General features: G+C 66.7%; 102 protein-coding genes and 3 pseudogenes. 70 read left to right on the top strand and 35 right to left on the bottom strand.

All coding sequences use genetic code 11. From position 1 onward, the window contains the following. The 29 genes from tuf to rplQ all read left to right on the top strand — a co-directional run. Positions 1-1,190 (top strand): elongation factor Tu (tuf, locus tag G315_RS0112070; protein ID WP_019612588.1); only part of this gene is annotated, 1,190 nt, incomplete at its 5' end. A 5-nt stretch (positions 1,191-1,195) separates the two neighbouring features. Beyond that, on the top strand, positions 1,196-1,507 hold the full coding sequence (rpsJ, locus tag G315_RS0112065; RefSeq protein WP_017941070.1) for a 30S ribosomal protein S10: 312 nt from the start codon (positions 1,196-1,198) through the stop codon (positions 1,505-1,507). Positions 1,508-1,617: 110 nt separating this feature from the next. After that, positions 1,618-2,262, top strand: a complete 645-nt coding sequence (rplC, locus tag G315_RS0112060) for a 50S ribosomal protein L3 (RefSeq protein ID WP_018146460.1) — start codon at positions 1,618-1,620, stop codon at positions 2,260-2,262. A gap of 4 nt (positions 2,263-2,266) precedes the next feature. After that, positions 2,267-2,872 (top strand): 50S ribosomal protein L4, encoded by a 606-nt coding sequence (rplD, locus tag G315_RS0112055; protein WP_018146459.1) that lies wholly within the window; start codon positions 2,267-2,269, stop codon positions 2,870-2,872. Next, complete coding sequence (rplW, locus tag G315_RS0112050) at positions 2,869-3,165, top strand: 50S ribosomal protein L23 (RefSeq protein ID WP_018146458.1); 297 nt, start codon at positions 2,869-2,871, stop codon at positions 3,163-3,165. Before rplD ends, rplW begins: the two co-directional genes overlap by 4 nt. Positions 3,166-3,167: 2 nt before the next feature. Next, the gene (gene rplB / locus G315_RS0112045) at positions 3,168-3,989 is read left to right on the top strand and encodes a 50S ribosomal protein L2 (RefSeq protein WP_018146457.1); all 822 of its coding nucleotides are present in this window, start codon (positions 3,168-3,170) and stop codon (positions 3,987-3,989) included. A 12-nt stretch (positions 3,990-4,001) separates the two neighbouring features. Next, the gene (rpsS, locus tag G315_RS0112040) at positions 4,002-4,274 is read left to right on the top strand and encodes a 30S ribosomal protein S19 (protein ID WP_018146456.1); all 273 of its coding nucleotides are present in this window, start codon (positions 4,002-4,004) and stop codon (positions 4,272-4,274) included. A 9-nt stretch (positions 4,275-4,283) separates the two neighbouring features. After that, positions 4,284-4,625 carry a 50S ribosomal protein L22 gene (rplV, locus tag G315_RS0112035; RefSeq protein WP_018146455.1) on the top strand — a complete coding sequence of 114 codons (342 nt, stop codon included), beginning with the start codon at positions 4,284-4,286 and terminating at the stop codon, positions 4,623-4,625. Positions 4,626-4,627: 2 nt separating this feature from the next. Continuing rightward, a complete protein-coding gene (gene rpsC / locus G315_RS0112030; RefSeq protein WP_018146454.1) occupies positions 4,628-5,308 on the top strand; it encodes a 30S ribosomal protein S3 in 681 nt (226 codons plus the stop codon). Between the two features lie 10 nt (positions 5,309-5,318). Then, complete coding sequence (rplP, locus tag G315_RS0112025; RefSeq protein ID WP_017941078.1) at positions 5,319-5,732, top strand: 50S ribosomal protein L16; 414 nt, start codon at positions 5,319-5,321, stop codon at positions 5,730-5,732. Further along, positions 5,732-5,926, top strand: a complete 195-nt coding sequence (rpmC, locus tag G315_RS0112020; RefSeq protein WP_018168209.1) for a 50S ribosomal protein L29 — start codon at positions 5,732-5,734, stop codon at positions 5,924-5,926. Before rplP ends, rpmC begins: the two co-directional genes overlap by 1 nt. 4 nt (positions 5,927-5,930) lie before the next feature. Then, positions 5,931-6,197, top strand: coding sequence for a 30S ribosomal protein S17 (rpsQ, locus tag G315_RS0112015; protein ID WP_018146452.1), 267 nt, complete (start codon positions 5,931-5,933; stop codon positions 6,195-6,197). Positions 6,198-6,219: 22 nt separating this feature from the next. After that, a complete protein-coding gene (gene rplN / locus G315_RS0112010; protein ID WP_018146451.1) occupies positions 6,220-6,588 on the top strand; it encodes a 50S ribosomal protein L14 in 369 nt (122 codons plus the stop codon). Between the two features lie 7 nt (positions 6,589-6,595). Then, positions 6,596-6,910, top strand: a complete 315-nt coding sequence (rplX, locus tag G315_RS0112005; protein WP_018146450.1) for a 50S ribosomal protein L24 — start codon at positions 6,596-6,598, stop codon at positions 6,908-6,910. Positions 6,911-6,928: 18 nt separating this feature from the next. Beyond that, entirely contained in the window at positions 6,929-7,468 is a 540-nt protein-coding gene (gene rplE / locus G315_RS0112000) for a 50S ribosomal protein L5 (RefSeq protein ID WP_018146449.1), read from the top strand. A gap of 15 nt (positions 7,469-7,483) precedes the next feature. Beyond that, positions 7,484-7,789, top strand: a complete 306-nt coding sequence (rpsN, locus tag G315_RS0111995; protein WP_019563614.1) for a 30S ribosomal protein S14 — start codon at positions 7,484-7,486, stop codon at positions 7,787-7,789. Between the two features lie 14 nt (positions 7,790-7,803). After that, the gene (gene rpsH, locus G315_RS0111990) at positions 7,804-8,196 is read left to right on the top strand and encodes a 30S ribosomal protein S8 (protein ID WP_018146447.1); all 393 of its coding nucleotides are present in this window, start codon (positions 7,804-7,806) and stop codon (positions 8,194-8,196) included. Positions 8,197-8,206: 10 nt separating this feature from the next. Then, complete coding sequence (gene rplF / locus G315_RS0111985) at positions 8,207-8,737, top strand: 50S ribosomal protein L6 (RefSeq protein ID WP_018146446.1); 531 nt, start codon at positions 8,207-8,209, stop codon at positions 8,735-8,737. A gap of 10 nt (positions 8,738-8,747) precedes the next feature. Further along, the gene (rplR, locus tag G315_RS0111980; protein ID WP_018146445.1) at positions 8,748-9,101 is read left to right on the top strand and encodes a 50S ribosomal protein L18; all 354 of its coding nucleotides are present in this window, start codon (positions 8,748-8,750) and stop codon (positions 9,099-9,101) included. A 26-nt stretch (positions 9,102-9,127) separates the two neighbouring features. After that, complete coding sequence (gene rpsE / locus G315_RS0111975) at positions 9,128-9,634, top strand: 30S ribosomal protein S5 (RefSeq protein WP_018146444.1); 507 nt, start codon at positions 9,128-9,130, stop codon at positions 9,632-9,634. Positions 9,635-9,637: 3 nt separating this feature from the next. Next, positions 9,638-9,817: a 50S ribosomal protein L30 gene (rpmD, locus tag G315_RS0111970; protein WP_019612587.1), complete on the top strand. Its 180-nt coding sequence runs from the start codon at positions 9,638-9,640 to the stop codon at positions 9,815-9,817. Positions 9,818-9,819: 2 nt separating this feature from the next. After that, the gene (rplO, locus tag G315_RS0111965) at positions 9,820-10,251 is read left to right on the top strand and encodes a 50S ribosomal protein L15 (RefSeq protein ID WP_018146442.1); all 432 of its coding nucleotides are present in this window, start codon (positions 9,820-9,822) and stop codon (positions 10,249-10,251) included. Between the two features lie 3 nt (positions 10,252-10,254). Then, on the top strand, positions 10,255-11,601 hold the full coding sequence (secY, locus tag G315_RS0111960; RefSeq protein ID WP_018146441.1) for a preprotein translocase subunit SecY: 1,347 nt from the start codon (positions 10,255-10,257) through the stop codon (positions 11,599-11,601). 15 nt (positions 11,602-11,616) lie between these two features. Further along, positions 11,617-11,730, top strand: a complete 114-nt coding sequence (gene rpmJ, locus G315_RS14395; RefSeq protein ID WP_077277041.1) for a 50S ribosomal protein L36 — start codon at positions 11,617-11,619, stop codon at positions 11,728-11,730. A 66-nt stretch (positions 11,731-11,796) separates the two neighbouring features. Continuing rightward, positions 11,797-12,153, top strand: coding sequence for a 30S ribosomal protein S13 (gene rpsM, locus G315_RS0111955; RefSeq protein WP_018139891.1), 357 nt, complete (start codon positions 11,797-11,799; stop codon positions 12,151-12,153). Positions 12,154-12,174: 21 nt separating this feature from the next. Beyond that, positions 12,175-12,564: a 30S ribosomal protein S11 gene (rpsK, locus tag G315_RS0111950; RefSeq protein ID WP_017941093.1), complete on the top strand. Its 390-nt coding sequence runs from the start codon at positions 12,175-12,177 to the stop codon at positions 12,562-12,564. A 15-nt stretch (positions 12,565-12,579) separates the two neighbouring features. Then, a complete protein-coding gene (gene rpsD, locus G315_RS0111945) occupies positions 12,580-13,200 on the top strand; it encodes a 30S ribosomal protein S4 (protein WP_018146440.1) in 621 nt (206 codons plus the stop codon). A 30-nt stretch (positions 13,201-13,230) separates the two neighbouring features. Next, on the top strand, positions 13,231-14,220 hold the full coding sequence (rpoA, locus tag G315_RS0111940) for a DNA-directed RNA polymerase subunit alpha (RefSeq protein WP_018146439.1): 990 nt from the start codon (positions 13,231-13,233) through the stop codon (positions 14,218-14,220). 42 nt (positions 14,221-14,262) lie between these two features. Continuing rightward, complete coding sequence (gene rplQ / locus G315_RS0111935; RefSeq protein ID WP_018146438.1) at positions 14,263-14,652, top strand: 50S ribosomal protein L17; 390 nt, start codon at positions 14,263-14,265, stop codon at positions 14,650-14,652. Positions 14,653-14,833: 181 nt separating this feature from the next. On the opposite strand, the gene uvrA is transcribed toward rplQ, so the two are convergent. After that, positions 14,834-17,686: an excinuclease ABC subunit UvrA gene (gene uvrA / locus G315_RS0111930; RefSeq protein ID WP_019612586.1), complete on the bottom strand. Its 2,853-nt coding sequence runs from the start codon at positions 17,684-17,686 to the stop codon at positions 14,834-14,836. A 192-nt stretch (positions 17,687-17,878) separates the two neighbouring features. Here uvrA and G315_RS0111925 point away from each other — a divergent pair, with 192 nt between their 5' ends. From G315_RS0111925 to lnt, 7 genes are all read left to right on the top strand, one after another. Next, positions 17,879-19,249: an MFS transporter gene (locus tag G315_RS0111925; RefSeq protein WP_018146436.1), complete on the top strand. Its 1,371-nt coding sequence runs from the start codon at positions 17,879-17,881 to the stop codon at positions 19,247-19,249. 128 nt (positions 19,250-19,377) lie between these two features. Beyond that, positions 19,378-19,863 (top strand): single-stranded DNA-binding protein, encoded by a 486-nt coding sequence (gene ssb / locus G315_RS0111920; protein WP_018146435.1) that lies wholly within the window; start codon positions 19,378-19,380, stop codon positions 19,861-19,863. Between the two features lie 45 nt (positions 19,864-19,908). After that, complete coding sequence (gene miaB / locus G315_RS13830; RefSeq protein WP_018146434.1) at positions 19,909-21,261, top strand: tRNA (N6-isopentenyl adenosine(37)-C2)-methylthiotransferase MiaB; 1,353 nt, start codon at positions 19,909-19,911, stop codon at positions 21,259-21,261. A gap of 12 nt (positions 21,262-21,273) precedes the next feature. Further along, a complete protein-coding gene (locus tag G315_RS0111910; protein WP_018146433.1) occupies positions 21,274-22,287 on the top strand; it encodes a PhoH family protein in 1,014 nt (337 codons plus the stop codon). Then, on the top strand, positions 22,277-22,792 hold the full coding sequence (gene ybeY, locus G315_RS0111905; RefSeq protein ID WP_018146432.1) for an rRNA maturation RNase YbeY: 516 nt from the start codon (positions 22,277-22,279) through the stop codon (positions 22,790-22,792). The genes G315_RS0111910 and ybeY overlap by 11 nt, the downstream gene beginning before the upstream one ends. After that, entirely contained in the window at positions 22,785-23,717 is a 933-nt protein-coding gene (locus G315_RS0111900; protein WP_018146431.1) for an HlyC/CorC family transporter, read from the top strand. The genes ybeY and G315_RS0111900 overlap by 8 nt, the downstream gene beginning before the upstream one ends. 5 nt (positions 23,718-23,722) lie before the next feature. Then, positions 23,723-25,213, top strand: coding sequence for an apolipoprotein N-acyltransferase (lnt, locus tag G315_RS0111895; protein WP_018146430.1), 1,491 nt, complete (start codon positions 23,723-23,725; stop codon positions 25,211-25,213). Positions 25,214-25,217: 4 nt separating this feature from the next. Here the strand turns inward: lnt and G315_RS0111890 are convergent, their stop codons facing one another. Beyond that, positions 25,218-25,775: a zinc ribbon-containing protein gene (locus G315_RS0111890; RefSeq protein WP_018146429.1), complete on the bottom strand. Its 558-nt coding sequence runs from the start codon at positions 25,773-25,775 to the stop codon at positions 25,218-25,220. Between the two features lie 205 nt (positions 25,776-25,980). Between G315_RS0111890 and G315_RS0111885 the strand changes: the two genes are divergently transcribed. After that, positions 25,981-28,395 carry a Lon protease family protein gene (locus tag G315_RS0111885; protein ID WP_018146428.1) on the top strand — a complete coding sequence of 805 codons (2,415 nt, stop codon included), beginning with the start codon at positions 25,981-25,983 and terminating at the stop codon, positions 28,393-28,395. 117 nt (positions 28,396-28,512) lie between these two features. Here G315_RS0111885 and G315_RS0111880 read toward each other — a convergent pair whose 3' ends face one another. Then, complete coding sequence (locus G315_RS0111880; protein ID WP_018146427.1) at positions 28,513-29,367, bottom strand: DUF2189 domain-containing protein; 855 nt, start codon at positions 29,365-29,367, stop codon at positions 28,513-28,515. A 221-nt stretch (positions 29,368-29,588) separates the two neighbouring features. Here G315_RS0111880 and leuS point away from each other — a divergent pair, with 221 nt between their 5' ends. From leuS to G315_RS0111840, 8 genes are all read left to right on the top strand, one after another. Beyond that, the gene (leuS, locus tag G315_RS0111875; RefSeq protein ID WP_019612585.1) at positions 29,589-32,180 is read left to right on the top strand and encodes a leucine--tRNA ligase; all 2,592 of its coding nucleotides are present in this window, start codon (positions 29,589-29,591) and stop codon (positions 32,178-32,180) included. Then, positions 32,177-32,716 (top strand): LPS assembly lipoprotein LptE, encoded by a 540-nt coding sequence (gene lptE, locus G315_RS0111870; RefSeq protein ID WP_019612584.1) that lies wholly within the window; start codon positions 32,177-32,179, stop codon positions 32,714-32,716. The genes leuS and lptE overlap by 4 nt, the downstream gene beginning before the upstream one ends. Continuing rightward, positions 32,716-33,753 carry a DNA polymerase III subunit delta gene (holA, locus tag G315_RS0111865; protein WP_018146424.1) on the top strand — a complete coding sequence of 346 codons (1,038 nt, stop codon included), beginning with the start codon at positions 32,716-32,718 and terminating at the stop codon, positions 33,751-33,753. The genes lptE and holA overlap by 1 nt, the downstream gene beginning before the upstream one ends. A 4-nt stretch (positions 33,754-33,757) precedes the next feature. Further along, a complete protein-coding gene (locus G315_RS0111860) occupies positions 33,758-35,065 on the top strand; it encodes a glutamate-5-semialdehyde dehydrogenase (protein WP_018146423.1) in 1,308 nt (435 codons plus the stop codon). Between the two features lie 315 nt (positions 35,066-35,380). Then, complete coding sequence (nadD, locus tag G315_RS0111855; protein ID WP_019612583.1) at positions 35,381-36,031, top strand: nicotinate-nucleotide adenylyltransferase; 651 nt, start codon at positions 35,381-35,383, stop codon at positions 36,029-36,031. A gap of 8 nt (positions 36,032-36,039) precedes the next feature. Continuing rightward, entirely contained in the window at positions 36,040-36,432 is a 393-nt protein-coding gene (gene rsfS, locus G315_RS0111850; RefSeq protein ID WP_018146421.1) for a ribosome silencing factor, read from the top strand. A gap of 22 nt (positions 36,433-36,454) precedes the next feature. Then, positions 36,455-36,925, top strand: a complete 471-nt coding sequence (rlmH, locus tag G315_RS0111845; RefSeq protein ID WP_019612582.1) for a 23S rRNA (pseudouridine(1915)-N(3))-methyltransferase RlmH — start codon at positions 36,455-36,457, stop codon at positions 36,923-36,925. A gap of 7 nt (positions 36,926-36,932) precedes the next feature. Further along, the gene (locus tag G315_RS0111840) at positions 36,933-37,583 is read left to right on the top strand and encodes a nucleoside triphosphate pyrophosphatase (protein ID WP_019612581.1); all 651 of its coding nucleotides are present in this window, start codon (positions 36,933-36,935) and stop codon (positions 37,581-37,583) included. Here the strand turns inward: G315_RS0111840 and G315_RS0111835 are convergent. Both G315_RS0111835 and G315_RS0111830 read right to left on the bottom strand, forming a co-directional pair. Further along, positions 37,540-37,962: a DNA polymerase III subunit chi gene (locus G315_RS0111835; protein ID WP_019612580.1), complete on the bottom strand. Its 423-nt coding sequence runs from the start codon at positions 37,960-37,962 to the stop codon at positions 37,540-37,542. The genes G315_RS0111840 and G315_RS0111835 overlap by 44 nt on opposite strands. Positions 37,963-37,978: 16 nt before the next feature. Further along, a complete protein-coding gene (locus tag G315_RS0111830; protein WP_019612579.1) occupies positions 37,979-39,457 on the bottom strand; it encodes a leucyl aminopeptidase in 1,479 nt (492 codons plus the stop codon). A gap of 89 nt (positions 39,458-39,546) precedes the next feature. Here G315_RS0111830 and lptF point away from each other — a divergent pair, with 89 nt between their 5' ends. The 3 genes from lptF to G315_RS0111815 are packed head-to-tail and all read left to right on the top strand — an operon-like array spanning position 39,547 to position 42,385. Further along, on the top strand, positions 39,547-40,674 hold the full coding sequence (gene lptF / locus G315_RS0111825; protein ID WP_019612578.1) for an LPS export ABC transporter permease LptF: 1,128 nt from the start codon (positions 39,547-39,549) through the stop codon (positions 40,672-40,674). Continuing rightward, positions 40,671-41,744 carry an LPS export ABC transporter permease LptG gene (lptG, locus tag G315_RS0111820; RefSeq protein WP_019612577.1) on the top strand — a complete coding sequence of 358 codons (1,074 nt, stop codon included), beginning with the start codon at positions 40,671-40,673 and terminating at the stop codon, positions 41,742-41,744. The genes lptF and lptG overlap by 4 nt, the downstream gene beginning before the upstream one ends. Beyond that, positions 41,741-42,385 carry a GDSL-type esterase/lipase family protein gene (locus tag G315_RS0111815; RefSeq protein WP_018146414.1) on the top strand — a complete coding sequence of 215 codons (645 nt, stop codon included), beginning with the start codon at positions 41,741-41,743 and terminating at the stop codon, positions 42,383-42,385. Before lptG ends, G315_RS0111815 begins: the two co-directional genes overlap by 4 nt. 255 nt (positions 42,386-42,640) lie before the next feature. Here G315_RS0111815 and G315_RS0111810 read toward each other — a convergent pair whose 3' ends face one another. Further along, entirely contained in the window at positions 42,641-43,180 is a 540-nt protein-coding gene (locus tag G315_RS0111810) for an RDD family protein (RefSeq protein ID WP_018146413.1), read from the bottom strand. A 59-nt stretch (positions 43,181-43,239) separates the two neighbouring features. Between G315_RS0111810 and G315_RS0111805 the strand changes: the two genes are divergently transcribed. After that, positions 43,240-43,593 carry a PilZ domain-containing protein gene (locus tag G315_RS0111805; RefSeq protein ID WP_019612576.1) on the top strand — a complete coding sequence of 118 codons (354 nt, stop codon included), beginning with the start codon at positions 43,240-43,242 and terminating at the stop codon, positions 43,591-43,593. Between the two features lie 19 nt (positions 43,594-43,612). On the opposite strand, the gene glp is transcribed toward G315_RS0111805, so the two are convergent. From glp to mobA, 3 genes are read right to left on the bottom strand one after another with little or no spacing between them, the layout of a single operon-like run. Continuing rightward, positions 43,613-44,869: a gephyrin-like molybdotransferase Glp gene (gene glp, locus G315_RS0111800; RefSeq protein ID WP_018146411.1), complete on the bottom strand. Its 1,257-nt coding sequence runs from the start codon at positions 44,867-44,869 to the stop codon at positions 43,613-43,615. Between the two features lie 14 nt (positions 44,870-44,883). Further along, positions 44,884-45,426 (bottom strand): molybdopterin-guanine dinucleotide biosynthesis protein B, encoded by a 543-nt coding sequence (gene mobB / locus G315_RS0111795; RefSeq protein WP_018146410.1) that lies wholly within the window; start codon positions 45,424-45,426, stop codon positions 44,884-44,886. Positions 45,427-45,478: 52 nt separating this feature from the next. After that, positions 45,479-46,060, bottom strand: coding sequence for a molybdenum cofactor guanylyltransferase MobA (mobA, locus tag G315_RS0111790; RefSeq protein WP_026182165.1), 582 nt, complete (start codon positions 46,058-46,060; stop codon positions 45,479-45,481). A gap of 127 nt (positions 46,061-46,187) precedes the next feature. On the opposite strand from mobA, the gene G315_RS0111785 reads away from it, so the two are divergent. The 5 genes from G315_RS0111785 to G315_RS0111765 all read left to right on the top strand — a co-directional run bounded on the left by G315_RS0111785 (position 46,188) and on the right by G315_RS0111765 (position 50,763). Further along, on the top strand, positions 46,188-47,747 hold the full coding sequence (locus G315_RS0111785) for a nodulation protein NfeD (protein WP_026338875.1): 1,560 nt from the start codon (positions 46,188-46,190) through the stop codon (positions 47,745-47,747). 39 nt (positions 47,748-47,786) lie between these two features. Beyond that, the gene (locus G315_RS0111780) at positions 47,787-48,596 is read left to right on the top strand and encodes a slipin family protein (RefSeq protein ID WP_018146407.1); all 810 of its coding nucleotides are present in this window, start codon (positions 47,787-47,789) and stop codon (positions 48,594-48,596) included. Positions 48,597-48,599: 3 nt separating this feature from the next. Continuing rightward, on the top strand, positions 48,600-49,505 hold the full coding sequence (gene xerD / locus G315_RS0111775; RefSeq protein ID WP_018146406.1) for a site-specific tyrosine recombinase XerD: 906 nt from the start codon (positions 48,600-48,602) through the stop codon (positions 49,503-49,505). A 91-nt stretch (positions 49,506-49,596) separates the two neighbouring features. Then, the gene (locus G315_RS0111770) at positions 49,597-50,310 is read left to right on the top strand and encodes a DsbC family protein (protein ID WP_018146405.1); all 714 of its coding nucleotides are present in this window, start codon (positions 49,597-49,599) and stop codon (positions 50,308-50,310) included. Positions 50,311-50,361: 51 nt separating this feature from the next. Then, positions 50,362-50,763, top strand: coding sequence for an OsmC family protein (locus G315_RS0111765; RefSeq protein WP_018168173.1), 402 nt, complete (start codon positions 50,362-50,364; stop codon positions 50,761-50,763). Positions 50,764-51,000: 237 nt separating this feature from the next. Here the strand turns inward: G315_RS0111765 and trxA are convergent, their stop codons facing one another. Beyond that, on the bottom strand, positions 51,001-51,876 hold the full coding sequence (trxA, locus tag G315_RS0111760; RefSeq protein ID WP_019612574.1) for a thioredoxin: 876 nt from the start codon (positions 51,874-51,876) through the stop codon (positions 51,001-51,003). 337 nt (positions 51,877-52,213) lie between these two features. Here trxA and parE point away from each other — a divergent pair, with 337 nt between their 5' ends. Then, on the top strand, positions 52,214-54,100 hold the full coding sequence (parE, locus tag G315_RS0111755) for a DNA topoisomerase IV subunit B (protein WP_026182163.1): 1,887 nt from the start codon (positions 52,214-52,216) through the stop codon (positions 54,098-54,100). A gap of 236 nt (positions 54,101-54,336) precedes the next feature. On the opposite strand, the gene G315_RS0111750 is transcribed toward parE, so the two are convergent. The 9 genes from G315_RS0111750 to G315_RS0111710 all read right to left on the bottom strand — a co-directional run bounded on the left by G315_RS0111750 (position 54,337) and on the right by G315_RS0111710 (position 65,353). Then, entirely contained in the window at positions 54,337-54,594 is a 258-nt protein-coding gene (locus tag G315_RS0111750; RefSeq protein ID WP_018146401.1) for a type II toxin-antitoxin system RelE/ParE family toxin, read from the bottom strand. Continuing rightward, a complete protein-coding gene (locus G315_RS0111745) occupies positions 54,581-54,814 on the bottom strand; it encodes a hypothetical protein (RefSeq protein ID WP_018146400.1) in 234 nt (77 codons plus the stop codon). The genes G315_RS0111750 and G315_RS0111745 overlap by 14 nt, the downstream gene beginning before the upstream one ends. Before the next feature lie 81 nt (positions 54,815-54,895). Beyond that, complete coding sequence (locus tag G315_RS0111740) at positions 54,896-57,976, bottom strand: efflux RND transporter permease subunit (RefSeq protein WP_019612573.1); 3,081 nt, start codon at positions 57,974-57,976, stop codon at positions 54,896-54,898. Positions 57,977-57,988: 12 nt separating this feature from the next. Then, positions 57,989-59,578 (bottom strand): efflux RND transporter periplasmic adaptor subunit, encoded by a 1,590-nt coding sequence (locus tag G315_RS0111735; protein ID WP_019612572.1) that lies wholly within the window; start codon positions 59,576-59,578, stop codon positions 57,989-57,991. Continuing rightward, a complete protein-coding gene (locus G315_RS0111730) occupies positions 59,575-60,834 on the bottom strand; it encodes a TolC family protein (protein WP_038034839.1) in 1,260 nt (419 codons plus the stop codon). Before G315_RS0111730 ends, G315_RS0111735 begins: the two co-directional genes overlap by 4 nt. A gap of 77 nt (positions 60,835-60,911) precedes the next feature. Beyond that, positions 60,912-61,280 carry a hypothetical protein gene (locus G315_RS0111725; protein WP_019612570.1) on the bottom strand — a complete coding sequence of 123 codons (369 nt, stop codon included), beginning with the start codon at positions 61,278-61,280 and terminating at the stop codon, positions 60,912-60,914. A 95-nt stretch (positions 61,281-61,375) separates the two neighbouring features. Continuing rightward, on the bottom strand, positions 61,376-62,482 hold the full coding sequence (locus G315_RS0111720; RefSeq protein ID WP_019612569.1) for an alkene reductase: 1,107 nt from the start codon (positions 62,480-62,482) through the stop codon (positions 61,376-61,378). Positions 62,483-62,574: 92 nt separating this feature from the next. Next, a complete protein-coding gene (locus G315_RS0111715; RefSeq protein WP_081624476.1) occupies positions 62,575-63,741 on the bottom strand; it encodes a glycerate kinase in 1,167 nt (388 codons plus the stop codon). 250 nt (positions 63,742-63,991) lie between these two features. Then, positions 63,992-65,353: a GntP family permease gene (locus tag G315_RS0111710; RefSeq protein WP_018146393.1), complete on the bottom strand. Its 1,362-nt coding sequence runs from the start codon at positions 65,351-65,353 to the stop codon at positions 63,992-63,994. 124 nt (positions 65,354-65,477) lie between these two features. Here G315_RS0111710 and G315_RS0111705 point away from each other — a divergent pair, with 124 nt between their 5' ends. The 4 genes from G315_RS0111705 (at position 65,478) to putP (ending at position 72,148) form a co-directional block, all read left to right on the top strand. Then, positions 65,478-66,047 (top strand): Spy/CpxP family protein refolding chaperone, encoded by a 570-nt coding sequence (locus tag G315_RS0111705; RefSeq protein ID WP_019612567.1) that lies wholly within the window; start codon positions 65,478-65,480, stop codon positions 66,045-66,047. Positions 66,048-66,120: 73 nt separating this feature from the next. Continuing rightward, positions 66,121-66,774: a cupin domain-containing protein gene (locus G315_RS0111700; RefSeq protein WP_019612566.1), complete on the top strand. Its 654-nt coding sequence runs from the start codon at positions 66,121-66,123 to the stop codon at positions 66,772-66,774. A gap of 91 nt (positions 66,775-66,865) precedes the next feature. Continuing rightward, positions 66,866-70,552, top strand: a complete 3,687-nt coding sequence (gene putA, locus G315_RS0111695; protein ID WP_019612565.1) for a bifunctional proline dehydrogenase/L-glutamate gamma-semialdehyde dehydrogenase PutA — start codon at positions 66,866-66,868, stop codon at positions 70,550-70,552. A gap of 120 nt (positions 70,553-70,672) precedes the next feature. After that, on the top strand, positions 70,673-72,148 hold the full coding sequence (gene putP, locus G315_RS0111690) for a sodium/proline symporter PutP (RefSeq protein WP_018146389.1): 1,476 nt from the start codon (positions 70,673-70,675) through the stop codon (positions 72,146-72,148). Positions 72,149-72,158: 10 nt separating this feature from the next. Here putP and G315_RS14385 read toward each other — a convergent pair. Both G315_RS14385 and G315_RS0111680 read right to left on the bottom strand, forming a co-directional pair. After that, positions 72,159-72,473, bottom strand: a pseudogene (locus G315_RS14385) (GIY-YIG nuclease family protein); the annotation flags it as partial. Between the two features lie 23 nt (positions 72,474-72,496). Then, positions 72,497-72,823: a DUF3634 family protein gene (locus tag G315_RS0111680; RefSeq protein ID WP_018146387.1), complete on the bottom strand. Its 327-nt coding sequence runs from the start codon at positions 72,821-72,823 to the stop codon at positions 72,497-72,499. Positions 72,824-73,046: 223 nt separating this feature from the next. On the opposite strand from G315_RS0111680, the gene G315_RS0111675 reads away from it, so the two are divergent. Then, complete coding sequence (locus G315_RS0111675; RefSeq protein WP_019612564.1) at positions 73,047-73,406, top strand: MbcA/ParS/Xre antitoxin family protein; 360 nt, start codon at positions 73,047-73,049, stop codon at positions 73,404-73,406. 12 nt (positions 73,407-73,418) lie between these two features. Beyond that, positions 73,419-74,165, top strand: coding sequence for an RES family NAD+ phosphorylase (locus G315_RS0111670; RefSeq protein ID WP_019612563.1), 747 nt, complete (start codon positions 73,419-73,421; stop codon positions 74,163-74,165). A 134-nt stretch (positions 74,166-74,299) separates the two neighbouring features. On the opposite strand, the gene G315_RS0111665 is transcribed toward G315_RS0111670, so the two are convergent. Further along, positions 74,300-75,274, bottom strand: coding sequence for a hypothetical protein (locus tag G315_RS0111665; RefSeq protein ID WP_019612562.1), 975 nt, complete (start codon positions 75,272-75,274; stop codon positions 74,300-74,302). Between the two features lie 231 nt (positions 75,275-75,505). Then, entirely contained in the window at positions 75,506-75,961 is a 456-nt protein-coding gene (locus G315_RS0111660; protein WP_018146383.1) for a hypothetical protein, read from the bottom strand. Positions 75,962-76,286: 325 nt separating this feature from the next. Between G315_RS0111660 and G315_RS0111655 the strand changes: the two genes are divergently transcribed. Beyond that, positions 76,287-77,198 carry a D-hexose-6-phosphate mutarotase gene (locus G315_RS0111655; RefSeq protein ID WP_018146382.1) on the top strand — a complete coding sequence of 304 codons (912 nt, stop codon included), beginning with the start codon at positions 76,287-76,289 and terminating at the stop codon, positions 77,196-77,198. 238 nt (positions 77,199-77,436) lie between these two features. On the opposite strand, the gene G315_RS0111650 is transcribed toward G315_RS0111655, so the two are convergent. From G315_RS0111650 to G315_RS0111635, 4 genes are all read right to left on the bottom strand, one after another. Next, entirely contained in the window at positions 77,437-78,276 is an 840-nt protein-coding gene (locus G315_RS0111650; RefSeq protein WP_019612561.1) for a hypothetical protein, read from the bottom strand. Further along, on the bottom strand, positions 78,276-80,387 hold the full coding sequence (locus G315_RS0111645) for a molybdopterin-dependent oxidoreductase (protein WP_019612560.1): 2,112 nt from the start codon (positions 80,385-80,387) through the stop codon (positions 78,276-78,278). Before G315_RS0111645 ends, G315_RS0111650 begins: the two co-directional genes overlap by 1 nt. 388 nt (positions 80,388-80,775) lie before the next feature. Beyond that, positions 80,776-82,494, bottom strand: a complete 1,719-nt coding sequence (locus G315_RS0111640) for a TrkA family potassium uptake protein (RefSeq protein ID WP_019612559.1) — start codon at positions 82,492-82,494, stop codon at positions 80,776-80,778. Positions 82,495-82,527: 33 nt separating this feature from the next. Then, positions 82,528-82,911, bottom strand: a complete 384-nt coding sequence (locus G315_RS0111635) for a DUF6394 family protein (RefSeq protein WP_018146378.1) — start codon at positions 82,909-82,911, stop codon at positions 82,528-82,530. Between the two features lie 448 nt (positions 82,912-83,359). On the opposite strand from G315_RS0111635, the gene G315_RS14665 reads away from it, so the two are divergent. After that, positions 83,360-83,683 (top strand): hypothetical protein, encoded by a 324-nt coding sequence (locus G315_RS14665; RefSeq protein WP_019612558.1) that lies wholly within the window; start codon positions 83,360-83,362, stop codon positions 83,681-83,683. Further along, positions 83,581-83,997, top strand: a complete 417-nt coding sequence (locus tag G315_RS14835) for a DUF1566 domain-containing protein (protein WP_081624475.1) — start codon at positions 83,581-83,583, stop codon at positions 83,995-83,997. Before G315_RS14665 ends, G315_RS14835 begins: the two co-directional genes overlap by 103 nt. A gap of 103 nt (positions 83,998-84,100) precedes the next feature. Here G315_RS14835 and G315_RS0111625 read toward each other — a convergent pair whose 3' ends face one another. Continuing rightward, positions 84,101-84,568: a HEAT repeat domain-containing protein gene (locus G315_RS0111625; protein WP_019612557.1), complete on the bottom strand. Its 468-nt coding sequence runs from the start codon at positions 84,566-84,568 to the stop codon at positions 84,101-84,103. 317 nt (positions 84,569-84,885) lie between these two features. After that, positions 84,886-85,707 (bottom strand): matrixin family metalloprotease, encoded by an 822-nt coding sequence (locus G315_RS0111620; RefSeq protein ID WP_018146376.1) that lies wholly within the window; start codon positions 85,705-85,707, stop codon positions 84,886-84,888. A gap of 460 nt (positions 85,708-86,167) precedes the next feature. On the opposite strand from G315_RS0111620, the gene G315_RS0111615 reads away from it, so the two are divergent. After that, positions 86,168-86,650 (top strand): hypothetical protein, encoded by a 483-nt coding sequence (locus G315_RS0111615; protein WP_196799828.1) that lies wholly within the window; start codon positions 86,168-86,170, stop codon positions 86,648-86,650. A gap of 457 nt (positions 86,651-87,107) precedes the next feature. Here the strand turns inward: G315_RS0111615 and G315_RS0111610 are convergent, their stop codons facing one another. Beyond that, positions 87,108-87,479 (bottom strand): rhodanese-like domain-containing protein, encoded by a 372-nt coding sequence (locus G315_RS0111610; protein ID WP_018146374.1) that lies wholly within the window; start codon positions 87,477-87,479, stop codon positions 87,108-87,110. 136 nt (positions 87,480-87,615) lie between these two features. Here G315_RS0111610 and G315_RS0111605 point away from each other — a divergent pair, with 136 nt between their 5' ends. Further along, positions 87,616-87,984, top strand: coding sequence for a rhodanese-like domain-containing protein (locus tag G315_RS0111605; protein ID WP_018146373.1), 369 nt, complete (start codon positions 87,616-87,618; stop codon positions 87,982-87,984). Positions 87,985-88,061: 77 nt separating this feature from the next. Here the strand turns inward: G315_RS0111605 and G315_RS0111600 are convergent, their stop codons facing one another. After that, complete coding sequence (locus G315_RS0111600) at positions 88,062-88,268, bottom strand: hypothetical protein (protein WP_026182161.1); 207 nt, start codon at positions 88,266-88,268, stop codon at positions 88,062-88,064. A 199-nt stretch (positions 88,269-88,467) separates the two neighbouring features. Here G315_RS0111600 and G315_RS0111595 point away from each other — a divergent pair, with 199 nt between their 5' ends. Together G315_RS0111595 and katG are read left to right on the top strand one after the other, a co-directional pair. Then, positions 88,468-89,016: a glutathione peroxidase gene (locus tag G315_RS0111595; protein WP_018146371.1), complete on the top strand. Its 549-nt coding sequence runs from the start codon at positions 88,468-88,470 to the stop codon at positions 89,014-89,016. 232 nt (positions 89,017-89,248) lie between these two features. After that, the gene (gene katG, locus G315_RS0111590; protein ID WP_019612556.1) at positions 89,249-91,441 is read left to right on the top strand and encodes a catalase/peroxidase HPI; all 2,193 of its coding nucleotides are present in this window, start codon (positions 89,249-89,251) and stop codon (positions 91,439-91,441) included. A gap of 354 nt (positions 91,442-91,795) precedes the next feature. Here katG and G315_RS13825 read toward each other — a convergent pair. From G315_RS13825 to G315_RS0111575, 4 genes and pseudogenes are all read right to left on the bottom strand, one after another. Then, a pseudogene (locus G315_RS13825) lies at positions 91,796-92,107 on the bottom strand (NnrS family protein); the annotation flags it as partial. Positions 92,108-92,391: 284 nt separating this feature from the next. Then, positions 92,392-93,282: pseudogene (locus tag G315_RS13820) on the bottom strand (NnrS family protein); the annotation flags it as partial. A 222-nt stretch (positions 93,283-93,504) separates the two neighbouring features. After that, positions 93,505-93,837, bottom strand: coding sequence for a DUF3634 family protein (locus G315_RS0111580; RefSeq protein ID WP_018146368.1), 333 nt, complete (start codon positions 93,835-93,837; stop codon positions 93,505-93,507). A 156-nt stretch (positions 93,838-93,993) separates the two neighbouring features. Then, positions 93,994-95,361 (bottom strand): DUF2254 domain-containing protein, encoded by a 1,368-nt coding sequence (locus G315_RS0111575; protein ID WP_019612555.1) that lies wholly within the window; start codon positions 95,359-95,361, stop codon positions 93,994-93,996. A 1,020-nt stretch (positions 95,362-96,381) separates the two neighbouring features. Here G315_RS0111575 and G315_RS0111565 point away from each other — a divergent pair. Next, entirely contained in the window at positions 96,382-96,990 is a 609-nt protein-coding gene (locus G315_RS0111565; RefSeq protein ID WP_018146365.1) for a PEP-CTERM sorting domain-containing protein, read from the top strand. A 395-nt stretch (positions 96,991-97,385) separates the two neighbouring features. After that, the coding region (locus tag G315_RS0111560) for an IS481 family transposase (RefSeq protein WP_019612554.1) at positions 97,386-98,370 on the top strand (985 nt) is incomplete at its 3' end.

Here is a 98,370-nt window from a genome sequence, read left to right as displayed (position 1 = left end):
TGTCCAAGGAAAAGTTCGAGCGTAAGAAGCCGCATGTGAATGTGGGTACGATTGGTCATGTGGACCATGGGAAAACGACGCTGACGGCGGCGATGACGGCGGTGCTGGGCAAGAAGTACGGTAGTGAAGCCCGTGCATTTGACCAGATCGACAACGCGCCGGAAGAGAAGGCCCGCGGTATTACGATTGCGACCGCGCACGTCGAGTACGAATCCGACCTTCGTCACTATGCGCACGTTGATTGCCCCGGTCACGCGGACTACGTGAAGAACATGATCACGGGTGCGGCGCAGATGGATGGCGCGATCCTGGTGGTGTCGGCGGCCGATGGCCCGATGCCGCAGACCCGCGAGCACATCCTGCTGGCGCGTCAGGTCGGTGTTCCGTACATCGTGGTGTTCCTGAACAAGGCCGACATGGTCGATGATCCGGAGCTACTGGAGCTGGTCGAGATGGAAGTACGCGACCTGCTGTCCTCGTACGACTTCCCGGGTGACGACACCCCGGTCATCACCGGTTCCGCGCTGAAGGCGCTGGAAGGTGACGAGAGCGAAGTGGGCGCCCCGGCGATTTACAAGCTGGTCGAAGCGATGGACACCTGGATTCCGGAGCCGGAGCGTGCCGTGGACGGCGCGTACCTGATGCCGGTGGAAGACGTGTTCTCGATCTCCGGTCGCGGCACCGTGGTGACCGGTCGTATCGAGCGCGGCGTGGTGAAGGTCGGCGAAGAGATCGAGATCGTCGGCATTCGCGACACGCAGAAGACCACCGTCACCGGTGTCGAGATGTTCCGCAAGCTGCTGGATCAGGGCGAAGCGGGCGACAACGTCGGCATCCTGCTGCGCGGCACCAAGCGTGACGACGTTCAGCGTGGTCAGGTGCTGTGCAAGCCGGGTTCGATTACCCCGCACACGCACTTCGAGGCCGAGGTGTACATCCTGGGCAAGGAAGAGGGCGGTCGTCACACGCCGTTCTTCAACGGTTACCGTCCGCAGTTCTACTTCCGCACGACGGACGTGACGGGCTCGGTGGAGCTTCCGGAAGGCACCGAGATGGTGATGCCGGGTGACAACGTGAAGATGACGGTGTCCCTGATCAATCCGATCGCGATGGAGGACGGTCTGCGCTTTGCGATCCGCGAAGGCGGCCGCACTGTGGGCGCCGGCGTCGTCTCCAAGATTATTGAGTGAACCAGATGGCTAACCAGCGCATTCGAATTCGTCTGAAGGCCTTTGATCATCGACTGATCGACCGTTCCGCGGCCGAGATCGTCGAGACTGCGAAGCGGACCGGCGCCCGAGTCAAGGGACCGATCCCCCTGCCGACCAAGAGCGAGGCGTATACCGTCCTGGTTTCGCCGCACGTCAACAAGGACGCGCGGGACCAGTACGAGCTGCGCACGCACAAGCGACTGATGGATATCCTCGATCCGACCGACAAGACCGTGGATGCCCTGATGAAGCTGGATCTGGCTGCAGGCGTAAATGTTCAGATCAGGCTTAACTAACGTTAAATTTTCTGCCATACTATTGGGCTTTCCGTGGCCCGGCGGAATTTTCGCCGGGCCACGGCTTTAGGGCGCTTGTTAGCGCCGTCTGATACGGAAGGGGTTTTGTAATGGCTCTTGGACTCATCGGTCGCAAGCTCGGCATGTCGCGCGTCTTTACGGACGATGGCGTCTCTGTGCCGGTTACGGTGCTACAGGTGGACAACAATCGCGTGGTCCAGATCAAGCGCACCGAAGGCGACGGCTACAACGCGGTCCAGGTGACGGCGGGCTCGCGCAAGCCGTCCCGGGTAAGCAAGCCGGAGGCTGGGCACTACGCCGCGGCGTCGGTGGAGCCCGGGCGCGGTCTGTGGGAGTTTCGCGTCGACGAGACCGACCTCGAAGGCCTGGCTGCCGGTGATGCAATCACCGTCGACCGGTTCGAGGAGGGGCAGATCGTGGATGTGACCGCTCAGAGCAAGGGCAAGGGCTTCCAGGGTGCCGTGAAGCGTCACAACTTCCGCACCCAGGACGCGACCCATGGCAACTCGCTGGCGCATCGCGCTCCGGGCTCCATCGGTCAGAACCAAAGCCCGGGCCGTGTGTTCAAGGGCAAGAAGATGGCCGGGCACATGGGCGCCGAGCGTAAAACCATCCAGAACCTCAAGGTGGTGCGCGTCGACGCTGATCGCAGCCTGGTCCTGGTTCAGGGTGCCGTGCCGGGCGCGCCGAGTACCGACGTGATGATTCGTCCGGCCGTGAAGGCGAAGGGTTAAAACAATGCAAGTTACGACTGCCGATACCGGGGCCAGCGTGGAGCTGTCCGCCACCTGCTTTGAGCGGGATTTCAATGAACCGCTGGTGCATCAGAGCGTCGTCGCTCAGCTGGCCGGCGCCCGCAGCGGGACCCGTGCCCAGAAGACCCGGGCCCAGGTCAGTGGCGGCGGCATCAAGCCGTTCCGCCAGAAAGGTACTGGGCGCGCTCGCGCTGGTACGATTCGCAGCCCGCTGTGGACGGGTGGCGGCAAGGTGTTCGCTGCGCGCACTCAGGATTTCTCGCAGAAGCTGAACAAGAAGATGTACCGCGCCGCTATGGCGTCGATCCTTTCCGAACTGCTGCGGCAGGATCGCCTGAAAGTGGTCGCTGCATTCTCCGTCGAGTCGGGCAAGACCCGTGACGGTATTGCCAAGCTCGGCGAGCTTGGCCTGGAGCGGGGGCTGGTGGTGCTGGCCGAGGATGACGCGATGACCGAACGTGCGTTGAGCAACGTCCCGCACGTGGATGTGATCGATGTGAGCGGTGTCAATCCCGCCAACCTGGTCGGGGCCGATACGGTCGTGATTACGGAAGGCGCCATCCGCAAGCTTGAGGAGTGGCTGGCATGAATTCGCGTCTGATGCAGATTATTCAGGGTCCGGTGGTGTCGGAGAAGTCGACCAACGCCGGCGAAGTGGGGCAATACGTGTTCCGTGTGCTGCCGGATGCGGACAAGGCCGAGATCAAGGCCGCGATCGAGAAGCTGTTCGAGGTTCGGGTGGAGCACGTGCGCACATTGAACCAGCAGGGCAAGAACAAGCGCTTCGGTCGCATGTTCGGGCGTCGCAACCACTGGAAAAAGGCCTATGTGGCCCTCGCTGAAGGCGAGAGCATCGACATGGGTGAAGGAGAACAGGTCTAGTCATGGCGATTATCAAGACCAATCCGACCTCTGCCGGGCGCCGTCACGCGGTGAAGATCCGTGGCGACGGTCTGCACAAGGGCGCGCCGCACGCGGCGCTGCTCGAAAAGCAGACTCGCTCGGGCGGCCGCAACAACGCTGGTCGCATTACTACGCGGCACGTCGGTGGTGGCCACAAGCAGCGCTACCGCATCGTGGACTTCAAGCGGAACAAGGACGGCGTGCCCGGCAAGGTCGAGCGGCTGGAGTATGATCCGAACCGCAGCGCTCATTTGGCGTTAGTACTGTACTCTGACGGCGAACGCCGGTACATTATTGCGCCCCGCGGGCTGAAACAGGGTGATGCCGTGACTAGCGGCTCGCAGGCCCCGATTCGCGTGGGTAACGCGATGCCGCTGCGCTCCATTCCGGTGGGCACGGTGATTCACTGCATCGAGATGAAGCCGGGGAAGGGCGCGCAGATTGCGCGGTCCGCCGGTGCCTCGGCCCAGGTCGTGGCACGTGAAGGCGCGCACGCGACGATTCGCCTGCGCTCCGGTGAGATGCGCCGCATCCAGTCCGAGTGCCGGGCCACGATCGGCGAAGTCGGTCACAGCGAGCACAGCCTCAAGAAATTCGGGAAGGCCGGTGCCAAACGCTGGATGGGTGTCCGCCCAACCGTGCGTGGTACTGCGATGAACCCGGTCGACCACCCGCATGGTGGTGGTGAAGGTCGCAACTTCGGGCGTCACCCGGTGACCCCGTGGGGCCGCCCGACCAAGGGTTACAAGACCCGCAACAACAAACGTACCGACGGCATGATCGTGCGTCGGCGCAAGAAGTAACGGAGTGCCAGCATGCCGCGTTCACTGAAGAAAGGCCCGTTCGTCGACCATCACCTTCGCAAGAAGGTGGATGAGGCGCTCGAGAAGAACGATCGGCGTCCGATCAAGACCTGGTCGCGCCGCTCGATGATCATCCCGCAGATGGTGGGTCTCACCCTCGCGGTACACAACGGGCGTCAGCATATTCCGGTGCTGGTCAACGAAAACATGGTCGGCCACAAGCTGGGCGAGTTTGCGTTGACGCGGACCTTCAAGGGTCACATCGCCAACAAGAAGTCGCGCTGAGGACGAACGATGGAGACGATTGCAAAACTGCGCTACGCGCGCATCTCGCCGCAGAAGACGCGGCTGGTCGCCGACCAGGTTCGTGGCATGCGGGTGGAAGAGGCTCTGAACGAGTTGACTTTCAGCCCCAAAAAGCCGGCAGCGATTGTAAAAAAGGTGCTGGAGTCCGCGATTGCCAATGCGGAGAACAATGACGGTGCAGACATCGACGAGCTGCGCATCTCGCGCATCCAGATCGACGAAGGCCCGGTTCTCAAGCGCATGCAGGCGCGAGCCAAGGGTCGCGGCAACCGCATCATGAAGCGCACCAGCCACATTGTAGTGGGCGTGAGCGAGAAGGGAGCGAACTAACCATGGGTCAGAAAGTACATCCAACCGGCATCCGGCTGGGCATTTCTCGCCCGTGGTCGGCGACCTGGTACGCGGACGGTCGCGAGTTTGGTGAAACGCTGAACAACGACATCAAGCTGCGCACGTTTCTGCAGAAGAAACTTGCCCACGCGTCGGTCAGCCGAATCACCATCGAGCGTCCCGCCAAGGCCGCGCACATCACGATTCACACGGCCCGTCCGGGGATTGTGATCGGGAAGAAGGGCGAGGACATCGAGAAGCTGCGCCGCGAAGTGGCAGCCGAGACGGGTCTGGAGCAGGGCAACGTCAAGATCAATATCGAAGAGGTGCGCAAGCCCGAGATCGAAGCCCAGCTGGTCGCGGAAGGCATCGCCCAGCAGCTTGAACGCCGCATTATGTTCCGTCGTGCGATGAAGCGCGCCGTGGGTAACGCGATGCGCCTGGGTGCCCAGGGCATCAAGGTGCACGTGGCCGGTCGCCTCAATGGCGCCGAGATCGCGCGTTCCGAGTGGTACCGCGAAGGCCGCGTACCGCTGCACACCCTGCGTGCGGACATCGATTACGGTTTCGCCGAGGCGCGTACGACCTACGGGATCATCGGCGTCAAGGTGTGGATCTTCAAGGGCGAAGTTTTCGGCCTGGAACCGGTCGAAGGGACGCGCGCTGCGGCCAACGCGAGCTAGGACATAGACCATGTTGCAGCCAAAAAGAACCAAATTCCGCAAGCAGTTCAAGGGCCGGAACCGGGGCATGGCCTCCACCGGCGCCAAGGTCAGCTTCGGCGAGTACGGCCTTCAGGCCGTGGAACGCGGTCGCATTACCGCGCGCCAGATCGAGGCGGCGCGGCGTGCGATGGTGCGTCACATCAAGCGTGGCGGGAAGATCTGGATCCGGGTGTTCCCGGACGTCCCGGTCACCAAGAAGCCGCTTGAAGTGCGCATGGGCAAGGGCAAGGGCGGTGTCGAGTACTGGGTCTGCAAGATCCAGCCCGGCCGCGTGCTCTACGAGATGGAAGGTGTGCATGAAGACGTTGCGCGTGAGGCAATGCGTCTGGCCGCCGCCAAGCTCCCGGTCAAGACGGTGTTTACCCGTCGGCAGGTGATGTGATGAAAGCAGAAGAGCTCAGAAAGAAGTCGGACGGCGATCTGGACCAGGAGCTGGAAGCGCTCTACAAGGAACAGTTCGGCCTTCGCATGCAGAAGTCGGTCGGGCAGCTTGCGCGCCCGGATCGTGTCGGCAAGGTGCGGCGCGAGATCGCGCAGATCAAGACGCTGATGAATGAACGTAGAAGGGCAGGTTAAGACAATGACCGAAGAAGGTTCCAGGACTCAGCGTTCCGTCGTCGGGCGCGTGATTAGCGACAAGACGGACAAGACCCGCACGGTTCTTGTCGAGCGTCGCGTCCGTCATCCGCTGTACGGGAAGTTCATTCGTCGCAGCACGAAACTGCACGTCCATGACGAAGAGAATGTCTCGCGCATGGGCGATCGGGTTCGTATCCGTGAATGCCGGCCGATTTCCAAGCAGAAGCATCATGCCCTGATCGAAGTGGTCGGGCAGGACGCTCTCTGAATTGGCTGCCAGGAGATAAGTCATGATTCAAATGCAGACCGTGCTCGAGGCCGCCGATAACAGCGGTGCCCGACGCATCCAGTGCATAAAGGTGCTGGGCGGGTCGCACCGCCGGTACGCCCGGGTGGGCGACGTCATCAAGGTGAGCGTCAAGGATGCGATCCCGCGTGGCAAGGTGAAGAAGGGCGATGTCTATGACGCCGTCGTGGTGCGCACGGCCGCGGGTGTGCGCCGTGCGGATGGATCGCTGATCCGTTTCGACCGCAACGCCGCGGTCCTGCTGAACAACCAGCACCAGCCGATCGGCACCCGTATCTTCGGGCCGGTGACGCGTGAACTGCGAGGGGAGAAGTACATGAAGATTATCTCCCTCGCCCCGGAAGTGCTGTGAGGACGTGATGAACAAGATTCGCAAAGGCGACGATGTCGTCGTGATTTCTGGCAAGGACAAGGGTCGCCGGGGCACCATTATCAAGGTCCTCGATGGCAAGGTTCTGGTTCAGAACATCAACATGGTGAAGAAGCATCAGAAGCCGAACCCGCAACAGGGCGTCGGCGGTGGGATCATCGAGAAGGAAATGCCGATCGATGTGTCCAACGTGATGGTCTTCAACCCAGCAACCGACAAGGGTGATCGCGTGTCGTTCAAGACCCTGGAAGACGGCCGTAAGGTGCGGGTCTTCCGCTCGAACGGCGAAGTCGTGGACGCATAACGCGGGACGGACGGTTTTATGGAACGCTTGAGAGAAGAATACGAATCCACGGTGAAGCAGGCCCTGCGCGAGCAGTTTAGCTATGCCAACGTGATGGAAATCCCGCGTGTCACCAAGGTGACCCTGAATATGGGTCTGGGTGATGCCGTTGCGGACAAGAAGGTGATCGAGCACGCGGTCAGCGACATGACGGCCATTGCCGGGCAGAAGCCGGTGGTGACCAAGGCGCGCAAGTCGATCGCCGGGTTCAAGATCCGCGATGACTATCCGATCGGCTGCAAGGTAACCTTGCGCCGGCGGCAGATGTACGAGTTCCTGGATCGCCTGATCAGCGTAGCGCTGCCGCGCGTGCGGGACTTCCGCGGGTTTTCCGCGAAAGCCTTCGATGGCCGTGGCAACTACAGCATGGGCATCAAGGAACAGATCATCTTCCCGGAGATCGATTACGACCGTGTCGACAAATTGCGCGGCATGGACATCACGATTACCACCAGTGCAAGAACGGACGCGGAAGCCAAGGCCCTTTTGGAGGCCTTCCGATTCCCGTTCCGGCAGTAACCGAGGTAGGCGCACATGGCAAAGACATCGATGCTCGAACGCGAGAAAAAGCGCGAGCGACTGGTCAACAAGTACGCGGCCAAGCGGGCCGAACTGAAGGCGATCCTGGTCGATGAGACCAAGTCGTCCGAAGAACGCCTGGCGGCCATGCATGCGCTGCAAAAGCTGCCGCGTGATTCGGCGCGCGTTCGGCAGACGAACCGCTGCGGCGTCACTGGTCGGCCGAAAGGTTATTACCGCCGGTTCGGCCTGGGGCGCAACAAGCTGCGCGAACACGCCATGAAGGGCGAGATTCCGGGCCTGCGCAAGGCGAGCTGGTAAGGAGATTTGAACCGATGATGACCGATCCGATTTCCGACATGCTCACCCGTGTTCGCAACGCCCAGCGTGCGAACAAGGAGCAGGTCGCCATTCCTTTCAGCAAGGCCAAGGAGCGTATCCTTAAGGTCTTCGCCGATGAGGGTTTCGTAGGCGACATCCAGGTCGAGGGCGAAGTTGCCCAGAAGAAACTGGTGGTGAAGCTGAAGTACTTCGAGGGACGGCCGGTCATCGAGACGGTCGAGCGGATCTCGCGTCCGGGCCTGCGGATTTATCGCGGCAAGGACGAGCTGCCGCGGATTAACGCCGGTCTCGGGGTCGCCGTGGTCTCCACGCCACAGGGTGTCATGAGTGACCGCGCTGCCCGGGCCGCAGGCCAGGGCGGCGAAGTCCTCTGCAAGATTTACTGAGGAATCAGCCATGTCGCGCATTGCAAATCTGCCGATCAAGCTGCCGAACGGCGTCTCCGTCGAGCAGTCGGACAGCGAGATCAAGATCAAGGGTCCGAAGGGCGAGCTTCAGCTCACCTGCCCCGAAGCCGTGATCGTTACCGTCGAGGACGGGGTGGTTCGAGTGAAGGCCACGGAGAACGCGAAGAACGTCGCGTTGGCGGGTACTATTCGGGCACTCTTGGGCAATCATGTCCACGGGGTGAGCGAAGGGTTCGTTCGGGCGCTGGAGTTGGTCGGCGTCGGCTATCGCGCCCAAATGCAGGGCGCGAAGCTGAACCTGACGCTCGGGTACTCGCATCCGATCGACTTCGACATTCCGGAAGGCGTGACGGTGGAGACGCCGACCCCGACCGAGGTCGTGGTCAAGGGAACGGATCGCCAGAAGGTGGGCCAGGTGGCAGCGAATATTCGCGCCTTCCGCCCGCCGGAGCCCTACAAGGGCAAGGGCGTGAAGTACAAAGACGAGCGCATCGTGCGCAAAGAAGCCAAGAAGAAGTAGGTAGGCACCAGTGGACAAGAAAGAGGCCAGACTTAAGAGGGCGCGGCGCGCACGGTTCAAGATCCGTGAGCTGGGGGTGCATCGTCTCTGTATCCACCGTACGCCGCGCCACATGTACGCGCAGATCATTGCCCCCTCGGGCGACGCGGTGCTTGCCGCGGCGTCGACCGTGGAAAAGGATCTGAAGGATGCCGGGGGTTCCAACGGCAACGCCGAGGCCGCTGCCCGCGTGGGCCAGGCCATCGCGGAGCGTGCGCGCAAAGCCGGGATCGAACAGGTCGCGTTTGACCGCGCGGGTTTTCGTTATCACGGACGGGTGAAGGCACTTGCCGACGCCGCCCGTGAAAGCGGCCTGCAGTTCTAGTCAAACGCGATCGAGCGGAGAGAGAAATGGCACGTAACGATGTAAGCGAAGCGCAGGACGGCCTCCAGGAAAAGCTGATTGGCGTCAACCGCGTTGCGAAGGTGGTCAAGGGCGGCCGGCAGTTCCGGTTTGCAGCACTGACCGTCGTCGGTGATGGCGAGGGACGAGTCGGCTACGGATATGCGAAGGCGCGCGAGGTGCCGGCGGCGATTCAGAAGGCAATGCAGCAGGCGCGCATGGAAATGCGCAATGTGTCGCTGAATGAAGGCACGCTGCACTATGCGGTGAACGGGCATCATGGCGCGGCCAATGTCTACATGCAGCCGGCCTCTGAGGGTACCGGGATCATCGCTGGTGGCGCGATGCGCGCAGTGCTCGAAGTAGCGGGCGTGCGTAACGTGCTGGCCAAGTGTGTCGGTTCGCGTAACCCCATCAACGTCGTGCAGGCGACCATCGACGGGCTCACCATGGTGAACTCGCCGGAACGGGTTGCGGCCAAGCGCGGCAAGTCCGTCGACGAAGTGAAGAGCTAAGCCATGAGCAAGCTGAAACTGACACTGGTACGCAGCACCGCCGGCCGTATCGCCACGCACAAGGCGTGCGTGCGTGGACTCGGGCTGCGCAAGACCCACAGCAGCGCGATCATTGAGGCCACGCCCGAGAACCTGGGCATGGTCAAGAAGATCTCGTACCTGCTGAAGGTAGAGGAAGTCTAATCATGCGACTGAATAACATTTCCAGCCCCGACGGTGCCCGCAAGCCGGCCAAGCGCGTCGGTCGGGGAATTGGCTCCGGTCTGGGCAAGACCGGCGGCCGCGGCCACAAGGGCCAGAAGTCTCGCTCGGGTGGTTACACGAAGGTCGGCTTCGAAGGCGGCCAGATGCCGCTGCAGCGTCGCCTGCCCAAGGTTGGCTTCCGCTCGCGCAAGCAACAGTATTCTGCCGAAGTGCGTCTCAGCGAACTGGCCAAGGTCGATGGCGACGTGACCCTGGACACCCTGAAGGCTGCAGGCGTCGTGCGCAGCGACGCGCAGAGCGCCAAGATCTTTGCCTCCGGCGAAGTCTCGAAGGCCTGTGCCGTGAAGGGCGTGGGCGTCACCAAGGGCGCGCGGGCGGCGATCGAAGCCGCTGGCGGGAGCGTTGAGGCCTAAATAATGGCACGTGGAGCGACAGCACGTTCCGGTGGCGGGCTCACCGGTTTTACCGAGTTACGCCAACGCCTGCTGTTCGTTCTGGGTGCCCTGGTGGTGTACCGGATCGGTACATTCATTCCGGTGCCCGGTATCAACCCGGTGGCCGTCTCGCAGTTCTTCGAACAGCAAAGCGGGACCATCCTGGACATGTTCAACATGTTTTCCGGGGGGGCGCTGGAGCGCCTGTCGATCTTCGCCCTGGGGGTGATGCCGTACATCTCGGCCGCCATCATCATGCAGCTTCTGGCCGCGACCGTTCCGGCGCTCCAGCAGTTGAAGAAAGAGGGCGAACAGGGACGGCGCAAGATTACGCAGTACACGCGCTACGGGACCGTGGCGCTCGCGCTGTTCCAGAGTATCGGGATCGGGATTGCCTTGAATGGTCAGACCATCCAGGGGATGCCGATGGCCCTGAACCCGGGCCCGATCTTCATCTTCACCGTTGTGGTCTCGCTGGTGACGGGGACGCTGTTCCTGATGTGGCTGGGTGAACAGATTACGGAACGCGGCATTGGGAACGGGATCTCGATCATCATCTTCGCCGGTATCGTCGCAGGGCTCCCGGGTGCGATTGGCGGAACCCTGGAGCTGGCCCGTACCGGTGAACTGGCCGCGGCATTCGTGGTGATTCTGATCGTCCTGGCCCTGGCGGTGACTGCCTTCGTGGTGTTCGTCGAGCGCGGGCAACGCCGAGTGACGATCAATTACGCCAAGCGCCAGGTGGGCAGGAAGATGGTCGGTGGCCAGTCCTCGCACCTGCCGCTGAAGCTGAACATGGCCGGGGTGATCCCGCCGATCTTCGCGTCGAGTATCATTCTGTTCCCGTCGACGTTGGGGCAGTGGTTCGGCCAGGCTGAAGGGATGGACTGGCTGCGCGAGATCTCGACGACGCTGGCCCCGGGACAGCCGCTGTACGTGATGTTCTATGCGGCCGCGATTATTTTCTTCTGCTTCTTCTATACCGCGCTGGTGTTCAACTCACGCGATACGGCGGAAAATCTGAAGAAGCAGGGCGCCTTCATTCCGGGGATCCGGCCAGGTGTCCAGACCGAAAGATTCATTGACGGGGTCATGACGCGACTGACGGCGGTGGGGGCGGTGTACATCACCGCAGTGTGCCTGCTGCCGGAGTTCCTGATCCTGTATTGGAACGTGCCCTTCTACTTTGGCGGGACCTCGCTTCTGATCATCGTGATCGTGGTGATGGATTTCATGGCGCAGTTGCAGTCGCATCTGGTGTCCCACCAGTACGAAGGCTTGATGAAGAAAGCGAATCTGAAGGGTTTCGGCGGGACCGGGATCCGCTAGACCAGGAGAAAGACCATGAAGGTACGTGCATCTGTAAAGCCGATGTGCCGGAACTGCAAAGTCATTCGGCGTAATGGCGTGGTCCGGGTGATCTGTTCCGACGCCCGCCACAAGCAGCGTCAGGGCTGAAGCTTGGCGTAACGCATAATCATTGCTACTATAGCCGGCTTTGCCGGATTTTGATGGAGAAGTTGGATGGCTCGCGTCGCTGGAATCAATATTCCTGACCAGAAGCACACGGTAATCGCGCTGACCGCGATCTATGGCATTGGCCCGACTCGGGCCGGCCTGATCTGCGATGGGGCGGGTGTGCGTCGGGACATCAAGGTGCGGGATCTGACGGATGCCGAAGTGGATGCTCTGCGCGCCCAGATCGACAAGATCCCCGTGGAAGGGGATCTGCGCCGGGAAGTCAGCATGAACATCAAGCGATTGATGGATCTGGGCTGCTACCGAGGCGTGCGCCACCGTCGCGGCCTGCCGCTGCGCGGTCAGCAGACGCAGACGAATGCACGCACCCGAAAGGGCCCGCGTCGCCCGATTCGCAAGTAATCAGACTGGGATCTCAGGTACATGGCACAAGCGCAAACACGGACCAAGAAAAAGGTCCGCAAAAATATCGCCGAGGGCGTGGCTCATGTGTACGCCACGTTCAACAACACGATCATCACGATCACCGACCGGCAGGGGAACACGATCAGCTGGGCCACCTCCGGTGGTTCGGGCTTCCGTGGTTCCCGCAAGTCGACGCCGTTCGCCGCGCAGATCGCGGCCGAGCGCGCCGGGACGACTGCGGCCGAACACGGCGTGAAGAATCTCGACGTGATGGTGCGGGGCCCGGGTCCGGGTCGCGAGTCGGCGGTACGTGCGCTGAACAATGCCGGGTTCAAGATCACGAATATCAGTGATGTAACCCCGATCCCTCACAACGGCTGCCGGCCGCCCAAGAAACGCCGCGTTTAAGGCTGGAGTTGAAGAATGGCTCGTTACATTGGACCGAAATGCAAGTTGAGTCGCCGTGAAGGCGTGGACCTGGGCCTGAAGAGTGGGGTCCGTGCGCTGGAAACAAAGTGCAAGCTCGACAAGCCGCCGGGTCAGCACGGTGAACGCCGTACTCGCCTGTCGGACTACGCCGTGCAGCTGCGCGAGAAGCAGAAGCTTCGCCGCATCTATGGCGTGCTGGAAAAGCAGTTCCGCAACTATTACAAGAAGGCCGCTCAGCGCAAGGGCTCGACGGGTGAGAACCTGCTGAAGCTGCTGGAAGGTCGTCTGGATAACGTGGTGTATCGCATGGGCTTCGGGTCGACCCGCTCCGAAGCGCGTCAGCTGGTGGCGCATCGCGCGATTCAGGTGAACGGGCAGGTGGTCAACATCGCGGCCTACCAGGTGCAGCCGTCCGACGTGGTTACGGTCCGGGAGAAGGCGCGCAAGCAGGTGCGCATCCAGGACTCGATGACGCTGGCCGAGCAGACCGGGTTCCCGAGCTGGATCGAAGTCGACACCAGCAAGTTCGAGGGTACGTTCAAGGCGATCCCGGATCGTTCCGATCTGCCTGCGGACATCAACGAGTCGCTCGTCGTCGAGCTGTACTCGAAGTAATCGTTTTTCGGCCTGGCGCCAGGAGTCACAATGCAGTCGAACGAACTGGTCAAGAAACAGCAGATCGAGGTCGAGGCCGAGAATCGGAATCAGGCCAAGGTCGCCCTCGAGCCGCTGGAACGCGGCTTCGGCCACACCCTGGGCAATGCCCTGCGACGTGTGTTGCTGTCGTCCATCCCGGGTGCCGCCATTGTCGAGGCCCGGATTGAAGGCGTGCTGCACGAGTACACCACCATCGAAGGGGTGCAGGAAGATGTCGTCGACATCCTGCTGAACCTGAAGGGTGTTGCGCTGCGTATGCACAGCCGCGACGAGTCCACGCTGACCCTGAGGAAGAGGGGTCCGAGCGTGGTGACGGCCGGCGACATTCAGGTCGACCATGATGTCGAGGTGGTGAATCCGGAACACGTGATCGCGACGATCACCAAGAATGTGGATCTGGACATCACTCTGACGGCGCGCGCCGGTCGCGGGTACGAGCCCGTCAGCACGCGTCGGCAAGCCGAAGGTGGGGACGACACGGGTATCGGTCGGCTGTTGCTGGACGCCAGCTTCAGCCCGATTCGCCGCGTGTCCTATCGTGTCGAAAGTGCACGTCTGGCCCAGCGGACCGATATGGATCGCCTGGTGCTCGAGCTCGAAACCAATGGCGCGATCGCCCCGGATGACGCCGTGCGTCAAGCCGCGACCATCCTCCAGGGCCAGTTGGCCCCGTTTGTGGACTTGCAAGAAGAGTCGGGCGAAGTCGCGGGTGCCGTGGGTGGCGCGATCGACCCGGTGCTGCTGCGTCCGGTGGACGAGCTGGAACTGACGGTTCGCTCGGCCAACTGCCTCAAGGCCGAGAACCTGTACTACATTGGGGATCTCGTCCAGCGTACCGAGGTCGAGCTGCTGCGCGCGCCGAACCTCGGCAAGAAGTCGCTGACCGAAATCAAGGACACGCTGGCGACCCACGGGCTGTCGCTCGGCATGCGTCTCGAGAACTGGCCGCCGCCGGGTCTGCGCGACGACAACGAGTAATCACGGCGCCCCGCGCCCATCGTTTTTTAGAGGAAGCCTCTCATGCGTCATCGTCATTCCGGCCGTCAGCTTGGCCGCAACAGCTCGCACCGCAAGGCCACGTTTCAGGCCATGTCCGTGGCCCTGTTCCGGCACGAACTGATCAAGACCACGCTGCCCAAGGCGAAAGAGCTGCGTCGCGTGGCCGAACCGCTGATCACGCTGGCCAAGGAAGACAGCGTTCACGGTCGTCGGCTGGCGTTTGCCCGTCTTCGTGACAAGGAGATCGTGGGCAAGCTGTTCGCCGAACTGGGTCCGCGCTACCAGGCGCGGCCCGGTGGCTATCTGCGGATCCTGAAGTGCGGCAACCGGGCGGGTGATAATGCCCCGATGGCGTACGTTGAGCTCGTGGATCGTCCGGAACTGGATGCCGGAGAAGGCGAAGCCGCCTGAGGGTCCGTCGCCAGAGGAAAGCGCGCTCGCAGGTTGAGCGCTCGGAAAGCCGGCCTAGAGCCGGCTTTCTTGCGTTTGGGTAACCGCGAATTAAGAAAGAGAGAAGGTACGCGCGGTCTGTGGGGATGGTGCGCAGGCGCTCAGGTGTGCAGCACGTGGAGATGGAAAAGGCCGCAGGCCGTTAACCGTTGGCGGCGTGGGAAGGGCTTGCGGCGGGGAGCAGCGGTGCAAGGAACTGCCCGGTGTGGCTGTGGGCCGTGGCGGCCACCGCTTCTGGGGTGCCTGCCACGAGGAGTTCGCCGCCGCCGCTGCCGCCTTCCGGGCCGATATCGATCAGCCAGTCGGCGGTCTTGATGACGTCGAGGTTGTGCTCGATCACGACGATGGTATTGCCATGGTCGCGGAGGCGGTGGAGCACGCGCAGGAGCTGGGCGATATCCTCGAAATGCAGGCCGGTGGTCGGCTCGTCGAGGATGTAGAGCGTACGACCGGTATCGCGCTTGGAGAGCTCGCGGGCGAGCTTGATGCGCTGGGCCTCGCCACCGGAAAGGGTAGTGGCATTCTGCCCCAGCTGGATGTACGACAGGCCCACCTCCATCAGCATCTCGAGCTTGCGGTGGATCACCGGTACCGGCTGGAAGAAGTCGAGGGCCTCTTCGACGGTCATCTCCAGGACTTCGTGGATATTCTTGCCCTTGTAGCGCACGTCCAGGGTCTCGCGGTTATAGCGATGGCCCTTGCAGACGTCGCAGGGGACGAAGACGTCCGGCAGGAAGTGCATTTCCACCTTGATCACGCCATCGCCCTGGCAGGCCTCGCAGCGCCCGCCACGTACGTTGAACGAGAAGCGCCCGGGCTTGTAGCCGCGCGAACGGGCCTCGCCGGTTGCGGCAAACAGTTCGCGTATAGGCGTAAACAGGCCGGTATAGGTGGCCGGGTTGGAGCGCGGGGTACGCCCGATCGGGCTCTGGTCGATGTCGACCACTTTGTCGATCAACTCCATGCCGTCGATGCGGTCGTGATCCTCGATGTGGTGGCGCCCGCCATGGAGGGCGGTGGCGACGGCCGGGTACAGGGTGTTGTTGACCAGGGTGGACTTGCCGGAGCCGGAGACCCCGGTCACGCAGGTGAACAGCCCGGTGGGGAAGGCGAAATCACCGCCCTTCAGGTTGTTGCCACGCGCGCCGATTACGCGGATCTCGCGCTCCGGGTCGGGCTGCGTTCGCTGGTCCGGCACCGCGATGCAGCGGGTGCCGCGCAGGTATGCGCCGGTGAGGGAATCCGGATGATTCGCGACCGCCTCCGGGGTGCCCGACGCCACAATGTGGCCGCCGTGGCGACCCGCGCCGGGGCCGATGTCCACGACATAATCGGCTTGTCGGATGGCATCCTCGTCATGCTCCACCACGATGACTGTGTTGCCGAGGTCGCGCAGGTGGCTCAGGGTCTTCAGCAGGCGTGCGTTGTCGCGCTGGTGCAGCCCGATTGATGGCTCGTCGAGTATGTACATCACCCCGACCAGGGCCGAGCCGATCTGCGAGGCGAGGCGGATACGCTGGGCCTCGCCGCCGGAAAGCGTGTCGGCGGAGCGGTCCAGGGTCAGGTAGTCGAGGCCGACATCGTTGAGGAACCCCAGGCGCGCGGAGATCTCGCGCACGATCTTCTCGGCGATCTGGGCGAAGCGTCCCGGCAGGCGGAGGTCGTCGAAAAAGGCCTGCGCGTTGGCCACGCTCATGTGCGTGACCTCGGGCAGGGTCATGTCGCTGACAAAGACGTTGCGTGCGGCCGAGTTGAGGCGCGTGCCGTGGCAGTCGGGGCAGGGCTGTTCCGCCTGGTAGCGGCCCAGTTCCTCGCGCACTGCCGCGGAGTCGGTCTCGCGGTAGCGCCGCTCCAGGTTCGGGATCACACCCTCGAACACGCGTTCGTCGGTGCGCAGTTGGCCGTTGGCGGCCGGGGTCGACAGCTTGACCTTCTCCGTGCCCGAACCATGCAGGACCACCGCGCGGACCTCGGCCGGCAATTCCTGCCAAGGGGCCTCCACGTCGAAGTCGTAATGCCGGGCGAGACTGGTCAGCAGGCTGAAGTACCAGGCGTTGCGCCGATCCCAGCCCCGTACGGCCCCGCCACCAAGGCTTAGCTCGGGCTGCGACACGACCCGTTCGGGGTCGAAGAACTGGTGCACACCGAGGCCGTCGCAGGTGGGGCAGGCGCCTGCCGGGTTGTTGAACGAGAACAGCCGGGGCTCCAGCTCGCGCAGGGCATAGCCGCAAATCGGACAGGCGTAGCGCGCCGAGAAGATCATCGGCTCGCGTTCCGGCTCGTCCATCCACGCGATCAGCGCCAGGCCATCGGCCAGTTCGGTGGCGGTTTCGAAGGACTCGGCCAGGCGCTGGCGCAGGTCCTCGCGCACGCGGAAGCGGTCGATCACGATCTCGATGTTGTGCTTGCGCTTGGGGTCCAGCGCCGGCAGGGCGTCGAGGTCGTGGATCTCGCCATTGATACGCGCGCGCAGGTAGCCCTGGGAGCGCATGGCCTCGAGCATCTTGTGGTGTTCGCCCTTGCGGCCGCGGACCACCGGCGACAGCAACATGACCTTGTCGCCCTCTGGCAGATCGAGTACCTGGTCGACCATCTGCGAGATGGTCTGGGCGGCCAGGGTCTCGCCGTGTTCCGGGCAGCGCGGCTCGCCGGCGCGCGCGAACAGCAGGCGCAGGTAGTCGTAGATCTCGGTGATGGTCCCGACGGTGGAGCGCGGGTTGTGCGAGGTGCTCTTCTGCTCGATGGAGATCGCCGGCGACAGACCCTCGATCTGGTCGACGTCGGGCTTTTCCATCATCGACAGGAACTGCCGGGCGTAGGTCGACAGGCTCTCCACGTAGCGGCGCTGGCCCTCGGCGAACAGGGTGTCGAAGGCCAGCGAGGATTTGCCCGAACCGGAAACGCCGGTAATCACGATCAGCCGTTCGCGCGGCAGGTCGAGGTCCACGTTCTTCAGGTTATGGGTGCGGGCGCCGCGAATGCTGATGCTGTCCATGGGGCTGGATCGACTCCACTGGGTTACGTCGCGCGGCGCGCAAGCGAAAACACGGATCAGTGTTTCCATTGGGGCGCCGCAAACCATCCATGGTAACACCCGGGCCGCGCTCGCCATGGTTTCCCCGCCGCGCTTGCCGGTAAACTCCCCGGACATGAAGAGCTCTTCTTGCCCGCGTCGGTCCCGGACGCCATGAATCCCCGCGAGCTGCGCGCCACCACTGGTCTGGCGGCGATTTATGGCGTGCGCATGGCCGGCCTGTTCATGGTCCTGCCGGTGTTCATGCTGCATGCCGACCGTATCCCCGGCGCGACCCCGCTGCTGATGGGCCTGGCGCTCGGGATCTACGGACTCACCCAGGCCGTGCTGCAGATCCCATTCGGTCTCTTGTCGGACCGGGTCGGCCGCAAGCCGCTGATCCTCGCCGGGCTGTTGCTGTTCGTTGCTGGCAGTGTGCTGGCCGCGGTCGCCGAGACCATCCACGGCATCATCCTCGGGCGTGCCCTGCAGGGGGCGGGTGCGGTGGCAGCGGTGATCCTGGCCCTGACAGCGGACCTGGTCGGCGAGGAACGGCGCATGCGGGCGCTCGCCGTGATCGGGCTGACCATCGGCCTGACCTTCACCGCAGCGATGGCCCTGGGCCCGGTGGTGGACCAGGCGGCGGGATTGTCCGGGATCTTCGGCCTGTCGGCGCTGCTCGGGCTGGTCGCGATCGTGATCCTGTTCCTTTGGGTGCCAACCCCGGCACGGGCGCGGGCACACCCGGACATGGTGCCGGTCTGGTCGGCACTGCCCCGCGTGCTGCGCGCCCCGGACCTGTTGCGCCTGAACCTCGGCATCTTCGTGCTGCACCTGGTCCTGGCCGCGAACTTTCTGGTTATCCCGGTGCTGCTGGTGGAGACGCTCGGGCTAGCGGGTGCCAGCCACTGGAAGTTCTATGTGCCGGTGCTGCTGGCGGGGTTCGCGCTGATGCTCCCGGGGATCATCTTCGGGGAGCGCCGCCGGCGCGTGCATAGCGTGCTGCGCGGGGCGATCGCCCTGCTGGCCGGGGTGCAGATCCTGCTGGCGCTGCTGGTGCTGGACGGCGGCGGTCTGTGGACGCTGGCGGCGCTGATGGTCCTGTTCTTTGCCGCCTTCAACCTGCTTGAGGCGGGACTGCCGTCGCTGGTTGCGCGCGTGGCGCCGGTCGCCCACAAGGGCACGGCGATGGGCGGCTTTGCCACCGCGCAGTTCCTTGGGATCTTCGCCGGCGGCGTGCTGGGGGGTGTCCTGTTGACACTGGTCGGGCCGGTCGGGGTGTTCCTCGCCGGGGTGCCGTTGCTGCTGGCCTGGTGGTGGATCGCCCGCGGGATGCATCCGCGCTACCGGTCGAACCGGGTGGTTGCGGTACCCGACCACTGGTCCGGTCGTGACGCGGAACTGCTGCGGGAGCTTGCCGCATGGCCCGGTGTGCACGAGGCGGACCTGTCGCCGGATGCCGGTTCCTTGTACCTGAAGGTGGAGCCAGGAGGCCCGGACACCCCCGAGCTGACAGCCTGGTTGGCGCGCAAGCCAGGCGCGTAGAACGCGCGCAATGCCTCCCCGGCTGGCCGCGCGAATCTGTCCACATCCCGGACCGGTGCACTGTCGCGGCCGGGGTGGGCTGCTACACTATCGAATCTGTTTCTCCATGCTGGACACAAGGAGGCCCCATGGCCCGCGGCGTCAACAAAGTCATCCTGCTCGGCAACCTCGGGGCCGACCCGGAAAAGCGCGAGACCCCGAACGGGGTTACCGTCACCAATCTGCGTCTGGCGACGTCGGAGCAGTGGACCGACAAGAACTCCGGCGAGAAGCGCGAGAACACCGAATGGCACCGAGTGGTGATGTTCGGGCGTCTGGCGGACATCGCCGCGCAGTACCTGTCCAAGGGCTCGCAGGTCTATGTCGAAGGCAAGATCCAGACCCGCAAATGGCAGGACCAATCCGGTAATGATCGTTACAGCACCGAGGTCGTGGCCAACGAGATGCAGCTGATCGGCGGCCGCGGTGGCAGTGGCGGCGGTGGTGGCGGTTTCGACCAGGACCCGGGGTATGGCGGCGGCAATGCCTACGGCGGCGGTGGCCAGCAAGGCGGCAACCGCAGCAACGCGCCGGCCTCCGGCGGCGGCTTCGATGACGACGACGTCCCCTTCTAACGTCCATATAAGCCACTGTTCACCCACTAGCGAAGTACCGAGAGCATGATCCGCAAGGTCTACATCCAGACGCACGGCTGTCAGATGAACGAGTACGACTCCGATCGCATGCTCGACGCACTGCGTGAGCTGCACGGGGCGGAGCGTACCGATGATCCGGAGCAGGCCGACCTGCTGCTGATGAACACCTGCTCCATTCGCGAGAAGGCGCAGGAGAAGGTCTTCTCGCTACTGGGGCGCTGGCGGCAGATCAAGGAACGCCGGCCGGAGGTGATCATCGGTGTGGGCGGTTGTGTTGCCAGTCAGGAGGGCGATGCCCTGCGCGCCCGGGCCCCGTACGTGGATCTGGTGTTCGGCCCGCAGACCCTGCATCGCCTGCCGGCCATGATCCAGTCGGTGCGCCGTGAGCGCGCCCCGGTGGTGGATATCTCCTTCCCCGAGATCGAGAAATTCGACCGCCTGCCGGAGCCGAAGGCCGACGGTCCGAGTGCGTTCGTCTCGGTGATGGAAGGCTGCTCCAAGTACTGCAGCTTCTGCGTGGTGCCCTATACGCGCGGCGACGAGATCAGCCGCCCGTTCGACGACGTGATTGCCGAGGTGGTCGCGCTGGCCGCGCAGGGGGTCAGGGAGATCAACCTGCTGGGGCAGAACGTGAATGCCTACCGCGGGCCGATGGATGACGGCGACACCGCGGACCTGGCCCTGCTGATCCACTATGTCGCGGCAGTCGACGGGATCGAACGCATCCGCTTCACTACCTCGCACCCGGTGGAGTTCTCCGATTCGCTGATCCAGGCCTTTGCCGACGAACCGAAGCTGGTCAGTCACCTGCACCTGCCGGTGCAAAGCGGCTCCGACCGCATCCTGGCGCAGATGAAACGCGGCCACACGATCCTGGAATACAAGTCCAAGATCCGCCGCCTGCGCGAGGCGCGCCCGGACCTGGATCTCTCCTCGGACTTCATCGTCGGCTTCCCCGGCGAGACCGACGCCGACCACGCCACGACGATGAAGCTGATCGAGGAGCTGCATTTTGATTTCTCCTTCAGCTTTATCTACAGCGCGCGCCCGGGCACCCCGGCCGCATCGCTGCCGGATGACGTGCCGATGGCGACCAAGAAGGCCCGTCTGGCCGAGTTGCAGGCCCTGATCGAGCAGAACGGCCGCGCGCGAAACGAGTCCATGGTGGGCAACATCGAGCCGGTACTGGTGGAGGGTCCGGCCAAGCGCAACCCCGGCGAACTGGCCGCGCGCACGGCGAACAACCGCATCGTCAACTTCGCCGGGGACCCCGGCCTGATCGGGCAGTTGATCCCGGTCGAGATTACCGAGGCCCTGGCACATTCCCTGCGCGGGCGTACGGTGGAGCGGACAATGCCCGCTGCCGTCGGCGCCTAGGGAAACCGAAGCATGGCCAATCGTCTGGATTTCACCCTGGAGCCTGGTGACCAGGAGACGCTCGCGCGGATCTCCGGGCCGCTGGATGCCCACCTGCGCCTGATCGAGTCACGCCTGGGCGTGGCCGTGCACAATCGCGGGCCGCGCTTCAATCTCACCGGGCCGGGCGGTGCCGTGAAGGCGGCCGGGGCCTTGATCCACGACCTGCACCGGATGGCGCAGGAAGAACCGGTCAGCCTGGAGCAGGTGCATACCGCGCTGCAGACCGCCCATGTTGAGGGGCTGGCGGAGCCCGAGGGCACGGGCGACGATCCCGCGTTGCGGCTCAAACGCGCGGTGATCCGGGGTCGCGGCCCGCGTCAAGCGAAATACCTGTCCGCGATCGCGCGGCACGATCTCAGTTTTGGCATCGGCCCGGCCGGGACCGGCAAGACCTACCTTGCGGTGGCCGCCGCGGTCGCCGCACTGGAGCAGGACCGCGTGCAGCGCCTGGTGCTCGTGCGTCCGGCGGTGGAGGCCGGCGAGCGCCTGGGCTTTTTGCCCGGCGATCTGGCGCAGAAGATCGACCCTTACCTGCGGCCGATGTACGACGCCCTGTACGAACTGATGGGCTTCGATCAGACCGCACGCTTGATGGAACGCCAGGTGATCGAGGTCGCGCCGCTGGCCTACATGCGCGGACGCACCCTGAACGAGGCCTTCATCATCCTCGACGAGGCGCAGAACACCACCCTCGAGCAGATGAAGATGTTCCTGACCCGCATCGGCTTCGGCTCCACTGCGGTGGTCAACGGCGACATCACCCAGGTGGACCTGCCGCGGGGGCAGGGATCGGGCCTCAAGCACGCGATGCAGATCCTGCAGGGCGTGGAGGGGGTGCATATCACCCGTTTCCAGGCCGGTGACGTGGTGCGCCACCCGCTGGTGCAGCGCATCGTCGAGGCCTACGAGGCCCACGACCATGCGTCTGGCAAGCCGGCTGGGGAGTCGGAGCCCGGTTCCGGGCGGGGTGCCGATGGCGCTTGAAATCGCGGTGCAATACGCTGTTCCGCGTGCCGGTCTGCCCGGCCCTACCACCTTGCACCGGGCGGCCCGCGCCGCCTGGCGCGGGGCGGGCGCGGCCACAGTCACTCTGCGCCTGGTGGATGCCGAGGAGGGCCAGTCGCTGAATCACACCTTCCGGGGACGCGACTACGCGACCAATGTGTTGTCATTCCCGGCGCCGGCGCTGCCGCCGGGCTTGCCGCCCGAGGCGAGCGCCTATCTCGGTGATATCGTCCTGTGCGTGCCGGTGCTAGCGCGCGAGGCGGCGGAACAGGGCAAGACGCTGGCGGCCCATTACCACCACATGGTGGTGCACGGGATGTTGCACCTGCAGGGCATGGATCACCAGACGCCGGACGAGGCCGCGCGGATGGAGGCAATTGAGTCCTCGATCCTGGCCGGGTTAGGCTATCCCAACCCCTACGATGCCGACCCTCCGGCCCGCGTCCTGTCGCCGCATCCTGCCGGAACCGCCCCCGATGCCTGAACCCGAACCCGACGAACAACCCATCTGGCGGCGCTGGCTGATCCGCGCCGGCGAGATCCTGCGCCCGCGCCGCGAGCCGGCGACCCGACACGAGCTGATCGAGTGCCTGCGCGGTGCCCACGCCCGCGAGCTGGTCGATCCCGAGGCCCTGACCATGCTGGAGGGGGTGCTCAACGTCGCGGACATGCAGGTGCGCGACATCATGATCCCGCGCGCGCAGATGGAAGTGGTGCGCCGCGACGCCGGGCTCTCCGAATTCCTCCCGGACGTGGTCGCTTCCGCGCATTCGCGCCTGCCGGTGGTGGGGGATCACCGCGACGAGGTGGTCGGCGTCCTGCTGGCCAAGGACCTGCTGCGCTTCTTTGGCGAGCCGGACGATGCCGCCTTCGATATGCAGGAGATCCTGCGCCCGGCGGTGTTCGTGCCGGAGAGCAAGCGTCTGAACGTGTTGCTGAAGGAATTTCGCCTGAGCCGCAACCACATGGCGATCGTGGTGGACGAATATGGCGGCGTGGCCGGCCTGGTGACCATCGAGGACGTTCTGGAGCAGATCGTCGGCGAGATCGAGGACGAGCACGATGTCGAGGACTACCTGACCCAGATCATGCAGCACCCCGGCGGGCGTTACACCATCAAGGCGCTGACCCCGATGGAGGAGTTCAACGCCTACTTCCAGACCGCCTACAGCGAGGACGACTTCGACACCATCGGTGGCCTGGTGCTGTCGCATTTCGGTCATGTCCCGCGCCGTGGCGAACAGATCGTCGTGGATGGCATGCAGTTCCGCGTCCTGCGCGCTGATAACCGGCGCCTGCACCTGCTGGAGATGCGCCTGCCGGAGCCGGACATGCAGGCCGCCACCGGTGAGGGCTCGCAGCCGTTCGATGGTCCGGCCCGGGAGCCGGACGGCCGCCACATCCCCTGATCGGCATGCAAACCCTCGTCGAACGCCTGCCGCCCTGGGCCTCCGGGCTCGTTGCCCTGCTGGCCGGGGCGGGTGCAACCCTGGCCTTTGCCCCGGTTGGCTGGTTCCTGGCCGCCCCGTTGGCCCTGGCCGTGTGGTTCGCCCTGTTGTCGGGTGCCCGACCGCGCCGTGCCGCCTGGGCTGGCTATGCCTTCGGCCTCGGATTCTTCGGGATGGGGGTGAGCTGGATCTTCAATAGCCTGTTGGTGTTTGGGCAGGCGCCACTGGTGGTTGCCTCGCTGATTACCGTGCTATTCGTACTGGCCCTGGCGGGCTATCCGGCGTTGCTGGCCGGATTGGCGGCGCGCTTCCTGCCACTGGGGCGTCCGGCCGGGTTGCTGGCGCTGGCCGGTGGCCTGGTGCTGATGGAGCTGGCGCGTTCCTGGCTGTTCTCCGGCTTTCCCTGGCTGCTGTTCGGCCACACCGTGCTCGACACGCCGCTACAGCCCTGGCTGCCACTGGTCGGCGAGCTGGGGGCGGGGCTGGTGGTGGCCCTGCTGGCCGTGGCGCTGGTCCTGGTGTTTCTGACCCGGCAGCGCTGGCTGGGCGCGGGCCTGGTGGGGGCACTGGTGATCGCCTCGTTGTCGCTGGGGCTCGCGCGCTGGGTGGAGCCGGGCGGCGAGACGATCTCGGTGGCCATGGTCCAGGGCAACATCGATCAGGCGCGCAAGTGGGATGCCGATGGCATCGAGTATTCGCTGGGGGCCTACGAGGAACTGACCCGCGAGGCGGGTGAGGTGGACCTGGTGGTCTGGCCGGAGACCGCGATCCCGGCGTTCTATGTCGAGGTCCAGCAGCCACTCGGGCAGCTCGCCCAGTCGCTGGCGGAGCATGACAGCGAACTGCTGACTGGGGTCTTCGACCATGCGTCGGCCGGACGCCATGTGTACAACTCGGTGGTCAACGTGACGACCGGGGCCGGCTACAACAAGCGCCAGCTGGTCCCCTTCGGCGAGTACATCCCGTTGCGCGGCCAGCTCGACTGGCTGGACCGGTTGCTGGCGATCCCGATGTCCGACCTTTCCCCGGGCACCGGCGACGGGCGCATGCGGGTGGCCGGTCAGACCGCCGGGGTCAGCATCTGCTACGAAGCGGCATATTCGCGCCACATCCGCGCCGCGCTGCCGGAGGCCGGGTTCCTGGTCAACGTCTCCAACGACGCCTGGTTCGGCGACAGCCTCGCCCCGGCCCAGCATCTGCAGATTGCCCGGGTACGGGCGGTGGAGACCGGGCGCCCGATGATCCGGGCAACCAATACCGGCATCTCGGCCCTGATTGATGCCGATGGCCGGATACTCGAGCGTTCGGGGATCTTCACCCGCGAGGTAGTCACGGGCACGCTGCAGCCTCGCCACGGCGTGACGCCGGCAACCGCCACCGGGGCGGGGCCGGCCGTGCTGGCCGCGCTGGTGCTGGTGGTTGCCGGTGCCGCGGTCGGCCGTCGCCGCCGACGCTGACGGGTTATTCGGCCTCGGTCCCGCCGGGGCCGCGACGGAACGTCGTGTTGTGGCAGTTGGAGCACGGCGGGATGCGGCCGACCTTCGTCATGTGCACGGGATGGCCGCATTGCTTGCAGAGCAGTTCGCCGGGGCCGGTGATCTCGCCGGTGTGCCATTCGCCCATCACCTGGGCGCGCGCGGTCAGTTCGGTGATCTCGATCCGGGTGCGGTCCGCGATGCGTTCCAGGGCGTTCTTGATGCTGGCCTCGATCAGACCCAGATCGATCTGTAGCCAGCCACGCCAGTCGGAGCTGCGGTTGTCGAGGTAGGCGCCCAGATCCTGCAGGTCGCGGCGCAGGTAGTCCATCACCTCGTGAGCCTCTTCGCGGGTCAGGTCACTGGCCTTCTGCACGCGGTCGCGGGCGTTCTCCAGAGCCTCGGTGATCGCCTTGCTGGTCTTGTCCTCCAGCTTTTCGAGATCCTCGGTGACCTCGTGCAGCATGCGGTGATAGGCATCGCTCAACCGGTGCTCGCGTTCCTGGTCGTGTTCCGGGGCCGTATCCCTGGGTTTGTCGCTCATGCGCTGCTCCTCGCTGATCGATATGTGGCTGTGTGTCCCGCTAGGGGGCGTTTCGGATGGTCAATGGGTCAATGCGTCCAAGGTAGCACGATGGCCGGGCCGCACCAGCGTCACGGGAGCGGGTTTCGTTGGTTACCGGCAATCAGGGGGTGCATATTGCGCTGCATCTCCCGCAAGGTAGGGGCTAACAACAGTGGAGACGGATATGACGCGACCCGCATCCCTGACCGCGGAGCAGGTCTACCAGCGGTGCCCGCCAGAGCATCTGGATTTCGAGACCACCGAGACGCTGGAGGCGCTCGAGTTGCCCTGTGGCCAGGAACGCGTGCTGCGTGCGCTCGAATTCGGTGCGTCGATGCGTGGCAATGGTTTCAACCTGTTCGTGCTGGGGCCGGCAGGCAGCGGGCGGCACGACCTGGTGCGACGCTTTCTGGAGCGCCGCGCGGCCGACGAGTCTGCCCCGCCGGACTGGGGCTACGTGTTCAACTTTCAGCAGCCGGAGTGTCCGCGGGCCGTTCGGCTAGCGGCCGGCGAGGGCCGGACCCTTCAGGCGGACCTGGACCGTCTGATCGAAGACCTGCATGCCAGTATCCCGGCCGCGTTCGAGAGCGAGGAATACCAGCGGCGCCTGCAGGAGCTGAAGGATGCGTCTGAAGAGGCCCAGACCGACGGTGCGCGCAAGGTGCAGGAAGAGGCCGAGGCGCACGACATCGCCCTGATCAGCGCGCCAAACACCTTCTCGTTCGCGCCGATGCGCGATGGGGAGATCCTCAAGCCGGAGGAATACGACGCATTGTCCGAGGAGGAACGCGGGCGCATCGACGAGAAGGTCGAGGAGCTGCAGGAGAAGTTGCGGCAGGTCATGCACCAGGTGCCTCGCCTGCGCAAGGAGCTGCAGGAGAAGATTCGGGCCCTGAATGCGGAGATGCTGCAATGGGCCCTGGGCGGCCCGATCCACGAGCTGAAGGAGAAATGGTCGCACCGGCCGGCGGTGGTCGAGCATCTGGAGGCGATCCTTGACGAGGTGGTGAGACACGCGGAGGCGTTTCGCGGCGGCCGTAGCCATGCCCCGCCCGAGGGGCTGCTGGAACGGTTTCGCATCAACCTGCTGGTGGATCACGCGGACACGCGGGGCGCCCCGGTGATCTACGAGGACCTGCCGAACCATCAGCACTTGACCGGCCTGATCGAGCACCAGGTGCACGAGGGGGCCCTGGTTACCGATTTCTCGCTGGTGCGCGCCGGGGCCCTGCACCGGGCCAGTGGCGGTTACCTGATCGTGGATGCCCGGCGTGTGCTGACGCAGCCGCTGGCCTGGGAGAGCCTCAAACGGGTCCTGTTTTCCGGCGAGATCCGCATCGAGTCCCTGGAGCGCCTGTTCGGGCTGGTGAGTGCGGTGGGGCTGGAGCCGGATCCCATTCCGGTGACCCCGAAGGTGGTGCTGATCGGTGATCGCCTGTTGTACTACCTGCTGTCCGCGTTCGATCCGGACTTCCTTGAGTTGTTCAAGGTCGAGGCCGACTTCGAAGACGACCTGGACCGCAGCGACGCCAGTCATGTGCTGTATGCGCGCATGCTGGCCACGATGGCGCGGCGTGTCGAACTACGGCCGCTGAACCGCGAGGCGGTGGCGCGCGTGATCGAGCATGCCAGCCGTCTGGCCGGCGACCAGTGCAAGCTGTCGGCTCACGATCGCACCCTGCGCGACCTGCTGCTGGAGGCCGATCACTGGGCGAGGGAGGCCGGCGCGGACGTCGTCGGCGCCGGGCATGTCGAACAGGCCATCCGGGAACGCCAGGAGCGCGGTGCGCGGCTACAGCGCCGCAGCCTGGAGCAGATCCGTCGCGGGGTGGTGCTGATCGCCACCAGCGGGGCGCAGATTGCCCAGGTCAACGGGCTGTCGCTGCTGCAGCTGGGCGACGCGATGTTCGGGCGGCCAATCCGGATCACCGCGACCGCGCGCTCGGGCAAGGGCCATGTGGTCGACATCGAACGCGAGGCCAAGCTGGGTGGCCCGGTGCACAGCAAGGCGGTGATGATCCTGTCCCGGTTCATCGCCAGCCACTATGCCGAGGACAGCGAGCTCTCGCTGTCCGCCAGCCTGGCCTTCGAGCAGTCGTATGGCGACATCGAGGGGGATTCCGCCTCGGTGGCCGAGACCTGCGCGTTGTTGTCGGCGATCGCGCGGATCCCGTTGCGCCAGTCGCTGGCGGTTACCGGCTCGCTCAACCAGCATGGCGAGGTCCAGGCCGTGGGTGGGGTCAACGAGAAGATCGAGGGCTTCTTCGACGTCTGTCGCGAGGCCGGCGAACTGGACGGTCACGGTGTGCTGTTGCCGGGGAGTAATGTCGAGAACCTGATGCTGCGCCACGACGTCCGCGAGGCGATCGCGGAGGGACGATTCCATGTCTACCCCGTAGCCACGGTGGACGAGGCCATCGAGCTCCTGACCGGGATGACGGCGGGTGAACGCGGCGCGTGGGGGGGATTCCCGGCGGGCAGCTTCAACCGCGTGGTCGCCGATCGCCTGGCGGCGTTTGCGCGTTTGAGCTACCGGCGCGGGTCCCGCGATGACGATGCGGAAGCCACGCCGGACGGCCCCTCCGGGGAGGATGCCTGAGGGGGCATCAATTGGTGTCCCCCGGGGCTTCCGTCCGCCGACCCGAGATGGAGCGCGAGGTGGACTGGCATGGGCCCGACGCGGGGTCGGACCCATCGCGTGGGGCGTCGCTGGGGATTAACGGGCGTCGACCAGATCCCGGTAGCCGTGCCACATGGCAAAGCCCAGCCAGGGGAAGATCACGATCAGCGCCAGCAGCGCGGTTGCCACCGAGACCATGAACAGCGCGGTGATGATCAGACCCCACAGGATCAGCGTACCCGGGTTGTGGCTGAAGGCCTTCAGGCTGACCCCGATCGATTCGATCAGGCTCTTTTGCGGGGCATCATCGCGTATCCGGTGATCCAGCAGGGCCGGGATCGTGACCAGGCTGAGGGCGAATACCGCGAGGCCGAACACAATGGCGGCCACCACCACCCCGACCAGCGAGATAATGCCGGCGCCGCTGCTGAGCATCGCGCCCACCAGGTGATGCAACTGCCCCATGACCGCGATTTCGCCGATGTTAAGCACCGCGATCCACATCCACACAAAGCTGGCCCAGATCACGAACAGGATGGCCAGCAGCGCGGCAAAGGCCCAGATCGAGCCACCCATCGGCCCCAGCCAGCCGAGGCCGGAACCGCCCGGCTCGCCGCGCTCTTTCTGCAGCGCGAGGTAGTTCACACCGACGGCGAGTACGGGTCCGAGGAGCAGGATGCCGGCCAGAAGCGAGAAGGCCATCCACGGCTGATTCCAGGACAGGCCCAGCAGGATCAGCGCGGCCAGGGTGATCACCAGGCCGTGCACCAGGGCCACTGGCATCTGCCAGAGGTCCCGCCAGCCTTTGCCGAGCCAGGTGCCCAGGTCCTCCGTCGCGATCTCGCGGATGGCCGGGGAATCCGTCTCCGGCGTGTGTTCGGGGACCGTTTCCCCCAAGTCCTCGGGATAGGCGCGCTGGAGCATGGGGACCACGTCTTTCTCTTCGCTCATAACCTGCCTCCTTGGAACGTTTTGCCAACCGCTTTCTTTGAATGTAGGTCTTGTGGCAGTCAGGTGGGGGTACTGTTCCCGGAGTTGCGTGACGGATATCACATCGAAGACGTGTGGCGAGGGGTGGCCGGGCCGTTTCCCAGCCGCTTGGAGGGGGTGGGGGCGACTGGTATTCTGCGCAGTTCTTTGTTTCACGCGAACACACAGGGCAGGTGGGCCACATGCAGGAGCAGTATTCCCCGGAGATGATCGAGGCGCAGGTGCAGCGCCAGTGGGAGGAGGCCGACTGCTTCCGTGCGCGCGAGGATGCCGCCGGCGAGCCGTTCTACTGCCTGTCCATGTTCCCGTATCCCTCGGGCAAGCTACACATGGGCCATGTGCGCAACTACACCATCGGCGACGTGATCGCGCGCTTCCAGCGCATGCAGGGGCGGAGCGTGCTGCAGCCGATGGGCTGGGACGCCTTCGGCCTGCCGGCCGAGAACGCGGCGATGCAGAACCACGTGCCGCCGGCGGCCTGGACGCGGCAGAACATCGAGCAGATGCGCACCCAGCTCAAGCGCCTGGGGTTCGCCTACGACTGGTCGCGCGAGTTCGCCACCTGTGACGCCGACTACTACCGCTGGGAACAGTGGCTGTTCGTGCGCCTGCTGAAGAAAGGCCTGGTCTATCGCAAGAAGGCGACCGTGAATTGGGACCCGGTGGATCAGACCGTGCTCGCCAACGAACAGGTGATCGAGGGCCGTGGCTGGCGCTCCGGGGCGGTCGTCGAGCGCCGCGAGATGCCGCAGTGGTTCCTGCGCATTACCGACTACGCCGACGAGCTGCTGGAGGCCCTGGACGAGCTGGACGGCTGGCCGGACCAGGTGCGCACCATGCAGCGCAACTGGATCGGGCGTTCCGAGGGCGTGGAGCTCGAGTTCGCGGTGGACGGTGGCGAGGCGCTGGCCGTCTACACCACGCGCCCGGATACCCTGTTCGGCGTCTCCTACATGGCGCTGGCGCCGGAGCACCCACGGGTGCAGGCGCTGGCGGAGCAGGACGCCGAGCTGGCCGCGTTTGTCGCGGATTGCGCGCAGGGCGGGGTGGCCGAGGCGGACCTGGCCACGATGGAGAAGAAGGGCCGCGCGCTGGGCTTCACCGCCCGCCACCCGCTGACCGGCGAGGATGTCCCGGTCTGGGTCGCCAACTTCGTGCTGATGGAATACGGCACCGGAGCGGTGATGGCCGTGCCCGCGCATGACGAGCGCGACCACGAGTTCGCGACGAAATATGGCCTGCCGATCCGCCAGGTGATCGCCCCGGCGGATGGCGCCACGGTCGATGTGCAGCAGGCCGCGTTCACCGAGGCCGGCGTGCTGGTGAACTCCGGTGATTTCGACGGCCAGGCATCGGAGGCGGCCAAGGCGGCGATCGCCGAGCACTTGGAGCAGACCGGCATCGGCCGGCGCCGGCGCAACTACCGCCTGCGCGACTGGGGTATCTCGCGCCAGCGCTACTGGGGCTGTCCGATTCCGGTGATCCACTGCGAGGCCTGTGGCGCGGTGCCGGTGCCGGAAGCCGACCTGCCGGTGCGCCTGCCCGAGGACGTGATCCCCGACGGGGCCGGCTCGCCGCTGGCGCGCATGCCCGAATTCTTCGAGACCCCGTGCCCGGAATGCGGGAAGCCGGCGCGGCGCGAGACCGATACCTTCGACACCTTCTTCGAATCCAGCTGGTACTTCGCCCGCTACGCCTGCGCCGACAACGACACGGCCATGCTGGATGCTCGCGCCGACCACTGGCTGCCGGTGGATCAATACGTCGGCGGCATCGAGCACGCGGTGCTGCATCTGCTGTACGCGCGCTTCTTCCACAAGCTGCTGCGCGACGAGGGCCTGCTGGCCTCCGACGAGCCGTTCACCCGGTTGCTGACCCAGGGCATGGTGATCGCACCGACCTTCTATCGCGAGCGCAGTGACGGCGGGAAGGACTGGATCAACCCGGCGGACGTCGAACTGGAACGCGCCGAGGACGGTTCGGTGAAGGCCGCGCGCCACCGCGAGGATGGCCAGCCGGTCACGGTTGGGGGCATGGAGAAGATGTCCAAGTCGAAGAACAACGGCGTGGACCCGCAGGCCCTGATCGAGCGCTTCGGCGCGGATACCGCGCGGCTGTTCACCATGTTCGCCGCACCCCCGGACCTGTCGCTGGAATGGTCCGACTCCGGCGTGGAGGGCGCGCATCGCTTCATCAAGCGCCTGTGGCGCGCGGTGCACGAGCACGTGGGCGGCGAGTCGCCCGGGGCGCTGGACACGGACGCGCTGGACGATGCCGGGCGCGAGCTGCGGCGCAAGCTGCACGACACCATCGCCAAGGTTACCGACGACATCGGCCGGCGCCAGACCTTCAACACCGCGGTGGCCGCGAACATGGAACTGCTGAACGACCTCGGCAAGTTCCCGCAGGACGCCGCCGGGGCCGCGGCCGTGCGCCAGGAGGCGCTGGAGGGCATCGTGCGCATGCTGGCCCCGATCATCCCGCACGTGACCGAAACGCTGTGGCGGACCCTGGGTCACGACGAGCTGGTGGCCGCCACGCAATGGCCGCAGGTCGACGAGGCCGCACGCCAGGCCGCGCAGGAGACCCTGGCGGTGCAGGTGAACGGCAAGCGCCGTGCCGAGATCGCGGTCCCGTCCGGGGCGGACAAGGACGCGATCGAGACCGTTGCCCGCAACGACGAAAACGTGCAGCGTCATATCGAGGGGCAGGATGTGATCAAGGTGATCGTCGTTCCCGGCCGTCTGGTCAACTTCGTGGTGAAGCCGCAATGACCGCCCTGCTGCGCGCGGGGCTGGTAGTGGTGCTGGTGGCCGCGCTGGCTGCCTGTGGATTCCAGCTGCGGGGCAGTGGCGAGTGGCCGGAGGCGCTGCAGCCGGTGCAGATCACCGGCATCAATACGCGCGACTCGCTGTACCGCGAGCTGGCCGTGACCCTGGGCGCCTCCGGCGTGGAGATCGTCAGTCAGCGACCGGAGGGGCAGGGCGCGATCCTCGAGATCCGCTCGGTCAACGATCAGCGGCGCACGCTGTCGGTGACCGAGGCCGCGCGGGTGTCCGAGTACGAACTGGTGCGCACGGTCAATGCGCGCCTGCGCCCGGTGGAGGGCGAGGCGGTGGACCTGGGGCCGCTGCGCGCCTCGCGCATCTATCTGTTCGACGGCACCGCGGTACTCAGCCGGGGCGAGCGCGAATCCACCCTGCGCGAGGCGATGGACCGCGACATCGTCAGCCAGCTGCAGCGCCGGATCGCCGCACTGATCGAGCCGGACGGCAGCCTGCGCGAAGCCGCGGAGGACCCGGCCCCGTAATGGCGCTGGATATCGCCCGCCTGGAGCAGGATCTGGCGCGCGGGCTCGCGCCGATCTACCTGTTGCTGGCCGAGGAGCCGTTGCAGGCGATCGAGGCGGCCGATGCGATCCGCGCTGCCGCCCGCGAGCAGGGCTTCCTGGAGCGCACGGTGCTGGACCTGACCGCGCAATCGGACTGGGGCCCGTTCGAGGCCGCGATCCGCGACCGGTCGCTGTTTGCCGAGCGCACGGTGCTGGACGTGCGCCTGGCGACCGGCAAGCCGGGCAAGACCGGTGGCGATCACCTGAAGGCCTACGCCGGCGACCCGCAGGCTGACCTGGTCCTGCTGCTGCAATTGCCGCGGCCGGATCGCGACATGCGGCGGGCGGCCTGGTTCAAGGCCCTGGAGGGCCGTGCGGTGGTGATCCATGCGCGCCCGGTGCCGCCGGCCCAGCTGGGTAGCTGGATCCGTGCGCGGCTGCAGAGGAACGGTCTGCGCATCACCGACCCGGCGCTGGCGTTGCTGGTCGCGCGGGTGGAGGGCAACCTGCTGGCCGCACGCCAGGAGATCGAGAAGCTGGCGCTGGCCGGCGTGACCGAGATCGACGAGACCGTGCTGGCGGAGGCCACCACGGATTCCGCCCGCTTCGAGCTGTTTGCCCTGGCCCCGACCGCGCTGCGCGGCGATGTCCGCCACGCCCTGCGCATGCTGGAGGGGCTGCTGGATGAGGGCCAGGCGGAGCCGCTGATCCTGTGGGCGCTGGCGCGCGAATGCCGGCTGCTGGTGCAGGCGATGGAGCGCAAGGCCGCCGGTGCGCCCGACCGCGAGGCGTTCCAGGGCAGCTTTGGCGACGGCCAGAAGGCCCTGCGCCAGGCCATGTCGCGCCTGGACCTGAGCGCGGCGCGGGGCCTGCTGGGCGAGGCCGCGCGCGTGGATCGGGTCATCAAGGGTCAGGAAAACGGCAACGCCCGGCAGGGGTTGCTAGACTTGGTGGCCCGTATGGCGGGGCGGCCGCTGACCCGACCCGAACCCGCACTGAATTCTCAACGAGTCTGACTGCATGAACGCTGCCGTGAACCCCACTGAATCCGCCGCCACCAGCGGCGTGGTCGCCCAGGTCGAGGCGCTCGGCCGCGCTGCGCGCGCCGCATCGCGGCGTATGGCCGAGGCCGAGCCGGGGGCGAAGAACGCCGCACTGCATGCGATCGCCGAGGGCATCGCCGCGCGCCGCGCCGAGCTGAATGAGGCCAACAGCCGTGACCTGGAGGCCGGGCGCGAGCGCGGCCTGGACGCCGCGATGCTGGATCGCCTGGCGCTGACCGATGCCCGCATCGATACCATGATCGAGGGCTGCCGCCAGGTAGCCGGGCTGCCCGACCCGGTGGGCACGATCTCCGATATGGCCTACCAGCCGAGCGGTATCCAGGTCGGCCAGATGCGCGTGCCGCTGGGGGTGATCGGGATCATCTACGAGTCGCGGCCGAACGTGACCATCGACGCCGCCGCGCTGTGCCTGAAGTCGGGTAATGCGGCGATCCTGCGTGGCGGCTCCGAGTCGCTGCATTCCAATCAGGCCTTGGCCGCGATTATCCAGGCCGGGCTGGAGCAGGCGGGGTTGCCGCGCGAGGCGGTGCAGGTGGTGCCGACCACCGACCGCGCGGCGGTCGGCGCGCTGCTGCGCATGCCGCAGTACGTGGACGTGATCGTCCCGCGCGGCGGCAAGGGCCTGATCGAGCGCGTCAGCAACGAGTCGCAGATCCCGGTGATCAAGCACCTGGACGGCGTCTGCCACGTGTACGTGGATGGCGGCGCGGATGCCGACAAGGCGCTGGCCGTCGCGGTGAACGCGAAGACCCAGCGCTACGGCACCTGCAACACCATGGAGACGCTGCTGGTGCACGCGGACCAGGCCGAGGCCTTCCTGCCGCGCCTGGCCACGGTCCTGGGCGAGCACCAGGTGAGCCTGCGCGGCTGCGCGCGCACCCGCGCCATCCTCGCGAATGCCGGTACGGATATCGCCGAGGCCACCGAGGACGACTGGGTGGCCGAGTATCTGGGGCCGATCCTCGCAATCCGCGTGGTCGACGATCTGGATATGGCGATGGATCACATCAACACCTATGGTTCGCACCACACCGACAGCATCGTGACCGAGGACTACACCCGCGCCCGGCGTTTCCTGCGCGCGGTGGACTCCAGCTCGGTCATGGTGAATGCCTCCACCCGCTTCGCCGACGGCTTCGAGTACGGCCTGGGCGCGGAGATCGGCATCTCCACCGACAAGTTGCATGCCCGGGGTCCGGTGGGCCTGCACGGGCTGACCACGCTCAAGTACGTCGTGTTCGGCGACGGCCATGTACGTGGCTAGGGAAACACTGATCAATGTACACGCTCGCGCTCGAGTCGCTTTTGCGTGCGAACAAGGCGCGGTGACTGCCGTGCAGTCACTCTGCACAAAGGCACCGCAACGCTGTTCGCGCGCAAAAGCGGCCGAGCCCCTTCGGGGTTGGTACCCCAGGTTCCCCGATCCTGCGTTGCGCCGCTTGTGGGTAGAACCACTACCCGCTGCACGGCGCGCCTTGTCTCGGAAAACCTGGGGTGCCAACACGAGTGCGTACATTGATCAGTGTTTCCCTAGGGGAGAAGCTGATTCCATCGCGCGTCTCCCTGGGGCGATGCCCGCGTGATCGGGATCCTCGGCGGCACCTTCGACCCGATCCACTTCGGCCACCTGCGCCCGGCGCTGGAGATCCAGCAGCACCTGGGGCTGGAGCGCGTGCACTTCATCCCCTGCCACGTACCGCCGCATCGCACGAGCCCCGGCACCGGCAGCGACGACCGCCTGGCGATGGTGGAGCAGGCGATTGCGGACGTACCGGGATTCGTCGCCGACCGTCGCGAGCTGGATCGTCAGGGGCCGTCCTACACCGTGGATACCCTGCTCAGTTTCCGCGAGGAGCTGGGGCCGGACGCGTCGCTGGTGCTGATCATGGGCATGGACGCCTTCGCCGGGCTGCCATCGTGGAACCGCTGGCAGCAGATCTTCGAGCTGGCGCATATCGTGGTCTCGCACCGCCCCGGCAGCCCGGCCTCCCACGATCTGGGCGGCTGGCTGGGGAACGCCGCGACGCACGACCCGGCGGCGCTGCGCAAGGCGCCCGGGGGGCTGGTCTACTTCCAGCCGGTCACCCAGCTCGACATCTCCGCCACCGCCATCCGGGACGAGCTGCAGGCCGGGCGCAGCCCGCGCTTCCTGCTCCCCGGGGCCGTCAATCGCTACATCCAGGACCACGGTCTGTACCGGGCCGGGTCGAACCGCAATCACGGGACATGACCGACACAATGAACAGCGAACAACTCCTGGAGCTGGTGACCACCGCTCTGGACGACATGAAGGCACAGAACATCCGCACCATCGACGTGCGTGGCAAGACCACGCTGACGGATTTCATGGTGATCGCCTCCGGGACCTCGGGGCGTCACGTGCAGTCCACCGCCGAGTCGGTGGCCACCGAGGCCAAGCAGGCCGGTATCCCGCCGCTGGGGGTCGAGGGTCAGGAGAGCCAGGAGTGGGTGCTGGTGGACCTGAACGATGTGATCGTTCACGTGATGCTCCCGGAGACCCGCGACTTCTATAACCTGGAGAAGCTCTGGATGGCGGAGGAGGCCGCGGACACCGAAAAGGCCGCCCCCGAGGACCCCAGTCTGGAGCGGGTCCGGCGCCTGCGGCGCTGAACGCCGAGCGAGGCCTCGCCCGATGCGTCTGGACCTGATCGCAATCGGCAAGCGCATGCCCGACTGGGTGGCGGAGGGCTTCGCCGAATACGCCGGGCGCCTGCCGCGCGAGCTGGAGCTGAACCTGCAAGCGCTGGCGGGTCCCTCGGGCGCGAAGTCGATGGACACCACCACGCTCCTGCGCCGCGAGGGCGAGATCCTGCTGAAGGCGATCCCCGAGGGTGCGCGCGTGATCCTGCTGGATGAGCGCGGCAAGGCGGTCGACACCAAGGGCGTGGCCAAGCGCCTGGAGGACTGGCAGGCGGACGGTCGCGACGTCGCACTGGTGATTGGCGGGGCCGCCGGGCTGGACGAGGCCGTGCGCGCCCGCGCCGAGTGGGCCTGGTCGTTGTCGCCGCTGACCTTCCCGCACATGATGGTGCGGGTGCTGGTCGCCGAGCAGCTCTACCGCGCCTGGTCGCTGCTCAACAACCACCCCTACCACCGGGCCTGATCCCCCCATGAGCCCGCCGCCGCTGTTGCTCGCCTCCGCCTCGCCGCGTCGGCGGGAGCTTCTGGAGCAGGTCCAGCTCGCCTTCGAGGTGGCGCCGATGGACGTGGACGAGAGCGCGCAGCCGGGCGAGACGCCGGAGGCCCTGGTCGAGCGCCTGGCCGTCGCCAAGGCGGAGGCGGCGCGCGATCGCCTGGCCTCCGGCCAGTGGGTGCTGGCGGCCGACACCGTGGTCGCCGTGGACGACGACGCACTGGGCAAGCCCGCGGATTTCGCCGACGCCGCCGCCATGCTCGGGCGGCTGTCCGGGCGCGCGCACCGGGTCGTGTCCGGCATGGCCCTGTGGCGCCCCGGCGAGGCCCTGCGCGCCCGTCACGTGACGACCCGGGTACGCCTGCGCGAGCTGAGCCCGGCCGACATCGAGGCCTACTGGGCGACCGGCGAGCCGCGCGGCAAGGCCGGTGCCTACGCCATCCAGGGCCGCGGCGCCGCCTTTGTCGAGTGGATCGAGGGCTCCTACACCAACGTGGTCGGGTTGCCCCTGTTCGAGCTGGAGGCCTGGCTGCGCGAGATCCCCGACCCGCCGCCGCGTGTCGGATCGGCGTCTCCCGCGGTCGCTACTGGATCTTGTGGTGGTCCAGCGGGTAGCCGCGCTCCTTGAAGAAGCGGTAGCGGCTACGGCCGGCCTCGCGTCCCGTCTCGTCGCCACCGACGATGTCGGCGACCCGTTCGAAACGCCCGCAGTACTCCGGGACCTCGGGGGCGAGGTTGATCAGCACGTCGCAACGATCCGACGGCGCATGCGCCTCGTGCAGGGAGACCGGGACATCCGTGTCGCGCACGTCGGTGCTGTGCGGCAGAAAGGCCGTGTCCTCGAAGGTCCACAACCATTCATCCAGGGTGCGCGTCAGCTCCGGCGAGCCGGTATGGATATGTACTCGATGTCCCTGCCCGCTGGCCTTCTTTGCCAGACGGCAGACGAAGCGCAGGCGTGCCTCCGGGGCCGGGTCCTCGAGCAGGTAGAAGCTGACGTGGGTCATGCCCGCCGGACCGCGATCAGGCCTGGTCGAGCAGGTAGCGCATCAGCATCGGCACCGGGCGCCCGGTCGCGCCCTTTTCCTTGCCGCTCTTCCAGGCCACGCCGGCGATGTCGACATGCGCCCAGGTGTAGTCCTCGGTATAGCGCGACAGGAAGCAGGCGGCGGTGATGGTGCCGGCCGGGCGCCCGCCGATATTGGCCATGTCGGCGAAGTTGCTCTTCAGCTGTTCCTGGTACTCCGGCCACAGCGGCAACTGCCAGGCGCGATCGCCGGTCTCCTCGCCGGCGGCCAGCAGGCTCTTGGCCAGACGCTCGTTGTTACCGAGCACGGCCGCGCCCTGGTGCCCCAGCGCGATGATGCAGGCGCCGGTCAGGGTGGCGATGTCGATCACCGCCTTCGGTTTGTAGCGCTCGACCCAGGTCAGGGCGTCGGCCAGGACCAGGCGGCCCTCGGCGTCGGTGTTCAGGATCTCCACCGTCTGCCCGGACAGGGTGGTGATGATGTCGCCGGGGCGGGTCGCCCGGCCGTCGGGCATGTTCTCGGCGCTGGTGATCACGCCGACCACGTTGATCGGCAACTCCAGTTCGCAGCAGGCCTCGATCACGCCGAACACGCTGGCCGCGCCACACATGTCGTATTTCATCTCGTCCATCTCGGCACCGGGCTTGAGCGAGATGCCTCCGGTGTCGAAGGTGATGCCCTTGCCCACCAGGACCACCGGGGCGTCATCCTTCTTGCCGCCGGAGTATTCCATCGCGATCAGGCGCGGCGGGCGCTCGGAGCCCTTGCCCACGGCCAGGATCGCGCCGGCGCCGAGTTTCTCCAGGTCCTTCTCGTCCAGCACCGTGGCCTTCAGCTTCTTGTGCTGCTTCGCCATTTCGCGCGCGGTGTCGGCCAGGCTCTCCGGGTAGCACACGTTCGGCGGGGTATTGCCGAGGTCCTTGGCGCGGTTCACGCCGGTGGCAATCGCCGCGGCCTCGGAGCAGGCGCGCTTCGCCGCGTCGGCCTCCGTGCGCTCCACGCCGAGCTGGATCTTGTCCAGCTTGACCGGGGTGGTCTTCTCCTTGCCCTTGAACGGGGTGAAGCGGTAGGCGGCATCCGAGATCGCCGCGACCAGGGTATGCACCACCCAGGCGATGTCCTTGCCGCGCGGCTGGAAATCCGCCACCGCGATCACCGCGCTGGTGGCGGGGCGCTCGACCAGGGCGGCCGCGAGGGTCTGTGCCGCCTTGCGCGCGGCGCGGGCGTCAAAATCCTTCTTCGCGCCCAGGCCGATCAGGAGTGCGTTACCCTTGCTCCCACCGGCGGGCAGCAACAGCCGGCTGCCGGCCTCGCCATCCATCTCGCCGGCCTTCACAAGGGCGGTGATCTCGCCGTCGCGCGCCGCATCCAGCACCGTGGCCCCGGCGGCCAGCTTGCGCTTGTGATGGATTCCGGCGGCACGGATGCCGGCGCGGGGTTTGTCGAGGGTCGAGGTGGTGACGGAGAATTGCATCAAATGCCTCCCGAGAATGAGTTCGATCATGGTACCAGCGCCACGCGGCGCCCGACCACGCGCCGCGCGGGCCGCGGGGTAATGCGCGCATGATCCTGCGCCGCGCCGAACGTTTCATCGCCCGCGAACTGCTGGTCACGCAGACCGCGGTTACCATTGTGCTGTTGCTGGTGATCATCGGCGGCGTGTTGGGGCGGGTGCTGCGCGATGTCGCCGAGGGCAGTATCCCCGTGGATTTCCTGCCGGGCATGGTCGCCTTCGGCGCATTCAAGGGCATTGTCTTTCTTTGGCCGGTGGCGTTGTTCCTGGCCTTCATGCTGGTGCTGGGCCGGTTGCAGCGCGACAGCGAGCTGGTGGCACTACAGGCCAGCGGCATGTCCTTCGCCGCGTTTTATCGCGCGCTGTTCTGGGTGGCTACGCCCGCTACGTTGCTGTTGCTGGTGCTGATGACGCTGGTGGTGCCACGCACCGAGGCCCAGATCGACCAACTGCGCGACCTCGCCGAGACACGCTCCGACCTGGTCGGCATCACGCCCGGGCGCTTCCTGCGCTCGCGGGTTGGCGAGCAGGTCTTCTTCGCCGAGCGCCTGAGCGAGGACCGCGAGGCCCTGCTGGAGGTGTTCATCTACCGCGAGGTCGACGGCGAGGCGCAGGTGACCGTAGCCGAGCGCGCGATTCCCGACCCGGGGGCCGAGGGTAGTGGTTTCCTGATCCTCGAGAACGGCTATCGCCATGTCGGCGTGCCCGGCGAGGGCAGCTTCCGCATGCTCGAGTTCGAGCGACTGCGGACCCAGATCACCGAACCGGATGCCGGGGCCGGGCGGCGCTCGCTGAACGCGATGTCGACGCTTCAGCTGTGGGCGGAGCGTGATCGGCCGGACCATCGTGCGGAGCTCGAATGGCGCATCGCGATGCCGCTGTCCATCCTGGTGCTCACGCTGATCGCGCTGCCGCTGGCCCAGGTGCCGCCGCGGACCGGGCGTTATGCCCGCATCCCGGCGGCGATCGGCGTCTACGTGCTGTACGCGAACTTCCTGATCCTGGGTCAGGGGCAGCTGGCGGATGGCCGTACGCCACTGGCCCTGGGGCTCTGGTGGACGCACGGCCTGATGCTGGTTCTCTGGCTGTGGCTGGCCTGGCGCAAGGGCATGCTGGGCCTTGGCCGGGGAGCGGGTGGCGGCCCTCGCCGCGTGGAGCGTGACGAGGTGGCTTCGTGACGACCGTACTGGGTCGCTACATCATGCGCCAGGTCCTGATCGGGACCGCGCTGGCCGTGGTCCTGCTGGTGGCGCTGGATGCGGTCTTCGCGCTGATTGACGAGCTCCGCGACACCGGGCGTGGCAACTATGGCCTGACCGAGGCGCTGCTGTATGTGGCGCTGACCCTGCCGCGGCGGATGTACGACATGCTGCCCCCGGCGGCGCTGCTCGGCGGACTCTTGTGGCTGGGTAATCTGGCCGCCAACAGCGAGCTGACCGCGATGCGGGCCGCCGGAATGACGCTTGGGCGCTTCATCGGCTGGGTGATGCAGGCCGGACTGGTGGTCGTGGTCGTGATGGTAGTGGTCGGCGAGTTCTTCGCTCCTGCGGCCGAGAGTCGTGCACAGAACCTGAAGGCCAGTGCCTTCGATGAACAGCTGAGTGTGAGCCCCATCGGGCTCTGGGCGCGCGATGGCCAGCGGATGGTGCAGGCGGATGCGGTGTTGCCGGGCAACCGCCTGATCGGCGTGCGCATCATCGAGGTGGATGCGAACCGCGAGCCGCGCGAGATTACACGTGCGCAGAGCGCGCAGTACGTGGATGGGGCCTGGCGGCTGCTGGGCGTGGAGCGTTCGCGGCTGTCGCTGGAGCGCGTCGAGCCCGAACGCCTGGAGGAGGAGGTCATCGAGCGCCTGATCGCACCGGAGTACTTCGACATTCTGGTGGTCGAGCCCAGCCAGATGGCGGCGCAGAACCTGGCGCGCTACATCGACTACCTGCAGGAAAATCGCCTGGACTCGGCCCCCTACGAGGTCGCGTTCTGGCAGCGACTGACCCTGCCGGCCAGCACCTTCGTGATGCTGCTGCTGGCGATCCCGTTCCTGTTCGGCTCGCAGCGCGAGGGTGGTGCCGGGCGGCGCCTGTTCATCGGCATCGCCATCGGCGTGTCGTTCGCCATCGTGATGCGCGCGATGACCCATCTGGGGCTGGTCTACAACCTGCCCCCGGTGGTCGCGGCGAGCCTGCCGGTGGTGCTGTTCCTGATCCTCGCGCTGGTGGCGCTGCAACGCATGGGGCGTCAGACATGAGGGGCTGGCTGCGCGGCGGGTTCCTGATCGTGCTGGCGGCCCTGCTGGCGGCCTGTGGTGGCGCGGGCCCGGGCGACTTCGAACCACTCCCGCGCCAGGCCACGGTGCTCGCCTTCGGCGACAGCGTGACCCAAGGGACCGGGGCGGGCTCGGGCGAGGACTATCCGGCGCGGCTGGCGGCGATTACCGGCTGGACCCTCATCAACGACGGGGTGCCGGGCGACCGCGCCAGCAGCGCCCGCGGGCGCCTGGAGCCCAGCCTGCGCGAGCACCAGCCGGACCTGGTGCTGATCTGGCTGGGCGGCAACGACTTTCTGCGCCAGCGCGATCCCGCCGCGGTCAAGGAGGATTTGCGCGCCCTGGTGGCAGCGGTGCATGAACACGAGGCCCAGCCATTGTTGCTGGGGGTGCCGCGGGCCTCGGCCCTGGGGGCTGCCACCGGGCGCCTGCGGGACGATCCGATCTATCGCGAACTCGCCCGCGAGGAACAGGTGGCCCTGATCGAGGGCGTGCTCTCCGGCGTGTTGTCCGAGCGCGAGCTGCGCGCCGACCCCGTGCACCCCAACGCCCGTGGTTACCGTCGCATCGCCGACGAGATTGCCGAGGCCCTGGACGACCTCGGCCTCTGGCTCGCCCCCTGAGGGTTGTTCAATTAGCAACGAGCTTCAGCCCATTGCAGGGAACGTAGGCTCCTTCCGCCGCGGTAGGGTGCTGTTGAGCGCAGCGAAACGCACCATTTCCCGCGTTGTGCCCGTTCCTTGATGGGATTCGCTGCGCTCATCCCATCCTACGCCCCTACGATCCGGCGGCTGGTTGAACGTGATCGCTCATCAGGACGGCTTTTGACCTTGCCCGTCTTCGTGTGCTTCGTGGTGAAACAAACAACCGGTCCGAGATCAGCTCTTGCGGTTCTGTTTCCAGCGCGGCTTGGCGAGGCCCTGGATGCGTACCAGTTCGGTGCTGGAGAGCCAGTCGTGCAGCATCCAGCGGCGCGGGTGGAACTGCGACAGGCCGAGCGCGAACAGCGCCGCCGCGGTGACCACGGTGACTGCCACGGCGCCGTGCTCGCGCACCGCCCAGATCGCCATCAGGATTACTAGCCACTGGGCCACCGCGACCAGGTAGCGCAGGGTGGCCTGCCAGGCATTGACCGCGTGGCCACCCTCGGTGCGCAGCTGGATGTTCCAGGCCTGCATGCCAAGCGTCTGTCCGGTGCGGGTCCAGAACCAGTAGAAGAAGCCCCAGGCCACGATCAGGTTGAGCACGAAGTGCACACGCGGCGAGTACAGCCCGGTGGTATTGCCGAGGACAACCACCAGCAGGCCAAGGACCATCCAGATCGCCACCAGCAGCAGGGCATCGTAGACGATGGCGGCCAGGCGGCGGAGCAGGCTGGTCGGCTGGCCGTCGACGGACGAGGCGGCGGTTTCGGTCATGGGATTCCCGGATGGTTCTGGATTTGGCCGCAGGCGCGGAGTGGGGGTAGTCTTGCCGTATGGAGCGACGCTTTCAACGTATCCCTCTGGAATTTCCGGCTACCCTGCTCACCGACGGCGGGGACTGCGCGGTTCGCGTGGAGGATATCTCCCTGAAGGGGGTGCTGCTGGAGGGCGCGGATCTTCCGGTCCTGGCCGATGGGGACGAGGTCAGCGTCGATATCCCGCTCAGCGGCGAGGCGCGCATCACCGTCGAGGGCCGCGTGCGCTGGCACGAAGGTTTGTGGCTGGGGGTGGAGATCGAGGCGATGCCGCTCGAATCCGCCTCGCACCTGCGGCGCCTGGTCGAGCTCAACCTGGGTGACGAGGCCCTGCTGGAGCGGGAATTCGCCGCGCTCGTCCAGTCCCCCTGAGCGCGGGCGGAAACCCGGGTCACACCTCCGGGAAGATCTCCCGGAACGGCAGCACCTCCACCCAGTCCCCCGCCCGGGCCCCACTGGACTCGCGGGGCAAAACCACGTAGGCGTTGGCCTCGCTCATCGCGCGCAGCTGGTGCGAGCCCTGGCCGCCGGCTGCGCGGACCACCCAGCCGCGGTCGTCAGTCTCGAGTAACGCGCGCTGGAAGTCCTTGCGGCCCGCGGTCTTGTACAGATCCTCCAGCAGGCGGGCGTTCAGGGTCTGCGGCTCGGTCGCGTCGCGCCCGGCGAGCTGCAGCAAGGCCGGGCGTACCAGCAGGGCGAAGGTGGTCATCACCGCCACCGGGTTGCCGGGCAGGCCGAAGAAATGCGCGCGGCCGAACTGTCCGAATGCCAGTGGCCGTCCGGGCTTGATCGCCAGTTTCCAGAAACTGACTTGTCCCGAGGCCTGCAGTACGCGGGTCACGTGATCGGCATCGCCCACCGAGACGCCCCCGGTGGTGATGATCATGTCCGCGTCCGCACCGGCCCGGGTCAGGGCTCGTGAGACCTCGGCCTCGGTGTCGCGGATCACGCCGTAGTCCAGTACCTCCACCGGATAGGCGCTCAGCAGCGCGCGCAGGGTGTGGCGGTTGCTGTCGTGGATCTGTCCCGGGCCCAGCGGTTGATCGACGGGGACCAGTTCGTCCCCGGTCGAGAAGAAGGCCACGCGCGGCCGGCGCAGCACGCTCACCCGGGCGATACCCTGACTGGCCAGGACCCCGATCTCGGCGGCGCCGATGCGCTGCCCGGACGCATATAGCGGGCTGCCGGCGGCGGTGTCACTGCCCGGTCCACGGATGTTGTGTCCCGGTGTCAGGCCGCCGTTTTGCAGGGTGATCGATTCCCCGTCCCGCTGCACCTGCTCCTGCATGATGACCAGTTCGGCCCCGGCCGGGACGACCGCGCCGGTCAGGATGCGCAGGCACTGGCCGGGCTGCAGCTCGCCATCCCAGGGATGCCCGGCCGCCGATGTGCCCACCAGTGCGAGACAGGCCCCGTCCGTTGCGTCCGCGGCGCGCAGGGCGTAGCCATCCATGGCCGAGACCGCCGCCGGTGGCACGTCGATGCGTGCGTGAACCGGCTGGGCCAGGGTGCGCCCGAGGGCCTCTTCCAGCGTGACCTGTTCGCTCTGGGTGATTGTCCGGCAGGCCTCCAGGATCGCGGCACGGGCCTGTTCCAGGGTCTTGGCGTTGGGGTCGAATTCGTCGCAACCGGGGGCAGCCTCGGGCATGGGATGTCTCCGCTTCAGGGATGGATATTCAGGTAGTCGATGATGAAGGCGGCCACCGCGTCCGGGTCGTTGACCGGCAGCAGTGGGCCGTCGAAGTCCAGGGTCGCCGCGTCGGTGGCCACCGCGATCACCCCGGCGACCTCCCGGTACAGCGGCGGTTTGCCGACTGACGGGCGGTGTACCTCGATCTTGGGCAGGTCCCACTGCTTGAAGCCCTCGACCAGGATCAGGTCGGAGCGTCGCGGGTCCAGCCGCGCGCACAGCATGTCCAGATCCGGCACGCGGCCGTCGTCGGTCTCCGGCGTCTCGACCATCAGGGCGTAGCGCCGCCCGGATGCGACCAGCATCTGGTCCGCCCCGGAGTGGCGCAGTTCAAAGCTGTCCTTGCCCGGCTTGTCCACGTCGAATTCGTGGTGGGCGTGCTTGATCATTGCCGGGCGCAGGCCGCGGGCGCGCAGGGCCGGGATCACGCCCTTGAGCAGGGTGGTCTTGCCGCTGCCGCTCCAGGCGGCGAAGGCGATGCGGGGCAGGGGCGAGGGGATGGTCGGTTCGATCATGGGCGTCGTTCCCGGGCACTGCGGTTCGGGATCGAAAGTATAGCGATCATGATCAGTCCCTCCCCAGGTCATCCGGTGTGTTGATGTTGGCGAACGCCTGCGGCTGATCGGAAAAATCGACGGGGATTGCACCCATGTCGCGAAACCAGCGTCCCGCGGCCAGGGACCCGCGCTCCAGGTCGTTCAGCAGGGCCTGCGCCAGGGTCGGGCGCAGCAGCGCGAACAGCGGCTGCAGCCGTTCGCCGTCGTGGGCGACCGCGGCCGGGGCGTGTTCCCGGTCCACGGCCTGTTGCAGGCGTTCGCCGAGATCCCGCGGGCAATGCGGGGCGTCCACCGGGGCGCACAGGAGGTTCTGGCCGGGGAAGGCTGCGAAGGCCGCCGCGATCCCGGCCAGCGGGCCGCGGTAATCTGGGTGCCGATCGCACAGACAGGGAAACCCCAGCGCCCGATAGCGGTCGATATCGGTATTGCTGCTGATGGCCAGCTGTGCGGCCTGGGGCTGCAGGCGCTCGATCGCGTGTTCGATCAGGGGGCGCCCGTGGTACTCGACCCAGCCCTTGTTGCACCCGCCCATGCGGCGGCCCTGGCCGCCGGCCAGGATCACGGCAGTGAGGGTTTCGGGCGGGGTCTGCATTGCCTGCGTTTCCATGCGGGTCTGCGGGTTCGGCGCCGGTCCGGCCTTTGGTTTATCGTGGTGGTGTCGGCTGTCGCGTGTGCGCACGCAGTGTACGACGAATCCATCCTGACGGGAGAGGAAGCCCATGCGGGTTCCATTCAGGCGCAACGCGGGACAGGGCGGATGGCGCCCCTGGCGACATCTGTTGTGGCTGGCCTTGCTGGTGCTCGGTGCGGGCTGGCTGGTCGCGGCGAGTATGGCCGATACCGGGGATCGCCACGGCCTGATGCTGACCGTGGAGGACGCCATCGGCCCGGCCACCGGCGATTACATCCGTCGCGGCATTGAACGCGCGGAGGCGGAAGAGGCCGAGATCATGATCCTGATGCTGGATACCCCCGGCGGACTGGATTCCAGTATGCGCAGCATCATCAAGAACATCCTGCAATCGGACGTGCCGGTGGTGACGTATGTCCACCCGGCCGGCTCGCGCGCGGCCAGTGCCGGGACCTACATGCTCTATGGGTCGCATGTCGCGGCCATGACCCCGGCCACCAATCTGGGTTCGGCCACGCCGGTGCAGATGGGGGGCGGTGGGCTCCCGGGCATGGATCCGCCGGAAGCGGGCGAGGACGCCCGTGACGACGAGGACGCCGACGAGGCCCGTGGCGACGAACGCAGCGACGACGATGCGGACGAGGCGCCAGCGGGCGAAAACGGAGCGCCTGACGGCGAGGTGGAGCCGGCCAGCGAGGAAGAGCTGCTGGAGGACGATCCGGCCCCGCGGCGTGGCGACGACGCGATGGGGCGCAAGGTGCTGGAGGACGCGGTCTCGTACATCCGCGGTCTGGCCGAGCGTTATGATCGCAACGCCGACTGGGCGGAGGAGACGGTACGCGAGGGTTCCAACCTGACCGCCTCCGCGGCGCTGGAGCAGAACGTCATCGACTTTGTGGCGGACAACCTGGACGACCTGCTCGCCCAGATCGACGGGCATACCGTGCGCATGCACGACGGTGAGCGCACACTCTCCACCGAGGGACTGGAGATCGTGCGCATGGACCCGGACTGGCGCACCCAGTTGCTGTCCGTGATCACCAACCCGAACATTGCCTATATCCTGATGCTGCTGGGGATCTACGGCATCATCTTCGAGCTGGCCAATCCGGGCGCGATCTATCCCGGCGTGATTGGCTCGATCGCGCTGATCCTGGCGTTCTTCGCGCTGCAGGTGATGCCGGTGAACTATGCGGGTCTGGCGCTGATGCTGCTGGGGATGATCTTCATGATCGCGGAGGCCTTTGTGCCCAGTTTCGGGGCCCTGGGCATAGGAGGAATCGTGGCGTTTACAACCGGTTCGATCATTCTGTGGGACGACCCCAACCTGAATGTGGCCCTGCCGCTGGTGATCGGCACGGCCATCGCCATCGGCATCCTGTCGGTCTGGGTGCTGGGGCGTCTGTTCAGTCTGCGTGGCAAGAAGCCCGCCACCGGCCATGAAGAGATGATCGGCATGCTTGGCGAGGCGCGCGAGGACTTTGAACGCAGTGGCCGGGTCTGGGTCCACAGCGAGCAGTGGAACGCGGAGACCTCGGCCCCCGTGCGCGAGGGGCAGAAGGTGCGGGTGACCGCCATCGACGGACTCAAGTTGCAGGTCGAACCCGCGACCGAAGAGGACACCCCGGGCACTGCATCGGCCGGCTGACCGGCCGGTGCAGTACTCACAACGTAGAAGGAGCAGGACATGAACGATCTCGGTTTCTTTGTCGTTCCGCTAGTCATCCTGATCGCCATCATCGTGATGTCGATCAAGGTGCTGCGCGAGTACGAGCGTGGCGTCATCTTCTTTCTGGGGCGGTTCCAGGCGGTCAAGGGTCCGGGCCTGATCATCGTCATCCCGGGCATCCAGCAGATCGTGCGGATCGACCTGCGCATCATCACCCTCGATGTGCCCAGTCAGGACGTGATCTCCCAGGACAACGTCACCGTCCGGGTCAACGCGGTGCTGTACTTCCGCGTGGTGGATTCGGCCAAGTCGGTGATCCAGGTGGAGGACTACTACGCCGCGACCAGCCAGCTCGCGCAGACCACATTGCGCTCGGTCCTCGGCAAGCATGATCTCGACGAGATGCTCTCCGAGCGCGACAAGCTGAACAACGACATCCAGGAGATCCTCGACTCGCAGACCGACGCCTGGGGCATCAAGGTCACCAACGTCGAGATCAAGCACGTCGACCTGGACGACTCCATGATCCGTGCGATCGCCCGCCAGGCCGAGGCCGAGCGCGAACGCCGCGCCAAGGTCATCCACGCCGAGGGCGAATTGCAGGCGGCCGAGAAGCTGGTGCAGGCCGCGCAGAAGATGGAGGCAAGCCCGGCTGCGCTGCAGCTTCGCTACCTGCAGACCATGGCCGACATGTCGACCAACGGCACCGCCAACAGCATCTTCTTCCCGCTGCCGCTGGAACTGACCAAGGTGTTCGAGAGCCTGGCCGGAAAATTCCGCGCCGAGACCCCGGGGGCACCGGGCAATCCCGGGGGCGGCCAGCCATAACGCGTGACCAGCGCCGAGACGACCTCGTCGGCCCTCGATCGTTTCCTGGACGAGCTCTGGGCGGTCGAGGGGCTCTCCGATCACACCCTGGCGGCGTACCGCCGCGACCTGGAGGGCCTGGCGCACTGGCTGGAGCCCAGGGGCGTGGACCTGGAGACCGCCGGGGCGCCCGACCTGCTGGGGTACATCAGCGCGCGCATGCAGGCCGGGGCCCGGCCGAAGTCCATTACCCGGGCGCTGTCCAGCATCCGGCGTTTCTATCGCTATCGGGTCTATCAGGGCGAGCGTGAGGATGACCCCAGTGCCGGGATCGAATCGCCCCGCGCCGGGCGTCCGTTGCCGGCCAGCCTGTCCGAGGCCCAGGTGGACGCCCTGTTGCAGGCGCCCGATCTCGAGACCGCGGTGGGTCTGCGCGACCGCGCGATGCTGGAGCTGATGTACGCCACCGGCCTGCGCGTGTCGGAACTGGTGGGCCTGGAGCAGTCGGAGGTGAACAGCCGCCAGGGCGTGGTGCGCATCACCGGCAAGGGCGACAAGGAACGCCTGGTGCCGCTGGGCGAGGAGGCGGCGCACTGGCTGGCCCGTTTCCAGCGCGAGGCGCGGCCGGACCTGATGGACGAACACCCTCCCTGCGAGACCGTGTTCGTCACCCGCCGCGGGCGCGGGCTGACGCGCCAGGCCTTCTGGTACCGCATCAAGGCCCATGCGCGCCGTGCCGGCATCGAGTCGCCGCTGTCGCCGCATACCCTGCGCCACGCCTTCGCGACCCACCTGCTCGATCACGGGGCGGACCTGCGCGTGGTGCAGATGCTGCTGGGCCACAGCAGCCTCTCGACCACGCAAATCTATACCCACGTCGCACGCGCCCGCCTGCAAAGCCTGCATGCGGAACATCATCCCCGCGGCTGACGTCTACTACGCACTCTTGCCAGCTTTCGCAGGTTCCCCGCGTGGGGGCTGCTAGACTGGCTCCGTTTTCTGTACTGACACGAGAGAATCCATGCTCCTGAAACGCGTTCTTCCCCTTGCCGCGGCCCTGGCCGTGTTCAGCACCCCGGTCATGGCGACCGATGCCATCGAGGAAACCATGGCCCGGGTGATTCCGGATGCCGAGGCCGACAGCATCCGGGAGACCCCGATGGCTGGCATCTACGAGGTGCGCTACGGCACCGATATCCTCTATGTGTCCGAGGATGGCCGCTATCTGATTCAGGGCAGCCTGGTCGATCTGGAAACCCGCGAGAACCTGACCCAGGCCGCGCTCAGCGGGGTGCGCGCCGACATGTTCGCCGCCATCGGCGACAGCGAGCTGGTGACCTACTCGCCGAACGGCGACACTCGCGGTGTGCTGAACATCTTCACCGACCCGAACTGCCCCTACTGCCGCGAAATCCACCAGGACCTGCCGGAGTATCTGGCGGCTGGCATCAAGGTGCGCTACCTGATGTTCCCGGTCCTCGGTCGCGATTCTCCGGAGATCATGGATCGCATCTGGTGCGCGGATGACCGCGAAGACGCGATGGACCGTGCCAAGGAAGGCGACAAGCTGAACGACATCGACGGCAGCTGCGCCACGCCGCAGGATCAGCACATGGCCATGGGCCAGCAACTTGGGCTGCGCGGCACCCCGGCACTGATCACGGAGAGCGGACAACAGATGTCCGGCTACCAGGAACCGCAGGCGGTGATCGAGCGCATCCTCGGCAGTAACTGATATCCAGGCGCCGGGTCGCGCATTGCGATCCGGCTGCGGGATGGAGATGACATGCTTGAGTATCAGCTGAACGTCGAACGGGTGGACGCGCACGGCAGCCTGGCACACGCCAAGCAGGCCGAGGTCACCCTGGACACCGACATGGACGGGCGTGACGACGCCCTGAGCCCGCCGGAGCTTTTGCTGGCGTCACTCGGTGCCTGCATGGTGCGCGGCATCCAGCGCGCCCTGCCGATGCTGCGCATGGAGGTGGACAGCATCTCCATCCAGTTGCGCGGCTGGCGCCAGGACGACCCACCGGCCATCGCGAAGATCGAGTATCGCGTCGAGGTCGGCACCGATGCCGACGAGGAGATGGTCGAGCTGCTGCACCGCAACGTGCAGAAGGGTACCATCTACTCCACCCTTGCCGCCGGCACCCAACTCACCGGCGAGGTCGTCGCCAGGCAATAGGTCGCGCAACAGGTGGGAAGCCCCCTGTGGGAGCGAGCTTGCTCGCGAAGCCCCCGCCCGCGCCTGCGGTTACCTCCGCAGGGAGGAAGCTCGGGCCGATGGGCTTGGCCAGGGCCCGATCACCGAAGGGGCTCGGTTCCGGGGGTGCCGACGTGTAGGAGGCCAGCCTCTGGCCGATGGGGCGTGGTCGAGGCCGTAGCCGGTTGGAGGGATGCTGCGCCGGCAACCGGGCCCTGTTCAGTAGAGCAGCGACGCCATCTGCCGTCGATACTGCCCGACCAGCGGGTGGTCATCCCCCAGCACCTTGAACGCGGCCAGCAGGCCCTGCTGGCCGGCCCCATCGTTATAGGCGCGGTGCTGCTTCATGAGTTGCAGGTAAAGCCCCAGCGCCTCCTCGGCGCGTCCGGAGAGCATCGCGTAGGCGGCCATCTGCTCCAGCGCCTCGGGGCGCGGGTCGCCTGTCTGCAGTTCTTTCGCCAGCGCCTGCGGGTCGACGCCGGCCGCCGTCTTGGCAAACACCAGGCGGGCGCGCAGGGTCTTGGCCTCTTCCTTCTCGCTTTGATCCAGCGGCAGTTTGGCGAGTTCGGTCTCGGCCGCCTCGGGATCGCCGGACTGGGCCAGGGCGCGCGCCAGCTCGATGCGCAGGTCGCCGTTGTCGGGGTCCTCCTCCAGCGCGGCCCCGAGGGTCGCCAGGGCGCCGTCCACGTCGCCGGTCTTGGCCTGCTCGCGCGCCTGTTCGATCAGCTTGTCGGAGGGCTTCTCCAGGTACTGGTCGATCATCGCGCGGATGTTCGGCTCCGGTTGCACGCCCATGAACTGATCCGCCGGCTTGCCGTGGCGAAAGATCATGACGGTCGGCAGGCTGCGCACACCGTATTGCTGTGCCAGGGCCTGCTGCTCGTCGCTGTTGACCTTGGCCAGGCGGAACTTGCCGGCGTACTGCGTGGCGAGCTGCTGAAGTAGCGGCATCAACTGCTGGCACGGTCCGCACCAGGCGGCCCAGAAATCCACGACCACCGGGCGCTGGTGGGACTCGTCCAGCACCGCCTGCTGGAAGTTTTCCTGCGTGACGTCGAGGATATCGTCGCCGGTTGCGCTTGCGGCTTCTGCCATCGGAACCCTCCTGGAACACTTGAACACGAAATCTGCAATGCATTGTTGGGATCGCCCCCGGGATTGCAAGCAGCCTTTCCCCCGCAGGCTTTGGTACGCTGCGCACAGTCCGGTGCGCGGGGTCGCTCCGGCAACGAACGCCAACCACCCTCGTCATCGCGAGGCGCGCAGCGCCGTGGCGATCTCTGCGGACGGCCCCGGCGTTTGCCAGAGCGGACGTCGGGGGTTGCGTTGGGAGGTTTCTTCGTCGCCTTCGGCTCCTCGCAATGACGGTGCAGGATGACCGATGCCGTGCCCGGTACGGGGTGTGATCAATATTAATGAAGGGGATTCCTGCGTGAGCTATTCCGCATCCGATATCGAGGTCCTCGAAGGGTTGGACCCGGTGCGCAAGCGCCCGGGTATGTACACCGACACCACTCGCCCCAACCACCTGGCGCAGGAGGTGATCGACAACTCGGTGGACGAGGCGATCAGCGGCCACGCCAAGCGCATCGACGTGATCCTGCACAAGGACGACTCGGTCTCGGTCAGCGACGACGGCCGCGGCATGCCGGTGGACCTGCACCCGCGCGAAAAGCGCCCGGGGGTCGAGGTGATCCTGTCCACCCTGCACGCGGGCGGGAAGTTCTCGGACAAGAACTACCAGTTCTCCGGCGGCCTGCACGGGGTTGGCGTGTCGGTGGTGAACGCGCTGTCGAAGTTGCTGGAGATCCAGATCAAGCGTGACGGGCGCGAGTACCGCATGGCCTTCTCCGGCGGTTACAAGACGCAGGACCTGGAGGCGGTCGGCGATGTCGGCAAGCGCAATACCGGGACCACGCTGCATTTCTGGCCGGACCCACAGTACTTCGATTCGCCGCGGTTCTCGGTGCCCCGGCTCAAGCACATCCTGCGCGCCAAGGCCGTGCTGTGCCCGGGCCTGACCGTGACCTTCCGCGACGAGACGACTGGCGAGGCCTGCGAATGGTGCTACGCCGCCGGGCTGCGTGACTATCTGGTGGAGGCCCTGGATGGTCTGGAGCGCCTGCCGGAGGAGCCGTTCATGGGTTCGATTGCCGGGGCGACCGAGGCCGCCGACTGGGCCGTGACCTGGCTGCCGGAGGGCGGCGAGGTGGTCAGCGAGAGCTACGTGAACCTGATCCCGACCACCCAGGGTGGTACCCATGTGAACGGCCTGCGCACCGGCCTGACCGAAGCGGTCCGCGAGTTCTGCGAGTTTCGCAGCCTGATTCCGCGCGGCATCAAGCTGGCCCCGGAGGATGTCTGGGAGCGGGTGGCCAGCGTGCTGTCGTTCAAGATGCAGGACCCGCAGTTCGCGGGGCAGACCAAGGAGCGTCTGTCCTCGCGCCAGGCTGCGCCGTTTGTCTCCGGCGTGGTCAAGGACGCCTTCAGCCTGTGGCTGAACCAGCACCCGCAGCAGGGCGAGCGCATCGCCGAACTCTCGATCCAGAATGCACAGAAGCGCCAGCGCGCCGGCCGCAAGGTGGTGCGCAAGAAGATTACCCAGGGCCCGACCCTGCCGGGCAAGCTGGCCGACTGCGCCAGCCAGGACCTCGAGCGCACCGAGCTGTTCCTGGTCGAGGGCGACTCGGCTGGCGGCTCCGCCAAGCAGGCGCGCGATCGCGATTTCCAGGCGATCATGCCGCTGCGCGGCAAGATCCTGAATTCCTGGGAGGTGGACCCGGACCAGGTGCTCGGCTCGCAGGAGATCCACGACATCTCCGTGGCCCTGGGCGTGGACCCGGGCCAGGCCAGCCTGGACGGGCTGCGCTACGGCAAGGTCTGCATCCTGGCCGATGCCGACTCCGACGGCGCGCATATCGCCACGCTCTTGTGCGCATTGTTCCTGAAGCACTTCCGGCCGCTGGTGGAGCGGGGGCACGTGTATATCGCCATGCCGCCGCTTTATCGTGTGGACGTCGGCAAGCAGACCTTCTACGCCCTGGACGACGACGAGAAGGCTGGCGTGCTGGAGCGCATCGAGGCAGAAAAACTGAAGGGCAAGATCTCCGTGACCCGTTTCAAGGGGCTGGGCGAGATGAACCCGCTACAGCTGCGCGAGACCACCATGAACCCGGACACCCGGCGCCTGGTGCAGCTCACCCTCGACGCCGCCGACGACACCATGCAGCTGATGGATATGCTGCTCGGCAAGAAACGCGCCTCCGAACGCCGCTCCTGGCTGGAGGGCAAGGGCCACCTGGCCGACGTCGCCGTCTGACGCCAGATCGTAGGATGGGATGAGCACCGCGAATCCCGTCACCTGATTAGCGATCACGTTCAGCCAGCCGCCGGGTCGTAGGATGGGATGAGCGCAGCGAATCCCATCAAGGGACTGGCACGACGCGGGAAATGGTGCGTTTCGCTGCATTCAACCGCACCCTGCAGGGTCGAGTTCGTGTCGACACGTGTGCGCGAACGATCCCGGCGACGGGCTGAACGTCGCGGCTTGTCAGGTCAGCGATAGACCTCACGGCGGTGGCCTATTTTCACCACTGTGATGATCAGCTGGTCGTCCCTGATCTCGTAGAGGATGCGGTAGACGCCCTGCCGCACACGGTATCGCTCCTGCGCGGAAAGCTTCTCGCTGCCCAGTGGGCGGGGGTCCTCTGCCAGCGAAGCGATGCGTTCCAGGATGCGGCGTACGTCCCTGTCGGGAACCCGTCGCAGATCCTTGGCGACGGACTTGCGGACCACAACCTCAAAGCTTGCCATGCGCCTTCAGGTCGTCGAGGAGTGCCTCGTAGGTCATGGTTGGCTCTGCGACGCGATCTTCGAACGCCTGCAAATCCTCCTGATCCTCGATCAGTGTCTGGCGCACGGCACGATTGACCAGATCGGAGACCGAACATTGCGTGGAGGCGGCCTTCAGGCGCAGTGCCCGGTGCAAGTCGGGTTCGAAATAGACGGTGGAACGTTTGTTTGGCTCGTTCATCGGGGCCTCCGTGATGCTTGGTACCATCGCCATCATAACGCTGTGACGTCATGACGTCACAGCGATTGGTCCGAAACAGCGTCAGGCCCGCGCCGATGGGCGCGAGCGCAGCCAGTGGTACAGGGCTGGCAGCACCAGCATGTTGAGGGCGGTGGAGCTGAGCAGGCCGCCGAGGATTACGATGGCCATCGGGGCCTGGATCTCGGTGCCGGTCTCGCCCAAGCCCAGGGCCAGCGGGATCAGCGCCAGCGCGGCGGTCAGTGCGGTCATCAGGATCGGGGTCAGCCGCTCCAGCGCCCCGCGTTCCACGGCCGCGTCCAGCGGCACGCCTTCGGCCGCCAGGCTTTGGTAGCGGCTGATCAGCAGCAAGCCATTGCGCACGGCGATGCCGAACAGGGTGATGAAACCGACCAGGGCCGCGATGGTCATCACGCCACCCATGGCGAACACCGCGATTACCCCGCCGATCAGGGCCAGCGGGATGTTGACCATCACCAGCAGGACCAGGGTCAGCGAGCGCAGGGCCAGCTGCAGCACCAGCAGCATTGCGACCAGGACGCCGGCGGATACGATGACGATGGTCCGGGTGGCCTGCGCCTCGGCCTCGAACTGGCCGCCCAGCTCCACGCGATACCCCTCGGGCAGCGTCACCTGCTCGCCGATGGCGGTGCGGACCTCGCGGGCGGCGCCATGCAGGTCGCGACCCGCCACGTTCGCACTGACCACCAGGCGGCGTTCGGTATTCTCCCGATTGATCTGGTTGGGGCCGCGTTCGATCCGGGGTTCGGCGACCTCACCCAGACGGATGTGGTGTCCGGTGGGCGTGCGGATCGGGATGTCCGCCAGGCCGTCGATCACGCGGTGTTCCGCCGGCAGGCGCACGACCAGGTCGAAGCGTCGTTCGCCCTCGAAGATCTGCGCGACGCGCGCGCCACGCCAGGCGGTCTCGATGGTCTCGGCGGCGTCCGCCACGGTCAGGCCGTAGCGGGCGAGGGCGGTGCGGTCGGCATGCAGCCGGATCTGGGGCACCGCCGCGACGGGCTCGACCGACAGGTCGACGATGCCGTCGATCCCTTCCAGGGTCGCCTCGATCTGCTTCGCCAGACGCTGCAACTCGCCCAGCCCGGGGCCAAAGACCTTCACCGACAGGTTTGCGCGCACGCCGGTGAGCATGTGGTCAATGCGGTGCGAGATCGGCTGGCCGATGTTGAACTGCCCGGGGAAGGCGGCCAGTCCCGCGCGCAGCTCCTCGAGGAACGCCTCCTTCCCCTGCGGTAGCGGGCCCAGACGGACATCCAGTTCGCTGAGGTGGGGTGGTTGGGTATGCTCCGCCCCCTCGGCACGTCCGGTGCGGCGGGCGGCGGACAGGATCGCATCCTGCTCCAACAGCCAGCGCTCGACCTGGCCGGCCATCTCCGCCGAGGTTTCCAGGCTGGTTCCGGGCGGCGTGGCCATCTCGATGGTCAGGCTGCCCTCGTTGAAGTCGGGCAGGAACGATCGCCCCAGCAGCAGCGTGGCCGCCAGCGTGGCCACGGCGAGGATGGTGGAGAGCGCGAGGATGCTGCGCCGGAACCGGAGCGTGGCGCGCAGTAGCGGGCGGTAGCCGCGTTGCAGCAGGGCGGCCACCGGCGGTTCGCGCCCGGCATTGCGGCGCGCGATCGCGGGCAGCAGCCAGCGGGCGAGCACCGGCGTCACGGTCAGGGCCACTATCAGCGATGCGGCGATCGCGATCAGGTAGGCCACCCCCAACGGCTGCAACAGGCGACCCTCTACCCCGCTCAGGAAGAACAGCGGGGCGAACACCAGCATGATGATCACAGTGGAGAAGACCACCGGGTAGCGCATCTCCGAGCAGGCCTGGCGCACGGTCTCGTCCAGGCTGGCGCGATCGCGATCGCCGCCATTCTCGCGCAGGCGGCGATAGATGTTCTCCACGAAGATGATGGCGTCATCGACCAGCGCGCCGATGGCGATGGTCATGCCCCCCAGGGTCATGGTGTTGATCGTGATGCCCAGTGCCTGCAGGGCCAGCAGGGCGATGGTCAGCGACAATGGAATGGCGAGGACCGAGATCAGCGTGATCCGTACGCTCAGCAGGAACACCAGCAGGATCAGCACCACGAAGATCGCGCCGTCGCGCAGGGCCTCGGCGACGTTGGCCACCGCCGCCTGGATGAAATCGGCCTGACGGAACAGGTTGGGTTCGAGGGTGATGCCTTCGGGCAGCCCCGCTTCCAGCCGCGCGAGCGTCGCGTTGATCGACCGGGTCAGTTCGAGGGTGTCGGCATCCGGTTGCTTGGAGACGGCCACGACCACGCCGGGGTGCCCATTCACGCCGCCGTCACCGACCGGGATGCCCGGACCCATCGCGACCTCCGCGACATGCCGCACCAGGATCGGCATGTCGTCGCGCACGGCGACCACGGCCTGTTCGATCTCATCCAGGCGTTCGGCGCGACCGAGAAAACGGATCAGGTAGTCCTGTCCGCCGTCGCTCAACCGGTCGCCGCCCGCATTGCGGCTGGCCTGCTCCACAGCGTCGCGGACCTCCACGAGATTCAGGTTGAACGCCGCGAGGCGCTCGGGGGCGACCTGCACCTGGTACTGGCGGACCTGGCCGCCCAGGGTGGTCACCTGGGCCACGCCGGGGATGGCCTCCAGCTGGCGCGCCACTACCCAGTCCGCGACCTCGCGGGCGCGCATGCCGTCCTCGCGCGCCTCGTCGCGTACGCCCAGATAGGCGATCTCGCCCATGACCGAACTGATCGGCCCCAGCTGCGGGGCGGCGACCCCCGCGGGCAGTTGCGTTTGCACGCGGCCCAGGCGTTCGTTGACCACCTGCCGGGCCTGGTAGATCGCCTCGCCCCATTCGAACTCCACCCACACCAGCGAGAATCCGGCCACGGACTGCGAGCGCACGCGGCGCACCCCGGATGCGCCGCTCACCGCGGACTCGATCAGGTAGCTGACCTGCTGTTCCACCTCCTCGGCGGCCAGGCCGGGGGCCTCGGTCATGACCGTCACGGTGGGCGCGGTCAGATCGGGGAACACGTCGATGGGGGCCTGGCTTGCCTGCCAGGCCCCCAGCAGGAGGATGCCCAGGGCCCCGGCCATCACCAGCAGACGGTTGGCGAGGGACCATCGAATCAGTCGATCCAGCATGTCGCCATCCCCTTAGTGCGCGTGGCCGTGGCCAATGTCGTCGGAATCCCGGCCTGCCAGCAGGACCGCATAGGCGCCCCGGGTTACCACGCGCTCGTCCGCCTCGATGCCGGAGAGGATCTCCACTCGCCCGGCGGAGCGGGCCCCGGTACGGACCGGACGTCGCTCGAATGACTCGCCCCCGGTCTGCACGACCACGATCGGCACGCCATCGTCGTCGATCAGCGCCCCGACCGGGAGCGTGATGCGATGGCGGGGCGGCCCGGCGGCGAGCGAGATCGTTACCGGCATGCCGGGACGGTATCGGTTGTCTGCGGCTTCCAGGGCGAAGGCGACCGGAAGCGTCTGCCCCGGGCCCTCGAAGGCACCGCCTTCCCACACCGGTTCGCCCCCGACGGTCCGCCACTCGCGACTGCCCGGTTGGCGCACGGCCGGGTCGGCCAGCGACGTAACCCGTTCCAGATCCGCCGGATAGAGGTGCGCCACCAGCCACAGATGCTCGCCGTCCAGCACGCTGGCCAGGCGCTGGCCGGCCTGTACGACCTCCCCGGGGCTGACATCCAGGGATTCCACCCGGCCGCCCGCCGGGGCGCGCAGGGCCAGCGTCCCGGAAACGGCGCTGCCGTCGAGCCGTTCCTGGCGATCGCGGGCGTCGTCCAGTTCGGCCCGCGCGGTGTTGCGCTCGCGACGGGCTTCCACGACCCGGCTGTCGGCGATCACGCCCTCCTCGGCAAGACCCGTCAGACGTTCCAGATCGGCCTCGGCCGCGGTCAGGCGTTCCTGTGCCCGGGCGAGTTCCAGGGCCAGGCCGCTGGAGGTGCCGCTGTCCGGCAGTACCGCCAGGCGCATCAGGCTGTCGCCGGCGTGCACCTCGCGCCCGGGCGCCGGCCAGTCCCCGTCCGCCGTAATGATCCCATTGGCTGGTGCGACCAGTCGGGTGCGTTGGCCGGGTACCTCGCGGATCGTCCCGGGGACCTCGATACGTTCGGCGAACGGCTCGTAACGGGCTGGGGCCGTGGCAAACCGCATACGCCACTGCGTCTCCTTGAGGAAGGTGATCGTGTCGTCGGCATCGTGTGCGTGTCCCTCGTCGTCATGTCCGTCGTCGTCGTGCGCGTGCCCGTGGTCATCCTCGTCGTGGGCGTGCCCCTCGTCGCCGGGGTGCGCATGGTCGTCCTGGTGGTCATGGCGGTGCCCGCCGGGGACCGTCACCTGCCCAAGGGTGCTTTCGCGGATGCCGTCGGCATCTTCGTGCACGCCGGTCAGGTAATAGCGCCCGGCTTCCGGCAGTTGCAGGGTGACGGCGAAGATGCCCTCGCGGTCGAGATGGGCAGTGGCTTCGCTGAATACCTCCCCGTAGCGGTTATGCATCTGCAGGGTCAGTTCCCCGGTGGTGACTGGACGGAAGTCGTCCAGCCAGGTGGCGTGGACCAGGAAGGTCTCCGAGGCCCCGGGCTCCAGGGGCCCGGCCTCCACGAACCATTCCAGTCCCGCATCCCAGTGGGTGATCTCGAGGTCCTCGGCCAGGGTGGGGCCGGTCGCCAGGGACAGGACCAGCAGGATGGCGATGCGCGTAATCCGGTGGGTGATTCGGTATGTCATTGGGTGTCCTCCACGAGGCCGAGCCCCGCTGCAATGCGCAGTTCGCGCCACTCCGCCCAGCCCTGGGCAAGCAGATCCTGTTCCTGCTCGATCGCGTTGAAATGGGTGTTGTAGGCCTCGAGTACTTCCAGCAAAGAGGCCTCGCCGCTCTCGTAGCCGCGGTAGGTCAGGTCGCGTACCCGCCGGGCGGGCACCAGCGTCTGGTTGCGGTGGCGGTCCAGTTCGTCCAGCAGGTGCGCCAGGTGCACGCGGCCGACCTCGACCTGGCGGGTCAGGTCGCGGCGCAGGGCCCGGACCTCGGTCTGGCGCGTGTAATGGTTCGCCACGGATTCGCGGACGCGTCCCTGGTTGCGGTCCCATAGCGGCAGCTCGAGCTGCAGCGCCACGCCGGTGGAGGTCTCCCGGCGGCCGTCGATCACGTCGCGCTCCTGAAACAGCCGGATGCCGATATCCGGGCGCCCTTCGGCCCGTGCGCGGGCAATCTCCAATTGCGCGGCCTGTTGCTGTTCGGACGCGGCCCGCAGGGCGGGGTGCTGGTCCACTACCGCCTGTGGTTCGATCCTGGCGGGCGCCGGGGGTGGGTCGTCGAAGGCGGGGGCGGTGCCCAGCTCGGTGGGGCGCCGGTCGAGCCAGGCGGCCAGGGTGGCGCGGGCCTCGGTCCGCGCGCCCTCGGCGGCCTCCAGCTGGCGTACGGCCTCGGAGCGGAACAGGTCGATGCGCAGCCGCTCGCGTTCGGACAGGTCGCCGCGTTCCTGTCGCAGTCGGGCGATGCGCTCCAGGCGCTGGGCCTCTTCCAGACGCTCGCGCGCCAGGTCAAGCCCCGTCTCCGCCTGCTGCCAGGCATGAAATGCCGCGCCGATGTGGCCTTCCAGCTCCAGGCGCTCGGCGTGGGCCCGCCCCTCGGTCGCGGCGAGTCGGGCGGCGGCGGCATCACGTCGATGTCCGATCTGCCCCCATAGCGGGAGCGGCTGGGTGACGGCAATCGCGCTCAGCGAATAACCACCGCGCCCATCCTCGATTCCGAGCTGGTCGGAGGCCTCGGCCTCCAGCGTCGGGTTGGGCCAGCGCCCCGCCTGATCCCGCGCGCCGCGTTGGGCGTCAATGCGGTGTTCGAAGGCCTCGGCCTCGGGGGCCACGGACAATCCGTGAGTGACCGCCCGGTCCAGGGTCCAGCGTCCCGAGTCCGCGAGCGCAGCGGGTATGCAAAGCAGTCCGATCAGTCCAGCGACCGACCAGGCAAAAACCGAATACGGCATGGGAAGCACTCCCCATTGATGACGATCCAGGCTGCGCCCCCGGGGAGGCGTCAGCACGCTACGTTCGAATCAATGGGTCAGGCGGGCGGCCCGCGCAGGGGTGGTGCGAGCCAGGGAGGGGATGCGCGAAGGGGGTGGGTAAGGTCCGCGATGCGAGGAGGTGCGCGCGGGGCCGCCACGGACCGGTCGCCGGCCGTTGTTGGCAGCGCCGCGCCGGGCAGATCCAATACGGTGACCGGCTTGCCAGTGGCCTGCGGTGTCAGGTCGACCTCGGCCGACTCGTCGTGATGGTGGGCGTGCCCGGAATCGTGCGCCGCATGCGGCGATGCGTCGTGCGCGTCGCCCACGTGCAGGTGCAGCCCCGCCCCCTGCAGCAGGGGCATGGACAGCATCAGGCTCAGGACCAGCAGGGCGTGCAGCCACGTATGACGGTTGGCAGTGCGCATCGCGCCGCAATCTACGCCGGGTCCAGGACAAGGGCAAGACGCCACGCGTGCATGGGTTGCGTAAATGGCGCCCCGGGGGCTCCCGGGGGCCGGTTTCAGTCGGATAGCGCCGGGTAGTCGGTGTAGCCGTGTTCGTCGCCGCCGTAGAAGGTGGCTTCGTCCCACTCGCTGAGCGGGGCGCCCTGGCGGAAGCGCTCGGGCAGGTCCGGGTTGGCGATGAACGGGCGGCCGAAGGTGACCAGGTCACAGCGTCCGGCAGCGATGCGCTCGCGGGCCTCGTCGGCGCTGTAGGCGCCATTGCCGATGTAGGTTCGGCTGAAGCGCGCGCGGATGGCGTCGATGATGGATTCCGGGCGGCCGGTTTCGTGATTGCCCTGGAAGGAGTCCTCCACCACCTCGATATAGGCGATGCCGGTGGCGTCCAGGGCCTCGGCGAAGGCGCTGTAGGTCGCCAGCGGATCATCATCATGCATGCCGTTGAAACTGCCGGTCGGGCTCACGCGGATGCCCACGCGCTCCGGCCCCCAGATCTCGATCACCGCGCGCACGACCTCCAGCGGCAGACGGATGCGGTTCTCCACCGAGCCCCCGTAGGCGTCGGTGCGGTGGTTGCTGCCACTGCGGATGAACTGGTCCAGCAGGTAGCCGTTGGCCGCGTGGATCTGCACGCCGTCGAAGCCGGCCGCCTTGGCATTCTGCGCGCCCTGGCGATACTGCTCCACGATGCCCGGCAGCTCGTCGAGTTCCAGTGCGCGCGGCTCCTGCACCTCGACCATGCCGGATTCGGCACTGATGAAGGTGTAGGCGCCCTCCGGCTGGATGGCGGAGGGGGCGACCGGCTTCTGACCGTCGGGTTGCAGTTCCGGGCGCGAGATGCGGCCGACGTGCCATAGCTGCGCCTGGATGCGTCCCCCGGCGCCATGCACGGCCTCGGTGACCTTGCGCCAGCCGTCCACCTGCTCCTGCGAGTGGATGCCCGGGGTGAACGCATACCCCTTGCCCTGCGGCGAGACCTGCGTGGCCTCGCTGATGATCAGGCCGGCACCGGCGCGCTGCGCGTAGTACTCGGCGTTCAGATCAGTGGGCACGTCGCCTGGCTGCCCGGCGCGCGAGCGCGTCAGCGGGGACATCAGCACCCGGTTCGGCAGCTCCAGCGGGCCCAGGCTGTACGGGCGAAAAAGCGCGTCATCGTGCTTGGTCATGGGGTCTTCCTTTGGGTTCGTATCGATCCGTGCTGCGAGTCGGACCCGGATCAACCGAACACGTTCCTTTCAGACGGGAGCACTCCGCTGATTCACGGTCGGACACCCGGTTCGGCCGCCTCGATCAGGGCACGTGCGCGCTCGGCGATGTAGTGTGCGGGGCGGGCCAGGGCCTGGTCCAGGGTGATGCTGCCGTCGCACAGGGCGCGGGCGCCGCTCAGGCCGAAGGCGCCGATCTCGGCCTCGTCGCAGGCGATGGAGCCGGCGATCGCCACCACCGGAACCCGCAGTTCTCGGGCGCGGCGCACGACTTCTGCTACCACCTTGCCGTGCGAGGTCTGGCCGTCCAGCTGGCCCTCGCCGGTGATGACCAGATCGGCCTCGCGGATCGCGGCGTCCAGCCCGATCAGTTCGGCCAGGTAGCCCGCGCCCATGCGCGCGCTACCGCCGAGGACGCAGTCCAGTGCGAACCCGAGCCCACCGGCGGCGCCGGCGCCCGGGGTGTCGGTGGGACGATGGAGGTGCCCGGCGGCATCAATGCAACGGGCCAGATGCTCCATATGCCCATCCATCGCCGGGATGTCGGCCGCCTTCAGGCCTTTTTGCGGGCCGAATACCGCCGCCGCGCCATGCGGCCCGGTCAGGGGGTTGTCGACGTCGTTGAGCACGGTGATGTCGATGCGGGCCAGGCGCGGGTCCAGTGCGTCGAAATCGACCCGTTCCAGATCGGCCAGGCCCGCCGGGTGGGGCGCAAGCGCGTGTCCCTCGGCATCCAGGAAGCGCACGCCCAGGGCCGCCAGCATGCCCGCGCCGCCATCTACCGTGCCGCTGCCGCCGAGGCCGATCATCAGGTGTTCGGCGCCGGCGTCCAGGGCCGCCCGCATCAGTTCGCCGACACCGAAGCTGTGGAGCTGCCAGGGGTCGTGCCGGTCGTCGGGAATCCGGTCCAGCCCGCAGGCGGAGGCGACATCGATCACGGCCCGCTGCTCGCGGTGATCGCAGCCCCAGCCAGCGCTCAGGTGGGCGCCGGTGGGGCCGGTCACATCCGACAGGTGCCAGGCCCAGCCAAGGGTGTGGCTGACCAGCCGCGCCGTCCCCTCGCCGCCATCCGCCATGGGCAGGGAGCGTACCCGGGCATCCGGGCGGGCGGCGTGCACCCCGCGGGCCATGGCGGCGGCCACGTCCTCGGCCTCCAGGCTGCCCTTGTAGCTGTCCGGGCAAACGACGACCCGGAGTTGACCAGGGGGACGCTGATTAATCTGCACGTTCGCGCTCGAGTCGATTCTGCGCGCTGACAAGGCGCGGTGAGTGAAGTGTAGCCGAGCTACATGAGCGAGCTGCAACGCCGTCAGCGCACAGAATCGGCTGAGCCCCTCCGGGGTTGGTGCCCCCTGTTCCCCGATGCTGCGTTGCGCCGCTTGCGGGTAGAACCACTAACCGCTGCACGACGCGCCTTGTCTCGGGAAACAGGGGGCACCAACGCGAGCGTGCAGATTAGTCAGCGTCCCCCTAGACAAAGATCAGGCCCAGGATGTAGATGGTGATCATCGCGCTGATGCCCTGTAGCAGCGTGGCGGTGGTGAACACCTTGTACGCGGTGGACACCTTCATGCGGCTGAACTGGGTGACCACCCAGAAGAAGCTGTCGTTGGCGTGCGAGACGGTCATCGCACCGGCACCCACGGCCATCACGGCCAGGACCATGCCCATGGTCGAATCCAGCCCCAGCGAGGCCAGCATCGGCGCGATCATGCTGGAGGCGGTGACCAGTGCCACGGTGGACGAGCCCTGGGCGGACTTCAGCGCCGCCGCGATCAGGAACGGCACCAGCAGGCCCAGGCCCAGGCCGCTCAGCAGGTCACCCAACTGGTCGCCGATCGGCGTCTCGCGCAGCACGTTGCCAAACGCGCCCCCGGCCCCGGTGATCAGGATGATCGGGGCCGCCAGCAGGATCGCATCGACCGTCATCTGGTGGAAGCGGTCCTTGATGCCGGCGCCCTTGATCAGCAGCAGCGCGAAGATCACGCCGATGGCCAGGGCCACCACCGGGGTGCCGAGGAAGATCAGTGCGTTGGCGAATATCCCGGCCTCGGTGTCGCGGGTGGCCAGCAAGGCGACGGAGCCGATGGAGATCAGCACGATCGGCGCCAGGATGGGCATGAACGCGCCCAGCGTGGTCGGGCGGTGCTCCAGCTTGATCTCTTCCCTCTCGACCTCCTGCCCGGTGGCCTCGCTGATCGGGTCCGGTTCCAGCAGCTCTTCGTCATTGGCATGCGCGTAGCGGCTGGCCCACAGCCAGCCCACCGCGGCCGCTACGGCCGAGACGAACAGCCCGACCAGGATCACCAGGCCCAGGGCATCGGCGATGCCGATGTTGCTGGCGGCCGCAATCGGGCCGGGGGTAGGCGGCACGAAGTTGTGCGTGGCGAACAGACCGGTCGCCAGCGCGACACTCATGGCCACCACCGAGATGCCGGCGGTCTTGGCCAGCGCGTTCTTCAGCGAGTTCAGGATCACGTAGCCGGAGTCGCAGAACACCGGGATGGACACGATGTAGCCGATGATCGAGACCGTCAGGGTGGGGAAGCGGTCGGACAGCGCGCGGATGATCGCCTCCGCCATCACCACGGCCGCGCCGGTGCGGTCGAGGATGACCCCGATGATCGTGCCCAGGGCGATCACGATGCCGATGTAGCCCAGGGTGCTGCCGAAGCCGTCGTTGATGACACTGATCGCCTCGCGCGGCGCGATACCGCCGATGAGTGCCATCGCGAAGGCGGCGATCAGCAGGGCGAGGAACGGATGTACGCGCAGTTTCGCGGTGGCGAACACCAGCGCGGCGACGACCACAATCAATCCGATAATCAGCATGTCGCGTCCTTTTGCCTTTTTATGAGTATCGATCCGGAGTCTAGACGTCCGTGAGCGGTTCGGTGTCCCGTGATTGGTCTGGGCGCTACAATCCAGACGCCATTGCTTGCCAGGGGATTCCTGCATGCATCGTGTTATCGCTTTTTCGGGGTTGATGGGCGCGAGCCTTGCGCTGGTGATGTCCGCATCGGCCGCGGCCAATCCGTATTCCGGGTTGCAGGAGCGCGAGATCAAGGCACTCTCCGCACAGGAGACCGAGGACCTCCTGGAAGGGCGCGGCATGGGGATGGCGCTGCCGGCCGAGCTGCACGGCTATCCGGGCCCGCTGCATGTGCTCGAGGTGGCCGAGGAACTGAACTTGACGGCCGAACAACACCGCGAGACCGAGCGGCTGTTCGAGACCATGCGGGAGCAGGCGCGCGAACTGGGCCGGCGCATCGTGGAGCGCGAAAGGGAACTGGACGCGCGCTTCGCGGAGGGCGGGATCTCCAGCGAGACCATCGAGACGCTCACGGTCGAGATCGGCGAGCTGCGCGGCCGCCTGCGCCACCTGCACCTGTCCTACCACCTGAAGATGGACGCATTGCTCAGCGACGAGCAGAAGGCGCGCTATCGGCAGGCCCGCGGTTATCACGGCGAGGCGGAAGATCGCCCGGGGCCTGAGCATCACGGCCACGAAGGTCACCACCACTGAACGCCCGTGCCCTTGCCGGAACGGAACTAACCGGCCGGGGCTGTGTTCGATTGAAAAGACGATCGGAGCGCGCATGACGGGAGCCCTGAACCTGGATCTGAACCGGCCGGTGGTCGTGGAGACGGCGGCGCAGCCCTGGAGCGGCAGCCGTGCCGACGGCGTGGTGCGCAAGCCGCTGGAGCGCGAACAGGCGGAAGCGGGCCGCGCCACCAGCATCGTGCAGTTCCAGCCCGGAGCCCGCTTCCCGCCGCACACGCATGCGCTGGGCGAGGAGATCCTGGTACTGGACGGCGTGTTCTCCGACGAAACCGGTGACTATCCCGCTGGCACCTACCTGCGCAATCCGCCGGGTTCCCGCCATACGCCGCACTCGGGTCCCGGCTGCACGTTGTTCGTGAAGCTGGAGCAGTTCGCGCCCGAGGACCGCGAGAAGGTGGTGGTCGATACCCACTCGGCGCCCTTCCAGCCGGGCATCGGCGGCTTGCGCGTCCTGCATCTGCACAGCTTTGGGACCGAACACACCGCACTGGTGCACTGGCCGGCGGGGGAGCATTTCCAGCCCCACCGGCACTGGGGCGGGGAGGAGATCCTGGTGCTGTCCGGCGAATTCATCGACGAGCACGGACGCTATCCCGCCGGCACGTGGATCCGCAGCCCGCATTCGAGCCAGCACGATCCCTGGGTGGAGGAGGAGACGCGGATCTACGTGAAGACCGGTCACCTGTGATGCCCTGCGCCCGGGCCTGCGCTTTCACAGGGTAAGGTGACCGAAGGCGCCCGGGCCGGGTACAGGGACCCCCTTACACGGGAGCAGGCCGATGCAGCAGCCCGAATCCCAGCAGGACACTGTCCTCGACCCGTATCGTGCCCGCATCCGGGCGGCATACGGGGTCGACGAGGCGGCCGTGTTGCGCGACCTGCGGGCCGCCATCCGGCTGGATGCCGAGGCTCGCGCCCGTATCGCGGCCGAGGGCGCGCGCATCGTCGAGCGGGTGCGCGCCGAGACGTCGCCGTCGCTGCTGGAGAGCTTCCTCGCCGAGTACGGCCTGTCCACCGAGGAGGGTGTCGGCCTGATGTGCCTGGCGGAGGCCCTGCTGCGGGTGCCGGACGCCGAGACCATCGACGAGTTGATCCAGGACAAGATCGAGCCCTCCGACTGGGGCGCCCACCTCGGGCATTCCTCGTCGTCGCTGGTGAACACCTCCACCTGGGCCCTGATGCTGACCGGCAAGGTGCTGAGCGCCGACCCGCAGCGCCCGGCCGCCGCACTGCGCGGGCTGATCCGGCGGGTCGGCGAGCCGCTGGTGCGCACCGCAGTGGCGCAGTCGATGAAGCTGCTGGGCCGCCAGTTCGTGCTCGGCGAGACGATCGCCCAGGGGATGCGCAACGCGCGCGAGATGGAGCGCGAGGGCTATACCTATTCCTACGACATGCTGGGCGAGGCCGCCCGCACCGATGCCGATGCCCGGCGCTATCATCAGGCCTATGCCACGGCGATCGCCGAGATCGCGAGGCAGGCGCAGGGCGACGTGCGCTCCAGCCCCGGCATCTCGGTCAAGCTTTCCGCGCTGCATCCCCGTTACGAGTACACCCACCGCGCGACGGTGATGGCGGACCTTGTGCCGCGGGCGCGGGAACTGGCCCGGCAGGCAGCGCGGGCCGGAATCGGTTTCAACATCGACGCCGAGGAGCAGGATCGCCTGGAGCTGTCGCTGGACGTGATCGAGGCCCTGCTGGCGGATCCGGAGCTGGCCGGCTGGGACGGCTTCGGCGTGGTCGTGCAGGCCTACGGCCGCCGCGCAGCGCCGATGATCGAGGCGCTTTACGCGCTGGCGGAGCGCCTCGACCGGCAGATCATGGTGCGCCTGGTCAAGGGCGCCTACTGGGATACCGAGATCAAGCTGGCGCAGGAGCTGGGCGTGGAACACTTCCCGGTGTTCACGCGCAAGGTGAACACCGATGTCAGCTACATCGCCTGCGCGCAGATGCTGCTGGACCGGCGCGATCGCATCTACCCGCAGTTCGCCACCCACAACGCGCACACCTGCGCGGCGGTCCTGGCCATGGCCGGGGACGACCGTGACGGCTTCGAGTTCCAGCGCCTGCACGGCATGGGCGAGTCGGTGCACGCCACCGTCAAGGCCACGGCCGGCACCCGCTGCCGCATCTACGCCCCGGTCGGTGCGCATCGCGACCTGCTGGCCTATCTCGTGCGCCGTCTGCTGGAGAATGGGGCCAACAGCTCCTTCGTCAACCAGGTGGTGGACAGCACCATCCCGCCGGCGGAGATCGCCCGCGACCCGCTCGCCGACCTGGACGCCCTGGGCGATGCCATCCCCAACCCGGCCATTCGCGACCCGGCCGATCTCTACCAGCCGCAGCGGCAGAACTCGCGTGGCTACTGCGTCAACGAACCCGCCTCCATCCTGCCGCTGCTCGAGGCGCGCGAGGCCTTCGCGCGGACGCGCTGGCAGGCGGCGCCGATGCTGGCAGCGGGGTATGCGCCACAGGGCGAACCGCGCGACGCGGTTTCTCCCGCCGATCCCGAGGACGTGGTGGGGGAGGTGCGCGAGGCCACGGCGGCGGAGATCGAGCACGCCCTGCGCGCCGCATTGATGGGGTTTGTCGACTGGTCGGCGCACCCGGTTGCGGCACGGGCGGATCTGCTGCGTGCCATCGCGGAGCGTTACGAGGCGCACGCTCCCGAGCTGATCGCGCTGGCTAACCGCGAGGCCGGCAAGACCGTCTGGGACGGCATCGCCGAGGTACGCGAGGCGGCCGACTTCCTGCGCTACTACGCCGGCGAGGCCGAGCGGCTGGCACGGGAGGCGGAGCTGGAGCCGCGCGGGGTGTTCGGCTGCATCAGCCCGTGGAACTTCCCGCTGGCGATCTTCACCGGTCAGGTCGCCGCGGCCCTGGCGATGGGCAATACGGTGGTCGCGAAGCCTGCCGAGCAGACCCCGCTGATCGCTACCCGCGCGGTGGAACTGATGCGCGAGGCGGGCCTGCCGGAGACGGCGCTGCAGCTGCTGCCGGGTGATGGTCCGACCGTGGGCGGGCCACTGACCGCCGATCCGCGTATCAGTGGGGTCTGCTTCACCGGCTCCATCGAGGTCGCGCAGCTGATCCACCGCAGTCTGGCGGACAACGCCGGGCCGGAAGCCGTGCTGATCGCCGAGACCGGCGGGCTGAACGCGATGATCGTGGACAGCTCCGCCCTGACCGAACAGGCGGTGCGCGACATCCTCGCCTCCGCCTTCCAGTCGGCCGGCCAGCGCTGCTCGGCGCTGCGCATGCTGTATGTGCAGGACGAGGCCCATGACCGCCTGATGGAGATGCTGCAGGGCGCGATGGACGCGCTGACCATCGGCGATCCCTGGCAGCTGGCAACCGATGTCTCGCCGGTGATCGATGCCGAGGCGCAGGCGGATATCCGCGACTACCTGAAGGCACAGGCGGAGCAGGGCCGACTGGTGAAGTCGCTGCCGGTGCCGGAGGCGGGGCGCTTCGTCGCGCCTTCCATCGTCCAGCTCCCGGGGATCGAGGCTCTGGAACGCGAGGTATTCGGACCGGTCCTGCACGTCGCGCGCTTTCGCGCCCGGGACCTGGACGCCGTGGTGGATGCTATCCATGCCCGCGGCTACGGCCTGACCTTCGGCCTGCATACCCGCATCGACGATCGCGTGCAGCAGGTGGTGGAGCGTCTGCGCGTCGGCAACCAGTACGTCAACCGCAACCAGATCGGCGCCATCGTCGGCTCCCAGCCATTTGGGGGCGAGGGGCTTTCCGGCACCGGCCCGAAGGCGGGCGGGCCGCTGTACCTGACCCGTTTCGGGCGCCGGTCCGGCGCGCCCGAGGAGGTACCCGCCGCGCCGGAGCCGGGGGGCGAAGGCGTCGCGCACGAGGTCCTGCAGCAGGCCCTGGACGCACTGGATGCCGATGACTGGGCCGCGCGCACGGATCGCATGGAGGTACTGCGCCGCGCGCTGTCGGAACGCACGGGTCTGCCGCGCAAGGCACTGGCCGAGACCGCGGCCCTCTACATGAGTCCGCAGACGCTGCCGGGCCCGACCGGCGAGAGCAATCGCCTGAGCCTTTATCCCCGCGGCCCGGTGCTGTGCCTGGGGCCGGGTGCGGAGATCGCGCTGGCGCAGGCGGTGCAGGCGCTGGGGGCGGGGTGCCCGGTGCTCATGGTGGCCCCGGGCGCCGAACGTGCCGTGCGGGCCCTGCACCGGGCGGGCGTGCCTGTGGCCGGGATCGATGGCGTGGTGGAACCGGGCACGCTGACCGCGCTGGACGGTCCGGTCGCGGTGGCGGCGGCCGGCGCGAGTGACTGGACCCGTGCGCTGCGCCAGGCGCTGGCGCAACGCGACGGGGCGATTGTCGCGCTGGAGACCGCCCCCATCGCGCCCGAGCGCTACGTGGTCGAGCGCCACCTGTGCATCGACACCACCGCCGCCGGCGGCAACGCCAGCCTGCTGGCGGCGGCCGACGGATCGGAATGAGGCATCACGCCCCAATGACGACGCGTACCGACGGGGCTGCGGACCCTCATCTACACTCGATCGAGACGCGCCCGAGCACCAACGCAACAGGGCCATCGGCCTGATACGAGGAGACGCTCCATGGATATCAATATGCCGATGCCCACTCTGGTGACCTTTGCCGCCTATCTGGCGGCGATGCTGATCCTCGGGATCGCGGCCTACCGCACGACCACCACGCTGTGCGACTACGTGCTCGGCGGACGTCGCCTGGGGCCGGGGGTGGCCGCGCTGAGTGCCGGGGCCTCGGACATGAGCGGGTGGCTTCTGCTCGGGCTGCCCGGTGCGGTCTACGTGTCCGGGCTGTCCGAGTTGTGGATCGGGGTGGGGCTGGTGGTCGGGGCGCTGCTGAACTGGCTGTTCGTGGCCGGGCGCCTGCGGCGCTTCACCGCGCTTGCGAAGGACTCGCTGACCATCCCGGACTTCCTCGAGAACCGCTTCGAGGACCGTACGCGTATCCTGCGGGTGGTCTCCGCGATCGTGATCCTGGTGTTCTTTACGCTCTACATCTCGGCCGGTCTGGTCGGGGGCGGGCTGCTGTTCCAGAGCTCGTTCGGCATGGACTACGAGACCGCCGTGTGGGTCGGCGCCATCGTGATTATCAGTTACACCTTCCTCGGCGGCTTTCTGGCGGTGAGCTGGACCGACTTTCTGCAGGGCATCCTGATGTTCCTGACGCTGCTGGTGGTACCGATGTTCGCGGTGGTGCTGATCGGCGGCTGGGGCAGCGTGCAAAGCGAGGTCGCCGCCGTGGACCCGACCCATGCCCAGGTGCTCCAGGGTATGACCTTCCTTGGCATGCTCTCCCTGCTGGCCTGGGGTCTGGGCTATTTCGGTCAGCCGCATATCCTGGCGCGCTTCATGGCGCTGCGCTCCGAGCGGGATGTACCGCGTGCGACGCTGATCGGCATGACCTGGATGGTCCTGGCCCTGATCGGCGCGGTGGCCACTGGCTACATGGGGATCGCCTACTTTGCCGACGCCCCGCTCGCGGACGGCGAGACCGTGCTGATCGAGCTGATCCGCGCGCTGTTCAATCCCTGGGTAGCAGGCATCCTGATGGCGGCGATCCTCGCCGCGATCATGAGCACCATCGACTCGCAACTGATCGTCTCCGCCAGTGCCATCACCAACGACTTCTATCGCGGTATCCTGCGCAGCGAGGCCGGGGCAACCGAGCTGGTGTGGATCAGCCGCGCCGCGGTGCTGGGGGTCTCGCTCGTCGCGCTGCTACTGGCCATGGCGCCGGAGGCCGGGGTGCTGGATCTGGTGGCCTACGCCTGGGGCGGGTTCGGCGCGGCCTTCGGCCCGGTGATCATCCTGGCGCTGTACTGGTCGCGGATGACGCGCAACGGGGCACTGGCCGGAATGGTGGTCGGCGCGGTCACCATCATCCTCTGGAACCAGGCCGAAGGAGGCCTGTTCGACGTCTACGAGCTGCTGCCGGGCTTCATCTTTGCCACCGTGGCCATCGTCGTCGTCAGCCTGCTGCCCGGCGGTCCGTCCGAGTCGGTCCAGCGCCAGTTCCAGGAGTCGCGGCGGCGCCCGGCGGAGTAATCCCGGTCCCCGGGAACCGGTCGATGGCGGCCTCCCGGGCCCACTGGAGGGCCAAGGCTCGCTTGGCCCGTGGCGAGGTCTGCTTGATCCGGTGTTCCTCCCGCAAGGCCTCGTTGCGCGAGGCAAAACCCCGGGCTGCCAGTAGCTGCACGGGCCGGTGCATGCGGGTGAAGCGGGCTCCGCGGCTGGCCGCGTGGGCGGCCATGCGCGCCGCCAGCTGCGGCGTGATCCCGGTGTAGATGCGGCCGCCCCGGCACTCCAGCAGGTAGACGTACCAGGTCCCGTCGCGCTGTTCCGGCGCGGCCACGGCCGGTGTCATGGTCATGGGGTGTGCCGGGCCGGCCGGGCTCAACGGCGCTTCTTGCGGCGCTTTTGGCCCACCTTGATGCGCTGCAGCGCGGCCTGCAGCTCGGCATGCGCCTCCTTCGGGATGGAGGCCGAGCCGCGCAGGCGCAGTCCGTTCTGGCGGCGGATCGCGGTCAGCCGCCCCTTCTGGATACCGTAGCGTCGCGCCACATCCCGCACCGTGTGCTGGAACGTCTTTGGCGGATCACCGCGGCGGGCCCGCGGATGACCGTCCTCGATCTCGATGCTGAAGATGATGCTGACCTGCCAGATCAGCAGGGCGCCCGCGACCAGCAGCAACGCAATCATCAACAGCAACGAGATCAGCATGGCGTCCCCTCCAGTGGGATGGGCCCGAAGCGCTCGGGCCTTGTGCAAATGGACTGGGCTGATCGTAGCACCCGAGTGCGGTCATGCGAGCCCGTGTGCGCCAACCGGACGGCGCTGGTCTGAACTTCCGCATGCTGGCGGAGGGCGGTGATGTGGAAACAGAATGTTCTGTGTGCGCAATAAGAGATATAATGTGCCATATGCACTGAATTGGAGGCGCGCCATGAACACTGCGGAAGCCCTGGCTCCGGAACGCGCCGATATCCTGCGCGAGGCGCTGGTCAATGCCGGGAAGGCGCTGGGCCTGACCCAGGCGGAGCTGGGCGAGGTGGTCGGACGCGGGCGCACGGACATCAGTCGGGGTAACATCGACCCGGCCAGCAAGCCGGGTGAGCTGGCGCTGTTGCTGATTCGCTGCTATCGCGCGCTCTATGTCCTCACCGGCGGGGATGTCGGTGCGATGAAACACTGGATGCAGACGCACAACCACCACACCGGAGGCGTGCCCGCCGAGCAGATCCGCACGGTTCAGGGTTTGGTGGGCGTTCTGGAATATCTCGACGCGATCCGCGGCAAGCTATGAGGGCAACCTGACATGCCGGACTGGGATGCCTTGGTCGAAGCCGCGCCGCGTGTCACGCTGAGAGGGGAGGTCCTGCGCCTGGTCGAGAGCCAGGAGCAGGTTGCCACCAACCAGATCGTCAGCTCGCTCGACCGCCAGGCCGTGCTGGAAGAGATGCTGGAGGCCACCAAGCCGCCCCGGCGTCCGGGCACCGAACGGCTGCATTATCTCCTCGCCACGCCGTTTCGCTACCCGCCGCTACGTCACGGATCGCGCTTCGGCCGTCGCCACGAACCCAGCCTGTTCTACGGCGCCCTGCGCGAGCGCACGGTCCTCGCCGAGGCGGCCTACTACCGGTTTGTGTTCTGGCATGGCATGGCGACCCCGCCGCCACGCAAGCTCGACACCCAGCACACCCTGTTTGTCGCACGCTACCAGACCCCGAATGGCTTGCAGCTCCATCAGCCCCCGTTCGCTGAACACGCGGACCTGTTGCGTCATCCCGCCGACTATCAGGCCACCCAGGCCCTGGGCGCCGCGCTGCGCGAGGCCGGCATCGACCTGTTCGAATACCCGTCCGTCCGCGATCACGAGGCCGGCCTGAACCTCGGGCTCTTCAATGCGCGCCCGTTTACCCGCAACAAACCCACGCGCCAGGATCCCTGGCTGTGCCAGCTCACCGCCGACCACGTCCGTTTCCTCAAGCCCCGCGACGGCGCCCTGCACGACTTTCCCCTGACCCAGTTCCACTACCAGGGCCGGCTGCCGCTACCCGCCTGACAGCCGTACCCACACCGGCCATTGCGAGGCCTCGCAGAGGCCGTGGCAATCGGTCGGACCCGCCCACAGGGCCTCGATCCCCTCCCTGTGAATGTGCTGCGGAGTCCGGGCTGGAACCCGCATGGTGTTGTGCCTCATGGAGACTGTGCGATCTTGGAGCGATCGGTGTCGAGCCGGATCCAGGGAACGCCGAGGCGGCCCGGGTATTCCTCCAGCAGCAGCCGGTCACCTGCTCGAACGGAGTGGTATAGCCAGCGATCGACGCGGATTCCGCGCTTCTCTTGAGGGCCGTCCCACCCAGAAAGTTTCAGGTAGTGAAGGGTATAGCCACGCCCCCGCTCGGCCGTCTTGTCGCGCACTTCAACAGGGTGTCCCAGAGCGGAGGACCGATCAAAACTCATATTGACGTCCCGAAGAAGCCCGTAGCTGGTCATGGCAGCGCCGATCAATCCGGCTAAAGCCAGTTCGATCAGGACGAGGTGGGTACGGGAGGTGCGTCCCAGCCAGGCGATGGTCACGGCCGCCAGCAGCGCGAATACGACGATGCCCGTGCTTATCGAAAGCGACACCATCTCCGATGCTCGAATGGGGCCGGGGAGGGGCCAGAAGATTCTCTGGTGCAGAAATAGAAAGCCGGTGATCAGCATGGCGGAGCTGATGCTGACGATCAGCACGGCCTTCCAGGCCAATGGGTCTTTCTGCCCACGAGCGGTTTCGGGAATCTCCGATTCCATGGCTTCGGAGAGCTCGCGAAGCAGCGGGACGAACGCCTTCAAGGGTGCCGAAAGGCGACTACGGCTCCGGCGTCTTTGCGCCACGACCTCGACCCATACCCGCTCGCATCGTATGCGCAACTGCCTAAAGCGGAGTCCGTTGGCTTCGCACTCACGGTAAATGCGCAGCATGGCCTCCTGCGTTGTCCCGCACGCTTTCAGCGTCCGGCAGAGCGGTGCCTGGTCGGCGACCAAATAGAAGGTCCGGTCGAATTCGGTGTTGCCTGTGCGGCAGGCCACCGAAAGCCCTATGGTGGTGAACAGCACATCCCACCAGCGACGCACTTTTACGCGGAACTCGACATCCGGTGCCGGGTAGTAGCCAATGCGCTCCACGGGTGCGGAATGGCGGCCTCGGTAGACATAGTTATAGAGCGGGTCCCCGAGTGGGGGCGCTTGTTGGTAACCCGGTACTGGCTCAGATGTTGAAGAAGACCGGCGTTCCCATCGATCCTCGAGCCGGCGTCGGTAGACCCACACCGCCATTCCGATGAGCGTGACGAATCCAGCAAACATCCACATGCGCACGTCCCCTGTGGCAGCGTGTGACAGTGAACCCGTCGGGTCCTACTCGGTGTCATTCCGGGGTGAGCGGCCGGGCCGCCACTCGGCCTGCATCTCAAACAGTTCGATCAGAGCCTGGGCATTCGGATCGTCACAGCCGTGTTCGTCGATGCGCTGCTTTACCTGGGTCTGGATGTCTTCCTGGCCACGCAGCAGGGTGGCCGCGATCTGTTCTCCCGTCGCTTCCGGGTGCTGGTCCTCCAGCGCCATGACGGATTGCAGGTAGATCATTTGCTGGTTGGCCAGAAACGCGACCATCTGGTCGTCATCGATATCGTCACAGCGGGCCGCGGCTGTACTGGATGCGACGAACTGACTCAGGATGTTCAGGATCTCGGGCCGCTCGTCGGCGCTTGCCGGGCTGGCGAGGCCGAATATCAGCAGGAACAGCCCGGCCGTGGCGGCGAGAAGCCGGCGAGGTGGCGGGCGGGTAACGGGGCATGGGGCGGCAGGGCGCACATGCCCCGCGCGGACAGAACTAGAGAATCCCTTTTTCATCGTTTCCCTCCCTGGAAACATCGCGAGCCCATTGATCGGTCGCGCCAACAATCTAGCTGCTGTTTCCCGACCTGTCATCCCTCGTCCTTCTACGGAGCACCTCGTCATTGCGAGGCCTCGCAGAGGCCGTGGCAATCGGTTGGAGCGTGCTGGGCCGCCGGTCGGTCGCAATGCCGGGGCAGAAGGCCCGACCTGATCCGGCGCCCTTGATCCCGGCGCCCGTGCAGGCACTCGACGCACCACGGGGTCTGCTACGCTTCGGCCCTTGTCGGACAGGAGAGATCAGATGACGGTTGCAGCGCTCACGGAACAGTTTCCGCATCCCGAAGTGCGGTTTCGCCAGCAGGATGCACTGGTGATGGTCGATATCGAGAACGCGCACGGCAGCGCGTCGCTCACGACCTTTGGCGCGACACTGCTGAGCTATCGCCCGAAGGGTGGTGCCGATGTGCTGTGGGTGAGCGATACCGCGTTGTACGACGGCAAGAAACCGGTGCGCGGCGGGGTCCCCGTCTGCTGGCCATGGTTTGGCCCGTACGATCCGGCCGCGCTGGGGCCCGACCCGAGCGACGAACACAAGAAGGGGCACGGGATCGCGCGCTATGCGTTCTGGGATGTCGAGTCCGTGGAATCGGTCGGCGATGCCACGCACGTCGTGTTCGTGCTGACCCCGGACGACGATATCCGCAAGGCCTGGCCGCTGGAGTTCTCGCTGCGCCTGCACGTCACCCTGGGCGAGGCCCTGGAGATGACGCTGGAGGGCGAGAACCGCAGCGATCGCGAGTGGCGTGTGTCGGAGGCCTTCCACACCTACTTCGGCGTGGGCGAGGCCGAGGGCCTGGTGGTGCGCGGGCTGGACGGGACCACGCGGATCGACAAGCTGGCGGACGGTGAACGCGGGACGCAGTCCGGCGACGTCGCCATGACGACCCCGATGGAGCAGGTGTTCGTCGGCCACCCGGGCACGCTCGTGATCGAGGATCGGGGCAACGCGCGCGAGATCGTCATCGAACGCGAGAACAGCGCCAGCAGCGTGCTGTGGAACCCCGGCCCGGAAGGTGTCCAGTCGTTCGCGGACATGCCCGACGACCAGTACCGCAAGACGGTCTGCGTCGAAGTCGCCAACGCCCTCGACGACGCCTACCCGCTTGCCGCGGGCGCAACCCACGCCATGACCATGCGGCTCTCCGTACGCTGAGCCAGCCGCGGGGCAACGCCCCGGCGTGGCCTCCAGCCTCGCCGGCCGGAGCGCAGAGCCGGGATCTTCGGGCTGGAGAGGCGGCGGAGATCCCGGCTCACCGCTTTGCGGTGTCCGGGATGACGCAGGTGGGGGCGCGGAATGGGGACGGTCCCAACCCTTTGCCCTGTCTAGACCTGTCACGCCTGATCCTGGCAACCGCGCTGACTACGCCAGCTCCGGAAGCGGGGCGTCTTCGCTACAGCGTGTGCCCGGTGAGTCGTCGGTAGATTTCGAAGCCGGCGGCACGGTCACGGCAGCGCAGGATGGCGGCGCGGCCCGGGGTGGAAGGATCGGGCTGCAGGTTCACGCCGGCCGCCTCGGCGGCCCGGAAGTCGTCATCCCGCAGGTCGGCGTCGCCGAACACCGAGATCACGAAGCCGCCGGGGATGGGCGGGGGCGGGGTGAACGCCTCGCCGTCGGCCAGCGCGACCCAGGCTGGAATGAACTCCGGGCCGTAGAAGTCGAAGAAGCCGTTGGAGCCGCGCAGGTGGGCCTCGATCGGCCGGCCGCCGATCAGTTCGAGGTTGCAGAGGCCGGTGTAGCCGGCCAGGTTGCGGCGTACCCAGTCGGCGATCCAGGGCTCGATCTCGGGCGCGGCGGCACCGATCTCCCAGTAGATCGGACGGGCGGCGTCCTTCGCCTCCGAGCCCCGGGTGTGGGCAAACCAGCGGGCCGCGCCGTTCTCCACCAGGCAGTCGGTGCTGGTGTGGGCCCCTTGCAGGCGCTGGCACCAGAAGCTGCCGGGCTCTGCCGGCACGCCGCTGGCCGGCAGGGTGCGTGCGTTCAGCCCCATGCCGGCCAGGTTGGTGATCGGCTTGACGAACACCTCGGCGTCCGCCGCGATGCCGAGGTCCGTGGGTGCCACGCCGCAGGGCGCGGCGGTCAGTCCGGCATCCAGGGCCAGATGCAGTTTGTCATAGACATGCCGGTGGTCCGGATTGAGCCGCCAGGCGGCGGCGTCGGACACGGCCACCTCCCGGCGCGGCTCGGGCCGGAAGATATGCTCGCGTTCGGGGAGGACACCGACAAACGGCACTACCCGGCCTCCGCTTGGCGTTTTTCGTGGCCCGCCGCCAAGCGCTCCACCTCGCACAGCAGCGACTTGAACGCGGGAAACCCGCTGATCGGGTCCAGCGCGCGGTCGTCGGTCAGTTCGTTCACGTTGGCGTGGTTCCAGCCGTGCTGGCAGTGGGCCACGCCGGGCTTGATGCGGTCCGTGACCTTGGCCACGAACGCCACGTGCCCGCGCGGCGAACGCACCTCTACCGTGTCGCCGTCGGCGATCCCGCGCGCGGCGGCATCCATCGGGTGCAGCTCCACCAGCGGCTCCGGCATCGCCCGGCGCATGCGCTCCAGCTGCTGGTGCTGCGAGTGGGTGGCGTGCTTGTGGCGGGCGCCGCTGGTCAGCACCAGCGGATAGTCGTGGGCGAGCTCCGGCGTGGAGACCGGGCTCTCCGCCGGTTCGCGGTACACCGGCAGGCCGTCGTGCCCGGCCGCGTGCAGTTCCGCGGCGTCGAACTCCACCTTGCCGCTGACCGTGCGAAACCCGTTGATCCGGTACTGGCGGTCGCCTTCCTCGAAGCCGTACTCGAGCATGTCGTCCAGCGCCTTGGCGAACACGGTGACCCCGTCCGGGTCATTGTAGACCTGCTCGCGGATGGTCTCGGGGATGCCCTCGGCGGCCTCGGCCCAGCTGGCCTCCAGGTCGCCGTTCCAGAACTGCTCTCCCATGCCCAGGCGCACGCCCAGCTCCAGGAACACCTCGCCATCCGGGCGCGCCTCGCCGCGCGGGGCAACGGCGGCGTGGCGGTAGCGCAGCTCGCCGCGGAAGTTGCAGCCGGGGTAGGCGATCAGCGCCGCGCGTTCCAGGCTGGTGGCGGCCGGCAGCACGATGTCGGCCATGCGCGTGGCCGGGTTGTGGAAGAAGTCCGACGCGGCGAAGAAATCCAGCGCGCCTAGTGCCTGCTCCATGCGTCTGGAGTTCGGCCACATCGCGGTGTTGATGCCCATCGCCAGCAGGGCGCGAACCGGCTGCGGCTGTCCTTCGAGGATGGCATCCGGCAGCAGCATGCTTTGCGCCGCCGGCCAGTGGGCCGTCCACACCGGGAAGGTCTCGTCGCCGATGCGCGGCGGCAGGTTCTCGCGGCAGTGGTCAAACAGGTCGATCGGCTTCGGCGTGACCTTGTCGTTGAAGAAGCGGTTGCCGCCCTCGCGGTCGATGTTGCCGGTCACCGCGGCCAGCAGGATCACCGCGCGGTGGTTCTGGAAGCCGTTGCTGTGCTGCACGGTGGCGGTGGGCGAGAGCATGATCTGCGCCGGCGCGTGGGCGGCATAGAGCTCGGCGGCGCGGCGCAGATCGGCCGCGTCGATGCCGCAGATCTGTGCGACACGCTCCGGCGGGAATTCGGCCACGTAGTCGCGGAAGGCCGCCACCCCGTTGCCCCATTCGTCGAGGAAGGCCTGATCCTGCCAGCCGTTTTCGAAGATCAGGTAATGCATGCCCAGCGCCAGTGCGCCATCGGTACCCGGGCGGATCTGCAGGTGCACCTCGGCCTGCTCCGCCAGCGGGGTTACCCGTGGGTCCACCACCACGGTGGCGCAGCCGGGGCGGGCCGCAGCCAGGGGGTGCTGGTGGAACGGCGGGATGGAACCGCGCGGGTTGGTGGACCACACCAGAAGGCAGCGCGTCGCATCCGAGGCGACGGTGGACGAGGTCTTGATCTTGGTGCCGAAGGTCACCTCCTCCGCCACCTTGGTGGAGGAGAAGCAGCAGCCGCTCTCGGTCAGGTAGTTGGGCGAGCCGAAGGCATGCGCCAGGCGCTGGAGCTGCGGCCGGGCCTCCTTGGTATAGCCGGCGAAGAAGGCCGCCGCCGGGGCCCCGTGTTCCTCGCGGGTGGCGCGCAGGCGCTCGGCGATGGTGTCCAGTGCCTCGTCCCAGGAGATGCGCTCGAACTGGCCGCTGCCGCGCGGGCCCGTTCGCCGCAGCGGGTACAGCAAGCGCTCCGGATGGTTGCGCCGGTCGAGCTGGACGTAGCAGCGCGGGCAATCGGGGCCGTCAATGGCGACCGGCTCGCCGACGGCGTCCAGGGTGACGTCGATGGCACAGTTGGCATCGCACTCGTAACAGGTACTTTTCACGGTCGCCATCGGACGGTCTACCTTGTTCAGCGGTCGGTCCTGGTTGCTGCGCGGGCATTATGCCGGGAGCCTTCGGTCCGCCACGAACAACGCCTGGAACCGCGGGGCCACCTCTTTTTCACTCGTGGCCTGGGCGCCGATTCGCTTGGTTGGGGGTAAGGCAACAACTGGCACGGTCACTCGTGACAAAACACATCCCGTCATCCAGGCCAGAGCGCAGCGCAGCGCAGAGCCGGGATCTCCGGGTTGAAGAGCCCGGGCGGGGAGGTCCCGGCTCACCGCTTTGCGGTGTCCGGGATGACCGGGTGTGGGGGCGGAACGGTATCGGTCCCCAACCGTTTGCCTCTGTCGATGCGCGTTTACGGACTTGCGTGCTGGCGGGTCTGCCTTGCGCGTCTCAGGCCGGTTGTCTGCGGGCCGCGCGGAGGGCACGGCAGATCCAGCCTTCCGGGGTATCTTCGCCGGTCAGCAGGTAGCGCAGGGCGTGGGGGTCGCGCAGGGTGTGCGAGATGGTGAGGGCGCTCGCGAAGCGGCCGCAGAACAGCAGGTGGTCGCCGGGTTGCAGGGGCGTGTCGTCGTCGGGCGCGAGGATATCCTCGCCTCCGGCCTCGCGCCGTAGTAGCAGCACAATGCAGGCGTGTCGCTGGCGCACGGGATGGTCGGCGCGCAGCAATTGGCCCAGGGTCACCGGCTCCTGCTCCAGATGGGCAAGGAGGGCCGGGGCTGTCCCCTCGTCCAGTTGCTCGGTCCAGATGGCCGGCACACGGTCGCCGACCACGGCCGTGATGGAGCTGACTCGCTCGTTCGCCCAGTCGGTTGTCTGGTTGCGACTCAGTTCCAGGAAGCGCGGCAGGAGCGGCGAGGTCAGATGGGCCAGGATCGCCTCGGCGATCACCCGGTCGTGGCGCATCACCAGCGGCAGGTCGGCCGCCGCGAACAGGAGCGAATCGCACTCGCGGTTCTGGCGTCCGACCATGAACAGCTCCGGGTTCAGCTCGCGCGCGGTCATCACGATGGACAGGTTGTAGTCGTCGCGGCCGGTTCCGGCCACGATCCCGGAGGCGCTCTCGATGCCGGCCTCGTGCAGGGTGTCCGCCTCGGTGCCGCGGCCCTTGATGCAGTCGGGCGGACAGTCCGCGCCCTCGGGGTCTGTTTCCACCAGGGTTACCTCCACGCCCTCCTGGATCAGCCCGGCATGCACGGCCTTGCCGAAGCGCCCGAAGCCGCACAGGATCCAGCGCCCGCAGGGCGGGTCGATCGGCATCGGCAGCGGGCTCCCGGGGATACTCCCAAGCCACTCGTGCAACAGGTGATGCGCGGGGGAATGCAGCGCGAGGGCGAGGCGCTGGCCGAAGATGTCGAACGGGTTGATGACCTGGTCAGTCCCGAACGAGGCCATGTTCTTCTCTGTGTCGTGGCTCTCGGCACGGCAGATCACGGGGCGCTCCGGGTTAAGGAGTTTGGCGGCAATGGCGATCCGCAGGTTCACCGCATCGTCGCTGGTCAGCGCCACCACACCCTGGCAGTGCGGGTTGAGGAGCCCGGCATCAAGCAGGCGATTGGCGATGCTGGCATCCGCGCACAGACCGGGGATCTGCAGCGGGTAATCCTCCAGAACCAGCTCGTTGATGCGGTCCGGGTTCCGGTCGATCACCACGGCAAAGCCATTGCGCCCGAGCAGGGAACGCACCACCAGGGCCCCGGTGTCGCCATAGCCGCACACGATATGGAACGGTCGCTGCAGCTTGCGGATCGTGCGGTCGAACGCATGCTGGCTGACGGCCAGGCGGAAGGCCGGGTCCTGGATCAGTGCGAGGATCTTGCCGATCGCATACAGCCAGGCCACCACCGACAGGTAAACGGCAAACACCGTCCACATCCTCTGCGCCTCGGTGAAGGCGTGGGGGATCTCGCCGAAGCCGATGGTGGTGGCCATGTAGGTCACGAAGTAGAAGGCATGGAAGAAGTCCATGCGCCAGGGCTCCCCTTGATCGTCCACGCCGGGTATCAGCACCAAGCCGAGAACGGAGATCGCGTAGGCCGCCGTCAGCGCAAGCAGGGGTGCCCGCATGCGCCGCAGGAACAGGAACAGCACCTTGTTGATCGTGGGGCCCACGGCTCGTGGTGTCTGTAGCGCTCGCGGCCGCCGTCAGCGGCGCAGCGCCACCGTATCCGCGATCAGCAGCAGCACGGAGATCAGGTTGGCCACCATGGCCCCGCCCGCCAGGGAGACGATGCTGGCCATGAACATCGCATCCATGCCCCCGGCATGCACGTGGCTCGCATAGGCCCATACCGCCGCGGCCGCGATCAACTGCAGCACCGCGACCAGCGAACTGGCCAGCAGCAATGCCCCGGTCTGCGTCCGGTCCCCCAGCTTCAGGGCCGTCGCGATGACGTTTACCACGATGGCTGCGAACAGCTCGTACACATTGTGGTGCGCCGGATCATCAATCTCGCCGAGGAAGAACCCGAAGTTCAGCGTGAACGCCAGGATGATGAAAAAACCGAAGATCACCTTCTCCAGGTTCATGCGCATGCTCCTTGTCGTTCGAGGTAACGGCTCCTGCCCGGCGCCGCGACACGGGCCCGGTCTTCATCCGCCCGCAGCATGGAGCATGGCCCAACAAGCCCCGGATGGCGAGGGCAGGGCGCGGATCTCCCCACGTGCCGAAACGCCAGGGGCCTCGTCATTGCGATGCCTCGCAGAGGCCGCGGCAATCGGTTGAAGCGCCACGGATGCGGACCCCTCGTGATCGGGCAGGGGCAAAAGGCAAGATCTTCCGCCCAAGTGTCCTATCTTTCCTATACTCAAAAAGCGCCCGGAGGCCGTGAGATCACGTCCGTCGATCGTGCCGCGCCATGAGGGGGTCGGATGGCGTGGCCGGCGCGTAGCGTGGGAATCTGCACCGCGGGCGGTATGGTCGCGGCATTCGCTCAGGGTCTCACGCGGTGTTTACTGGCTATAAGAGGATCGACCCATGTCACGTTCGTTTTCTTTTGTTGTTGTATCGGCTGCGTGGATGTTGAGCGCGTTGGTTCTTTCCGGCTGTGGGGAAGCCCCCCTGGACGAGGCCGTTGACGACGGATACGACCTCGATCATTCCGAGGCGATTGCCAGCGGCGGTGACCTGATCGAAGGACGCTATCGCATCCGGGGCGATAACGGGGAGATCGTGCTGGACGCGGACACCGCCCTCGAATGGCAACGGTCAGCCTGGGTCAAAGCTGGGAAGGCGATACCTGCACGGGGAATGCAACCCGCTACAATCTCGATAGAGCTCAGACCGCGGTACAAGATTTGAATGATGGGGGTGGCTACGGGGGGCATACCGACTGGCGGGTTCCCAGTCTCGAAGAACTCAGAACCTTGGTGTATTGCTCTAGCGGTCAACCGGCGCATTTCAAGAATGACAATGACGCTTGCTCGGATCCTACTGGTGAGCCAACCATCGTAAGTGATGTGTTTCCGAATACGCCCGCTTTGAGTTTCTGGTCGGCGTCGACCACTGAGGGCGACCCGAGCAAGGTATGGTTCGTCGATTTCGGCAATGGCTCTGCCACTGACTTCGACCGAGGCGGCCGGCTTCGCGTTCGCCTTGTGCGGGGAGGACAGTGATTCCGGCCCCGTAGTCGCGGCTGTCTCCCCTCGCAGGCAGTCCCAGTCTTTTGGGGGCAATCGGGGGAAGCACTTTTGATCAACCACAGGCCCCGCGGGGCCGCTAATCCCAGAGGTGGCCCCAGCGTTCCCACCAGTCGCGGGCGAGGGCCCGGTTGGCCACGTTCTCGCGTTCGTCGAGGACGGTCCCCAGGCGGATGTACTCGCCCCCGGTTTGCGAGGTCACCGCCGGATCCTGCGAAGCCAGCATCAGGGCGTACAGCGCCAGTTTCAGTTCCCACGGGTCATCGGAATCGAGGTAGGGCACGAGATGCGGGACCGCCGGCGCACCGATCCGGCCGAGCGCCTCGGCCGCGGTGTACCAGGTACGCGGATGCTCCTCGCCCCCGTAGGTCTCGGTGAACGCGCGATCCGACAGGCGCTCGAGGTAGTAGTGGATCTCGTCCCGGAGGCTGGCGAACCCCTCCGCGGGTCCGTCTGCCGCGGCGGCGGGCTGCTCCTGCGGCGCGGCACCCGTGGCGGCGGGTGGCTTTGCCGATGGCGGCCCGCCGGCGCAGCCAGCAAGCAGCATCCCGCTGGCCAGCCATGCGGTCAGCCACCAGGCAGAAGAGGGGCAAAACGGCAGGGGTTTGTCTTTCAAATGCCTTCCGATCCACGTATTGCCGAGGGTTTATCCGCACTCAATTTTCGGGGTCCTGTCCCCGATAATGAGCCCCTTGCCGGGAGCCGGCCCCGCCTTGGCACATCGGTACGGTCACTCTACGGTAAACGGCCACGTATGCGACGTCCTGTCGCGGGGCCGCGGCAATCGGTTGACGTGCTACGGGTGGGGGCCGCTCGTGGTGGAGCAGGGGCATGGGAAAGACCTGCCCCTGAATTGACTCGGAGCTACTTCTCGCCGATGCCAAGGCCGCTATCGACACCGGTCACGGGCACGATGCGGTCGTTCGGATCAAGGAATCGGTCGCTGTTGAATGCGCTTTCCCCGTCCTCGGTCGGCTTCTCTGCCAGTTGGGTGTCGAGGGTATCGGCGGGGCGCCCGTAGAGCCGCTGGACTCCGCGCAGATCGCCGGGCTGCAGGTCGGCAAAGTCCTCGGTGTACCTGAATCCCATCACCTGCCCGGATGGCCCGGGATGGTCCAGGCCGATGGCGTGACCGATCTCGTGAGTCAGCGTATAGCGGATGTCGTACACATCCTTGTTGCCGTCGAATCCGACCTTCCACTCGTGTGCTGGATTCAGGCACACCAGCGACTGTTCGATGGTGCGCACATCCACTTCCGCATCGGGCGAGTAGGAAACGTTGGAGAAATCGTCCGAATCGGGTGCGTAGGCTACGTTGGCGAATGCCCGTCCACGCGGCTGCCCCTGGGCGCCGAGGATGATATCCGCCTCCCGGGTATCGCTTACCTTGTGGAATGACAGACCGGCCGCGCGCTCCCAAACCCGAAACGCCGCCGCGGCCTCGCGATCCAGCGTCTCCATGGAGAGGGCTTCGCCCAGAAGCTCGTCAATCGGTGCCAGATCGCGGCAGTTGTGCGCATCATCGAACCGTAGCGCCTCCCCGGCAAAGGCATAGCTGATGCTGGCCCCCACCCCTAACTGCTGCTCTCCCCACTTCACCTTGTAGCCATCCAGCTTGAGCAGCCGATACCCACCGTCGTCGGCAAGGGCCGGCAGCGGGAGTGCCAAGGGCAGAAAGCCGGCCATTACCAAGGCCAGCGCGGGAAGGTGTGCATGCGTGACTGATCGCACCGCAGTCTCCTGGTCGGGCCCCGTCAAGAGCGCCTTCAGGGCGCGCGAGGCTCCCGCGCAGCGTAACATAACGGACGACTAACGCTTAGGTGTGACACCGAACCGACGAAGCAGTCGGTCACACCCAGAGTCCGAGCGGGGCGTCCTGCGGTCAGCGCACCGTACTCGGCTCAATCTGCGGCGTGGACCCGCGCAGGCGAGACGGGGCGCGTATCCAAAGCCGAGACAATAAGCCCGCAGTGCCGTGTCATTGCGGGCCTCGAAGAGGCCGTGGCCATCGGCTGAAGCCCCACGAATCCGGCTCGCTGGCGCGGGCGCAGGGGTATAACCGAAGCCCTACGGGGGCAGACCTTGCCCTTTGCCCGCGCCTACTGCCCGTGCCGGAAAGCCAGACTGGATTGGAGAGACGCGTTTGATGAATCGATCGTGGCCCGTGCTGGGCCTTTGCATCTCCCTGGTTTTCGCCGGCGCAGCCTGGGCGGACACCACGGAGCTGGACGGCGACTGGGCCTGTCCTGCCGTAATGCAACTGGCAGCCATCGGCTCGAGCCAACTGAATCTGCAGCTCGATACGCGCTCCCGTCTGCATCCGGACGGGCGGTACAAGAGCGAGGGCGATGCCGTGGCCCAGTTCGGCCTGTGGCCGCTCACGCTGATCGCGACCAGCGAGGGGCAGTGGCAGCGCGAGGAGCAGCAGCTCACGCTCACCGTGGAAGCCCTGGACCTGTCGCCCGGCTCCCCATCAGGTGTCGAACTCCAGCGCCACCTGATCCGGCAGATCACTACGCGGCTACCGGAACTCCCGCATACGGAGGTCACACGGATCGTCACCGAATCACCCACGCGCCTCGTGGTCGAGCACGCGTCCGGCGAACAGTACACCTGCCAACGACTGTGAGCCCTCGCGCGGGCGCAGACCGAGATATGCCCCGTCTTCCCCTTTCCTGATTAACCACGAGGGTCAGCCAGTCACGGGGATCCTCCGGGGACGACAATGGCCCGTCGCAGGTCGCTTTAGTCCGGGCCCTTTGGGAATGTCACTCTCCCCGGGGCCCTTGCCCCTGCACTGTCATCCCGGCCGGAGCGAAGCGAAGAGCCGGGATCTCCCCCGTCGGGGCAACCCCAGCCATCGAGATCCCGGATAACCGCTACGCGGTTTCCGGGATGACGAAAAAGAAGGCGCGTGGAGCCGCTGGGCGCGTACCGCTGCGCTGCAGGGCCACCTTCGGCCGCCAGGTGCTGTACACACCGGTCCTTGGACCTGGCTGACGCTCGTGGCTAATCAGTGTTTCTTTAAGGCGGGGCAACGGGCAAGGTCGGAAAATCCGAAGCTGGACCCCCAGACCGTCCGGTCGTCAGGCGGAGCTCTCCGAGGTGTCGTTTGCCTTCTGGTAGGCGCGCAGTCCCCCGGCGATGGACTGGACATTGGTATAGCCCAGATCCTCCAGCTGGGCCGCCGCCAATGCCCCGCGGTTGCCACCATTGCAGAAACAGACCATGGGCGCGCCCTTGTCTGGTGCGACTCCCTCGATCTGACGCGTGATGGAATCCAGCGCTACATTGCGGGCGCTCGGCAGGCTGCCTTTCTGGTACTCCCCGGGCTCGCGCACATCGATGGCCACCGCACCGGATGCCAGGCTGGCGTCTACCTGTTGCGGCTCGATCTCCTTGATGCGAGCGCGCGCGGCTTGCGCCCGACGGAGAAACTCTTCGTCGTGATGATCCATAATGGTTTTCCTTTCGGCGATGGTTTTTCGCGAGGTCAGTGCTGAGAGCAGCCCATCCTCGCCTCGTCGCGAATGAGGTACGGGACACAAGACCAAGTTCGACCGCGTTCTTGCCCGTGGACAGGAGGTGATCACGATGGGTTTGAGCCAGTGGTGGCCGTTCGGCCGCGTGCCGGAAATGAGCCCCGAGGAACTGGCGCAGGCGATGGAGAACGCCCAGGTGCAAGTGCTGGATGTGCGCACCGGAGTCGAGCATCGTCGGAGTCGTATCCCGGGCGCGCGGCACCTCCCGATCACGCAGTTTTCCAAGCGACGCCTGGCGGACCTGGAACTCGATCCCGATCGTCCCGTGGTGGCCATCTGCCTCAGTGCACACCGCAGCATCCCCGCCGTGCGCAAGCTGCGGGCCCGCGGCTACGAGGCCCGCCAGCTTCGCGGCGGCATGCTCGCCTGGTGGCGGGCCGGGCTGCCATGCGAGCGAGGCCGCGCGGACGCCGGGGACTGAAAGCCGCCCGGCGCGGCCCTTCCGATCAGGAACCGCTTTTCAGGTCCGTTCGCTGCGGGCGGCCGGCCCCGGGCACTTCAATCGGCGTCGTCATCGTCCTGTTTGCCGCCCGGGGTGACGGCGCGTCCCACCGCCCCGGCGGTCTTGCCGGTCGCCTTTACGGTGCCGGTGGTGACACTGACAGCGGCGCTCCCGGCGGTGCCGGCCACCTTCACGGCCGTGCAGCCGGTCGTCAGCGGCAGGATGACGGCAAGCAGCAGGAGCGGGCGGGCGTAGGCAATCATCGGCGGAAGACCTTGTTGATGGTTGCCCACAAGGGTACGCATGACATGCCCGCGAGGCCATGGCAGGCGCGGACGGGCGCTTCGGCCCGGCGGCTGTGCGACTGCATCGCGATCCCAGCCTGGCCGTGACCCACCGGCCTTCCGCAGAACCCGAAGGCACGCCGGTGGTCTGACCGTGGAGACCCCGTGGAGATGTGTCATGTCCCGTTTCGCGCCCCTGTTCGCCTCCCTGTTTCTGGTGCTGCCGATGGCCTGTGCAAGCGCCACGGAGCCGGATACCGAAGCGCTGTTCCATCACGAGCTGGGTCGCCTGCATTCGTCTGAAGTGATCAACCTGCAGGAACGCTTCCAGGGCCATCCGCTGCTGATCATCAATACCGCCAGCCACTGCGGTTACACCGACCAGTTCGGTGGGCTGGAACAGTTGCACCAGGACTATCGGGACCAGGGGCTGAAGGTGGTGGGCTTCCCTTCCCATGACTTCAACCAGGAGGCCGACGACGAGGCCGAGACCGCCCGGGTGTGTTTCGAGAACTTTGGCGTCACCTTCGACATGTTTAGGCCGATCGGTGTGCGCGGCGCGGACGCCCACCCGATCTTTCGCGAACTGGCCCGCCAAGCCGCCGCCCCGCGCTGGAACTTCTACAAGTATGTGGTGGACCGAGAGGGGCGGGTGGTTGCGCACTTCCCCAGCCAGGCCGGCCCCGGGTCCGCCGAGCTGCGCCGCGCGATCGAGAGCATCTTGTAGCCCATCGCGCTGCGGCGCCGCCTGCGGAAAAATAGCGGGAGACTATCTCGCTCATGGTGAATATCAACTGGCACTAATGGCTCGTGGGGCCTAGCTTCAAGGGCAGGTGGACAGTGCAGCCCCCTGGCCGAATGTGGCCCTGGGTCGGAACGGCTTGCGGTCCCTGAGGAAAGCCATCGATTACACATGGATGACGGCTTCCGAAACACGAACCAGCTGAACGCAGCGAAAAATGGAGAACGATATGGGTGAGCATCAGAACATGGGCAAATGCCCGGTCATGCATGGCGGCGAGACCGCCGCTGGCCATTCGGTCATGGACTGGTGGCCGGAAGCGCTGAACCTGGACATCCTCCATCAGCATGACCGCAAGACCAACCCGATGGGCGAGGACTTCGACTATCGGGAAGAGGTCAAGAAGCTCGACTTCGACGCCCTGAAGAAGGATATGCACGCGCTGCTGACCGAGAGCCAGGCGTGGTGGCCGGCCGACTGGGGCCACTACGGCGGGCTGATGATCCGCATGTCCTGGCACGCGGCCGGCACCTACCGTATCGCCGATGGCCGGGGTGGTGGCGGCACTGGAAACCAGCGCTTCGCGCCGATCAACAGCTGGCCGGACAACGCCAGCCTGGACAAGGCGCGCCGCCTGTTGTGGCCGATCAAGAAGAAATACGGCAACAAGATCAGCTGGGCGGATCTGATCATCCTGGCCGGTACCGTGGCCTACGAGAACATGGGGCTGAAGACCTTCGGCTTCTCGTTCGGTCGCGAGGATATCTGGCATCCCGAGAAGGACACCTACTGGGGCGCGGAGAAGGAGTGGCTGGCCCCCTCCGACGAGCGCTACGGCGACGTCGACAAGCCCGATACGATGGAGAACCCCCTGGCAGCCGTCCAGATGGGCCTGATCTACGTGAACCCGGAAGGGGTCAACGGCAAGCCCGACCCGCTCAAGACCGGCGAGCAGGTCCGCGAGACCTTCGCCCGCATGGCCATGGACGATGAAGAGACCGCGGCGCTGACCGCCGGCGGACACACCGTGGGCAAATGCCACGGCAATGGCGATGCCGGTGCGCTGGGTCCGGAGCCCGAAGGGGCCGATGTCGAGGAACAGGGCTTCGGCTGGAACAACCCCAACATGCAGGGCAAGGCCGCCAACGCCATCACCTCCGGCATCGAGGGTGCCTGGACCAAGAACCCGACCCAGTTCGACATGGGCTATTTCGAGGCCCTTCTCGACCACGAGTGGGAGCTGAAGAAGAGCCCGGCCGGCGCCTGGCAGTGGGAGCCGGTGGACATGAAGGAGGAGGACAAGCCGGTCGATGCCACGGATCCGTCCATCCGCCATAACCCGATCATGACCGATGCGGACATGGCGATGAAGATGGACCCCGTCTATCGCAAGTACATGGACGCGTTCCGCAAGGATTCCGAGTACTTCAGGGATTGCTTCGCCCGCGCCTGGTTCAAGCTGACCCACCGTGACCTGGGCCCGAAGACCCGCTACATCGGTCCGGAAGCGCCGCAGGAAGACCTGATCTGGCAGGACCCGGTGCCGGCCGGCAACACCGACTACTGCGTCGAGGCGACCAAGAAGAAGATCGCCGAGAGCGGCCTCACCATGGCCGAGATGGTCGCCACCGCCTGGGACAGCGCCCGCACCTTCCGCGGCTCCGACATGCGCGGCGGCGCCAACGGGGCCCATATCCGCCTGGACCCGCAGAAGGACTGGGAGGGCAACGAACCCGAGCGCCTGGCCCGGGTGCTCAAGGTCTACGAGCAACTCTCCGCCGAGACCGGCGCCAGCGTGGCCGACCTGATCGTGCTGGGTGGCAGCGTGGGCATCGAGCAGGCCGCCCGGGCGGCCGGGCATGATGTCCTGGTGCCGTTCATCCCGGGGCGTGGCGATGCCAGCGCCGAGATGGTCGACGCCGACTCCTTCGCGCCGCTGGAGCCGCTGGCGGATGGCTTCCGTAACTGGCTGAAGAAGGACTACGTGGTCAAGCCGGAGGAGATGCTGCTCGACCGCGCCCAGCTGATGGGCCTGACCGCGCCGGAGATGACCGTGCTGATCGGTGGCATGCGCGTGCTCGGCACCAACCATGGCGGCAGCAAGCATGGCGTGTTCACCAGCCGTGAAGGCCAGTTGACCAACGACTTCTTCGTCAACCTGACCGACATGGCCAACGCCTGGACGCCCGCAGACAACGGCGTGTACGAGGTGCGTGACCGCCAGAGCGACCAGGTGAAATGGACCGCCAGCCGCCTCGACCTGGTGTTCGGCTCCAACTCCATCCTGCGCAGCTATGCCGAGGTGTACGCCCAGGACGACAACGAGGAGAAGTTCGTGCAGGACTTCATCCGGGCCTGGACCAAGGTGATGAACGCCGACCGCTTCGATCTGGAGCAATACCAGCAGTAAGCACGGCCTGAACCGGGCAGTTTGCCCGGCATGCAGACCAGGACGCCCGGGACCATCCCGGGCGTTTTTTTGTGCCGGGGGCTACGGCTACCGGTGCGCGAATTCCGGGTCGCCCCGACCTTCGGCTCCCGCGACCGCCGGAGGGCAACCGCCCGCGCCTGATCCTCCAGGCCTTTCTGGTCCCTGCGAGCCCGCACCCACTCGGCCTCCGGGTGGTAAACGTCGTCCGTCCTTCACCCAACGCCGGTTTCGACGCTCAGGTCGGGCCGTCCAGGACCTTCAACGAGCCATTCCAGCCCGGACAAGCTCGTTAAGCCAATCGGTTGCCGGGGTCCGGCCGCGGCAGTTCGGTAGCTAACCGTAACGCCCGTCGATGCGCGGTTTGACCAGCATCGGGGCATAAACCCAGAGAAACCCGGCGAAGGCCGCGATCCACAGGAGTTGCGAGGCGCTCATCCAGCTGGCGGTCAAGGCCGGCCAGAGCAGGGGGGCGGCCACCCGTACCAGCGCCCCGATGGCCAGCAGGCCGAAGAGCAGCCCGAGGACTCGCGGAGGGTCAAACACGTTGCGTCCGGTATGGCCCAGGGCGACGCGCGTCATCATCCCCAGGGTCATCATGCCGATACCCCCGTAGGTGAAGGCGTGCAGCGCGGCCATCGGGTTAAGGAAACACTGATTAATGAACACGCTCGCGCTCGAGTCGCTTTCGCGTGCGAACAAGGCGCGGTGACTGCCGTGCAGTCATTCTGCACAAGGGAACCGCAACGCCGTGCGCACGCGAAAGCGGCCGAGCCCCTGCATTCATCGGCTTGTGGGGTTGGCACCCCAGGTTCCCCGATCCTGCGTTGCGCCGATTGCGGGTAGAACCACTACCCGCTGCACGACGCGCCTTGTCTCGGAAAACCTGGGGTGCCAACGCGAGCGTGTTCATTAATCAGTGTTTCCTTAAGGGGCGTGAATTCGGCCACGGCCCGCAGGGCAAAGCCGATCACGATCCAGCCGTAGGCCATCATCAGCACCCAGAGCAGTGGCTTGCGCCACAGCGCCGGCGTATGCCAGCCCGCCCAGCGCATGCCATGCGCCACGGCCAGACCGGCGGCCAGCCCCGCCGCGACCGTTGCCCATGGCAGGAACACCTCCACCAGCCAGAAAGCGAGCAACAGCACCAGGGCGAGGCGGTCCAGCCAGTCCCGGTTCACCGGCGTAAAGGCACCCTCCAGCCCGCGCTCGATAAAGAACGGGATGACCCGGCGCCCCATCATCAGGATCAGCGACAGCACCAGATAGACGCCGGAGTAGAGCCCCAGGCGCTGGCCGCCATTCAGCAGATCGAAGGCGCCCAGGTAGAACAGGCCGTTGCTGGCCCCCAGCAGCGCGATCTTGCCGATCACGGCGAGCTGGGCCCATTGGCGTGTCTTCCATACCGGGCGGGTCAGGGCGGCCAGCAGCCACAGGGTAAAGCCAAGATCGAACAGCGCCATGGCCACCAGCCCGGGGTCCCCGAACAACGCCGCCACCCGGCCGCCGAGCCAGAGCCCGGCCAGCACCAGCAGCGCGGGCCCGTGGGTCGTCTGTACGCCGGTCCAGTTGCGCACGGCCGTGAGCAGGAACCCGGCGACCACCGCCATGGCGTAGCCGAAGATCAGGGTATGGCCGTGCCAGGCGAAGGGCCCGCCAAAGGCGGCCGTGGGCAGCGCCGCCATGTCGAATGGGTAGAGCCAGGTCCACAGACCCACGACCAGCACGGCGTACACCCCTGCCAGCAAGAAGAACGGGCGAAAGCCCAGATGGCTCAGGGCAAACCGATACGGTCCCGGCTCTTCGATATTCAGCTTCAACATCGCCCCCTTGGCCCCGCGGGGCTAGTACCCGCCATCTCTACGCGAACCACCCAGAATTCAGGTTCGCACCCGCTCATATAATGCATACGGGTTAAAGCTTTTTGCGAGCCTGGGTTCTTCGTCATTGCGAGGCCTCGACGAGGCCGTGGCAATCGGTCGGAGTGGCCTGGATGCCGCTCGCTTGCCACGGGACCAAAAGCCAGGGATTGACCCCGAGCCTCGCTATCCCGTCGCGCGCATGCCGCCGCCTCCCCCTCCGCCGGGCGGGGGTGTCCAGACGTTGCGAAAGGCCTGATGCGTCTTCGGTGGGAGGTGGCGGGAGAAGCGCAACTCGACACCCCGGTCGGTGCGCACGGCCTGGATCCGGCCCTGCTTCAGCCCGTATTGTCGAGCGACGTCCTCGCAGCCCCTCACGAACCCGGACGGCGGCTTGCCGCGCCGCACGCGGGCAGCGCCATCGCGCAGCTCCACCGAAAACACCAGCCGGGCATGCCAGAGCATCAGCGCAACGCCAAGCCCCAGCAGGGCAAACAGGATCAGGAACGTGAGCAGCATGATGGATTGCGGGACAAGGGTGCGCCCCAGTGTAGCGCACCCCATCTGCGGTTCTCGCCTCCGCTCGTCGACGACTCGTCAACGCAATAGCCCATTTACGGGCCCAAAAGCCCCGTTTAAGCCCTGGAAATAGCCCTTCAAATTCGCAAAGCCGCGTTAACTCAGTTCGTTACCGTGGTCCGACCCTGTCCTTGGCGACACGCTCAACAATTGTTTCGCATATTCAAAGCGTTCCTCTACCTTCTGGCGGTCCTCAACTTCGGGCTGTCCCTCATTAGCCCCACGGGCAATCATTTCAGCGTGCCGTAATAGCGCAGCGCGATCCTCTGGCCGCTGTACGAATCTCGCGACCTCGGCGATCGTTTCCAGCAGGCGGACAGTAACCGCGGTGTTCGAGCGGGACATTTGGCGGATCTGGTTGAAGGCCGCATCTGTGACGTCCACAAAAGTAGACCCTGGAGCAATCACCCTCAGCTGATCCGTACTGTCATAACGATAGGGCGATGGCATGTCTCGCGTAGCCAAACGACTCAACGCGGACGCCAGGTGGTCTACGCACGTAATTGCCGTGAACGGGTCATTCACTCCCGAGGAGAGGGCACGCAGAGCGACCTCCACGAGTTGGGTAACCGCGAACTCGATGTCCTGGCCCGAAGTCCGCTGGTTACCCAGGGCGAAGGTATTGTTGACCTGATCCGCGGGCACGTCGGCCGCCCTCTCTCCCGGCCAGACCAGCATAAGCGGGCCACCGGAGACCACATAGTCGCCGGGTACTCGCTCCAGTCGAATGACCACATCCTTTTGCATCGCCAACTCAATCAAGGCGTCCGTGTCGATGAACTGAATGTATCCGTCCGCGCTCGCTGGAATGGGACGAGCCTCCCGGTCAAATGCGTCCAGAAATGCCGATTCGGGGGGTGTTGCCGACGTCCGAGACGTCCCCCGCCCGATTTGTTCCGGAAACAGGCGGTCCACCCCGGCGATCAACTCGTCGCTCACGCGCGCCACGATTTCGTTGGCCTGCATCGAAACAGACACGTGGTGAATGAAGTAGATCAGCACCCCCACGCTCGCGACCGCAAAGAGTACGCCGAGCGCGATCGATACATGAGGAACGAAAGCAACCTCCTCCGCGCGCCGGATAGTAAGGAGGACGAGCAAGCAATACAGGAAGGTGGCGACGAACGTGCCCAGCACGACCTGAGTCGTCGTATCGCGCAGGAAATTGCGGAGCAAGCGCGGCCCCAGCTGCGACGTCGCCAGCGACAGGGCGACCAGCGTCATCGAAAACACAACTCCAGCGATGGTGATCATTGATCCGGCGATGATCCCCAGCACGGCGCTGGCCCCCTCGGCTCCAGCGGTGAATGTCCAGCCCCACGAACGCAACAACCAGTTCGTCACCGGTCTATCCAGGGCGACGCTTATGAAGGCCAAAAACACCGCGCCCAGGGCCATCATGGTGGGGATGAACCATAAGCTGGATCGAATGCGGTCCCAATACCTGAAAGTCAGTGTTTTCACTATGACGCCTCATTCACTCACATGCTGTCCGCCGGGTTACCGTGGTCCGACCCCGTCTTCCTCCATTCTCCCGACCCCGGGAGATCCTATCTTCCGTGGAGGATGACCAAGGCCGTTAGAAGCATCACGTTCGCGGCGAGGGATGCCCATAGGACGATCGTCTTCCAGTCTGGACTGGGTGGGGCCCCAGTTGTCGAGTGCGACGTCTGAGCCGGGCGAGTCCGGCGGGCGTCAGCACCAGGTTTGGATGTCCCCCCGGTTCGATCACCCCTCGCTTTCTTGTTATGGGGCGTTTGTTTCTCCTGGACATAGTCGCGATCGTAAATCCCCATCTCTGTCTCCTTTTTTGTGCTACTCCGTTTCTACAGCAGAGTACGCCGCGTGTCGTCAGGACCGGAAGGGGCGGGGGAAAAGGGTGAGATGGCGTCATTGCGCGGCCCCGCAGAGGCCGCGCCAATCCGTCGAAGCGGCCCGAGACCCTACCGGTCCCTTCGCGCTGCCGCAGCTGGACCCGATTTCAGAGTAAGAGCCCATTTGTGGCGCGGAATACGCCATTTAAGGCCCTGAAACAGCTATCTATCTTCAGAAAGTCCAGTTAAGACCGTCAGTTACCGTGGTCCGACCCCGTCCTTTTCCATGCAGAGTAAGAGCCCATTTATGGGCCGCAATGCGCCGTTTAACGCCCTCAAACAGCCCTTTGGGTTCAGAAAGCCCCGTTAACACGCCTAGTTACCGTGGCCCAACCCCGTCGATGTGACCTGGTCGAGGTCCTTCACCCGTGCACGCGTCAGAACCCTTTACACCCGATGATCGCGCTTGCGACCGCCCCCCCGTCGGGCGCGTGTAACCTACGGTTTTCCAACGTCAATATAGAGCGGCATCCAGCGGGCATGGATGTTGCAGATTCGTGGGTGAGCGCAGACCCCAAACCAAAACCTGCCTGCGCAGACCCACGAGGTAACAACCATGACTACAAAGACTGTACGGGGCGGAACCCTCGCCCTTCTGCTCGCGGGAGGCATGATTGCCGCCGGCTCGGCCTCCGCCAGCGTCATCAACTGCTCCGATCTCGACGGCAACTTGGGCGACAAGGTCACGCCCAACCAGGGCTGCCAGGTCCTGGAGCCGCTTGACGGCAACGTGAATACCAGCCTCACAGTCGTCAACAATGCCGAGTTCTTTGGCTACTCGGACTGGCTGTTCGACGGCAAGTACGAGGACACCAACGGCAACCTGATCAACGACCCCAATGATCCGGCAACCATCGTGAGCTTCAGCGGCGATGCCCAGAGCGGGACCTGGGAGCTGGTGGTCCTCGACTTCTGGAGCAATTTCGAGAACCTGATGTTCGCGTTCAAGGATGGCGCCGACACCAACATCGTGGCCTACGACATGCTGAACGGCGCCCTGGGCGGGACCTACGCCACCCCGTTGACCGACCCCCCGTTCGATTTGTCGGGCGCGGGCGAGGATCGCGACATCTCGCACATCTCGGTGTACTACCGCGGTAACGGAAATAACGAAGTACCGACCCCCGGCTCGCTGCTCCTGGTCGGCGTCGGCCTCGTGATGCTCGGCTGGACCCTGCGCCGGCGCAAGGATCCCGCCGCCCCGGCCTCGACGGCGTAAGCCACCGCAGCACCCTGTCCGAAGAGGCCGCGGAAGCGATTCTGGGGCCTTTTTCCTGGCGGCCGGCGCAGATCTGCCTCCGGCGGGAGGGGTGCCGGTTTCCCCGCGGCACAAGGTTGTGCCGCCAGAACCGCCCGCCGCAGGTGGGTGAGCCTGATGCAGGCTGCAAAGCCCCTTGCTATCGCAAAGGCAATCAAACCGGTGCAGCGCAGCGTGCGCTGCAAATGCCGGGATTCCATCACCGTCGTCCGACCTGGTCATGTTTCTCCGAGGGCCGAAGACGAGGACTAGATGTTGGGTAACGGATGATTCTATACCGCACGAGAAGGCACCCCTGTTTCGTGGCCGGGAGTGGCTGAGTATCGTGTGCGACGGCCCCACGCAGGACGGATAGCATGGCGAGTACGATCCATTCGAACGCGCGCACCACCCCTCAGATCCGGCGAGAGCTGCAGGAGGCACCGCCCGGCGTGAGCGACCCCGAGCTTGCTCGGCGCTACGGCATTACCCGCATGACCGTGCGCAAGTGGCGCTACCGCCGGGAGGTGGAAGATCGGTCTCATTGCCCCAAGCGGCTGCACACGACCCTGACCCCGGAGCAGGAGTCGATTGTGGTCCAGGTGCGCGAGGTCGCACTCCTGTCGCTGGATGACCTGCTGATCGTGGCGCGCGAGTTCCTGAACCCGGATCTCAGCCGGGCGGCGCTGGCGCGCTGCCTGCGCCGGCACGGCGTGGGCGACCTGCGGGCCCTGCAGCGGGAACGCGACGGGGAACCCGAGGAACCGGCGTACAAGCCGTTCAAGGACTACGTGCCGGGCTTTGTGCATGTGGACGTGAAGTACCTGCCGCAGATGGCGGACCAGGCCTCGCGGGGCTATCTGTTCGTCGCCATCGACCGGGCCAGCCGCTGGGTGTACCTGGAGGTGCGGCGCACCAAGAGCGCCGAAGCCGCGCGCGGCTTTCTGAAGAAGCTGCTCGAGAAAGCCCCGTTCCATATCACCCATCTCGTCACCGACAACGGCAAGGAGTTCACCGACCGCTTTGCCGCGACCGGGGAGCGCGAGCCGACGGGGTATCACCCCTTCGACCGGCTGTGTGCCGAGCACAGGATCGAGCATCGCCTGATCCGGCCCAAGCGGCCCCAGACCAACGGCATGGTCGAACGCTTCAACGGGCGCATCGCCGACCTGCTGCGGACGCGGCACTTCAACTCTGGCCTGCACCTGGACGAGGCGCTGCGGCACTACCAGCGGCTGTACAACCATCACATCGGCCAGAAGGCGCTGGGGCATCGAACGCCGGTGGAAACCCTCAAGGCCTGGCAGCATGAACGCCCCGAGTTGTTTCGAAAACGTGTATATGACCAGCCGAGACCTGACA

The organism is Thioalkalivibrio sp. AKL7 (assembly GCF_000381705.1).
GTDB lineage: Bacteria > Pseudomonadota > Gammaproteobacteria > Ectothiorhodospirales > Ectothiorhodospiraceae > Thioalkalivibrio > Thioalkalivibrio versutus.
Note: the sequence above shows the minus strand (reverse complement) of the source record. Positions and strands in the feature narration are given on the sequence as shown.

Bases quoted from the DNA above. Each gene is read 5' to 3' on its own strand.
- rpsJ (WP_017941070.1), top strand. From the start codon at position 1,196: ATGGCTAACCAGCGCATTCGAATTCGTCTGAAGGCCTTTGATCATCGA.
- rplC (WP_018146460.1), top strand. From the start codon at position 1,618: ATGGCTCTTGGACTCATCGGTCGCAAGCTCGGCATGTCGCGCGTCTTT.
- rplD (WP_018146459.1), top strand. From the start codon at position 2,267: ATGCAAGTTACGACTGCCGATACCGGGGCCAGCGTGGAGCTGTCCGCC.
- rplW (WP_018146458.1), top strand. From the start codon at position 2,869: ATGAATTCGCGTCTGATGCAGATTATTCAGGGTCCGGTGGTGTCGGAG.
- rplB (WP_018146457.1), top strand. From the start codon at position 3,168: ATGGCGATTATCAAGACCAATCCGACCTCTGCCGGGCGCCGTCACGCG.
- rpsS (WP_018146456.1), top strand. From the start codon at position 4,002: ATGCCGCGTTCACTGAAGAAAGGCCCGTTCGTCGACCATCACCTTCGC.
- rplV (WP_018146455.1), top strand. From the start codon at position 4,284: ATGGAGACGATTGCAAAACTGCGCTACGCGCGCATCTCGCCGCAGAAG.
- rpsC (WP_018146454.1), top strand. From the start codon at position 4,628: ATGGGTCAGAAAGTACATCCAACCGGCATCCGGCTGGGCATTTCTCGC.
- rplP (WP_017941078.1), top strand. From the start codon at position 5,319: ATGTTGCAGCCAAAAAGAACCAAATTCCGCAAGCAGTTCAAGGGCCGG.
- rpmC (WP_018168209.1), top strand. From the start codon at position 5,732: ATGAAAGCAGAAGAGCTCAGAAAGAAGTCGGACGGCGATCTGGACCAG.
- rpsQ (WP_018146452.1), top strand. From the start codon at position 5,931: ATGACCGAAGAAGGTTCCAGGACTCAGCGTTCCGTCGTCGGGCGCGTG.
- rplN (WP_018146451.1), top strand. From the start codon at position 6,220: ATGATTCAAATGCAGACCGTGCTCGAGGCCGCCGATAACAGCGGTGCC.
- rplX (WP_018146450.1), top strand. From the start codon at position 6,596: ATGAACAAGATTCGCAAAGGCGACGATGTCGTCGTGATTTCTGGCAAG.
- rplE (WP_018146449.1), top strand. From the start codon at position 6,929: ATGGAACGCTTGAGAGAAGAATACGAATCCACGGTGAAGCAGGCCCTG.
- rpsN (WP_019563614.1), top strand. From the start codon at position 7,484: ATGGCAAAGACATCGATGCTCGAACGCGAGAAAAAGCGCGAGCGACTG.
- rpsH (WP_018146447.1), top strand. From the start codon at position 7,804: ATGATGACCGATCCGATTTCCGACATGCTCACCCGTGTTCGCAACGCC.
- rplF (WP_018146446.1), top strand. From the start codon at position 8,207: ATGTCGCGCATTGCAAATCTGCCGATCAAGCTGCCGAACGGCGTCTCC.
- rpsE (WP_018146444.1), top strand. From the start codon at position 9,128: ATGGCACGTAACGATGTAAGCGAAGCGCAGGACGGCCTCCAGGAAAAG.
- rpmD (WP_019612587.1), top strand. From the start codon at position 9,638: ATGAGCAAGCTGAAACTGACACTGGTACGCAGCACCGCCGGCCGTATC.
- rplO (WP_018146442.1), top strand. From the start codon at position 9,820: ATGCGACTGAATAACATTTCCAGCCCCGACGGTGCCCGCAAGCCGGCC.
- secY (WP_018146441.1), top strand. From the start codon at position 10,255: ATGGCACGTGGAGCGACAGCACGTTCCGGTGGCGGGCTCACCGGTTTT.
- rpmJ (WP_077277041.1), top strand. From the start codon at position 11,617: ATGAAGGTACGTGCATCTGTAAAGCCGATGTGCCGGAACTGCAAAGTC.
- rpsM (WP_018139891.1), top strand. From the start codon at position 11,797: ATGGCTCGCGTCGCTGGAATCAATATTCCTGACCAGAAGCACACGGTA.
- rpsK (WP_017941093.1), top strand. From the start codon at position 12,175: ATGGCACAAGCGCAAACACGGACCAAGAAAAAGGTCCGCAAAAATATC.
- rpsD (WP_018146440.1), top strand. From the start codon at position 12,580: ATGGCTCGTTACATTGGACCGAAATGCAAGTTGAGTCGCCGTGAAGGC.
- rpoA (WP_018146439.1), top strand. From the start codon at position 13,231: ATGCAGTCGAACGAACTGGTCAAGAAACAGCAGATCGAGGTCGAGGCC.
- rplQ (WP_018146438.1), top strand. From the start codon at position 14,263: ATGCGTCATCGTCATTCCGGCCGTCAGCTTGGCCGCAACAGCTCGCAC.
- uvrA (WP_019612586.1), bottom strand. From the start codon at position 17,686: ATGGACAGCATCAGCATTCGCGGCGCCCGCACCCATAACCTGAAGAAC.
- G315_RS0111925 (WP_018146436.1), top strand. From the start codon at position 17,879: ATGAATCCCCGCGAGCTGCGCGCCACCACTGGTCTGGCGGCGATTTAT.
- ssb (WP_018146435.1), top strand. From the start codon at position 19,378: ATGGCCCGCGGCGTCAACAAAGTCATCCTGCTCGGCAACCTCGGGGCC.
- miaB (WP_018146434.1), top strand. From the start codon at position 19,909: ATGATCCGCAAGGTCTACATCCAGACGCACGGCTGTCAGATGAACGAG.
- G315_RS0111910 (WP_018146433.1), top strand. From the start codon at position 21,274: ATGGCCAATCGTCTGGATTTCACCCTGGAGCCTGGTGACCAGGAGACG.
- ybeY (WP_018146432.1), top strand. From the start codon at position 22,277: ATGGCGCTTGAAATCGCGGTGCAATACGCTGTTCCGCGTGCCGGTCTG.
- G315_RS0111900 (WP_018146431.1), top strand. From the start codon at position 22,785: ATGCCTGAACCCGAACCCGACGAACAACCCATCTGGCGGCGCTGGCTG.
- lnt (WP_018146430.1), top strand. From the start codon at position 23,723: ATGCAAACCCTCGTCGAACGCCTGCCGCCCTGGGCCTCCGGGCTCGTT.
- G315_RS0111890 (WP_018146429.1), bottom strand. From the start codon at position 25,775: ATGAGCGACAAACCCAGGGATACGGCCCCGGAACACGACCAGGAACGC.
- G315_RS0111885 (WP_018146428.1), top strand. From the start codon at position 25,981: ATGACGCGACCCGCATCCCTGACCGCGGAGCAGGTCTACCAGCGGTGC.
- G315_RS0111880 (WP_018146427.1), bottom strand. From the start codon at position 29,367: ATGAGCGAAGAGAAAGACGTGGTCCCCATGCTCCAGCGCGCCTATCCC.
- leuS (WP_019612585.1), top strand. From the start codon at position 29,589: ATGCAGGAGCAGTATTCCCCGGAGATGATCGAGGCGCAGGTGCAGCGC.
- lptE (WP_019612584.1), top strand. From the start codon at position 32,177: ATGACCGCCCTGCTGCGCGCGGGGCTGGTAGTGGTGCTGGTGGCCGCG.
- holA (WP_018146424.1), top strand. From the start codon at position 32,716: ATGGCGCTGGATATCGCCCGCCTGGAGCAGGATCTGGCGCGCGGGCTC.
- G315_RS0111860 (WP_018146423.1), top strand. From the start codon at position 33,758: ATGAACGCTGCCGTGAACCCCACTGAATCCGCCGCCACCAGCGGCGTG.
- rsfS (WP_018146421.1), top strand. From the start codon at position 36,040: ATGAACAGCGAACAACTCCTGGAGCTGGTGACCACCGCTCTGGACGAC.
- rlmH (WP_019612582.1), top strand. From the start codon at position 36,455: ATGCGTCTGGACCTGATCGCAATCGGCAAGCGCATGCCCGACTGGGTG.
- G315_RS0111840 (WP_019612581.1), top strand. From the start codon at position 36,933: ATGAGCCCGCCGCCGCTGTTGCTCGCCTCCGCCTCGCCGCGTCGGCGG.
- G315_RS0111835 (WP_019612580.1), bottom strand. From the start codon at position 37,962: ATGACCCACGTCAGCTTCTACCTGCTCGAGGACCCGGCCCCGGAGGCA.
- G315_RS0111830 (WP_019612579.1), bottom strand. From the start codon at position 39,457: ATGCAATTCTCCGTCACCACCTCGACCCTCGACAAACCCCGCGCCGGC.
- lptF (WP_019612578.1), top strand. From the start codon at position 39,547: ATGATCCTGCGCCGCGCCGAACGTTTCATCGCCCGCGAACTGCTGGTC.
- G315_RS0111815 (WP_018146414.1), top strand. From the start codon at position 41,741: ATGAGGGGCTGGCTGCGCGGCGGGTTCCTGATCGTGCTGGCGGCCCTG.
- G315_RS0111810 (WP_018146413.1), bottom strand. From the start codon at position 43,180: ATGACCGAAACCGCCGCCTCGTCCGTCGACGGCCAGCCGACCAGCCTG.
- G315_RS0111805 (WP_019612576.1), top strand. From the start codon at position 43,240: ATGGAGCGACGCTTTCAACGTATCCCTCTGGAATTTCCGGCTACCCTG.
- glp (WP_018146411.1), bottom strand. From the start codon at position 44,869: ATGCCCGAGGCTGCCCCCGGTTGCGACGAATTCGACCCCAACGCCAAG.
- mobB (WP_018146410.1), bottom strand. From the start codon at position 45,426: ATGATCGAACCGACCATCCCCTCGCCCCTGCCCCGCATCGCCTTCGCC.
- mobA (WP_026182165.1), bottom strand. From the start codon at position 46,060: ATGCAGACCCCGCCCGAAACCCTCACTGCCGTGATCCTGGCCGGCGGC.
- G315_RS0111785 (WP_026338875.1), top strand. From the start codon at position 46,188: ATGCGGGTTCCATTCAGGCGCAACGCGGGACAGGGCGGATGGCGCCCC.
- G315_RS0111780 (WP_018146407.1), top strand. From the start codon at position 47,787: ATGAACGATCTCGGTTTCTTTGTCGTTCCGCTAGTCATCCTGATCGCC.
- G315_RS0111770 (WP_018146405.1), top strand. From the start codon at position 49,597: ATGCTCCTGAAACGCGTTCTTCCCCTTGCCGCGGCCCTGGCCGTGTTC.
- G315_RS0111765 (WP_018168173.1), top strand. From the start codon at position 50,362: ATGCTTGAGTATCAGCTGAACGTCGAACGGGTGGACGCGCACGGCAGC.
- trxA (WP_019612574.1), bottom strand. From the start codon at position 51,876: ATGGCAGAAGCCGCAAGCGCAACCGGCGACGATATCCTCGACGTCACG.
- G315_RS0111750 (WP_018146401.1), bottom strand. From the start codon at position 54,594: ATGGCAAGCTTTGAGGTTGTGGTCCGCAAGTCCGTCGCCAAGGATCTG.
- G315_RS0111745 (WP_018146400.1), bottom strand. From the start codon at position 54,814: ATGAACGAGCCAAACAAACGTTCCACCGTCTATTTCGAACCCGACTTG.
- G315_RS0111740 (WP_019612573.1), bottom strand. From the start codon at position 57,976: ATGCTGGATCGACTGATTCGATGGTCCCTCGCCAACCGTCTGCTGGTG.
- G315_RS0111735 (WP_019612572.1), bottom strand. From the start codon at position 59,578: ATGACATACCGAATCACCCACCGGATTACGCGCATCGCCATCCTGCTG.
- G315_RS0111730 (WP_038034839.1), bottom strand. From the start codon at position 60,834: ATGCCGTATTCGGTTTTTGCCTGGTCGGTCGCTGGACTGATCGGACTG.
- G315_RS0111725 (WP_019612570.1), bottom strand. From the start codon at position 61,280: ATGCGCACTGCCAACCGTCATACGTGGCTGCACGCCCTGCTGGTCCTG.
- G315_RS0111720 (WP_019612569.1), bottom strand. From the start codon at position 62,482: ATGACCAAGCACGATGACGCGCTTTTTCGCCCGTACAGCCTGGGCCCG.
- G315_RS0111710 (WP_018146393.1), bottom strand. From the start codon at position 65,353: ATGCTGATTATCGGATTGATTGTGGTCGTCGCCGCGCTGGTGTTCGCC.
- G315_RS0111705 (WP_019612567.1), top strand. From the start codon at position 65,478: ATGCATCGTGTTATCGCTTTTTCGGGGTTGATGGGCGCGAGCCTTGCG.
- G315_RS0111700 (WP_019612566.1), top strand. From the start codon at position 66,121: ATGACGGGAGCCCTGAACCTGGATCTGAACCGGCCGGTGGTCGTGGAG.
- putA (WP_019612565.1), top strand. From the start codon at position 66,866: ATGCAGCAGCCCGAATCCCAGCAGGACACTGTCCTCGACCCGTATCGT.
- putP (WP_018146389.1), top strand. From the start codon at position 70,673: ATGGATATCAATATGCCGATGCCCACTCTGGTGACCTTTGCCGCCTAT.
- G315_RS0111680 (WP_018146387.1), bottom strand. From the start codon at position 72,823: ATGCTGATCTCGTTGCTGTTGATGATTGCGTTGCTGCTGGTCGCGGGC.
- G315_RS0111675 (WP_019612564.1), top strand. From the start codon at position 73,047: ATGAACACTGCGGAAGCCCTGGCTCCGGAACGCGCCGATATCCTGCGC.
- G315_RS0111670 (WP_019612563.1), top strand. From the start codon at position 73,419: ATGCCGGACTGGGATGCCTTGGTCGAAGCCGCGCCGCGTGTCACGCTG.
- G315_RS0111655 (WP_018146382.1), top strand. From the start codon at position 76,287: ATGACGGTTGCAGCGCTCACGGAACAGTTTCCGCATCCCGAAGTGCGG.
- G315_RS0111645 (WP_019612560.1), bottom strand. From the start codon at position 80,387: ATGGCGACCGTGAAAAGTACCTGTTACGAGTGCGATGCCAACTGTGCC.
- G315_RS0111635 (WP_018146378.1), bottom strand. From the start codon at position 82,911: ATGAACCTGGAGAAGGTGATCTTCGGTTTTTTCATCATCCTGGCGTTC.
- G315_RS14665 (WP_019612558.1), top strand. From the start codon at position 83,360: ATGTCACGTTCGTTTTCTTTTGTTGTTGTATCGGCTGCGTGGATGTTG.
- G315_RS14835 (WP_081624475.1), top strand. From the start codon at position 83,581: ATGGCAACGGTCAGCCTGGGTCAAAGCTGGGAAGGCGATACCTGCACG.
- G315_RS0111625 (WP_019612557.1), bottom strand. From the start codon at position 84,568: ATGCTGCTTGCTGGCTGCGCCGGCGGGCCGCCATCGGCAAAGCCACCC.
- G315_RS0111620 (WP_018146376.1), bottom strand. From the start codon at position 85,707: ATGGCCGGCTTTCTGCCCTTGGCACTCCCGCTGCCGGCCCTTGCCGAC.
- G315_RS0111615 (WP_196799828.1), top strand. From the start codon at position 86,168: ATGAATCGATCGTGGCCCGTGCTGGGCCTTTGCATCTCCCTGGTTTTC.
- G315_RS0111610 (WP_018146374.1), bottom strand. From the start codon at position 87,479: ATGGATCATCACGACGAAGAGTTTCTCCGTCGGGCGCAAGCCGCGCGC.
- G315_RS0111605 (WP_018146373.1), top strand. From the start codon at position 87,616: ATGGGTTTGAGCCAGTGGTGGCCGTTCGGCCGCGTGCCGGAAATGAGC.
- G315_RS0111600 (WP_026182161.1), bottom strand. From the start codon at position 88,268: ATGATTGCCTACGCCCGCCCGCTCCTGCTGCTTGCCGTCATCCTGCCG.
- G315_RS0111595 (WP_018146371.1), top strand. From the start codon at position 88,468: ATGTCCCGTTTCGCGCCCCTGTTCGCCTCCCTGTTTCTGGTGCTGCCG.
- katG (WP_019612556.1), top strand. From the start codon at position 89,249: ATGGAGAACGATATGGGTGAGCATCAGAACATGGGCAAATGCCCGGTC.
- G315_RS0111580 (WP_018146368.1), bottom strand. From the start codon at position 93,837: ATGCTGCTCACGTTCCTGATCCTGTTTGCCCTGCTGGGGCTTGGCGTT.
- G315_RS0111565 (WP_018146365.1), top strand. From the start codon at position 96,382: ATGATTGCCGCCGGCTCGGCCTCCGCCAGCGTCATCAACTGCTCCGAT.